Raw genomic sequence first — 111853 nt, 5'->3', positions numbered from 1 at the left:
GTCGACAACGTGACGCCGGTGACGTCAGCACCTGCGATCTCGGCGAGATAGAGCCCAAGTCCGCCCCAGCCCGAGCCGATGTCGAGGACGCGCTGGCCGTCCCTGACGAGCAGCTTTGCGGCGATGTGCCGTTTCTTGGCGAGCTGCGCATCGTCGAGCGTGCTCTCCGGCGTCTCGAAATAGGCGCAGCTATATTGCTTGTCGGCGTCGAGGAAGAGCGAATAGAGCCTCGCATCGAGATCGTAATGGTGTGCGACGTTGCTGCGGGAGCGCGGGCGCGGATTGAACTGCTTCAGGTGCCGCACCAGATAGCGCAGGTGCCACCAGGGTTTTGCCCAGTGCGGCAATAGGTCGGGTTGATCGAGCAGGATCGCGAGGGCATCAGCTATGGTGCCGTGCTCGACGACGAACTCGCCGTCCATGTAGGCCTCGCCAAGCCCGAGCTCGGGATTGACGAGGATCTTCCGCTCTGCGTCCGCGGTGACGAAGCGGACTGCGACCGGTTTGCCCGAGCCATCGCCGACGGTGAACTTCGAGCCCTTCGCCGTGGTCACCGTCATCGACCCGCGGCGGATGAATTGAGACAGGAATTGACGCAACAATCGATCCATCGGCACCCATCCTCTCGAGCGAACCCGAAGAGATGCGACTAACCCGGCCTTTACACCCTACGCCCGGGCATCTCAGCGGTTCCTATGCGTTTGCATCTAGATCTAGGGAGGTGTCCCGGGCCCGCTATTGCGCTGTGCTCAAAGCGGATATTCCAAAACCGCTTAATCACATCCTTGCGCGCGGAGCCTGCTTCCATTCGCGGCTCAATCGGATAAAAGGTGACCCGCTGCGGCGCCGCCTGCCGGCTGCACCTCTCGGAATTCAATGGAGATGATGGGAATGTCGAGCCGAGCGCTCAGCCTCGCGATGGTCTTGCTTCTGATCGGCTTCGGCGCGACCGACACCGTTCTCGCGCAGGCGACGAACCTCGAGGCCGGCAAGGCCCCATCCCAGCTTTTCGCGCAGACCTGCAATGCATGTCACAAGAGCCCGCGCGGCCTGTTGAAGACGGTGGCGCCGGGCTCCTTGCCGGGCTTCCTGCGTCAGCATTACACGACCAGCCCCGACATGGCCGGCGTGCTTGCCTCTTACCTGGTCTCCAACGGAGCCACCGACACCCGCTACCAGGCCAAGGACGGCAAGGACAAGAAGGACGGCGCCAAGGACAAGGAAGCCGCTACCAATCCCGCGCAGTCCCCTGAACATCAGGGCCGCCGGCAGCGTTCCCAGGAATCCGCCAAGCCGGAAGGCGAGGGTGCCGCTCCCGCGGCCGAGGGCGCGCGTCAGAAGCGCGCTGCGCGGCCAGCCGAAGAAGGAACGAAGGACGGCGCGAAGCCCGAGGGCCAGGCTGCACCCGAAGGGCGCAAGGCGAAGCGTCTCGGCAAGCGCGGCAAGCCGGGAAGTGATGAGGCGCCGAAGGTCGATGCCGCGGCGCCGACAGCAGACGACAAGAAGAGCGAGCCGAACGTCGAGTCCAAGCCCGAGACAAAGCCCGAGACTGCGAAGGTGGATTCCGGCGAGGCTAAATCCGAAGACAGCAAACCCGAAGGCAGCAAGCCGTCCGAGAAGCCCGCCGAGGCCAAGCCGGAAAGCGCCAAGGTGGAGCCGCGCGGCAGCGAAGCTCCGGCGTTGCGGCCCGACCCGGTGCCGCAGGTGACGCCGGCAGCACCGTCCGCCGAGAAGCCCGCCGAGCCAGCTGCGCCCAAGGCGGCAGAAGAGGCTGCTCCCAAGCCCGCCGCGAGGTCCGAACCGCCAGCGAAGTCGCAGGAGCCGGCGCCCGCGACCGCTGCGGCGCCACCGGCGCCAGCCGAATCGTCCGGTCCGCCGACGCCGCCGATTTCGCGATAGGCGACCACATTTTTAGCCATGTGAAGGCCGCGCGCTCGGGCGGCCTTCGTCGTCTTGACCGCAACACGATTGATCGCAGCAGCGATCTCGCGCGGCCAGCCGGCGCTGATGGCCGAATACAAGCTCAATCTGTTGTCGCCCGCGGTCCGCGAGAAACTGATCTGCCGGGCGAGGGTGATCAAGCCGGGGCGTCAGGTCTCCGTGGTCGCCGCCGGCGTTTTCTACGTCAGCGACGGCGTCGAGAAGCACACGGCAATGGCGCTCACGTCGATCGCGATGCTGAGCGAGGACGTTGCTGCCACAACGAAAAGCCCGGCCGCCTGAGGCGACCGGGCTTCGAAAGCCTGCGCGAACGAGCGCGAGGCTTACTTCTCGGTCTCTTCAGCAGCCGGTGCCGGCTCGGCGTCGTCCTGCTGGGCTTCGGGGTCGAAGAACTCGCCGGCGGCTGCGATCGCTTCGGCCGCAGCATCCCGGTCTTCGTTACGGCTCGAGATGTCCTCGCCGCGGTTGATGCGCTCGGCCTCGTCCTGGCTGCGCGCCACGGTGACACTGATCTCGATCTCGACCTCGGGGTGGATGGCGACCGTGATGGTGTGCTTGCCGATGGTCTTGATCGGCGCGTCGAGCTGAACCTGCGGGCGGGACAGTGAAACGCCGTCGGCTTCGAACGCCACGACGATGTCGCGCACGTTGACCGAGCCGAACAGTTGGCCGGCTTCCGAAGCCTGACGGATCACGATGATGTTCTTGCCCTGGATCTTCTCGGCGACCTTGGACGCCTCGCCCTTGGACTCAAGGTTGCGAGCCTCGAGCTCGGCCTTCATGCCGTCGTACTTGGCACGGTTGTCGGCGGTGGCGCGCAGCGCCTTGCCGCGCTTGAGCAGGAAATTGCGGGCGTAGCCGTCGCGAACCTTCACGACTTCGCCCATGTGACCGAGCTTGTTGACGCGTTCCAGCAAAATGACTTCCATATTCGTTCTCCTTTGATGTGTTGAGTGAGTTGGAATTTCGAACTTGAACTTTCGGGCTTGAACTCAAGAGGTCGGCAGCGGCGGCGGCTGGCGCGTACGAAGGAAGCGTTCGCGGAGGCCGAACACGGCATCGGCGAGGCCGAGGATCACCATCGCGATGACTGGCCATCCGAACACGACCACGACGGCGTAGGTCGAGCCGAGCCAGAAGGTGCGGCTCTTCAGCGCCAGCGTCAGCGTATGCAACACGGCAAAGCCGGTCAGTGCGTATCCCATCATTAGCGCCGCCGTCGCGATCTGCGCCACGATCGCAAGCAGTCCGCCGGTGAAGCAGAAGGCGAGCGCGATGCAGAGCGCCACGAGCGTCATCGGCGGCAGCTCCGCCGTCATCAGGTCCGGCCAGGGGCGCCGCAGCCGGCCGGACGTCGCCGTCACCTTGGTGCTGAGCCAGAGGTTGAGGGTCAGCGTCATCATCGCGACGATGGTGGCGCCGGCCGGCAAGATCCGCACCAGTGCGCCGACGAATTGGTCGGTCTCGCCGGAGCTCTGCGGGTCGGCGGCTCGGAGGAGGCGCATCAGGCCACGGCGCAGCGTGCCCGTGATGGTCTCGGCGTCTGTGCCGATCGTGAGCAGGGCGGCGATCGTGGTCAGTGTGGCGAAGCCTGCGATCCACAGCAGGATGCGGCCGACCGGATACCACTCGAGCGCTGGCTCAGTGGCGGCCTCCGGCGCGGCGGGTCCGACCTGCCGGCTGAGCAGGACGAGATGGCCGAGCCACCAGGCCGGCAATGCGACGGTGAGGGCAAAGGCGATGCAGTAGGGCAGGCCGAACAGGGCGCCGAGGCCAACCGCGGCGGCGATGCCGCCGAGGCTCGCGCAAAGCGGTCCCCAGCCGATCGAAGCGACCATCAGCGGCAGCGGTGCGAGATAGAACAGGACGAGCGAGATCAGCGCGCCCGAAGCGATCGAGGCGAACATCAGGGCCGACGCAGCGCCGGCGATCAGGGCTATCAGTCCAAAGGCCATCATCAGCTGTCCCGCTCCCTTCGAGCGGTTAGAGGCATCTCGCCCCAACCATCGGCGACCGGACGATCCGGAAGCCTTATGAGAAACTAGGTCGTACGGCCGGCGGCGATGTCGTCGCCGGCCGTATTCGTCTTAGCGAATGACGTAGGGCAGCAGGCCTAGGAACCGCGCGCGCTTGATGGCGCGGGCAAGCTCACGCTGCTTCTTCGCGGACACCGCGGTGATGCGGCTCGGCACGATCTTGCCGCGCTCGGAGACGTAGCGCATCAGCAGCTTGGAGTCCTTGTAGTCGATCTTCGGAGCATTCGCGCCCGTGAACGGGCAGCTCTTGCGGCGACGGAAAAACGGGCGGCGTGCACCAGCTTCAGCCATTGTTCTTACTCCCCATCCGTCGTGGTGGTGGTGGTGGTTTCAACGTCTTCGCGCGGACGGCGCGGACCGCGGTCACCGCGGAAGCCGCCACCTTCACGATCGCCACCACGGAAACCACCCTCGCGGTCGCCACGGAAGCCACCGCCTTCGCGATCGCCACGGAAGCCGCCGCCACGGTCGTCACGCTCGCGGTCACGATCGGCCTTGCGCATCATCGCGGACGGGCCTTCCTCGAGCTCCTCGACACGGACGCTGAGATAGCGGATCACGTCTTCGCTGATGCGCTCCTGGCGCTCGATCTCGGCGATCGCCGCGGACGGCGCGTCGATGTTGAGCAGCACGAAATGCGCCTTGCGGTTCTTGTTCATGCGGTAGGTGAGGGAGCGTACGCCCCAATTCTCAGTCTTGGTGACCTTGCCGCCGAGACCTTCGACGATGCCGGTCATCTGCGCAGTCAGCTCTTCGACCTGCTGCGTGCTCGCGTCTTGGCGCGCGAGAAAAACATGCTCATAGAGAGCCATGGAAGTCCTTTCCTCATGTTGGCGCATCGCCCGGCGTCAAGCCCTTAAGAGGCCTTCGGAAAGGACTCTGGGATTAAGCTCAGAAGGCGGAAACACGGGACGACGGGCCGACTGGCCCTGCCACACCAAAATCACGAATGATTTGCTGAGACCGTCCGTTCAGCTCCCGGCCGGGGTCTACGGATGGGCGCGTTATACGGATTTCGGCTGGCTTGGCAAGGTTGCAGGCGGCGGTTTCGGCGCGGATGGTCCCGATGCGGGCGGCTGGAACCACCGCGGACCACCATACCGGCTTGATTTATTTGTTTGTATGTCATACATATAAGTCTAACGGGAGCGAACCCCAATGGCAGAAAAGCCGGCCCATGAGCCGCTCGAGGCGGCAGGCGACCCCAAGCACGCCGCCCGCGCCACGCGGTCGGCCGGCCGCAAAATGCGCTCGCTGCTGCTGGATGCCGCGAGCCCGCTGTTTCGGGAGCGGGGGCTGTCGGGTACGGCGATCACCGACATCGCAGCCGCTGCGAACGCATTCCCGAGCCAGATCACCTATTATTTCCGCACCAAAGAGGCGCTGTTCGTCGAATGCGCCTGCCGCGAACTGCTGTACCTGGCGCGGGCGACCGAGCAGGCGGCGCTGAAGGCGCGCACGCCGCAGGACTATACGCACGCGCTGGCCGAGGCCGTCACAGCTAGCGATTCGGTCGCCTTCTTCGCCGAGGCGCTGACGCTGACGCGGCGGCGCCAGGATCTCGCGCCGCTGGTCGAGCGCACCATCGAGCGCCTGCACAGTGAAGGTGCGCGGGCCTATGCGAGCCAGGTCGCGCGGCACGGCTGGCGCTCCCTGCGCGCGTCCGATGAGAGCTCGCGGCGGTTCTGGGCCGTCGCCATCGGAATCATCCTCGAAGGCTACGCCATGGGCCGTTCGCCCGAGGCGCTGTGCGCCGAGATGCTGCGCGTGCTGGGCGAGCAAGCGAAATCCAATCATGACGCTGCGCGCTTGCGCCTCGTCGACGCGCGCGACGCATCGAGCAATTCGAATGAGGAGAGTTAGGCCATGACTGCGCTTCGCATGCGTGCCCGCGATTTCCTGACCGACGATCAACTTGCCGACGTGCGCCGGCGCGTGACCTGGAAAGGCGTCGCGCTGATCGCGCACGCCTGGGCGCTCATCATCGCCGCAATCGCCTTGATCGCGTGGTGGCCTAATCCGATAACCTATATTGTCGCCGTCGCCATCATCGGCTCGCGCCAGCTCGGGCTCGCGATCCTCATGCATGACGGCGCGCATGGCTGCCTGTCCGCCGACGAGAAAACCAATCTGACCTTGAGCCAGTGGTTCTGTGCCTATCCTCTGTTTGCGGAGACGCGCAGCTATCGGCGCTATCACCTTCAGCATCATGCGCGCACGCAGCAGGAGGATGATCCCGATCTCGTGCTGTCGGCGCCATTTCCGATCACGAAGCTGAGCTATCGCCGCAAGTTCATTCGCGACCTCACCGGGCAGACCGGCTACCAGCAGCGCAAGGCTCAGTTGCTCAATGCGCTCGGGCCGAAGGACTGGCCGTTGCGGCAGCGCGCGGCGCATTTTTGGGAGAAGCTTGGCCCGCAATGTCTGGTCAATGGCGCGATGTTCGCCGCGCTCACGGCCGCCGGCGTGTGGTGGGCCTATCCGCTGCTATGGCTGGTGCCGCTCCTGACCTGGATGATGGTCATCACCCGCATCCGCAACATCGCCGAGCACGCTGTCGTGCCTGACAGCAGCGATCCCTTGCGCAATACCCGCACCACCTACGCCAATGTCCTCGAACGTCTGTTCATCGCGCCGTATTACGTGAACTACCACCTCGAACATCATCTCCTGTTCTACGTGCCCTGCTACAATCTGCCCAAGGTGCACCGCCTGCTGAGCGAGAGCCGGCATGCGGGCCGCATGGAGGTGCAACCGAGTTACGCAGCCGTGCTGCGGCTTGCGACCGCGAAGCCGAACCGCGATGACCGGCCGGGGCAATTGGTCAACAGCGCGCGCCGCGCGCAGGCGGGGTCCGAGGTCGACGCCAACCAGACGGCCGGCGGATTCTAGGGACCCGTCTCTCCACTTGAAGGTTGCCAGTTGAAGGCTGCCAATTGAATGCTGATCCAAGTTCCTATCTTGGCTTGACATTCCGGCCCCGGACAGTGTCTACGGCCCCCTTTGGAGCATGATCCGGAACCATGGCCTAAGGCCGTGCGTCATCGGCTGCCGGTTCTCGCAGGGATCACGTCCGACAAGCAGGGAGCGCCGATGACGGCAGCATTCACATTTCCGGGGCAGGGTTCCCAGGCGGTCGGCATGGGCAAGGCCCTAGCGGATGCCTTTCCGGCGGCGCGCGCCGTGTTCGACGAGGTCGATGCCGCGCTGGGGGAGAAGCTGACGGCGACTATCTGGGATGGTCCGGCCGAAACCCTCCAGCTCACCCAAAACGCCCAGCCGGCCCTGATGGCGGTGTCTGTCGCCACGCTGCGCGTGCTGGAGACCGAAGCCGGGTTTTCCGTGGGGCGGGATGCGGCCTTCGTCGCCGGCCACTCGCTCGGGGAATATTCGGCGCTGGCCGCGGCCGGCAGCCTGACGATTTCCGACACCGCGCGGCTGCTTCGCATTCGCGGTCTCGCAATGCAAAAAGCCGTGCCCGTAGGCGTCGGTGCGATGGCCGCTCTGCTCGGCCTCGACTACGAGGCCGCCGTGGCGGTGGCGGACGAGGCCGCTCAGGGGCAGGTCTGCCAGGCCGCCAACGACAATGGCGGCGGGCAAGTGGTCGTCTCCGGCGACAAGGCCGCGGTCGACCGCGCCGTCGAGATCGCCAAAACCAAGGGCGCCAAGCGCGCGATGTTGCTGCCGGTGTCCGCCCCGTTCCATTGCAAGCTGATGCAGCCGGCTGCCGACGCGATGGCGGAGGCGCTGGCCAAGGTCACGATCAAGGCGCCGGCGGCCCCGTTGGTGTCGAACGTGCTGGCGGGCGCGATCACCGATCCCGACGAGATCCGCCGCCGCCTGGTCGAGCAGGTCACCGGCACCGTGCGCTGGCGCGAGTCGGTTGCCTATATGGCGGGGCAGGGCGTCACGCGTTTCTTCGAGATCGGGGCCGGCAAGGTGCTGACCGGCCTCGTCAAGCGTATTGCGGACGGCGCCGTCGGCGTTGCGGTCGGTGGTCCCAACGACATTGCCGCCGCAAAGGATGCATTGGCCGCTGCGAAGCAGGCCTGAGGCGCGATGATTCGTCGTCGCGCTTGAGTTCTTTAGTTGACGCACGATCCTTTCGGAAAATCGCTGCGCACGTTTCCGGATCGTGCCTTGGAGGAGTTATCGATGTTCGATCTGACTGGCAAAAAGGCGCTTGTCACCGGCGCAACCGGCGGCATCGGCGGCGCGATCGCACAAGCGCTTCACGCGCAGGGCGCCACCGTCGCGATATCGGGGACGCGCAAGGAAGTGCTGGATGAGCTTGCCGGCAAGCTCGGCGAGCGCACCCATGTGCTGCCCTGCAATCTCTCCAAGGCCGACGAGGTCGAGGCGCTGGTGCCCGCTGCGGAAGCGGCGATGGGACAGGTCGACATCCTCGTCGCCAATGCCGGCATCACGCGCGACAATCTCTTCGTGCAGCTCCGTGACGAGGACTGGGAGGAGGTCATCAACATCAATTTGACCTCGACCTTCCGGCTTGCCCGCGCCGCCACCAAATTGATGATGCGCAAGCGCTTCGGCCGCATCATCGCCATCACCTCGGTGGTCGGCGTCACCGGTAACCCGGGGCAGGGCAATTATACCGCATCGAAGGCGGGCCTGATCGGCATGATCAAGACGCTGGGTGCCGAATACGCCAAGCGCGGCGTCACCGCAAACTGCATCGCTCCCGGCTTCATCAAGACACCGATGACCGATGCGCTCAACGACAAGCAGCGCGAAACGATTCTAACCAAGGTTCCGGCCAATCGCCTGGGGACGCCAGAGGACATCGCGGCAGCCGCCGTCTACCTGAGTTCGAACGAAGCGGCCTATGTCACCGGCCAAACCATCCACGTCAACGGCGGCATGGCCATGATCTGACGCCTCATGCCGCACCGCCCCCTTGGGCAGCCGAATGCGGCAAACGGCCGTTTCCGGAGCGAAATGAGGCTTGTAGTCAACGCAATTGAAGTATGATAACCGGACCTTCAACGGATGGGCAAAGAACGCCATTGCAGGTTTTTGAAACCCTGTATATTGGCGATGCGGAGCCTTGGCCGTCATTCGCCGGGCCTGCATCGGTTAGGATGGGGCCAAATCAAAGTTCGTAAGCGAAGGCAGTCAACGACCACGACGGCTCGTATCGTCCCGGGGGGTCGGGTCTACAGGGAACAACACGAGGTTATGCAATGAGTGAGATTGGCGAGCGGGTTAAGAAGATCGTGGTCGAACACCTTGGTGTTGAACCCGAGAAGGTTGTCGATGCTGCGAGCTTCATCGACGACCTCGGCGCCGACAGTCTGGACACCGTCGAGCTGGTGATGGCGTTCGAAGAGGAATTCGGTTGCGAGATTCCGGACGATGCCGCGGAAACGATTCTTACCGTCGGCGATGCCACCAAGTTTCTCGAGAAGAACGCGAAGAGCTAAGGCTCTTCATTTTCGCGGGGACAACATTGAAACCGGACGGACCGCCCAACAGCGGTCAGCCGGTTTCTTGTTATTGGCCGTGAATATTTCGATGCGGAGTTTTCGGATATGAGACGGGTTGTCGTCACGGGTCTTGGCATGGTTTCGCCACTCGGCTGCGGTGTCGAGCCGACCTGGAAACGCATCCTCGACGGCCAAAGCGGCGCACGCAAAATCGAGAGCTTCGATGTCTCCGATCTCCAGACCAAGATCGGCTGCACGGTCGTGCGCGGCGACGGCACCAACGACACTTTCAATCCCGACATCTGGATGGAGCCGAAGGACCAGCGCAAGGTCGACGACTTCATCATCTTCGGCATGGCCGCGGCCGGCCAGGCACTCGACGATGCCAACTGGCACCCCGAGACCGAAGAGGACAAATGTGCGACCGGCACCATGATCGGATCCGGCATCGGCGGCCTCAACGGCATCGCCGAGACTGCGGTCCTGCTGAAGGAGCGCGGGCCACGCCGGGTCTCGCCGTTCTTCATTCCGGGGCGCTTAATCAATCTCGCCTCCGGCTATGTCTCGATCAAGCACGGACTGAAGGGGCCGAACCATTCGGTGGTCACGGCCTGCTCGACGGGTGCTCACGCGGTCGGCGATGCCGCCCGCCTGATCGCGCTCGGCGATGCCGACGTCATGGTTGCCGGCGGCGCGGAATCGCCGATCGGCCGCATCGGCATTGCCGGCTTCAACGCCGCGCGTGCGCTCTCGACAGCCTTCAACGAAACGCCTGAGAAGGCCTCGCGTCCCTACGACAAGGACCGGGACGGCTTCGTGATGGGCGAGGGCGCCGGCGTCCTCGTCCTTGAAGAGCTCGAACATGCCAAGCGCCGCGGCGCGAAGATCTATGCCGAGGTGATCGGCTACGGTCTCTCGGGCGATGCCTACCACATCACCTCGCCGTCACCCGACGGCGACGGCGGCTTCCGCAGCATGGCGGCGGCGCTCAAGCGCGCCGGCCTCACCGCGTCCGATCTCGACTACATCAACGCGCACGGCACCTCGACACCGCTCGGTGACGAGATCGAGCTCGGTGCGGTTGAACGCCTGCTCGGCAATGCCGCTTCGAAGGTCGCGATGTCTTCGACCAAGTCGTCGACCGGTCACCTCTTGGGCGCGGCCGGCGCGATCGAGGCGATCTTCGCCATTCTCGCGATTCGCGATAATGTCGTGCCGCCGACCATCAACCTGGACAATCCGTCGGTCGAAACTGCGATTGATCTCGTGCCGCATCAGGCGAAGAAGCGCGAGGTCAACGTCGCGTTGTCGAATTCTTTTGGTTTTGGCGGTACCAACGCATCGGTCATCTTCCGGCGTCTGGTCCATTAGTTTGTCGTTGCGACGAATCCACCGTTTTGCCGTATTCGGCGATAGTCATGGAAGCGGGCGCGTGCATTGGCTCGGCAAGCGATTGTCAGGTCGCGATTGAACCGGCAGGATTCAGGTTGCTTCGATGAGTGAAAGGCCGCCCATTTCGCCCCGGAGTCCGCGGGCAGCGCTCGAGCCCGAGCAGGTCCCGCCGCCGCCGAGGCGATCGGACCGCGCGCGCAATCCGTTCGTGATCGTCGGCAACGCCATCATCACCCTGCTGCTGATTGCGATGATCGGCGCGGGCGGCGTGTACTATTACGGCCGGCAGGTGCTCGAGGCGCCGGGACCGCTGAAGGAAGACAAGATAGTCAACATCCCGCAGCGCGCCGGCAAGCGCGACATCGCCGAGACGCTGAACCGGGAAGGCGTGACCGACGTCAATCCGTGGGCGTTCATTGCCAGCGTCGCTGCGCTAAAGGCGAGCTCGGACCTCAAGCCCGGTGAATACTCGTTCCAGAAGAACGCATCCTTGCGCGACGTCATTGCCACCATGGTCGAGGGCAAGGTGGTACAGCATGCCGTGACAATCCCGGAGGGCCTGACCTCCGAGCAGATCGTGGCGCGCCTGTCCGACAACGATATCTTCACCGGCAGCGTGCGTGAGCTGCCGCGCGAGGGCACGCTGCTGCCCGAGACCTACAAGTTCCCGCGTGGCACCCCGCGCGATCAGGTGATCCAGCGCATGCAGCAGGCGCACAAGCGCGTACTGACCGAGATCTGGGAGCGCCGCAGTCAGGACATTCCGGTCAAGAGTCCGGAGCAATTGGTGACGCTGGCCTCGATCGTCGAGAAAGAGACCGGCAAGCCGGACGAGCGCAGCCGCGTCGCCGCGGTGTTCGTCAATCGCCTGAAGCAGAGGATCAAGCTGCAGTCCGATCCCACGATCATCTATGGCCTCGTCGGCGGCAAGGGCACGCTCGGCCGTCCGATCAAGCGCAGCGAGATCACGCAGCCTTCGCCCTACAACACCTATGTGATCGAGGGCCTGCCGCCGGGCCCGATCTCGAACCCCGGCCGCGCTTCGCTCGAGGCTGCCGCCAACCCGGCCCGCACCCGCGACCTCTATTTCGTCGCAGACGGCACCGGCGGGCATTCCTTCACCGAGACCTACGACGCGCACCAGAAGAATGTAGCCAAGCTGCGCGCGATGGAAAAGCAGATCCAGAACGACACGGTCGAGCCGGCCGAGGACGCGCAGCCGCCGGCCGCCGCCGCGCCCGGTGCCGCCGATACGCCGACGGCGACCACGCCGGCGCGGCCCAACCAGCAGAAAAAGCCGCCGGCCGCTCGCCCCGCGGGTCCGCCGCCGGCCCGCCAAGGCGCGGTGCAGCCCTCGCCCCCGGTGGTCCAGCGCTAGGCTGCGCGCAGACCTGCCCCGCGGGACTTTGCGGATTACATTTTCCTGCAAAATAGTCTTAAGATTCGCGTGGCTTGATGGCCGCGCGAATCCCGTGCTTCTGGAGAAATTGACCTGATGGCGTTGTCGTCCATGACCGGCTTTGCCCGAAGCCACGGCGCGAGTGGGCCGTATACGTTCGAATGGGAATTAAAGTCGGTCAACGCCAAGGGCTTTGATCTCAGGGTACGGCTGCCGCAGGGGTTCGACGAGCTCGAGGCTCATGCCAAGAAGCGCGCCGCCGAGCTGCTCTCGCGAGGCACCGTCTACGCCAATCTGACCGTGAAGCGCGCCAATGCGGCCGCCAGCGTCCGCGTCAACGAGGACGTGCTCAACGCCGTCCTCAAGGCCGCCGCCGTGATCGCCGGCAAGGTCGATGCGGTCGCGCCGAGCGTCGACGGGCTTTTGGCCATCAAGGGTGTCATTGAGGTCGCCGAGCCCGAGGGCGACGAGGAAGAGGACAAGGCCGCGCGCGCCGCCGCCGCGGATGCCTTCGACAAGGCGCTCGCCGAACTCGTCGAGATGCGCAAGCGTGAGGGCACCTCGCTCGGGCAGATCCTGATCCAGCGCGTGGACGAGGTCGAGCAGCTGGCGAAGAAGGCCGAGGCTGCGCCCGGTCGCAAGCCCGAGGCGATCAAGGCCAGGCTCGCCGAGCAGATCGCAACCCTGCTCGACACCTCCGACCGTTTCGATTCTGACCGCCTGATGCAGGAAGCGATCCTGATCGCGACCAGGGCCGACATCCGCGAGGAGCTCGACCGCATCGCCTCGCACATCGCGCAGGCGCGCGAGCTGATCGGCAAGGGCGGCCCGGTCGGGCGCAAGCTCGACTTCCTGGCGCAGGAGTTTCACCGCGAGGTCAACACCTGTTGCTCGAAGTCGAACGACATCGAGCTCACCAATACGGGGCTCGCCATGAAGAACGTGGTCGAGCAGTTCCGCGAGCAGGTCCAGAATCTGGAGTGATCGATGACGATTGGCGGTCACGTAACTGATGGTGTCGAGCGGCGCGGATTGATGTTCGTGCTGTCCTCGCCGTCGGGCGCGGGCAAGACGACGCTATCGCGTATGTTGATCGACCGCATGCCCGGCCTTCGAATGTCGGTGTCGGCAACCACGCGGGCGATGCGGCCGGGCGAGGTCGACGGCAGGGATTATTCGTTCGTCGACAAGGCCACCTTCCACGCGATGGTGAAGGCCGACCAGCTGCTGGAATGGGCGACCGTGTTCGACAACAGCTACGGCACGCCGCGTGCGCCGGTTGAGGCGGCGCTGTCAGCTGGGCAGGACGTGCTGTTCGACATCGACTGGCAGGGCACGCAGCAGCTCCGAGAAAAAGCACGCGCCGACGTCGTCAGCGTGTTCATCCTGCCGCCCTCGGCTGCCGATCTCGAGAAGCGGCTGCATTCGCGCGCGCAGGATTCCGACGAGGTGATCCGCAAGCGCATGAGCCGCGCCAGCCACGAGATGAGCCACTGGGCCGAGTACGACTACATCGTCATCAACCATGACGTCGACGACGCCTTCGCCGAGGTCCAGTCGATCCTGAAGGCCGAACGCCTCAAGCGCGAGCGGCAGACCGGCCTCGTGGGCTTCGTGCGAGGTCTGCAAGACCAGCTTCAAGGCTAGGCTGCGTCAGCCTCGGCCCGTCCTTCGCGAGCCGTTCCAGCATCGTCGTGATCACGTCGATGTCGATGCCGTCCTCGACTCCCGCATCGTCATCGCGATCGGCCGGCTCTTCGTCATCGACGTCGTTGGCCGCGAGCTGCGGTGCGGCCTCGATCTGGAATTCTCCGTTGAAGACATCGGCATCGTCGAGCTCTGCGGCATCTTGGTGCGCTTGCGGGACGCGCTTGTCGATCACATCAATCTCGCGATCGATCGCGGCGAGCTGCGCGGTCTTGAGCTGGACTGTCTGCGGACGCAGGGCATCGAAATCCACCGGGCGCGGCTGCCGAGTGTGCGGCGCGTCGGCGGGCGCTGCGTTGAGCCAGGGTGCACGGCCATCGTCGTGATCGTGCGGCTCAAAATTGTCCCAGTTGACGCGGCGCTGGTCGCCGGCCTGGACGCGGATACGTCCACCGGCGAAGCGGTAGATGACGCTGGCGAGGATGCCGGCAAGCGCCAGCGCGCCTCCGATCACCAGCAGCAGCATCTGGAGCGAGCCGGTCTGCTTGTCGGTGGTGCTGTCTGCCGCAGCCAGAGCCATCGGAGCAGGGGACTTCGCCGGCTTCGCGGTCGGCTGCGCGGCGACCGCGACAGGTGCAGGCGACGGCTGCTCTGTGGGCGCGGCGGACGCCGTGGAGGCGTCGGGCCAGCGCCCGGCGACGGCGGGCTGCTGTGCGTTGGCGTCAGCGGAGGGGCTCGCAGCCTGTTGCGTTGGTCCGGGTCCCACCTGTGCAGGCGTCTTAACAGCGGCAATGCTCTGCGGCGTCAGATATTCGGCGCGCGCGTCCTGGACGGAGTGCTGCTGCGGCAGGGCTGAATCCGCTGTAGTCGTATCGGGCGCAGCCTGTGCGGTTTGAGTGGCCTTGCCGCCTTCGGCGCGCAGATACCAGCACTGCCGCTTGGTCGCGCGCTCAAGGCGATAATGCCAATGCTGGCCCTGCGGGGCGGCGCCCTTTGGCGAGCCAAGGCAGTCGTTCGCGGCATTTGCCGTGCTCGGTGGCGTCGATGCATTCTGCGACACGGCGGCCAATGGCGCACCGGCAATGATGCTGCCTACGAGGGCCGATAAGAATTTCGCGGTGCGGTTGCCCATCCTGGTCTCCCGATTACGCATGACGCAACTCGTTACCTTCCCTTTCTCGTCAAAGACTTGGGTGGCAATGAGCCGCAAATCCGGAGAGGATGTGGCCTGAATCGGGCCTGCGCGGCGTTGGTTCCCCCGCGAAATCAGACTTTTTCGCGCTACTGCTTGGTCGAAGTCCAGGTTCCGCCGCAGCCGTCGGAGCGACGGAAGGATCCGGAACCGCTGCGGGCAGCGAGGCGGCCGGAGCCGGTGAAGGTCACGCCATCGCCTTGACCGAACGTGCTGACCGCGCCGCTCGCGCTGACGGTACCCGTGACGCCTTGGCCTATGACCTTGCCCGAGGAGACCACGACCGCGCCGGACGTGGTGCCGCCGCAGCCGACGCTGACGACCATCCAGGCGCCGTCGAAACTCCCGCCACCTCCACCACCGCGTCGCGAGGAACTGCGCGGCTCCTCGGCCGGCTTGCTGCGGCGCGCCGAGGGCGCCGGCTCGGCGGAACGATCCGATCGCGAGCCGGACAGCGACTTCTCGTCATTGCCGATCGAGCCGCCGGCGCTGCCGGACTGCGCGACGGCGGACGGTGGAGCGACGGTGACGGACAGGAAGAGGGCCAGGGCAATCGCAGGGATGACGGCATTGCGCATGAGCAAAAATCCAAAATGAAAAATCGTATCAACGGCCGGAGCCGTCGGCACAGACGGAACCGATAATGCGGCAAGCTTTGCCAGCCTTGCCGCATTCGTCAAGCGCGGCGTCTTTCGCGCGCTGCACGCTGTCGCGCTGGACCAGCGACCAGGATTTGTCGGAGATCGCGAACGCGCCGCAGCGGTTGCCATAGAAGGACAGCTCGATCGGACATTTGGCGCCGGCGCAATTGCCGCGCGCATCCGCCACCGCCGCGCGCCGCGAGGCGTGGTTCCAGGAGATGCCCCATTTGCTGCCGTCGGGCCCGTAGACGATCGAGCCCCATGGTTTCAGGTCCTCCATCTTGCGCATCCGCAGCAGCAGGCCTTCGGTCGCTTCGCCCGTCGGCGCCATGGAAATCCGCTGCTGGAGCTTTGTGATCGCGCGGGTCATTCCGTCAGGGCTGTCAGGATCGAAATTGAGCTCGTAGAGCCGCTCGCTGAGCTCGCTCAGCAGGGCGGCATCGCGCAAGGGGACGCGGTCTGGATCGGCGCGCAGCCGATCCGCCGGCAACGGATCAGGCTGCATCGCTGCGACCTGCGGCGGGGCGGTTTGCGTCGGGGCTACAAAATAGAAGGTGCCGTCGATCGGCGAGGACGACACCCAGGGCTGCTGCGCGCCGGAGGTGGCGCGCTTCACCGCGAGGCCGACCTGGTTGAAGGTCTGGAACACGTCGAGGCCCGCGGTCCGGACCGTCGCGGCCAACGCCTTGGTGTAGGGGCTGTGGCCGTCGCTGCCGTCCTGGGCGACATTGCCGGGTTGCGTTGCGTAGGAGATCAGCGTGCCCTCGGGCGCGCGCATCTGCGCGAGACCGCCATCGGAGGCGCGCAGGCCGCGCGAGCCGAACGGGTTGTTGCGGCAGGCGTCCAGGATCACGAGGTTGAGGCGGGTGCCCGATCCCTGCATCTGGCGCAGCACGAGGTTGACATCGGTCATCTGGAAGTCGACGTCGGCTTCGCGCGTCGGGTTCGCGCCGACTGGCACGAGATAGTTGGCGCCCGAGACCTGCACGCCATGGCCGGCATAATAGAACAGCGCGACGTCGGCGCCCTGCACCTGCCGGCCAAAGCTCTGCACCGCCAGATCCATAGCGCCCTTGTCGAGATCGAGCTGGGCGCGGCCTCCGACCAGCGTGAAGCCGAGCAAGCCAAGCGTGTCCGCCATCAGGCTCGCGTCCTTGGATGGATTGTCGAGCGGCGTGATGTTCTTGTAGGCGGAGTTGCCGACCACGAGCGCGATGCGCTTCTCGGCCGATGCAGGTTGCGTGGCGACGACGAGCAGGGCTGCGACCAGCGTCGCCAGCCCCGGGACGCGATTGAAAATCCTCGCGCGCATCAAAATTCCCCAAAAATAATGACGCCAGTCTAACAGTCCGGCGCGCCGGCGAAAAGCGGCGCCACATGCGTACTGTCCGTCATGCCCGGGCTCGTCCCGGCCATCCACGTTCTTCGTGCCGCGTGGCAAGGCGTGGATGGCCGGGACAAGCCCGGCCATGACGCGGATAGGCCGCGTTGCGTATTTCGCAGGCGAGGGGCCATGGCCGCGCGTTCCCGCGGCAGGTTCTGCCCGAGCCTTGCTGCCGTTGATCGCCCAATGGAAGCCAAAGGGCGCAGGGAAGGCCGGGCGCCGGCGGCACCCGTTGGTCCGTGCGCTACAGGAATGCACACGGGGTGGACCGATTGGGTGGCCGATCGCCCGGCCTTCCCTGCGCGGATGGTTTTAACGGTGTCCTTCGTGCTCTCCCCGGGGAGCGATGCACTATTGCCCCCGTCGCCCCGCCGATCGCTGATGCGCGCGCCCGGTTGGGCCGCCACATCACCGCGAGGCTTGACGCACAGACCCCGGGCGTCAGGACCACACGACTTCTCCGTCCGCGGACGGTCCCGCCGAAATCGTCGAGGGCTTGCGTGTGCTCACCCCCGATGACCGACAAGCCCGCTCTCCAGCGCCGTGTCGTACGCGTCGCGTGAGGACTCACGGTTGCCCGCCCGGTCATCACGCCGCCCGCGCCGTCGCTGCCGCGTCCACCGCCACCCGGCCCGCATGTCGTGACGGTCGCGAACGCCCCTTTGGCAGGGCCAGGATGCGGGCTGTATGCCACAAATCCGAAATTCGGAAAAGCGAAATGTTTTTGCGCCGATGGCTTGACGGGGTGTTTTGCCCGACGCGTCTGCCCAGTGGCGAATGACCCAAATCGGGTTTGGTGCCACCTCAAACAGCTTGTCATCCGCTGGCAAGAACAATGTCAAAATTCGCGACCAACGCATGCCTCTCAAGGCGTGATGGCGAATCTTGCAGAACAATGATCAACCTTTCCGGATGCGGAGCCGCATTGAGCCAGCGGTCGGTCACATTTTCTCCTTCGCCAGCGAAATACAGCTGGGTTACCAGGCGATCGAACCGCCCCTCGACGGCGAGGTGAATGTGCGGCGGCCTGACGTCGCCTTCTGCTGTCGGATAGCGGCCGGGTTTGACCGTACGAAAGCTGTAGCGCCCAGCCGCATCCGTTGTGAGACGCGCGAAGCCTTTGAAATTGGGGTCGAGCGGCGCCGGGTTGTTGTCGCTTGGATGACGATATTTCCCCGCCGCGTTGGCTTGCCAGATGTCAATGCGTGCATGCGGCACCGGCGCTCCCGAACGCGTGAGCACGCGTCCGCTGATATGGATGAGCTGACCCAGCGCCTCAACGGTGCTGCCGCTTGGACGCGCCAGATCGGTTGCCAGATCGGGGTGCTCCGAGACCGGGTAGAACGGGCCGACAATTTGTGGGGGCGTAATCGCCAATGCTGCTGCATCGCGGCCACTCGTCTGGGCTTTGGATGTGGTCTGGCTCATCAAGGTAGCTTGATATCCGCATCCTTGACGACCTTGGCCCAGTGGGCGATGTCAGTCTGGATTCCCTCACCAAATTCTGCAGCGGTGCCACCCACGGCTACCGCTCCTATCTTATCGAGCGAAGCGTGGATCTTCGGTTCGACAAGTACCTTGTTAATTGCCTTGTTAAGCTGCGACTTTATTTCTGCAGCCGTTCCACGCTTGGCCGCAAAGCCGATCCAATCGGCTGTCACCAGATCGGGGAGGCCTGCCTCGATCACAGTGGGAACGTCCCCCAGGGCAGCAATCCTGGTGGGGGCGGTGACGGCAAGCGCTCGCAACTTGCCGGTCGCGATGAGATCAATAACCGGAAGCGTGGTGACGAACATGTATTGGACGTTGCCGCTGATCAGATCGGTGATTGCTTGGGAGAATTGCTGGTAGGGCACGTGGGTGGCGTGCACTCCGGCCTGCAATGCAAACATTTCGCCGATCAGATGCGAGGGAGTGCCGAAGCCGGCGGAAGAGAAGTTGAGCTTCCCCGGCTTGCTCTTGAGCAGCGCCACCAGATCGGACAGCGAGCCGACCGGCAAGGAAGGCGTTGTAACGAGCACAGTGTAGGACTTCGATATCTTGATCACCGGATCGAAATCCACGTCCGGCCGTACCTCCGCTTTCGGAAGCAGAGACGGAGTGACCGTCATCGGAAGGCTCATGGTCAGCAGTGTATAGCCGTCCGCCGGACGGCCGGCCACGTCGTTCATGGCAATGGTCTGCAGCGCACCCGGGCGATCTTCCACCACGAGCCGCCAGCCTTCATTGGCCGCGAGCCCGTCCGCGACCATGCGGCTGATAATGTCGGGCGGTGTGCCCGCACCGGTAGGGACGACAATCCGTATGAGATTGGACGGATAAGGTTGCGCGACGACCTTGCCGGGCAGCAACAATCCGGCGAGGCTTCCCAGCAGGAAAGTGCGACGGGGAAGATAAATGGTCGACATGGCTGCTCCAAACCTTGGCGGTGGAGGGTAACGCGAATTGCAGCTTGTCCCGCGGACCTATATAAGAAAAGTTCTATTTCTCAATAGTTCTATTCCATTTCGGAAAGGGTCGCATGCTCGATGCATCCCAAATCAGCCGTCGGATCAAGCTGCGGCAGCTGAGCGTGTTTATCGCCGTCGTGGAATACGGGAGCATGGCGAAGGCGGCCGAGCACCTCGCCATTTCTCAGCCTGTCATATCCAAGATGCTCGCGAACCTGGAGCAAACGATCGGCCTTCCGCTTCTGGAGCGCAGCCGGCTCGGCGTTGAGCCCACGCTTTATGGCAAGGCCTTGCTCAAGCGCGGCATTGCTTTGTGCAACGATTTACGGAGCGGCGTGGACGAGTTGCAATCGCTCGCTGATCCCGCGGTGGGTGAATTGCGCATTGGCAGCACCGAGCCCGTGATGGCCGGATTACTGCCCGCCATCATCGACCGGCTATCACGGCAATATCCGAGGCTCGCGCTTCACATCATCGAGGGCGAACCGCCTGAGCTTCAGGATCGCCATCTGCGCAATCACGACATCGACCTCATGATAGGGCGCCTGCCGAGCTCGACGCCGGCTGCCGATACCGATGTTGAAGTGCTGTTGCACGAAAGCGGTGTCGTTGTTGCAGGCTTGCACAGTCCGTGGGTGCGGCGGCGCAAGATCCGCCTCGACGAGCTGGTCAACGAGCGTTGGTGCCTGCCGCCGCGCGAAAGCTTTCCGGGCGGCTGGATTGCCAACGCATTTCACGCCTCCGGGCTGGAGGTGCCACGTGCCAGCGTAACCGTGTATTCGGTCCTTATGCAGTCGGCGTTGCTTTCGTCGGAACGATTCCTGAGTTTCCTTCCGGCATCGATGTTGCACTTCAGCGCGAAGCGGCTGTCGATGAAGGTCTTACCCGTCGAAATGCCTATTCAGATGTGGCCGATCGGGATCATTGCGCTGAAGGGCAGAACGCCAAACCCTGCTCAGCGGCTGCTCGTCGAGTGCGCCCGGGAGGTCGCGAAGCCGCTCGCAGGTAAGCGAAACGCCTCGCCCAATCGGCGAAATTGAAACTGATCGTTCTTCTGCTTCTGCCACATCGCGTCGTTCCGCTCCTGCGCGGCCAACGTCGGCTACCGGGGTAAGGCGGTGGCCGTGCGAGCGCAGCGAGCATTCCAGAGAGCTGCCGCGGAACGATTTCTGGAATGCTTGTCTTCGCCGGAAGTGACGCCGAGGAGATAGCGCGGTCCAACCGGATCACCTCGGGAAACTTATCACCTCGGCCGCCGTTTAATTGCGGCTGAGGAGACGCCATGCCGATCAAGGACCAGATCAAAAATCTCGCCAAGAAGCTCGTCGAGGATCACCCCGACGCGGCAACGCTGCGGGCGCTCGTGCGGGCTCGGAAGCCGACAGCCATCCGCTTCCAGGACGATGGCATCGTGCCGAATAACCCGCATTTTCCAGTGTTGCTCTATCGCGGCGCGGTGAATCTGAAGACCCGGCGTTTTGCTCCAGAGGTCATCGTCGACTCGCTGTTCGATAGTCATGGCTGGGGCCGCTCCTGGCGCGATACGGTGTATGACTTTGTCCACTACCATTCGCAGATCCACGAAGTGATGGGCGTGGCACGCGGCACGGCTAGGATCGAGTGCGGCGGGATCAAGGGGCGAATCCTGAGCGTGAAGGCCGGAGACGTTCTGGTTCTTCCCGCAGGGACCGGACACCGGCTGATCGAGTCCAGCCGGGACTTCCTGGTCGTCGGAGCGTATCCGCAGGAGGGACGTATGACGAGTGCACCGACACGCGAGAGCGTCCTGACGCCAGCAAACGCATCGCCAAGGTCCGTAAGCCGAAGACCGATCCCGTGCTGGGTGCCGGCGGCCCGTTGCTCAAATCATGGCGGATAAAGCCATCGCGATCGTGACGCGGGGGATCGCTTTCGCTGTGCCGGTTCGAGGTGTCGTTCGTTGGAACGCCGGCCGTCTCGGTCAGGTCAGATAATCCGGCGTGAAATCCGCGAGCGCGCGGAGTTCGTCGGGTTGCAACAGCTCGATCTCGCTTCCCTCCCAGGCAATCAATCGGCGCCCTCTCAGCTCCTGGATGGTGCGATTGACGTGGACGATCGACAGTCCGCAGGCATCGGCGACATGCCGCTGCGTCATCGGCATTTGGAAGCGGCCGTTCTTGACGAGGCCCACGACCTCCAGCCTTGCGGCGAGTTCGCAGATCAGATGCGCCACCTTCGGCAACGCCGCCTGTGCGCCGAGGCGCGCGATCCATTGTCGCGAGATCGCCGCATCGATCAGCGTCTCGCGCCAGAACGCGCGGGTCAGGTGAATGGAGCTGTCGAGCAGCTGCTTGAGTTGGCTGTGTGCGACGTAGCCGACGATCGAGGGTCCAAGACCGACGAGGTCCGCATCCATCGGCGACACCAGCAGCGTGTGCAGGCACGGCATGTCGCCGGGAACGTGGAAGGCGAGGATCTGGCTGCGATCGCCGACGATGCGAGCCTGGTAGAGGAAGCCGCTGACGATGAAAACGCAGCGGGAGGCATCTTCACCCTGGCGCAGCACGATCTCGCCGTCGGAGACCTGGCGCAGCGTGGACGGCAGACCCGCGATCTGGCGGCGTTCGTCTTCTGAGAGGCCTTCAATCGCCTGGAGATGCGCGATGAACTTCGGGTGCGGCATGGTGAGGAGGAGGGGTTTCAGTCGTCACGCGGCACGGCCGGTTCGAGCAGGCGTTGGGAGAGTTTTGCGATGGTCCAATCGGACACGGGAACCGCCTGGAACTCGCGGATGGCGTGCGCAAGCTCCTGATCCGACATCGGCCGCGCCGGCTGCTTCAACCTGCCTTGCAGGAAGGCAGCGCTGATACTGTCCAGGTGCTCGCCCGAATCCGTAGCGAACAGGTGGCGAATGCGTTTCAGGATCGTCGTAGGGCTCATGCGAAGGGCGGGGGCAGTCAGCGATCGAGGGATGGTGGGGCTGCGACCCTGTACCGTCGCAAACCGGTAGCAACCTGTGCTTCCGTCTCGCGTTCTAGTCCGCTGGATTCGGGCCAGATGTATCATTTGATCGAACCGGCAGGATTTTTGGCGGGGCGCATGGAACGGGACACATGGAAAAAGCCCATGACGTGCTGATCCGGAACCTCGGCGAGCACACCGCGCTTGCACAGGAGGATGTCGCCGAAATTCGCGGGCTGACTTTTGTGCAGCGCGAGTTCGCGCCGAATGAGGATTTCATCCGTCAGGGCGACGAACCCGAGCATTCGGCGCTGGTCGTCTCCGGCATGATCGCCCGCTACCATCTGCTCGACAGCGGCAGGCGGCAATATCTCGCGTTCCATTTGTCTGGAGACCTGCCGGACTCCCAGGGACTGTTCATCGACCAGATGGACCATGGGCTGTGTGCGCTCGGGCCTGCCTCGGTGGCGTTCATCCCGCATCGCGAATTGTTCATTGCCTTTCGGCGACGACCGACCTTCGCACTGTCGGTCTGGCGCGAGACGCTGCTCGATGCCGCTATCTTTCGCGAGGCCATCACCAACAATAGCGCCCGGCCGATGCACGCGCGCATGGCGCACCTGTTCTGCGAGCTGTTCTACCGCGCCCGCGCCGCGCAGCTCGTCCGCGGCAATCGCTGCCGTCTGCCGATCAGCCTGGCGCAGCTCGGCGAGACGCTGGGCATGGCGATCGCGACGGTGAACCGGACGCTCGCCGAGCTCAGGCGGAGCGGGACCATGGACATGCGCGACGGCGAGCTGATCGTCCTGAAATGGCGCGAACTGCAGCGGCTCGGAGGCTTCAGTCCGACCTATCTGCACTTGAAGCGCCAATCGCCGCCGCATGCGTGAGACCTAAAGCGAACCGTCCGCGGCCGTGCGCCCCATCACCTCGTCAAAGTGCTTCTTCACCCAGTCGTTGCAGGAGCAGGCTCTGGCTTCGAGCGCCGGCGCATCCAGGATCAGGATGGCGCCACGGCGTGTCGCGAGGATCTGCCTCGCCTTGAACATCTGGATGACGCGGCTGGCATAGCTGCGGGAGACGCCGAGCATGCCGGCAAGCTGCTCATGGGTGAGGGGGATCTCGGGGCCGCCGACGTGCTCCTGCGCGGAGATGATCCACTTGGCGGCGCGCTGCTCGATCGAATGCGCGGCATTGCAGGCCGCGATCTGGAGCAGCTGTGCGAACTGGCAGTCGCCATAGCGCGAGAAGACCTGGTGGAGCGTGGCCGACCTCTGCTGGGCCTGCTCGAGCGCGCGGTGCGGCAACCGCATCAGGGTCCCGCCCAGCTTCACGACGATGCGCGAATAGGCCAGCGAGGCGCTGCGGCCGGCGGCAATGCCCACCGCGCCCTCGCGCCCGACCAGCAGGCTTTCAACCTCGCGATCGTCCTCGACTGGCACGGCGAACGACACGAGCGTGGAGCGGCAGGGAAAATGGACCGCCGCGACCTCGTCGCCGGCGTGATACAGGATGTGGTTCGCCTCGAGTTCGACCGGCTGGAGGTGCGGTGCGAACAGTTCGAAATCCGTGCGGCTGAGCCGCTGGAGAAGATCGTTCTGGGGCCGACCGGTCACATGTCTTGCTCTGGCCGGGAATCGGCGCCGGCCAGAACCCTACGTTTCCGTGACGGAGCCGACGGTTCCAAAGTGCACACAAGGCGTTTTTCAAGCGTTGAAAAGATGGCCTCCGGCTTACGGAATGCCGGAAAATTCTGGCGCGGCGCATGGCACGCGAGGCAAATGGCGCAGCCGAACCCAGCTGCCTTCAACTTTACGAGCTCTGTGCAGGAGTGCACACAGCAGGAGCGCGGATCAGCGTAGCGTGCTCGTCGCGGAGCGCCGCAGCCCGTGCGCTCTGCCCGACGGACCGCCGGCCTATATCTCAAACGCCGCCGGGCCGGCGGGCCCGAGGGCGGCCAGGATGTTCATCACCCGACGTTCGTCACCCGAAGCGTGCTTCGCAATCGTGCGCGGGCCGGCTTTTTTCCGCGTGGGCGCGATAGGCATCGATCGCCCTGTTGGCGAGCATCAGTTGCCGGCGTTCACCGGTCCTGAGCTGGGCCTCAATGGCGTCGAGCAGGACGTTCGCCGTCTCGTCCGGAGAGCCGAGCTGTCCGCTCTGCTCCAGGAAGCTCCAGGCGATGAAGAATGCGTTCTCGACGGTGCAGCGAATGGACATGGCTGCCAACGCGGCGCGGCCATTGCCGTTCCGCGGGACAGACGAATGCCGTGAATTAGCGCGCCTGCCCGCGTTACTTCAGTGAGCTGCTGATCGAGGTGAACTTCTGCGCCGAGATTGTTGACGACGGCGATGATCGCCAGTGCGATGCCTGCGGCGATCAGGCCGTAGTCGATCGCGGTGGCGCCGGACTCGTCGGCAAGGAAGCGGCGGATGGTCTGCATGGTCTTGCCAGAATTCCAAAAGAGAGCTGGCGAGGGCCATAATCCGCAGAGATCAGGTTCCCCAATTTGGAACACCGGCTTGCGTCAATTTCGAGTGAATCGCGATGATTGAAGCCGGCGGCGAGATGACCCCGCCGCCTCGCGCTTCTCGCGCATGCTAATTCTTGAGCACGATGCGGCCGACGACCTTGCCGGCGCGAAGCTCGTCGATCCAGGTCTGCACGTCGCCCATCGGCTCCTCGCGCATCGGCGTCGGCTTGATCTTGCCGGCGCGGGCGAGCGCCATCAGCTCGTGAGCCTCGGTGAGCGTGCCGACCATGAAGCCCTCGATGGTCATGCGCTTGTAGACCCATTGCACCATCGGCAACGTGAACTGGCCGCCCATCAGGCCGGAGACCACGATCTTGCCGCCGCGCGCGGCGACGGCGACCGCGAAAGCCATGGACTTCTCGTTGCCCGCGAAATCGACGATCTCGTCGAAGCCGCCATCGGTTTCCTTGAGGATGCGCTTGATCACGTCGGGCTCGGCCGGATTGTAGGCCGCCGCCGCGCCGTTCTTCAGCGCGGTTTCCCGCGCGGCACCGCTGAGGTCGGCGACCGTGATCGGCTGCTTGAACATGGCCGCCGCGAAGGAAAGGCCCATCATGCCGACACCGCCGAGGCCGATCAGCAGGAGATTGCGCTGGCGCGGTCGGTCGACCAGGCGCTTGAGCGCGCCATAGGCGGTGACGCCGGAGCACATCAGCGTCGCGGCCTGGTTGACGGGCAGGGGATCGTAGTCGAGCAGATATTTCGCGTCAGGCACCAGCACGTGGGTGGCGAAGCCGCCGTCGATGGAGACGCCAAGAAAGCGCTGCCTGGCGCAGAGGTTCTCGTCGCCATTGGCGCAGTCGCGACACTGGCCGCAACCGATCCACGGAAACACCGCCTTCTTGCTACCGACGAGACCGGCGAACACTTCGGGGCCGACTTCGTCGACCACGCCTGCGATCTCGTGGCCGAGCGTGAAGGGCAGCGTCATGCCGCGCGTGGTGTCGAGCTTCTTGCCGCCGCCGAGATCGGCGTAGCCGTCCTGGATGTGCAGATCGGAGTGGCAGAGGCCGCAGCGCTCGATGCGCACCAGCACCTCGCGTCCTTGCGGCTTCGGCGTGTCGACGATGGTCTCGCAGAGCGGCGCATCGAACTTGACGAGGGACTGCCGACGCATCAACGCCATATTTCTTCCTCCGAAATTATCTCTCTGTTTCGCTGCGTATATTGGCCAATTCACGGGCCATGGCAACAAAGCCGGAAATCGGAACGGTCTCGGCGCGCCGCGTCGCATCGACGCCGGCAGCTGCGGCGAGCCGCGCGGGATCGGCGCCGAGCGACTTCAGACTTTGTCGCAGCATCTTGCGGCGCTGGCCGAACGCGGCGGCGGCGACCTGTTCGAGCAGCTTGCGATCGCAGGCGAGAGGGTTTTCGCGCGGGATCAGTCGCACGACGGAAGACGTGACCTTCGGCGGCGGCACGAAGGCGGACGGCGCGATGTCGAACAGGATCTTGGTCTCGCAGCGCCAGTTGGCGAGCACGCCGAGCCGGCCGAAGGCCTCCTCGTCCTCGCGCGCCACGATACGCTCGCCGACCTCGCGCTGGAACATCAGGACCATCATGTCGTACCAGGGCGGCCAGGGCTCGGTGGTGAGCCAGCCGACGAGGAGGTGGGTCGCGATGTTGTAGGGCAGGTTCGCGACGATTTTTGCTCTTTCGCCGGATAGCAGCGGGCGCGGGTCGAAGCTCATGGCGTCGCCATGCACGATATCGAGACGGCCGGGATAGCGCGCTGAAATTTCCTGCAAGGCAGGGATCGCCCGCTCGTCGTGCTCGACGGCGATGACGCGTCTGGCGCCGAGCGCGAGCAAGGCGCGCGTCAACCCGCCCGGGCCGGGGCCGATCTCGATGATGGTGGAATCCTCGAGCGGAGCCGCCGCACGCGCGATGCGCGCGGTGAGATTGAGGTCGAGGAGGAAGTTCTGGCCGAGCGATTTGCGCGCCGACAAGGCGTGCTGGCGAATGACCTCGCGAAGCGGCGGGAGGTCGTCGATCGCGCTCATCGGGTTTTCGCAGCCGCCATCCGGCTCGCGAGCCTCAACGCAGCGATCAGGCTTGCCGGATTGGCCTTGCCGGTGCCGGCGATGTCGAAGGCGGTGCCGTGATCGGGCGAGGTGCGGATGAAGGGCAGGCCGAGCGTGACGTTGACCGCGTCGTCGAAGGCCACCGTCTTGATCGGGATCAGCGCCTGGTCGTGGTACATGCAGACGGCGCAGTCATAGCTGTTTCGCGCGGCTTCGTGGAACATGGTGTCGGCGGGGAGCGGTCCCTTCGCCTCGATCCCGTCGCTGCGCAACGTCTTGATCGCCGGCGCGATCACGGTCTGCTCCTCGTGGCCGAGCGAGCCGTCCTCGCCCGCGTGCGGATTGAGGCCGGAAATCGCGATGCGCGGATTCGCGATGCCGAAGCGGGATTTGAGTTCGGTCGCGACGATGCGCACGGTCGAGACGATCAGCTCGCTGGTGAGCTGGGCCAGTGCATCGCGCAAGGAGACGTGGATGGTCACGGGCACCACGGCGAGCCGCGGCGACCACAGCATCATCACCGGCTGCGGCACGCGGCCGTCTTCCGCGGCGAGCTCGGCGAGGAATTCGGTATGGCCGGGATGGCGGAAGCCGGCGCGATAGAGCACGCTCTTGGCGATCGGATTGGTGACGACGGCACCGGCGCGGCCCTCGCGGACATCCGTGACCGCCTGGCGGATCGAGGCGAGGGCGGCGGGCGCGCTCGATGCGTCGGGCTTGCCGGGCTTGGCGCTCACGGGCTCGCCGGTCGCAACCACGGGCAGGGCCTCGGGGAAGGCGGCCCCGGCCTCGCCGGCGCTCACCGAAGCAATCCTGATATTGGCGCCGAGCGCCTTGGCACGGCGGGCAATCAGCGCCTCGTCGCCGAGCAGATAGAAGGCGGGCAGGTCCAGTTCGCGGCGCTTGAGCCAGGCTGCGATGGTGATGTCGGGGCCGATGCCGGCAGGCTCTCCCAGCGTCAAGGCGAGGGGCTTGGCAGGCTGCGGGGCCATCAGCGGTTGCGATACTCGATCATCGCCGCCTTGCGGAGCTCCTCGAGATAGGCCTTCTGGGTCTTCTCGTACTTCTCCTGATACATCTTCTCGCGGACCTCGCGCTTCTTCGGCGTGTCGATCATGGTCGGCTTGCGCGAGCACAGCACCACCATCTCGATGCCCGCCTTGGTCGTCTCGGGGGCGGTCAGGTGGCCGATCGGCGTGTCGTCGAGCACCTTGCGCAGCGCCTCGGGCAATTCCGCCGTGGTCTTGGTGACGGTGTCGCGGATCGTGGCGTTCGGCGTGGAGCGGAACAACGAATTGGCTTCTTCGCAGCTTCCGACGCGCGAGCGATATTGCTCGGCTTCCTTATGCCGCGTCTCCAGGAACGCCGGCGACGAGCCGCGCGGCACGAGCAGCACGATCGGCTGCATCTTGTATTCGGTCCCCTCGATCTGCAGCTTGTCGCCGGTCTGCGCCTGCACGGCCTGCGCGACGTCCTTCTCGCCGACCAACAACTTCTCCTTGAAGCGGCCGCGCACGAGGCTGGTCCAGACCATCTCGGCCTTCATGCGGTTCTTCAGGGTTTCGGGGCGGACGCCCTTGACCTCGAGCGACTTGGTGAGCTGGTCCGGCGAGATGCGCATGCGCTGCGCCATGCCCTCGTAGGACTGGTTGATGTCGGAGACACCGGGGTCGACCCCGTATTTCTTGCCTTCCTTCATCTTCACCCGGTCGTCGATCAGCTCGTTGATGACCTCCTGACGGGCCGGTGTCTTCTGCGTCGTCAGCTGGTCGAGCTTGGAGCGCTGCTCGACGTCGAAGTCGGTGATGGGATCGCCGTTGACCATCACGACGATGTTCTGCGCGCGCGACGGCGCGCCGGCCAGGAGCAGGGCGGCGAGGACGAGGAAGAGGCGGAAGACAGGCAATGAGATCGTCATATTTGTCGCTCGCATGTCAGCCGCGGTGAACCTGCGATCGGGAACACGCGGCCGGCACCTTCAAACCGTTCACTGGAGACCGCCGCCGGAACTGCTGGTCGTCGCTGTGTTCGCCAGCGTGCGCAGGCCGATCTGGAACATGATCGCGTGGTTCAGCACGGGCGGCGCCGCGCCTGCGGAATAGCTATACGCAGTTACATAGTTCAAGCCGAGCACAAAGCAATCGTCGACGTAGCCGGCACCGAGCACATACTGATTGATCTTGTTGGCCTCCAGGTCCCAGCGCGCCGAGCCCGTGACCACCCAGTTGGCCGCGACCTTGATCGAGCCCGACGTCAGGATGCCCTCGCGGCGGGTCAGATAGCCGAGTTCCGGCTGCGCCGCGTAATTGCCGTACAGCATGCTGACGGACCAGCGGTTGAAGTTGGCGCGGCCTTCCGCCTCGAAGCGCTGGATGTTCCAGGTCTGCTCGTCCATGCGCGAGCGAACGCTGAACGTATAGGTGCTGTTGGGCGAATAGGCGGCGCTCGCCACATAGTCGGAGCGCGGCCTCTGCAGACCGGAATCCACGCCAGTATTGATGGAGTCCTGGACCGCGAAGGAGTTCATGCCGAACAGCTGGTAGGACTGGCCGAACAGCGTCTTGATGGCGCCGCCCCTGTCGAATTGCGTGGTGGACTGCACGCCGACATTGGCGCGGCCGCCGCCCTCGACACGGTCGTAACCGGAGAACTTGTCGACGCTGAACAGATTCGAGGCGTCGAACACCATGCTCTGCGCGTCCTCGTTGGGGAGCTTGCCGGCATAGGTCTCGTTCGGCCGGATGATGATCTGCGCGATCGGCTCGATGGTGGTCGAGCCCCAAGGCTGAACGTTGATGAAGGGGTAGCGGTATTCGAGGCCCACGGTCGGCATCAGGCGGAACGCCTGGGTGTCGCCGACAGGAAGATAGTTCGACACGCCCGGCTGGTTGGAGACCGAGGAGTTGATCGCGTCGGCGCGGAGAATGGCGAACGGGGTCCAGATTTCACCGAACGGATCGGTGAAGGACTTGCGCCACTGCGCTTCGGCCGTCAGGCGGGTGTAGGTGCCGGGGAAGCCGCGCAGCAGGCACTGCGACGGCGTGCGCGCGAGCGGATCGGCCGACACCGTCGTGCACAGGCCATTGGTGTTGGCGAGCGTCGTGATCGGATCGAACACCGCGGTGTCACGCGACAGGTTCACGAAATTGGTCTTGTAGCTGAACTCGCCGCCGAAGACCGGATAGTTCAGCACGTTCGAATAGTCGATCACGGGATAGACGACCGGCACCTGGCTCTGGTTGCCCGAGTAACTCAGCCAGTACATCGTGCGCGCGTCGAAGAAGCTGCGATTGCCGACACCGGTCAGGTAAAGCTGCGAGAGTGCATCCGTCGGCAGATACAGGAACGAGCCCAGCGGATCGCGATATTGCGACAACCGATAGTCCGAGAAGAAATAGTAGTCGGACATCAGGACACCGTCCCAACCCCAGACCCATTTGTCGTTCAGCGCGAACTGACCCTTGGTGTCGACGGCGCCGCGGAACTGCTTGTCGCCGGGCTGGCCGGCGAGCGCGTTCCGATCGAGCTGGTCGATGCCGTAGACGCGGATCTGATAGGCGCCGTCCATCAGGCGCTGGCGGAATTCGGCCTGGAACAGCACGCCCTGCTTGGACGTGATGCGCGGGCTGAAGGTCGCGTCCATGTCGGGTGCGATCGCCCAGTAGAACGGAACCTCGACGCCGTAGCCGAACGGCGTATTCGACGTGAAGCCCGGCATCAGGAAGCCCGTCTTGCGCTTCACGGTCGGGTCGGGCGTCGAGAAATAGGGCATATAGGCGATCGGCACGCCGAAGAATTCGAGCTGCGCCGTCTCGAAATACAGCATCTTCTCCTGCTGGTCGTGGATGATGCGCGCACCCTTGACCTGCCATAGCGGCGGCTTCTTCGGGTCGTCCTTGCATGGCGCACAGGCCGTGTAGACGCCGTTCTCGAACACTGTGTAGTTGCCGCTGGAACGATCGGAGCGGCTCGCCGCCATGCGGGTCTGGTCGGCCGTGTCAACGCGCAGCGAATCGACGAAGCCGTCGCGGTAGTCGTCGGAAAGGTCCAGGATCTCGGCATAGGTGATCTTGCCGTCGGCATCCGTCATCCGGATGTTGCCTTCGGCATGGAGCCGCTTGGTCTTCTGGTCGTAGATGACCTTGTCGGCCTCGACGCTGGTGCCGTTGTAGAACAGCTGGACGTTACCGACCGCGGAGACGCGCGAATTGTTGTAGTCGTAGTCGACCTCGGTCGCCTGAACCAGCATCTGGTTGTCGTTGACGGCCTTCGGCGGCTTCGCACGCGGCGGCAGCGGATTGTAGGTGAAGCTCTGGGCGGAGGCCGGCGCCACGGCGGCAACGTCCATCAGGCCACCGAGCGATGCCACGGCGGCGACAGCAAGCAGGAACCTGCGAATGGACAAGCCACACCCGTTCGCGCGCACCAATGTGCGCCGCGTCAAACGAGACACGGGTCCTCGGTGGACGGCCGTCACTATCCGTCCTCCTGATACAGCAAGGCCAAAAAGCCGGTGAGGCCGCCCACCACCACGGGCAACCACGCCGCAGCGATCGGATGCATCAACTCAGCCTTGCTCAAATCTTCAGTCACTTTCGACAGAACGTAGAGCAGAAAGCCTGCGCCCACGCCACTCAAAACCATCTTCTGCACGCCGCCCATCCGGAAGAAGCGCAACGACACGGAAGCCGCGAGCATCACCATGGCCGCAAGCAAAAACGGCTGTGCCAGAAGCTTCTGATACTGGAGTCGGTATCCGGCTGTCGCGAAGCCCGAGCTTTCGGAAGAGCGGATGTAGCTCGGTAGTTGCCAAAAGGACACAGTCTCGGGTGTGGAAAAGCTGTTGCGGACCTGCGCCTCGGTCAGCGTCGTCGGAATCTCCAGGCTGGCCTGATCGACCGGAGGCGAATCCAGCGAGAAGCGGCGGACGCCCTTGAACAGCCAACGGCCGGCCTCGAGTGTCGCCTCTCGCGCCTCGATGCGCTCCTTGAAGTGCTGCTCTGTGTCAAACCGGAACAGCGTGAGTCCCGTGAGCCGGATACCCTGCTGCTCGCTGCGCGCCGCGTTGATGATGGTCTGGCCGTCATTGGTGACCTGATTGAGCCAGAAGCCGGAGGCGTCCTGAATGCCGCCGCCGGGCGCCGAGCCGAACAGCTCGGCTTCCATGCGCTTGGAGAGCTCGCGCAGATTGGCCGACATCGGATTGTAGGCGACGGTGGCGATCACTCCGATCAGGAGCGCGCTGCCGAGCGCCGGCGAGATGAATTGCCATGCGGAGACGCCGGCGGCGCGCGCGACCACGAGCTCGAGCCGGCGGGAGAGGGCGAGATAGCAGGTCATGGCGCCGATCAGCATGCAGAACGGCGTCAGCTTCTCCAGCAGCTGGGGCACGCGGAACAGCGAGGTCTCGGCCACCATGACCGCGGAGGCGGATGCGAGGCCCGAAGTCTTGCGCACCATCTCGATGTAATCGACCAGCACCAGCAACAAAAAAATGCTGGCGAACACGCCGAGCGCCGCGACCACGAAACGGCCGGCGAAATAGCGCCCGAGTGTGTTGGTGAGCATGCTCATGCGGTGGCCGGCCGTCTGAACAGCCGCGCGATGCGTGCGTTCGACCTGTTGATGGCCTCCATGAGGCGCGGCGGCGGTTCGACCACAAGGCCGCCGATGATGATCGCCATCCCGATGCCGATGGCACCAATGACCATCGCATATTGGACCAGCACCGCGCCGGGCGATTTCACCGCCATCACCGAGCAGGCAAAGCCGGCCATGCGCAGGCCGAACACGGCGAAGATCGATGAGCCCATCGAGAAATTGCGGCTCTGGCGCGTGGTGCGAGGCGCACCCAGAAACGCGAAGGTCAGCACGGCAAAGGCGAAGGGATAGATCGGCGCCAGCAGGCTGTCATGCAATGCCGAGCGGAACTGGCCGGGAATCTGCTTGTAGACGGGGTCGTCCTCGGACGGCGAGAGCAGCTCCCAGAGATAACGCTCGCGGATGCCGAGGGTGACGTCGCGGCCCTGGCCCGAGAACTTGGACATGTCGAAGCCGTAGCGGCCGAACGCCACCAGCGCGGGATCGCGCTTGCCGGCCTCGAAGCGCTGGAGATTGCCGGTCTCCAGCACCAGGAACGATCCGTTCTCGTTCTTCATGACTTCGCCGTGCTCGGCGACGATCGAGACCCGCTCGTTCGGATCGCGGCGGTCGTCGATGAAGATGCCGGCGAGGATGCCGCCGGGCTGGCGTTCGCGAATCCTGATCGTCAGGTTCTTGTCGAGCTGGGCGAAGCGGCCGGGCTGCAGGATGTTGGTAAGCACGTCGGCGGTGATCTCGGCGTCCCACTGCTTGATCCGCCGCATGCCATCGGGAGCGAGATAGGCCGCGATGAAGGCGACCAGCAGCGCCACCACGCAGGTGGCGTAGAAGAACGGATAGAACAGCCGGAACGGCGAGAAGCCGGCGGCATTCATCACGATGATCTCGGAATCGGTCGCAAGCTTGTTCAGCGTATGCGAGATCGCGATCATCAGCGCGATCGGCGAAATGATCAGGACCAGCGCGGGCACGACGAGGCTGGTGATGCCGAGGAAGGTCAGGATGGTCTGACCCTGGCTCGTCATCAAGTCGATGCCGCGCAACGCTTGCGTAATCCAGATCACGCCCGTGAGGCTGACCAGGACCAGCGCAAACGACGCGAGCGTCGTGCGGAAGATATACCTATCGATTGACCCCATGCGCTACCGCACGAATCCCACCAAGTCCCCAATGCCGGCCGGAATTCCGGCTGTCCAACCAATCCCCGCAAGGGGATCCCCAAGGTCGGTCAACCATCTCATCCGCCGGCTTACTCTCTCAGTACCATCCCTTTGATCCGTCAACAAAATGGCTGCCCCGTGGCACCCTCAATATATGGTTAATATTTCCCTCGTTGTGGCCCCTCGGCCACGGGGGGTGCTTGGCATCGACCGGGCCAGTGGCCCATAGTGCGTTACGCCCAGTGAATCGCCGTTCAGCTCCGGCCCGTGGCCGGGACTGCCGATCGGTAAAAGCGCAACGTTTTTGAGGAGTTACTCATGTCCGATGCCATCAAGGTCGGCTTCGTTCCATTATCTGCCGCCGTCCGTGGCATCATGGTCGTGTTCTGCGACGACAGCTTGAAGCTCGGCCCGGCGACCGCCAAGGCCCTCGGCGGGGCCACCGAACTCGTGAAGCGGGCGGCCACCGCCGCCGCCTTCAAGGGCAAAAGCGGCGCTGCGCTCGACATCCTTGCGCCGGAGGGCGTGAAGGCCACCCGCCTGATCGTGATCGGCGCCGGCAAGGCGGCCGGCCTGAAGGCGAACGACTTTCTCAAATTCGGCGGCGTGGCGGCGAGCAAGCTTCCGGCCGGGGTGGCGGCCATGACCATCATGGCGGAACTGCCCAATGGCGCCATGACGAGCGAGCAGGCGGTCGCGATCGCCTCGGGCCTGCGGCTGCGCACCTACAAATTCGACCGCTACAAGACCAAGAAGAAGGACGGCGAGGAGGGCGGCACGCGCGCCGACGTCTCGTTTGCGGTCGGCGACGTGGTCGTCGCGAAGAAGGCGTTTGCATCGGCGGCTGCGATCGTGGACGGCGTGATCATTGCGCGCGACCTCGTCAACGAGCCGCCGAACGTGCTTTTTCCCGAGGAGTTCGCGCGCCGCGCAGGCCTGCTCCGCAAGCTCGGCGTCAAGATCGAGGTGCTCGACGTCAAGGCGATGGACAAGCTCGGCATGGGCGCGCTGCTCGGCGTCGGCCAGGGCTCGGCGCGGCCGAGCCGCACCGTGATCATGCGTTGGGACGGCGGCAAGAAGGGTGAGGCGCCGGTTGCCTTCGTCGGCAAGGGCGTCTGCTTCGACACCGGCGGCATTTCGATCAAGCCGGCCGGCAGCATGGAGGACATGAAGGGCGACATGGGAGGCGCGGCCTGCGTCGTCGGCCTGATGCATGCTCTCGCCGCACGCAAGGCCAAGGTCAACGTCGTCGGCGCCATCGGCCTCGTCGAAAACATGCCGGACGGCAACGCGCAGCGCCCCGGCGACATCGTCACCTCGATGTCGGGCCAGACCATCGAGATCATCAACACCGACGCGGAAGGCCGCCTGGTGCTCGCCGATGTGCTCTGGTACGTCGCCAAGAAAACCAAGCCGAAATTCATGGTGGATCTGGCGACGTTGACCGGTGCCATCGTGGTCGCGCTCGGCACCGAGCATGCCGGCATGTTCTCCAACAATGACGAGCTTGCCGAGCGGCTGCTGGCAGCCGGCATCGAGAGCGGCGAGAAGGTCTGGCGCCTGCCGCTTGGCCCTGAATACGACAAGCTGATCGATTCCCAGTTCGCCGACATGAAGAACACCGGCGGCCGCCATGGCGGCTCGATCACCGCGGCGCAGTTCCTCCAGCGATTCGTGGACGGCACGCCCTGGGCGCATCTCGATATCGCCGGGACCGCCATGGGCGCGCCGAAGACCGACATCAACCACAGCTGGGGAAGTGGCTATGGCGTTCGCTTGCTCGACCGTCTGGTCGCCGACCATTACGAGCGCAAATGACCCGAGATGACTGAAGTCCTTTTCTACCATCTGCAAAACATGACGGTGGAGAACGTGTTGCCGCCGCTTCTCGAGAAATCGCTCGAGCGCGGCTGGCGCGTCGTGGTGCAGTCGACTTCGCCGGAGCGCGCCGATGCGCTCGACGCCCATTTGTGGACCTATCGCGACGATTCCTTCCTGCCGCACGCGACCTGGCGGGTGAGCGACGCCGCCGAACAGCCGATCGTGCTGGCGGTCGAGGATGACAATCCGAACGGTGCCAATGTCCGCTTCCTCGTCGACAACGCCGCGCTGCCGCAGGACGCGCAGGGCTATGAGCGCATGGTGCTGCTGTTCGACGGGGACGATCCGGACGCACTTGCGTTCGCCCGCAGCGCCTGGACGGATTGCAAGGCGCGGGGATTTGATGTCACCTATTGGCAGGCCGACGAGCGGGGCCGATGGCAGAAGCGGAATTAGCGGTCGCTCGCAATTAATGATAATTTGCACTTTTCGGGGGATGATGGCTTTTGTCACCTTCGTGCCGCAAAGTGGTGTTGGTACAATTGCTTAGGGCCGATCCTTCACTCGGGGAAATTAGTTTATCGTGCGACATCAAAAGCTTCCCAGCTCGCTCATAGTTGCGTTGGCGGCCATAGCCCCGCTGGTCGCGGGCTGTTCGGGCGGGACCGATCTGTTGTCCAGGGATGCCCAGTGGTTCAACACGCCCAGCCGCCTGTTCATCAAAAGCATCTCGATCGAGTCGCCGCCGCTGACCCCCGACAAGCCGGTTGGGGCCGAGGATCTGGTCAGCGCCGACGGGGCTTGTGCCGGCATGGCGCCGCCGCCCGGGCCGGCTGATGCGAATGCGTCCACGACCGCGCCGGCTCCCATGGGCGGCACCGTCGCGCTCGGCCACACCGAATGCGATGTGGTGCGCGGCATCGGCGCGCCCTCGAGCGTCAACCTCTCCGGTGATGCCGCCGGCAGGCGCGTTGCGGTCGTGACCTGGACGACCGGTCCGCGCGCCGGCATCTACACCTTCACGGCCGGTCGCCTGTCCTCGATCGAGGGCACGCCGGAAGCCCCGGTCATGCCGAAGGCGACCAAGCCGAAGCCGAAGAAGAAGTCGGCGGCGTAACGGGTTGGCCTTTTGCCCTGATGCTGGTTGCGGCTGTCGCTGCGATCGGCCGCGCATGCTTCCCCCTATTGTCAAGCGATTTTGCATCCATTGATTGCGATGGGCGGGCGTGAATCGTGATCTCTCCGTTCTCGCTCGCCGGCGATCTTGTTCGCGAGTTTCGACATCGCGGATGCCGACCTTCGCCCAAAGCGCCTTCATTGCCTCGAGCCGCGTTTTTCCGCGCGCGTTGAAAGTCACGGGGGCGTTACGCGTGATCCGTGATCACGCGATTCGTGATGAGAGAGCCTTCGCATTCGCTTTCGAAAACTGCCCCGAAGCAAAACTGGAGGAAATCTCCAGAATAATCACGCGCGTCTCAAGCAACGGTTCAAGAATCTCATGTGCGCGGCTGCTACGCATCGAAGGGAGGGGCTAGGTCGGAAGGATCATTTGGATGTCCATTACCTCTGTGTTTTCCCCGGTTACGGGGCAGCTCACCATTTTCGGCGACAGCGCGAATAACGGCCTTGTGATAAGTCGCGACAAGTCCGGCCGCATCCTGGTCAATAACGGGCACGTGAAAACGGTTGGTGGCGAACCCACCGTCGACAACACCACTGCGATCGACATCTTCGGTCAAGGCGGTGACGACACGATCACCGTCGACGAATGCCACGGCCCGATGCCGGCGGTGCACATCTTCGGCGGCGACGGCAATGACAGGATCACGGGCGGCTCGGGAGCCGATCTCCTGTTTGGTCAGGCCGGCAACGATTTGATCAAGGGAGGCGGCGGTAACGATCTGCTGTTCGGCGGAGCGGGTAACGACGTCCTGGACGGCGGTAGCGGCGACAATCAGCTGTTCGGCGAGGCCGGCGACGATGTCATGGTCTGGAATCCGGGCGGCGGCACCAACCTGTTCGAGGGTGGTGAGGGCAACGATACGGCTCAGGTCAACGGAAGCAACGCCGCCGAGACGTTCACGATCACGGCGAACGGCACCCGTGTGCGGCTCGACGGGACGGGCGCGGTGCCGTTCTCGCTCGACATCGGCACGACGGAAAATCTCGTCCTGCACGGTGGGGGCGGCGACGATGTCATCACCGCGGGCAACGGGCTCGGCAGCCTGATCTCGCTGACGCTCGATGGCGGCGCCGGCAACGACAGGATTACCGGCGGCGATGGCAACGACCTCATCATCGGCGGCAGCGGGGACGACATCGTCAATGGCGGACGCGGCAACGACGTCGCCCAGCTCGGGAGTGGCGACGACACTTTCATCTGGAATCCCGGTGACGGCAGCGACACGGTCGAAGGCGGCTCGGGCAGCGACAAGCTGCTTTTCAATGGCGCCAACATCAACGAGACCATCGACATCTCGGCCAATGGCGGCCGGGTGCGCTTCACCCGCGATGTCGCCAACATCACGATGGATCTCAACAGCGTCGAGCAGATCGAATTCGATGCGCGGGGCGGGGCCGACAACATCACCGTCGGCGACCTCACCGGGACCGGCGTCAAGCAGGTGCTGGTTGATCTCGGAGCCGTTCCGGGAGGGACGCAAGGCGACGGCGCAGCTGACACGGTGACCGTCAACGGCAGCAACGGCAATCAGCACATCGAGGTCACAGCCACGGGCACAACGGTCACGGTCACGGGGCTGCCGGAGCTCGTGACGATCGCAAATGCAGAGGCCGGCAACGACCGGCTGGTCGTTCAGGCGCTCGGCGGCAACGACGTCATCGATGCATCCACGCTCGGCGCGGCGATCGGGCTGACCATCGACGGCGGCGCGGGCAACGACACCATCACCGGCAGCCAGGGCGCCGACACCCTGATCGGCGGCGACGGCAACGACAAGGTCATCGGCGGCCGCGGCAATGACGTCGCGCTTCTTGGCGCAGGCGACGACATCTTCACGTGGAATCCCGGTGACGGCAGCGACGTCGTCGAAGGCGGCGCGGGAACCGATACGCTGGTGTTCAACGGCGCCAACGTGGCCGAGAACATGTCGGTCTCGGCGAACGGAGGCCGTGCGCTTCTCACCCGTGACGTCGGTGCTATCGTCATGGACCTCGCTGGCGTCGAGCACGTGCAGATCGCGGCAGCAGGCGGCGCCGATAACATCACCGTCAGCGATCTGACCGGGACAGGAATCACGCAGGTTGCCATCGACCTCAGCGCCGGCCCCGGCAGCCAGGGCGGTGATGGCGCGGCGGACCGCGTGACCGTGAACGGCACGACTGGTGACGACAACATATCGGTCGTGACCTCCGGCGGATCGATCGTGGTCAACGGCCTCGCTGCGCAGGTGACGATTGCGCACGCGGACGCCGGTGATGTGCTCGGCATCAACGGCGGACAAGGCAATGACGTCATCGATGCGTCTTCCATCAAGGCGGGACAGTCGTTCAGCCTCAACATCAATGGCGGCGACGGCAACGACACCATCATCGGCAGTGCCGGCAATGACGTGGTGAACGGGGGACGCGGCAACGATTTCGCCAATCTCGGTGCGGGCGACGACACCTTCGTCTGGAATCCCGGCGACGGCAGCGACACCGTCGAAGGCGGCAAGGGCACCGACACGCTGGCATTCAACGGCGCCAATATCAGCGAGAACATCAACATTTCGGCCAATGGCGGCCGGGTGCTGTTCACGCGAGATGTCGCGGCCATTGCGATGGACCTGAACGGGGTCGAACATGTCGACTTCAATGCCCTCGGCGGTGCCGACAACATTACCGTCGGCGACCTCTCCGGCACCGGCGTGAGCCAGGTCGACCTCGATCTCGGCGCCAATGACGGCGCCGCGGATACCGTGACCATCAACGCAACCGGCGGCAACGACGTCATCGCGGTGACCGAGCACGACGGCATCATCACGGTGTCGGGGCTTGGCCAGGACATCAACATCACTGATGCCGGCGCGGGCGACAGGATCGTCATCAACGGCCTCGATGGCGACGACGTCATCACGGCCTCCGGGCTGCACGGCGGCATCCAGCTCGTCGCCAATGGCGGCAACGGCGACGACGTGCTGATCGGCAGCCCCGGCAACGACACGCTGGCGGGTGGTGCCGGTGATGACGTGCTGATCAGCGGCGGCGGCCTCGACATCCTGGACGGCGGCACCGGCAACAACGTCGTCATCCAGGGCGGAGCGTTTGCGGCCGCGATGCTGCTCAACCAGGCCATGGCGGCCAGCTTCGTCCCGGCAGGTGAGGGGAACGGCGAGATGCCGCTGCCCGATCCGCACGCGACGCAGAGCCAGGTGCTCGCACCGCCCCAGCACGCCTGAAGCCGGCGGCATCGGCCCGGAGAACGCTCATGATGACCAACGCGGTCTCCTCCGATACGGGGCTCGATGCGTTGCTGACGCTGCTGCATCTGCAAGGTGTTGCGGCCGATCGCGCGCAGCTCAGGCACCGGCTGGGCGCGGCAAGCTTCGGCGCAGCGGATATCGTCCGCTGCGCCAGGTCTCTCGGACTTAAAGCCAGAACCTATCGCACACAGTGGAGCCATCTGTCGGACACTCCGCTGCCTGCGATCGCAATGCTGCGGGACGGCGGCTTCATGGTCATCGCAAAGGCCTCCGCCGACAAGGTGCTGGTGCAGTCTCCGGAGGCGCAGCGCCCGGTGCTGATGGATCGCGACGAGCTGTGCGCGATCTGGGACGGCGGCTTGATCCTGATGGTCCGGCGCGCCGGGCTGTCAGACCTCGGACGGCATTTCGATATCACCTGGTTCATCGGCGCGATCGGCAAATACCGGCGGCTGCTGGGCGAGGTGCTGGCGGCTTCGTTCTTCCTCCAGCTTTTTGCGCTGGTCTCGCCGCTGTTCTTCCAGGTCGTGATTGACAAGGTGCTGGTACACCGCTCGCTGTCTACGCTCGACGTTCTCGTCATCGGCCTCGTCGTCGTCTCCCTGTTCGACACCGTGCTCGGGATCCTGCGCAATTACCTGTTTGCGCACACGACCAACCGCATCGACGTGGAGCTCGGGGCACGTCTGTTTCACCATCTGCTGGCGCTGCCGATGGCCTGGTTTCAGGCCAGGCGCGTCGGCGATTCCGTGGCGCGGGTCCGTGAGCTCGAGAACATCCGCAATTTCATCACCAGCTCGTCGTTGACGCTTCTCATCGACATGGTCTTCACCTCGGTGTTCCTCGCGGTGATGTTCGCCTATTCGGCGCAGATGAGCTTCATCGTGCTGGCGTCGTTCCCGTTTTACATCGCGATCTCGGCCGTGGCGACGCCGCTGTTTCGCCGCAGGCTGGACGAGAAATTCCGCCGCGGCGCCGAGAACCAGGCTTTCCTGGTCGAGAGCGTCAGTGGTATCGAAACGCTGAAGGCGATGGCGGTCGAGCCGCAGATGCAGCGTCGCTGGGAAGAGCAGCTCGCCGGTTATGTCTCGGCGAGCTTCGGTGTCACCAGCCTCGGCAACACGGCAAGCCAGCTCGTGCAGCTCGTCAGCAAAGTCGTCACTGCCGGCATTCTCTATGTCGGCGCCAGGCTGGTGATCGGTGACGCCTTGACCGTCGGCGAGCTCGTGGCCTTCAACATCTTCGCGGGGCGGGTGTCAGCCCCGGTGCTGCGGCTCGCGCAAGTCTGGCAGGATTTTCATCAGGCGCGGCTGTCGATCGCGCGGCTCGGCGACATCCTCAACAGCGCGGCGGAGCCGGCTTACTCCGCCGCCCGCGCGGGGCTGCCGCCGATCCGGGGCAACATCCGCTTCGAGCACGTCTCCTTCCGCTACCGCCTCGATGGGCCGGAGATCCTGCACGATGTCTCATTCGACATTCCAGCCGGACAAACCGTCGGCATCGTCGGATCGTCCGGCTCGGGCAAAAGCACCTTCGCCAAGCTGGTGCAGCGGCTCTACGTTCCGCAAGGCGGCCGCGTGCTGGTCGACGGAATGGATCTGATGACGACCGACCCGGCCGGGCTCCGTCGGCAGATCGGAATCGTGCTCCAGGACAACATGCTGTTCAACCGGTCGGTGCGCGACAACATCGCGCTGGCCGATCCGAGCCTGCCGATGGACCGCATTATCGACGCGGCGAAGCTGGCGGGCGCGCATGATTTCATTCTGGAGCTCCCCGAGGGCTACGATACGGTGGTCGGCGAGCGCGGCTCAACGCTCTCGGGCGGGCAGCGCCAGCGCATCGCGATCGCCCGCGCGCTGGTGGGCAATCCCCGGATCCTGATCTTCGACGAAGCCACCAGCGCGCTCGACTATGAAAGCGAGCGGATCATCCATGACAACATGAAGGAGATCGCGAAAGGCCGCACGGTCCTGATCATCGCGCACCGTCTGTCCACCGTCCGCGGCGCCGATCGCATCTTCACCCTGGAACGCGGCCGTCTGGTCGAGGACGGCACGCATGATGCGCTGATCAAGACCGGCGGGCGCTATGCCGCCCTGCATCGTCTCCAGGGAGGCATTTATGAGGTCGGCTAGCGCTGTGCCGGCCGCTCGGCCGGAGCAGACCGTGATCCCGTTCCGGAATGGAAAGGGGCGGGGCGCCGAGGAAGTCGCCTTCCTGCCGGCGGCGCTGGAAATCACGGAAACACCGCCATCGCCGATCGGCCGCGCCATCGCCATGGTCCTGATGCTGCTTGTCTGCGCGGCGATGGCCTGGTCGGCCTGGGGCACGATCGACATCGTGGCCTCCGCAACCGGCAAGGTCGTGTCGAGCGGGCGAAGCAAGGTGGTCCAGCCGTTCGAGACCGGCGTGGTGCGCGCCATTCACGTGCAGGACGGCCAATCGGTCAAATCGGGCGACCTGCTGATCGAGCTCGATCCGACCGTGAACGCCGCGGAGCGCGATCGTCTGCACGACGATCTCATGGCCGAGCGGCTCAACGTCGCGCGCCTCCGCGCCGCATTGGCAGGCGGCGAAGAGGTGTCCGCCGATCTCGTCGTACCAGAGGACGCCGATCCCATGCTGGTCGCGACGCAGCGACAGCTCCTCGCCAATCAGGTCAGCGAGAACAGGGCCAAGCTCGCGGCGCTGGCGCGTCAGGAAGCGCAGAAGGAGGCCGAACATCAGACGATTGCGGCGACGATTCACAAGCTTGATGCGTTGCTGCCGGTCACCCAGCAGCGTGTCGAGATTCGCAAGACGCTGATGGAGAAGGAGATCGGCTCGAAGCTGACCTACTATGAGACCCTCCAGCTCCAGATCGAGCAGCAGGAGGAGCTTCGCGTCCAGAGCAGCCGCTTGAAGGAGGCCGAGGCGGCCGTCGCCGCGATCCGGGAGACTCGCATCCAGGCCTTGGCCGAGTACAGGAAAAGTCTCTCCGACGAGCTTGCCAAGAGCGAACAGAAGGCCAATGGCGTCGCACGCGATCTGATCAAGGCGCAGCAGAGGACGAGGCTTCAGCAACTGACGTCGCCGGTCGACGGCGTCGTGCAGCAGCTCGCGGTCCACACTGTGGGCGGCGTGGTCACGCCCGCGCAGTCGCTGCTGGTGATCGTGCCGACCGATACGCGGCTCGAGATCGAGGCGATGATCTCCAACCGCGATATCGGATTTGTCGAGGCCGGGCAGGGCGCCGCCATCAAGATCGACACTTTCAATTTCACCCGCTACGGGCTTCTCGCAGGCCGGGTCGTGAGCGTCTCGCAGGACGCCATCATCCGCGACCGGCCGCAGGAGCGCGGGAGCGACCGTGCGCTCGCGACGCAACGCGACAGCAGCGAGCCCAGCGGGCAGGAGTTGAGTTACAGCGCCCGTATCTCGCTCGATCGCACCCGGATGCAGGTGGACGACCGCCTCGTCACCCTGTCGCCGGGAATGGCGGTGACCGTCGAGATCAGGACCGGTTCGCGCACCATCCTGAGCTACCTGCTATCGCCGCTGCAGCGTTACCGGCACGAGATCATGCGGGAGCGCTAGTTCCCACATGATGCTGACGAAGCTTCGCGAGACGCGCCGGCTCAGTCGGTGCGGCAAAGAACAGGTTATTGAACGGCTAATCACCAGGTAGCAAAATACCGGTACTGTGCATGGGGTTGTTTTTGCGATTTTGATGTCGGCCCGGTCGCGGAGGCGTCAGCCCGCCGCCTCGTCGAACTGCGTGCTCGCCTCGAGCCACTGCTCCTCGGCACGTGCCAGCGCGTCGGCCGCATTGGCGCGTGCTTTCGACAGTTGGGCGGCCTGCTTGGGGTCGCGGCTGAAGATGTCGGGCAGGGCGAGCGCGGTGTCGATCTTGCTGATGATCTCGCTGACGCGGGCGATCTCGGTTTCTGCTTCCGCGATGCGTTTCTTCAGCGAGCCGCGATTGTCCGATCTCGGACGCTGCGGCTTCTCGCTCACCGCGCTGCGTTCGCGCGGCGCGGGCTCGCCATTGCGCGCGGACAGCACCAGGCGGCGATATTCGTCGAGGTCGCCGTCGTAATTGGTCACGGTGCGGTCGGCGACGATCCAGAGTTGATCAGCGCAGGACTCGATCAGATAGCGGTCGTGCGAGACCATGATGACCGCGCCGGGGAATTCGTTGATCGCTTCCGCAAGCGCTGCGCGGCTGTCGATGTCGAGATGGTTGGTCGGCTCGTCCAGGATGATCATGTTGGGGCCGAAGAAGGTCGCAAGTCCCAGCAGGAGCCGCGCCTTCTCGCCGCCCGACAATTTTCCGACCTTGGTGTCGGCCGCCTTGCCGGAGAATCCGATGGCGCCGGCGCGGGCGCGTACTTTCGCTTCGGGCGCCTCGCCCATCAGCTTGCGGACGTGGTCGTAGGTCGAGGCATCCTCGTTCAATTCGTCGAGCTGGTGCTGCGCGAAATAGGCAATCGAGAGCTTGTCGGCGCGGGTCACTTTGCCCGAGAATGGAGCGAGGCGCCCGGCGAGCAGTTTCACCAACGTCGACTTGCCGTTGCCATTGGAGCCGAGCAGCGCGATGCGGTCGTCATTGTCGACGCGCAAGGTGACGCGGTTCAGCACGGGCGTGTTCGGATCGTAGCCGACCACGACGTTGTCGGCGGCGATGATCGGCGGCGACAGGATCTTCTCGGGCGCGGGAAAGCTGATCTCGCGCACGTCCTGGGTGACCAGCGCCGTGATCGGCTTCAGCCGTTCCAGCATTTTCACACGGGACTGCGCCTGGCGGGCTTTCGAGGCTTTGGCCTTGAAGCGGTCGACAAAGGCTTGCAGGCGCGCGCGTTCGGCTTCCTGGCGCTTGACCGCTTTGGCATCGAGCATCTCGCGCATGGCGCGTTGCTCTTCGAACGAGGAGTAGGTGCCTTTGTAAAGCGTGAGCTTGCCGCGCTCCAGATGCAGGATCTGGTCGACCGAGCTTTCCAGCAGGTCGCGGTCGTGGCTGATCACGATCACCGTGCGCGGATAATGGGCGAGGTGATCCTCGAGCCACAGCGTGCCCTCGAGGTCGAGATAGTTGGTGGGCTCGTCGAGCAGCAACAGGTCGGGCGCCGCGAACAGCGTTGCGGCAAGCGCGACGCGCATGCGCCAGCCGCCGGAGAATTCGGCGCAGGGGCGGAGCTGGTCGGCGGCGGAGAAGCCGAGGCCGGAAAGGATGGCGGCGGCACGGCTCGGTGCCGAATGCGCGTCGATGTCGACCAGCCGGGTCTGGATCTCGGCGATCCGATGCGGATCGGTCGCGCTCTCGGCCTCGGTGAGCAGCGCGTCGCGTTCGAGGTCGGCCTTGAGCACGACCGAGATCAGGCTCTCGGGGCCGTTCGGCGCTTCCTGCGCGAGGCTGCCGACGCGCCAACGAGGCGGCAGGGTCACCGTGCCGTGCTCGGCCGCGAGCTCGCCGCGGATCACCTTGAACAGGGTCGATTTGCCGGTGCCGTTGCGACCGACCATGCCGACGCGCGATCCGGGCGTGATCTGCACGGAACTCTGGTCAATCAGAAGGCGTCCGGCGAGGCGGATGGAGAGGTCGGTGATGGAGAGCATGCGGCCTTGTCACCGCACCCGCGATCAAACGCAACCCGTTTTTCCGTGTCCGCAAGCCGGTGCGTGTCAACTCAGTGCGAATCGCGCTCGCGCTGCTTCAGCTCATTGAGGAGTTGCTCGAGGTGCGTCGGCAGCCTGGCTTCGGGCCGCAGGCTCTGCTGGAGCCGTTCGGCCACGGCATCGGAGATCGAGCGGCTGGTGCGCCGGTCGATTTGCTCGCTGTCATTGGCAAAAGGGCCAGCCATCGCAGGGTTCCGTGTTCTCAAAGAAGCAACACGGTACCAAGTCCTTGGCCCCCAAATGGTTTCGCCACTCGCGGCGATTGCGCGGCATTCTAGCAAAAATTGTGTGAAGCCGCGCAATGTCCCCCTCCGAATGCAAAGCCCCGGCGCTGGGGGACGCCGGGGCTTCGCTTGGAAGGTACCTTGGGGGGCTCAGGTACCTTTGGAAAGGTGCTGTCGGGCTCAGTAGCAGCGGTTGATCATCCGCCAGCGGGGTCCCCAGGGGGTCGGGACCAGCCGGCGCACATAGCAGCCGCCATAGCCGTAGGAGACGGGGGCATAGAAGCGCGGGCCACCCCAGCCGTAACCGTGATGCCAGCCGCCGCCGCCGTGCCAGCCCCAGCCGCCACCATGCCAGTGCGCAGAGGCGGAGGTCGGTGCCAGCGCGGCACCAAGCGCAACCGCGGCAACGGCGGCGAGCGAAAGTTTCCTCAACATGGTGATCTCCTCAAAACTGCCGACGCGGGGCTATCGCGTCGATGGAAAGGCCGCCGAAACGGTCCGCCTCGGGAGGAGGCTTTGGTTTCGATGGACCTGAGGTTATCCGAGCGAGGCTGAACCAAACCCTGACGAGGCCTTCAGATTGGGTTCATTTAGGTGAAATCGTCGTAATCCATGTTGGCATTCTGACTCCTGGCCTGCGGCCAAGCGCCCGCGAGGCGGTTTTGGCGGTCGCTTGCCGTATGGCGAAGGCGCCGATATAAGCCCGGCAACTCCGAACCACCGTTTTCTCTTCAAGGACAAGATCATGGCCATCGAACGCACCTTCTCGATCATCAAGCCCGACGCCACAGCGCGTAACCTCACCGGTGCGGTTAACGCCGTGATCGAGAAGGCGGGCCTGCGCATCGTCGCGCAGAAGCGCATCCGCATGACCAAGGAACAGGCCGAGACCTTCTATGCGGTCCACAAGGCGCGCCCCTTCTTCGGTGAGCTCGTGGACTTCATGACGTCGGGCCCCGTGGTGGTCCAGGTGCTGGAAGGCGAGGGTGCCGTCTCCAAGTATCGCGACGTGATGGGGGCGACCGATCCGTCCAAGGCGGCTGACGGCACCATCCGCAAGCTCTACGCCAAGTCGATCGGTGAGAACTCCGCGCACGGTTCGGATGCGCCGGAGACCGCCGCGATCGAGATCGCGCAATTCTTCTCGGGCAACGAGATCGTCGGCTGATCCGTCAGCCGATCAGGTAACGAGACGCGGCGAAAGGACGTAGTGTGAACTGGCTCTGGCAGATCTTCGATCCCGCTACGATCGGGGCATTCTTCACCCAGTTCCGCGTTGAGATGGCCGAACCGACCTTCTGGGTCGCGGTCGGCAAGATCATCTGGATCAACATCCTCTTGTCCGGCGACAATGCGCTGGTGATCGCGCTCGCCTGCCGCGGCCTCAAGCCGCGGCATCGGCTGTGGGGCATGATCCTGGGTGCCGGCGCCGCGGTGGTGCTGCGGATCATCTTCACGGGCATCGTCGCGAGCCTGATGGAGCTGCCGTACCTCAAGCTGGTCGGCGGTCTTGCGCTGATCGTGATTGCGGCAAAGCTGCTGGTGCCGGAACAGGAGGACGAGGACGGCGTGGAGTCGGCTTCGCATCTGTGGCAGGCCGTGCAGATCGTCGTCGTCGCCGACATCGTCATGAGCCTGGACAACGTCATTGCGGTGGCCGCGGCCGCCAATGGCAGCGCGCCCTTGCTGGTGCTCGGTCTTGCCATCAGCGTGCCCTTGATCGTCGCCGGTGCGGCGCTGATCATGGCGCTGCTCGCAAAGCTGCCGGTTCTGGTGTGGGCCGGCGCGGCGCTGCTCGGCTGGATTGCGGGCGAGGTGATCGCTACCGATCCCGGCATCGCGCCGAGGCTGCACACGCTGTTCGACGGTCCGTTCGGCGCCTCGCTCGACAACGTGCTCAGCGCCTTGCGCATCCCGCCGCAATTCGCCCATGGCGGCGGAGGCGGCGAATATCTGTGCGCAGCTCTCGGCGTCGTCGTCGTGCTGGCCGTCGGCTCCATCTGGCGCCGGCGCAGCATGAGCGCGGCCGCGCTGGAGTCCTCCGAGCGCCACGCCAAGGCCTCGGCGGAATAGGCTTATCTTTCGAGCATAATCTTTTCGGAAAAGCGCTTCAGGCTTTTCCGGATCATGCGCTAGCGCCGCACGATCGAGCCGGCGCGGTTGATCAGGCGGGCGAGCGCGCGGAAGCGGCTGCCGACGCGATCCGCGACGAGATCGCCGAGGCGGTGCTCGAACACCAGCAACAGCTTGCGGCCCACGCTGCGGAAATGCGTCGCGGGCAAGACGCCCGGACGCGCCGCCGAGATCAGATGCGCAACGCGGAAGGCCGCGCCGAGTAGGCGGGCGCGTTCGAGTTGCGCCGGCGTCAGCAGCTCCTGCATGGCGACCGGCGGCTGGTTCTCCTCGCTGAGCCCCGCATAGCGATAGAACACGGACAGGCCGACGAAGGCGCGCTCGGTGTGGGTGATCGCGCCGAAATTGCCGTTGACGACGAGGCTCAGCGTCTGCTCGCCGCGATGATCGGGATGCACCCGCCAGCCGATGTCGGACAACAGGCACGCGGCGTGGCGCAGACGGCGGTCCTCCTCGGTCTCGCGCAGCTTCACCACGCGCGCGAGGCGGTCGGTCCAGGCGATCAACTCGCGCGCGTGCTTTGCCGAACGAGACAGCAGCTGGTTCAGCTCCTCGGCCGCGCAGATCAGTCCGTCCTTGTTGCGTTCGGACTCCGGCAGCTTCTCGTGCAGCAGGCCCTCGCGCACGCCGAAGGTCGAGAACACGATGGTCTTCGGCTTCGCCACCCGGATGATGTGCTCGAGCACCAGTGCCGCATAGGTGAGGAGCGGGCGCCGGGCGTCGGCGACGATCTCGATGTCTGCAAGCATGCCGGCGGCCGCAAGCCGGCGGAGACGTCGGGAAAAATCGAGCGCCTCGGCAGCCGAAATCGAATAGCCGTGCATCACCTGGAGCGGGTAGCCGCTCTGGATGATGTGGATGCGCGCCAGCGCGCGCCAGGTACCGCCGACGGCGTAGAAGCTGCGGCCGCTCCCGGCCTTGAGCTGCGGCACCCCGTCGAGCGCTTCGCGCACGATGCGGTCGGCGCGTTTCAGGGATTTATGCGCGAGGTCCTGCAGCGCGAGGCCGCCGAGTGGCAGCGTCACGCCGCTGCGCACCGTGTTTTTGCGCACGTCGATCAGTTCGAGCGAGCCGCCGCCGAGGTCGCCGACGATGCCGTCGGGATGATGGATGCCGGAGATCACGCCAAGCGCCGACAGCCGCGCCTCGCGCGGGCCCGACAGGATCTCGATCTTCACCGCGCAGATGCGCTCGGCTTTCGCGATGAAGTCGGGGCCGTTGGAGGCGTCGCGGCAAGCGGCGGTCGCAATCGCAAACACCCGCCCGACCTGCATCACCCGGCACAGCGCACGGAAGCGCTTGAGCGAGGTCAGTGCCTTGTCGACGGCGTCGGGCGCTAGCAGGCCCGTGCTCTGCACCTCGCGCCCGAGCCCGCACAGCGTCTTCTCGTTGAAGATCGGAATCAGGCTCCGCGTCAGTCCCTCGTAGACGACGAGACGGACCGAGTTGGAGCCGATGTCGATGACCGCGACGCTCGAGCCGCGCTTGCGCGGCCGCTTCACGTCGACGATCCCGGATCAGGATTGATGACGTTCATTACGGCGCGTGAGGCGGCGCGGCGAGGATTCCTTGAGCGACTTACCACGGCCAGACAGACTCGGATTGGTCATGAAGTAGTTGTGGACGTTGAAAGGCTCCTCGCCCTTCGCGGTCTTCATACGCGTTGAGGACCCGTCCGGCAACAATTGCCAGCTCTGTTCATTGTCCTTGAGATTGGCGACCATGATCTGTTCGAGAACCTGCTGATGCACCGTGGGATTTTGCAGCGGACACAGCACCTCGACGCGGCGGTCGAGATTGCGCGGCATCATGTCGGCCGAGGAGATATACACAGCCGCTTTCGCGCTCGGCAGGCCCTGGCCCATGCCGAAGCAGTAAATTCGGCCGTGTTCGAGGAATCGTCCGATGATCGACTTGACGCGGATGTTCTCCGACAGGCCGGGAATGCCGGGCCGCAGGCAGCAGATACCGCGCACCACAAGCTCGACCTGCACGCCGGCCTGTGAGGCCTCGTAGAGCGCGTCGATAATGTCGGGGTCGACCAGCGCGTTCATCTTCATCCAGACCGCACCGGGCCGGCCGTGGCGCGCATGCGCGGTCTCGCCCTGGATGTGCTCGATGATGCGCTTGCGCAAGGTCAGCGGCGAGACCGCCATCTTTTCAAGATCGCTCGGCGCGGCATAGCCGGTGATGAAGTTGAACACGCGGGCGGCATCGCGGCCGATGGTCGGGTCCGAGGTGAAGTAGGAGAGGTCGGTGTAGATGCGCGCGGTCACCGGGTGGTAATTGCCGGTGCCGGTGTGGACGTAAGTCGTGAGGCTGCCGCCCTCGCGGCGCACCACCATCGACAATTTCGCGTGGGTCTTCAGTTCGAGGAAGCCATAGACGACCTGCACGCCGGCGCGCTCGAGGTCGCGTGCCCAGCGGATGTTGGCCTCCTCGTCGAAGCGGGCCTTCAGCTCGATCAGCGCGGTGACGGATTTGCCGGCTTCGGCAGCTTCCACGAGCGCCCGCACGATCGGCGAGTTGCTCGAGGTGCGGTAGAGCGTCTGCTTGATGGCGACGACGTCGGGGTCGCGCGTCGCCTGCTGGAGAAACTGCACCACGACGTCGAAGGATTCATAGGGGTGATGAACGACGAGATCCTTCTGCCGGATCGCAGCGAAGATGTCGCCGCCTTGCTCGCGCACGCGCTCGGGATGGCGGGGCACGTAAGGGGTGAATTCCAGATCGGGCCGGTCGAGGCGGGTGAGCTGCGAGAGCTCGTTCATGGCGAGCACGCCATCGACCAAAAACACCTCGTCGTCGGCGGTCGACAGCGCGTGCTGTACGAAGCTGCGCAGCTGCTCCGGCATCTTGGCATCGATCTCGAGCCGGATCACCGAGCCGCGGCGGCGGCGCTTCAGCGCGGTCTCGAACAAGCGGACGAGATCCTCGGCCTCTTCCTCGATTTCGAGTTCGGAGTCGCGGATGACACGGAAGGCGCCCTGGCCGTGAAGATTGTAGCCGGGGAACAGGCGGTTGATGAATAGCGCGGTGGCCTGCTCCAGCGAGATCAGCCGGACTATCTTGCCCTCGGCCGGCAGGCGGATGAAGCGGTCGATCTTGCCGGGCATGCGGATCAGCGCGTTCATCTGCTTGCCGTCGGCGGCGCGCGTGAGCTGGAGCGCGATGGTGAAGCCGAGGCTCGGAATGAACGGGAAGGGGTGGGCCGGGTCGATCGCGAGCGGTGTCAGCAGCGGGAACACGTTGCTGAGGAAGTAGTCCTCGACCCAGGTTCGTTCCGCTTTGGTGACTTCCTTGCCCTCGACCAGCACGATGCCCTCGTCGGCGAGCGTGCCGCGCAGGTCGCGCCAGATTGCCTGCTGGTCGGAGGCAAGCTGCGAAACGGTCCGGTTGATGAGCGCGAGCTGCTCGGACGGCGTCAGACCGTCGGGGCTGCGCTCGGCAATGCCCTCGCGCACCTGGGCCTTGATGCCGGCGACGCGGACCATGAAGAACTCGTCGAGGTTATTCGCTGAAATCGACAGGAATCGCACCCGCTCCAGCATGGGGTGGCTGGGATTGACCGATTCCTCCAGGACGCGGCGGTTGAAGTGCAGCCAGGAGAGCTCGCGATTGATGAACCGCTCGGGGCTCGATGCGATCGCCGGCGGGCCTTCGGCTTCCGGGGCTTTCTCTTTAACTTCAACAGCTTGCGCAGAATCCATCAGAAGTCGATCCATCCAGTTCGCCCCAATTTGCGACTTACGCGCAAAACCCGCGGGAGCATGTGTTAGAGCGATGACGTTTCGATGACATTGATGTTCCGCGGCCCGGCCGCGTCAAGCCGCCTTGGTCAGACATCCCGGAGCAGCTCGGCCGCCAGGGCCCGGGTGACGGGGCGGCCGAGGCGCAGGGCCTCGCTGTCCAGCAGGTCCACAGCCCGTCGGGCGGCGGCCGAGGACCGCTCCAGGCGAGTGGCGAGGTAGCTGACCACGCTCTCGTCCATGGCGAGCTGGCGGTCGGCGCAGAATTTGACGATCAGGCCGCGGAAGAGCTGGTCGTCAGGCGGCAGCAGCGAGATAACGGGGACAGCGCGGAGCCGCGAGCGCAGGTCGGCGAGCTCGATCTCGAGAGAGGCGGGCGCCTCGCGTCCGGTGAAGAGGACGTAGGCGCCGTCCTCGCGGGCCAGATTCATCAGATGGAACAGGGCGCGCTCATCGCATTCCCTCGCCTTGGGATCCTCGACCACCAGCGCGCCGGTGGCGAGCGCAGCCGGGACGGCTTCGGCGGTCAGCCCATTGGCCGTGGTCGAGCGGGCGCCTGAGGCCTCGGCCCAGATCGCGGCGAGATGGCTCTTGCCGCTTCCTTCCGGGCCGGCCAGCCACATGATCCGGTTCGGCCATTCCGGCCAGGCGTCGATGAGGGCAAGACCGGCGGCGTTGACGGGGCCCTCAAGGAAATTGTCCCGGCTCAGGCTCTCCGCATGCGGAAGCGAAAACGCCAATTGTCGGGGATGAACGCGGCCTGGCACGCTTGCTTTGCTCCGTGCCGGCGTGCCGGCTTCGTTAGAAGAGATGCCACTTAATCGAGCGGGAGTTGGCCTTTTGCGGGGCCGCTTCCCAACTCATTTGGCCTCGATCGTGCTGCTACTTGGCCTCGATCGTGCTCATGTGCCGCAACCATTCGACGAGATAGAGCGACACGGAGGAGAGCGTGAAGATCGTGACGAGGCCCATCAGGATTATATCATAAGGACCGGCTTTGAAGCCGAAGGCGAGGGCGGCCAGCACCAGCGCTGCGAACGCCACCTGGGCCACAGTGTTGAGCTTGGATACCTTCGAGGGCTTCATCTCCACAGGGCGGTCGAACAGCCACGATATGATCACGGCGGCGACGATCATGATGTCGCGCGAGACCACCAGGATGACGATCCAGCGCGGAATCGCGCCCCAGATGCCCAAGGCCATGTAGATCGAGACCAGCAGCGCCTTGTCGGCGAGCGGGTCGAGCAAGGCGCCGAGCTCGCTCGTCATGTTGAAGCGCTTGGCAAGGAAGCCGTCGACCGCGTCGCTGATACCGGCGATCAGGAAGACGGCGAACGCCACCTCCATTTGGCTCGACACGATGGCCCAGACGATGATCGGGACCAGCATGATGCGGCCCAAAGTAATGATGTTCGGTATACTCACACGGCGCTTCCCGGCACCCGGCCTGACCTCGAATTCGGCCCTTTGCAGGCTGAACCGGTTGATATCTCTACATAGTATACGGCGGCGCGCCATGCGAGCCATTGCGCGTCCCCGGAATTCGACGTAACCAGCCGCAAACCCACTGGAAATCGGGCATGACCGACCGCAAAAACGGCCTCACTTACGCCGATTCAGGCGTCGATATCGATGCGGGCAACCGCTTGGTCGACCTGATCAAGCCGATGGTGCGCGCCACCGCACGGCCCGGCGCCGACGCCGAAATCGGGGGATTCGGCGGCCTATTCGATCTCAAGGCCGCCGGTTTCAAGGATCCCATCCTGGTGGCCGCGACCGATGGCGTCGGCACCAAGCTCAAGATCGCGATCGAGACCGGCCTGCATGGCGGGATCGGCATCGACCTCGTCGCCATGAGCGTCAACGACCTCGTGGTGCAGGGCGCCGAGCCGCTGTTCTTCCTGGACTATTTTGCCTGCGGCAAGCTCGATCCGGAGGCGACCGCGTCGATTGTCGCCGGCGTCGCCGAAGGCTGCCGCGAATCCGGCTGCGCCCTGATCGGCGGCGAGACGGCCGAGATGCCCGGCCTCTACAAGGACGGCGACTACGACCTCGGCGGCTTTGCCGTCGGCGCCGCCGAGCGGGGCACGCTCCTGCCGCGCAAGGACATCGCCGCCGGCGATGCCGTGATCGGGCTCGCTTCGTCGGGCGTGCACTCCAACGGTTTCTCGCTGGTGCGCAAGATCGTGGAACAATCCGGCCTCGGCTTCGGGGCGCAGGCGCCGTTTGCGCCCGTCATGACGCTCGGCGGCGCGTTGCTGACGCCGACGCGTCTCTACGTCAAATCCTGCCTGCGCGCGATCCGCGAGACCGGCGCGGTGAAGGGGCTTGCCCACATCACCGGAGGCGGCTTCACCGACAACATTCCGCGCGTGCTGCCGAAGCATCTCGGCGTCGGTATCGATCTGGCGCGCCTGCCAGTGCTGCCGGTGTTCAAATGGCTGGCCGCGCAGGCCGGCATCGCCGAGCTCGAAATGTTGCGGACCTTCAATTGCGGGATCGGCATGATCGCAATCGTCGAGCCGGACAAGGTCGAAGAGGTCGTCGAGGTCTTCGCCGATGCCGGTGAGACCGTGGCACAGCTCGGCACTGTGATCCCGGCTGAGGGCGAGCACCGCGTCGTCTATAACGGCCATCTCGATCTGGCGCTGTGATGAAACGCCGCGTCGCCATCCTGATTTCCGGCCGTGGCTCCAACATGGCTGCGCTGATCAAGGGCGCGGCCGCGCCGGATTTTCCGGCGGAGATTTCGCTCGTCATCTCGAACAAGGCCGATGCGCAGGGGTTGGAAAGGGCCAAAGCGAGCGGCGTGAAGACGCTGGTGATCGAAAGCAAGCCGTTCGGCAAGGACCGCGCCGGCTTCGAGAAGGTGCTGCAAGCAGCGCTCGATCAGCACGGCATCGAGCTGATTTGCCTCGGCGGCTTCATGCGCCTGTTCACGGCCGAATTCACCAAGGCCTGGTACGGGCGGATGCTCAACATCCATCCCTCGCTGCTGCCATCGTTCCCCGGTCTCGACCCGCACGGCCAGGCGTTGCGCGCCGGCGTCAAGCTGTCCGGAGCGACAGTGCACTTCGTGATCCCCGAGACCGACGCCGGTCCAATCGTGATGCAGGGCGCCGTTCCCGTCAGCGACCACGACACGGCGGACACGCTGTCGGAGCGTATCCTCGAAGTCGAGCACCGCATCTATCCCGCAGCACTGAGCCTGCTCGCGACGGGCAAGGTCCGGATCGAGGGCGATGTGTGCAAGACCGCGGGCAGCGGGCCGTCGGAGAACTTTCTGGTTGCGCCGTTGGTGCGGTGAAGCGCCGTCGCACTCGGAATACTTTCATCCCAAACAAAAACCCCCGGCAGAGCCGGGGGCAACGTCATGATCTCTTGCGCAGACCGCGAGAGCAATCAGGAAACCTTGAGGTTCTCCGCGGATGCCTTGCCGCGGTTCTCCACGAGGTCGTATTCGACCACTTGATTTTCATTAAGGGTCGAGAGTCCGGCGCGCTCGACGGCGGAGATGTGGACGAAGACGTCCTTATCACTGCCGTTCGGCTTGATGAACCCATAGCCCTTGGTCGGGTTGAACCATTTGACGGTGCCCTTTTGCGGCATCCTCAGTCTCCTCCGCTAGATACAAAAACGACGCGGCCGCTTTTCGCGTGCCACGCCACAAACGGGCCTCCGGTAGTCTGTTCGAGTCTTGAGTTCAATGTCGCGAAACGCACAGTCGAGCGGCCAATTCCGATTGTGTCCGATATTGCAACATGAAAATCGCCCGTTAGCAAGCCGCGCGCGAATTTCAAGAGCCCGACCGGAGCGCCCGTCCGCAATTTGCGACCTGTGGCCGCGGAACCACAATCGGAAGCAATGCCTTTGCCTGGACGCGCCAGCCGGTTGACCCTCAGTAACAGTTCGGCACAAATCGCGGCACGCGTGCGCCGCTCCTGTTGCATTTTTGCGCGCCGCCCTTTGCTTCGGGATTTGTCGCCATGTGCTGCACGTCGCAGCCCTCAGAGACACGGCAGGCGATCAGGCTGAACCGCGTCCGTTGGATCGCGGCTGCCGCGGCGTTTGCGCTCATCATGGTACTGTCGACGACATCAGGCTTTGCGCAAAGTCCGACGCCTACGCCTACGCCTACGCCTACGCCGACCCCGACACCCACGCCGTCACCGACGCCGATTCCGATGCCGACCGCGACCAATTACGACCAGTCGGCCGGCAACAGCGCGCTCAATCTCGGCTCGAATTTCCTGGAGCGGCTCGGCAGCCAGGCTTCTGGCGGCGTCAACCGGGCGTTCCGGACCAATCCCGGCGGCGGCGGCGCATCGGCGGGCGCGGAAGATCCGCGCTACCGTACCTGGTTCGAGGGCTACGGCATCTCGGTCCGGACGGATGCGCAAGGAGACTTTGTCGGCGACAAGCGCAAGACGTTTGGCGGTGTCGCAGGTTTCGGCGCGCGGCTCGCGCCGGGTGTCAATCTCGGCTTCTCCGTCGACCAGAGCCACACCGACATCGACGTGCCGCTCGCACTTCAGTCCGCGACGCTGGACCTGACGCAACTCGGCTTCAGCGGCTCGGTCGACAAGGGTCCCTGGACCTGGGCGTTCGCGGTGGTGCACGGCTTCGGCAAGGTCCGCTCCAGCCGGGACACCGGCCTGGGACTTGCGACCGCGGGTTATCGCGCCGCAGTCGACGGCGCGCTGACCGAGATCAGCTATTACTGGACCAAGGATCAGATGCGCATCGTGCCCAAGGGTGCACTGGAATATGTCCGCGCCACTAGCGTCGCGTTCCAGGAGGTTGGCGGCCTCGATCCACTCAATGTCGGCTCGACTGCGCTCTCGCGCGCGCGCGTCATGATCGGAGCCGAGATTGGACGCTACTTCATCTTCGACCAGAAGATCCTGGACCTGTCCGCTTATGGCAAGTTCGTCGACAATTTCCATCAGAACCTGGGATCGGTGCAGGTCAGCCTCGGGACCCAGAGCATCGTCGTGCCCGGCATCGGCGAGAGCCGCTACGGCACGGATGCCGGCGCCTCGGCCTCGCTCAGCCTGACCAACACGGCGCGGCTCTACGTCAATTACGACGGCAAGTTCCGCAACGAGCTGACGTCGCACCAGGGCACGGTCGGCTTCGAACATCGATGGTGAGGCGAAGCCTGCCCGCGTCGGCCCAGAGGAGGATCCGGAAAACTGCGACGCGGTTTTACGAAAGGATCATGCTCGAGTTTTAAGTCGGCATTGCCGCGACATAGCCCGTCAATCCAAAACCCTCGCGCGCGGCCGTCATCATCGGCGCCAGCGCGTTCGGGTGGATGAACTCGTCGCGGAAACAGGGATGGATCTTTGGATCGAAGATTTTCTTCAACCAATCGACCACGATCTTGTGGCGCTCGGAGGCGCGGAACTCCTTGTGATAGGTGAGCCAGAGATCGGCGTGGTGGCTGACGCCGAGATCGACGGCGACGAGCGGGGCGCCGAGCGCGATCGAAACTGTCGGCAGGAATCCGATGCCGGCGCCGCGCTCCACCGCGTAGAGCACGCCGACCGAGGAATTGGTCTTGATCCCGACGATGCCCTCGAGCGACTTAAGTCCGAGCACGCGGGCATAAGCGCCGTCGTCGACCTGCGGAGCGCTCTGCTTGATGATGCGGTGGTTCTTCAGCTCGGCCAGGCTCGCCGGCACGCCGTAGAGGTTTTCGTACTCCTTGGACACGAAGGGATAGATGTGCAGCCGGCCGAGCTTGGCGACGATCAGATCGGGATTGGTCGGCGGCTCGAGCTGGATCGCGATATCGGATTCGAGCCGCGCGACGTCGGCCTGTTCCATCGCGCAGCGCAGGTCGACGGTGATCTTGCGATAGGTCTTCTGGAAGTCGATCAGTCGCGGCAGGATCCAGAAATTGCCGGGACCTTCGGTCACCGCGACCCGCACGGTGCCTGACATATCGTTCGACGATCGCGAGGCTCGCCGGAACACGTTGAAGGCATGACGCTCCATGTGCGCGACGTCGGCGATCATCGCGCTGCCTTCGTCGCTGAGCGTGAGCCCGCTCTGGTCGCGCAGGAACAGCTTGCAGTCGATGCTCTCTTCGAGCCGATCGATCCTGCGCATCAAGGTGGTGGAGGTGAGCCCGAGCTCCTCGGCGGCGTTGCGGAAACTTTTATATTTTGCGCAAGCTAAAAACAGTTTCAAATCGTCCCAGGACATGTCCAGGGCTTCTTCACGGTGCTGCATTATCGCAGCACCCCGGTGCAATAACTGCTGCATACGCCTGATCCCCAGCCGCTAAGCTCTTGGTCATAGCGGGGCACGAAAGCCGCGAACGATAGAGGGGTGACATGGGTATGGAAAGGGGCTCGTTTGCCGAAAGGCATGATTTCGACGCGCTGCCGCTCAGTCCGGATGTCGACGTCCGTCGTGCCCAATTTTCCGAAATCGCCGCGCTTTCGCAGCTGGCGCACCGGCTGGTGCCGGGCGTTCGGATCGGGGCGACTGAGCTTGCAAAATATTTCGCCTTCGATCCCGAGAGCATCCTGACTTTCAGCCGGAAGGGCAAGCTCGTCGGCGGCATGGCCTTCCTGTTTCTCAACGATCGCGGGCATGATGCGCTGCTGCTCGACGAGATCTGCCTCACCGCGCCCGAGACGTGCCATCTCGCGTCCGCGAAGGAAGACGTTTCCGCCATCTACATCTGGGCGATCGCGGCGACGGGGCGCGGCGTCGCCGGTCTCGGCAAGGCCGCGGCTCATCTTAGACAGCTAAGGTTTCGCAACGCGGATTGCTATGCGCAGCCGTCAACCGTGGCCGGACGCGATATCATGAAGGCGACAGGCTTCGAGCCTGTTCCAAGCTTCCAACCCGACCTCTGGTGCTACGAGCGGCCCTGGCATCGGCAGCCGATGCGCATGCCGGGCGCGATCATCCAAGCAAGGAGTTTTGCAGATGCACGGTACTAGGATTCCTCTCGCGAAGCCCGATTCCCGCGCCATCACCATTCGCCTCGCACGCGATCTCAGCGATCTCATGCTGGTCACCTCGATCCGCTCAGCCGTCTATCTCGCCGAGCAGGATTGCCCGTTCGACGAGGAGTTCGACGGGAACGACATGGTCGCCGCGCATTTCATCGGCTATGTCGGCAACGAGCCTGCGGGCTGTCTACGGGTGCGGTTCTTCGGCGATTTCGCCAAGGTGGAACGGCTTGCGGTGCGGCACCAATATCGGCGCTCGCGGGTCTCATTCAAGCTGGTACAGGCGAGCGTCGACTATGTGAAGCGCAAGGGCTTTCGCAAGATCTACGGCCAGGCGCAGGACCGGCTGGTCGATTTCTGGGCTCATTTCGGGGCCAAGCCGCTCGGTCACAATCGCAAGATCACCTTTTCCGACTTCTCCTACACGGAAATGCTGCTGGAGATCGAACCGGGCCCGGATGCCATTACGCTGGACAGCGATCCGTACGTGATCATCCGCCCCGAGGGCGATTGGGACCGGCCGGGCGTGCTCGACGCCTCGGCAGGACGGGCCGTGACGTCGCCGCTGCGGGACGTCGCGCTCGCTGGCCGTTGAAACTGCTGCAGCTGCGCGCAAACCCATGCTGGTTTCCGTCACAGACGATCCGCCGATCCTGGTCTGCGCGGATCTCCAGGTCGAATATCTGACCCCCGGACGTCGCCACGTCATCCTCGACGGCGATGCCGCCACGGCGCGCTGCGTGGAACTGCTGACGCTGTGGCGCGACAATCTCTGGCCGGTGATGCATCTGAAGCGCATCGCGCAGGCGGCCTGGTTCAATCCGGCATCCAGGCTGACCGATTGGATCGCGGAGGCGAAGCCGCGGCCGGGAGAAATGACGTTCGAGCACCCGCTGCCGTCAGCCTACAGTTCGTCGCGGTTTGTGGACTACATGTCCAATATCCGCAATGTCCGTTGCGTGCTCGCTGGCTTTTCCCTGGACGAAACTGTCTTGGCCACCGCTATCGACGGGTTTCACCGCAGCCATCGCTTCCAGGTGGTGGCCGACGCGGTGGCCTGCCGGCAGCCGGGGACAGGCGATGCTGCCGCCTACAAGCATGCAGTAGTGAATGTGATCGGGAATTTTGCTACAATCCAGTCCAGCGCCGAGCTGATCAGAACTAGCGGCGCCGTTGCGGTGTAGGCGGCCGCGATCGACGGATGGAGTGGGACATTGTCACGGGGAGATCAGCTCGAGGAGCTGGCAAGCGACCTGTCGCGTGCCGCCGAGGCGGCGCGCCGTCTTGGTCTGCCCACGACGGTGTATCTGCTCTCGATGGCGCTGGTGGAGGTGCGGGAGGCCGCTGCGGCCGATGGCGATGGGAATGACGACGGCGCGGCGTGACAGCTGCCCGATGTGCGGCTTTGTGCAACGCTGGTGAGCGCTTGCTGCCGACGAATTGACGTTGCAAGTTTTGCGCGGTGGCAATAGCCAAGGAGCTGGATCATCGAGTGATGACGCTGGCCGCGCCGGCGACGTGACGCTTTCAAGGATGCCCGCAAATGTCCATGTTGCCCAATTCGCAAGAGGCCCGGGATGTGGCCTATCAGCTCCATCCCTACACGAACGCGCGCGCCCATCAGCAGGCCGGTCCCCTGGTGATCGAGCGCGGCGAGGGCCCCTACGTGTTCGATGCGTCGGGCAAGCGCTATTTCGAGGCGATGGCAGGCCTGTGGAGCGTCGGGCTCGGCTTCAACGAGAAGCGGCTGGTCGACGCCGCGCACAAGCAGATGCTGGCGCTGCCATTCTATCATACCTTCTCCGCCAAATCGCACGGGCCCTCGATCGATCTCGCCGAGAAGCTGGTCGCGCTTGCGCCTGTGCCGATGAGCAAAGTGTTCTTCACCAACTCCGGCTCGGAGGCCAACGACACCGTTCTGAAGTTGATTGCCTATCGCTCCAATGCGCTCGGCCAGCCACAGCGCAAGAAGGTGATCAGCCGGATGCGCGCCTATCACGGCGTTACCATTGCGTCCGCCAGCCTCACCGGCCTGCCGAACAACCACCGCTCTTTCGACTTGCCGCTCCCGAACATCCTGCACACGGGCTCGCCGCATTTCTACAAGGACGGCGCGCCCGGGGAGAGCGAGGAAGCCTTCGCGACGCGGCGAGCCGAGGAGCTCGATGCGTTGATTCAGAAGGAAGGCCCGGACACGATCGCGGCGTTCTTCGGCGAGCCGGTGATGGGCGCGGGCGGCGTCATCGTGCCGCCGGCGACCTATTGGGACAAAATCCAGAAGGTGCTGAACAAATACGACATCCTGTTGGTCGCGGACGAGGTCATCTGCGGCTTCGGTCGCACCGGTAAGATGTTCGGCTGCGAAACCTACGGCATCAAGCCCGACGCGATCGTGGTCTCCAAACAGATCACCTCGAGCTATTTCCCGCTGTCGGCCATCATGATGAACGATCGCATGTTCGAGCCGATCGCCGATGAGAGCAACAAGATCGGCGTGCTCGGCCACGGCTTCACCGCGGGCGGCCATCCGGTCGGCTCGGCGATTGCGCTGGAGAATTTGAAGATCATCGAGGAGCGGGGACTGGTTGCGCACGCCGCCGAGCTCGGTGGCTACATGCAAGGCAAGCTGCGTGAACTCACCAGTCATCCGCTGGTCGGCGAGGTCCGCGGTGTCGGCATGATCGCAGCGATCGAACTGGTGCTGGATAAGGCGCGCAAGACCGCGGCGGCAACGCCGGGCGCCGTCGGCGGCATGGCCAGCCGCATGCTGCAGGAGCGCGGCGTGATCTCGCGCAACATGCTCGACGCCATCGCTATCTGCCCGCCGCTGATCGTCACCAAAGCTCAGATCGACGAGCTGGTCGCGGCGATTTCAGGTGTGCTTGATGACATGAAGCCGGAAGTGGCGAAGCTGACGCCGGCGTAAGGGAAGCGTCAATGCAGGCGGAGCGTTCCGCCGCACCCACCCTGTTGTCCCGGCGAAGGCCGGGACCCATACCGCGAGGTCTCTCGATGGGGATGGTAGGAGCCCCGAACGACGAGTCTTCGCCAAACTCTTCCCTGGGGTGATGGGTCCTGGCTTTCGCCAGGACGACGCTGGGGAGAGATGGCGGCCTATTCCGCCCGCTGAACCCCGATCACGCGGCCTTTCTCGACCGCCAGCGCCAGCTCGCCGCGCTTCAGTTTCAGTGCGGCCTCGCCGAACAGCTCGCGGCGCCAGCCGCGTAATGCCGGCACGTCGGCCTCGTCGTCGGCCGCGATCTCCTCGAGATCGTCGACGGTCGCAATCACCTTGCTGGCGACCGCATGGCGCTCCGCGGTCATGCGCAACAGCACCTTCAACAGCTCGACGATCGCGGCGCCATTGTTATTGTTGCGCGGCTTTTCCAGCTTCGGCAGCGTGGCGTGATCGCGCGCCAGGCCGCGCTCGACGGCGGCGACGATGTCGGCGCCCCATTTGGATTTCTCAAAACCCTTCGGCACCGAGCGCAGGTTCGCGAGCTTCTCGATCGTGTTTGGCGCGTGGGTCGCGATGTCGCTGACGGCCTCATCGCGCAGCACGCGGCCTCGCGGCACGTCGCGGCTTTGCGCCTCCTGCTCGCGCCAGGCGGCGACCTCCATCAGGACCGCGAGGTCCTTGGGCTTGCGCACCCGCGTCTTGAGCCGTTCCCAGGCGCGCTCGGGGTGGAAGTCGTAGGTCTTGGGCGAGGTCAGGACCTCCATCTCGATCGAGACCCATTCGCTGCGGCGGCGCTTCTTGAGGTCGGCATCGAGGGCTGCGAACACGTCGCGCAGATGCGTGACGTCGGACACGGCGTAGTGCATCTGCTCCTTGGTCAGCGGCCGGCGCGACCAGTCGGTGAAGCGGTGAGTCTTGTCCGGGCGGTGTCCGGTGACCTTCTCGACCAGCGCGTCGTAGGCGATGCTGTCGCCGTAGCCGAGCACCATGGCCGCGACCTGGGTGTCGAACACCGGATGCGGGATGATGCCCGCCTGATGCCAGATGATCTCGATGTCCTGCCGGGCGGCGTGGAACACCTTCAGCACGGCCTCATTGGCCATCAGCTCGAAGAACGGCTTGAGGTCGATGCCCGCCGCCAGGGTGTCGATGACGATCGCTTCCTCGGCGCTGGCCATCTGCACCACGCACAGCAGCGGGTAATAGGTGGTCTCGCGCAGGAACTCGGTATCGACGGTAATGACGGGGTGCTTGGCCAACCGGCTGCAGGCAGCCGCAAGGTCAGCGGTGGTGGTAATCAGATCCATGAACGGCCCATGACAAGTCCATCAGCCGTTCTGCCGAAAGCGCTGTGATGTCAAGGGGCTCGAAGCGAATTCGAGCCTTGCATTTGGGCCGGAATCGCATTTACCGACGAAAATCCTATTCGTAGCGGACCCGCCGGGAGGGTTTGCGCGTACAAGGCAGGGCCACCACGACCACGCACATGGCGACCAAGGCCAGTCCCAGGAACTCGAAAACCAACAGATCCACAGCAAAACCCCTCAGAAACATTGCTAAACTTGTCTGGGGCGAATTGAGGGTCTGTTAATTCTCGTGGTTACCGGCGGAAGGCCGGGCCGGATGGTGGACGCGGGGTTAACGGGCGCGCCATGCCGTGCAGCGTCGTGGCATCCGGCGTCAGGTCATGAGCTTCGGCAGGGCGGCCGCCAAGGCGTCCACGGCGGCGCGAACTTTCGGCGGCATCCGGGGCGAGCGGGGCCAGAGCGCATGGCAGTCGTAGAGGAATCCCGGCTGACCGCTCAACAGATTGATGAGTGTACCGGCGCGTAGGCGTTCGCGGACCAGCCAGTATGGCAGCCAGGCCAGTCCCATCCCCTGTGTCGCGGCATCCGCAATCGCATCGAGATCGTCGAACCTGAGCCTTCCCGCCGGCATGATTTCGCTCGGAGGCTGGCCCTTGCGGGGAAACAGCCACGGCCGGACGCGTCCGGAGCGGCGATAGATGATCGCCTGATGCTGGGCAAGATCGTCGAGCGATTTCGGCTTGCCGTTGGCGCGCAAATACGAGCGCGCGCCGCACACCACCATGCGCTGGCTTGCGATGCGCCGCGTCTTCAGGCCGGATTGATCGTGCAGATCGCCGGTCCGGATCGCAAGATCATAGCGGCCCTCGATGATGTCAGCGATCGGGTCGCCGAACGAGAGATCGAGCTCCAGATCGGGATATCGTCGCGCAAGCTTCATCAGCAAGGGGGCGATGCAGTGCCGGCCGAGCAGGGCGGGCATGGTCACGCGGAGCCGGCCACGCGGCTCGGACAATTCGTCGGAAGCGACGGCGTCGGCGGCCTCGGCTTCAGCGAGCACAGTGCGGCAGCGCTCGTAATAGGCTTGGCCCGTCTCGGTCAAGCTCTGGCGCCGTGTGGTGCGGTTGAGGAGGCGGACGCTCAGGCGCTCCTCGAGGAAACGAACGTGCTTGCCGACCATTGGCCCCGACATTTCGAGCGCATCGGCGGCGGCGGCGAACGAACCCACATCGACCGCCTTGACGAAGACGGCCATGCTGGTCAGGCGGTCCATGATTGCAAACTCCTGGTTTCGACTGTTCGCCCCTCTGAACCCTTTATCCAGTGCCGCCCGGTTGCCATAGCTCCATTCAATTCAATTGTTTTGGAGTGTGTTCATGGCGCGCGTCGTTCGCTTCCACAGACATGGTGGCCCCGAGGTGCTGCGCATCGAGACCGTCGACGTTGCGCCGCCAGGGAGGCGCGAGGTGCAGATCAGGGTCAAGGCCCTTGGGCTCAATCGTGCGGAAGCGCTCTTGCGGAAGGGGACCTATATCGAGACCGCGACGTTTCCGTCCGGCCTTGGTCTCGAGGCCGCGGGCATCGTCGAGGCGATCGGCGAAGCCGTGAGCGGCTTTTTGCCGGGCGAGGCCGTCAGCATCGTGCCGCCCGTGTCGATGGTGCGATGGCCCGCTTATGGCGAGCTCATAACGTTTCCGGCGGAGTTCGTCGTGAAGCACCCGCCCGAGCTCGGCTTCGACGCGGCGGCCGCGGTATGGATGCAATATCTAACGGCGTTCGGCGCTCTGGTCGATATTGCTGGGCTAAAGCGAGGGGAGGCGGTGGTTATTACGGCGGCGTCGAGCAGTGTCGGGCTTGCAGCAATTCAGATCGCGAACCGGATCGGTGCGATCCCGATTGCAGTGACGCGAACCTCGATCAAGCGGCAGGCCTTGCGCGATGCTGGCGCCGCCGACGTCATCGCCTCGGTGGAAGAGGACATCCGGTCGCGCCTGGAGGACATCGTCGGCTCAAACGGCGTTCGCGTGGTGTTCGATGCGGTCGGCGGCCCCATATTTGAGCCGCTCACCGCCGCGATGTCGCCGGGTGGCGTTCTCATCGAATATGGCGGCCTGAGCCCCGAGCCGACGCCATTTCCGCTTTTCAGCGTCCTGACCAAAAGCCTGACGCTACGCGGCTATCTCGTGCACGAGATCATCCGCGATCCCGCGCGGCTTGCTAAGGCGAAGACCTTCATCCTCGACGGGCTGCGGGACGGTGCATTGCAGCCGATCATCGCCAAAACGTTTCAGTTTGAGGAGATCGTCGAAGCGCATCGCTATCTGGAGTCAAACGAGCAGTTCGGCAAGATCGTGGTAACGATTGGAGGACCGTAGGGTGGGTTAGCCGAAGGCGTAACCCACCACTTTTCTCACACGCGGAACTGCCTTGGTGGATTACGCCTTCGGCTAATCCACCCTACGAAGCTTCGAAGCCCTTACGGCAGCTTCAGCGACGTCTCCGCGTTGTACGGCTTGAGCGTCTCGTCCGCGGCCTTCTGGGCGGCCACGAGCGCTTCCTTCGGCTGCTTCTTGCCGTTGAGGACGAGCATGACCTCGTCCTCCAGCGTCTTGCGCACGGGTACGGTCTTGTAGGTCGCAAACCACGGTTTTGCGACCTCGAGCTGCTCGACGGCGGTCTTGGCGTCCGGGTTCTTGTTCAGGAATTCGACCATGTCGGGCGTCTTGTAGGCGGCCATGTTGGGGGCGAAATATCCGGTGGCGCGGCTCCACCAGCCGCTCTTCTCGGGCGAGGTCATCCACTTGATCAGCGTCCATGCGGCCTTCTGCTTGTCGGCTTCCTGGCCCGCCGGAACGATCAGCGAGGCGCCGCCGATCGGCACGGCGTTGCGGACGTTGCGCGGGATGAAGGCGACTTTGTAGGCGAACTTGGCGTTGTCACGCACATAGGTCAGCGAGCCCGTCGAGAGCATCATCATCGCGGCATTGCCGGAAATGAAGGAGGTGCTGACGGCCGGGCCAGGCGTCGCGCCGGGCGGGTGAACCTTGTGCTTGGTGACGAGGTCGTTCCACCAGGTCAGCGCGCCCAGCATCGAGGGCGTGTCGTAATAGACCTCGCCGCCGAACTCCTCGTTGTAGTAGCGCCCGCCATTGGTCATGGTGAGCGTTTCCATCATCCAGCCGCAATAATCGTAGGCGCACGGGATCGCGATGCCCCATTGGGTCACCTTGTCACCCTCGCGCTTGGTGAGCTTCTTGGCCCAGTCGGTCAATTCAGCCCAGGTCTGCGGCGGCTTGCTCGGATCGAGGCCCGCTTCCTTGGCCTTGTCGGCGTTGATGTAGAGCAGCGGCGTCGAGTTATGGAATGGCACGCCGTAGACTGAGCGGTTGATCACCGCGTTGCCCTGCAGCGCCGGAAAGAACTGGCCCAGAAACTGCTCCTTGGTGGTGCCGTCGGCGGCGATCAAGGGATCGAGGTTGGTGAGCTCGTTCTCGATCTGCATATCGAGCAGGAAGTTCGCCGACATGATCACGGCAGCCGGCGGCTTGCCGGCCTTGATCGAGGCGCGCGTCTTGATCAGCGTGTCGTCATAAGAGCCGGTGTAGACGGCTGTCGCCTTGATCGCGGGATGGGTCTCGTTGAACTCCTTGATCAAGGTGCCCATGTCGCGGGCGAGCTTGCCGTCGACGGGGACGGGGAAGAACAGGTCGATCTCGGTCGGGCCTTCGGCCAGCGCCGGGAAGGTGAGGGCGCTTGCCAAAGTGCCTGCAATGGCAAGGCCAAGCATGATCCTGCGGGAAAACAGCATCGAGAAATCTCCTATTTGATGCCTGAGGTGACGAAAGAGCTGATGAAGCGTTTCTGGAAGATCAGGAAGGTGATGAGCAGCGGTGCGATCACCATCAGCGTGCCGGCGGCGATGGTGCCCCAGGCCTGCGTGCCTTCCGCGGTCGCGGTGAACACCGAGAGTCCCACCGTGAGCGGCCGCTTGTCCGGCGAGTTGATCACCATCAGAGGCCACAGGAAGTCGTTCCAGTGGCTGGTCACGGAGATGATGGCGAAGGCCGAGAAGCTCGGCATCGACAGTGGCACGTAGATGTGGCGGATGCGCTGGAGCAGGCTGGCGCCGTCGATCAGGGCAGCGTCTTCCAGCTCGGTCGGGATAGCCTCAAACGCTTGCCGCATCAGGAAGGTGCCGAAGGCGGAAGCGAAGAACGGCATCATCACGCCGGTGAGCGTGTCGTAGAGGCCGAGCTGCGCCACCAGGCTCAAATTGGGCACGATCAGCAGCACCGGCACCAGCATCAGCTGCATCAGGAACAGATAGAAGATCAGCGATTTTCCGGCGAAGTCGAGCCGGGCAAAGGCAAAGCCCGCCAGCGTGATCGTGACGACCTGCACCAACAGGATGCCGGTGCAGATCATGATAGTGTTGAGGGTGTAGCGCGGGAAATCGCCGATCTCCCAGGCGTCCCTGATATTGTCGAGCGTCGGCTTCAGGCTCGGCATCAACTCGGCCATCAGATTGATGCCGTCGGATGCCGGGCGCAGCGTCGCCACGCCCATCCACAGGAACGGGATCAGCCAGACGACCGCGAGCAGCACGGTCAGCGCAAAGCCGAGCTTTGGCGTGATCTCGCGGCGGGTGGCGAGCGGGGCGTCCTTGAAGAGCTTACCGATCAGCTTCATGCCCCGCCCTCGCGGTTCGCCATGGTCCGGAAGGAGAGCGCGGTGAGGCCCATCAGCGCCGCAAGCGTCAGCAGTGTCGCTGCCGAGGCCTTGCCGATGTCGTAGTGCTCGACCGCCTGCTGGTAGATGTAGAACAGCACGAGATTGGTCGCGTTGGACGGCCCGCCTTTGGTCATGACGAAGACGTGGTCGACCTGCGTGACCGCGTTGAGTGTGGCGATGACCGTGACGAACAGGAAGGTGGGCTTGAGCTCGGGCAGGATGATGTGGCGCAGCCGCTGGTACGGCCCTGCGCCGTCCAGATGGGCGGCTTCCATGACATCTTCCGGCACCGCCTGGAGGCCGGCCAGGAAGAACAGCATGTAATAGCCGGCGTTCTTCCAGATCGTGATGACCATGATGGCATAGAGCGCGATGTCGGAATCGCCGAGCCAGTTCGGCAGCACCGGCAGGAAACGGCCGATGTAATAGTCGAGCAGTCCGACATTGGGCAGAAAGATGAACAGGAACAGCGCGGAGGCCGCGACCATCGGGATCAGCACCGGCAGGAACAGCGCGGCGCGCAGTGCACTGGTCAACGCGTTGGTGCGCGACAGCGCCAGCGCGAACAGCAGCGCGAGGCCAATGCTCGGGATCGCCGTGCCGACGGCATAAACGAGATTGTTGACGACCGCGCCGGTGAAGGCGGGGTCAGCAAGCACCGCTGCGATGTTGTCGAGACCGACGAAACGAACCGGCGCCCTGGGCGTGGCGCGCTGATAGAGCGCGTCGACGAGGACGCGGCCCATCGCACCGTAGGTGAACAGCGCGAGGAACACGAGCGAGGGCAGCAGCAGCAGATAGGCGGGCAGGGAGGTTTTGAAGCGGTGAGAAAACCGATTCAGGATATGCAGGCGCGGCGGCGCCGAGGCCGCGACCGGGAGAGCCGCGGGTTCTGCGAAGCTCATCTCATCGCGCCGGGAAATTGAGCGCATAGTCGCGGCCGTCCACTCCCGCCGGTGGCTCGAAGGGAAAGCGCAGACTGGTGTCGAGGAAGTCGTGGCTGTGCACGACCAGGTTCTCGCCGTCGATCAGCACCACGCCGTAGGCCGGCGGCTCGTGGCTGGCGAGATGCTCGGCCGCGGCAGCGTCGAGCTCGAACCAGACCTGGTGGTTTGTGCCGCGAAGCGTCGAGAACGGGATCTTGCCGTAGCTGCCGAAGATCGGCCGGTGCACGTGGCCGAAGAAGAGGTGGCGGATGCGCGAGCGATAGGGTGCGATCACCTCGGCGAATTCGGCGCTCTGTGCCAGCGAGATTTCGTCCATCGCATGGACGCCGACCGTGAACGGCGGATGGTGCATGAACACGACGAACGGCATGTCGGCCGGCGCGGCCGCGAGCGTGCTCGCGAGCCAGCCGAGGCGCTTGGCGCACATCTCGCCGGCATGGCTGGTCTCGTCCAGCGTGTCGAGGAAGACGAACAGCCCGTGCTCAGTGGTGCGGGTGCCCTGCACGAAGCCGTTGGGATCGCGCGGCGCCGCCTTCAGGCTATCGAGGCAGGTGACGCGGCGATCGTGGTTGCCGACCATGGCGATGTAGGGGATTTTCAGCGCCGCCATTGCGTCGGTGAAATTGGCGTAGGATTCAGCCTCGCCCCAATGGGTGAGGTCGCCGGTCACGACCGCGAAGGCCGCGTCGGCGTGATGCTTGTTGATGTCGGCAATCGCAGCATCCAGTCGGGCGCGCGGGTCGAGGCCATAGAGCTTCAGCCCGGGATTCGCGAGATGCGTGTCAGTGATGTGGATGAACTTGAAAGGCATGGCACTTGTCAGGATCGTTGGAGGGTGGGCGCCTCCGGCAAGACGACCCTGACAGGCCGTTAGAGTGCGAGTGTTTCAGTTTGATGACAGCGGTTCCGGTGGCGCGAAGGCGTCCACAAGCTCGGCTTAGTACGCCTTCGGCTAATCCACCCTACGCACCGAGTTCGTCGCTACGTCCCGCAAAACGTCTGCAGCACCCGCTGGTCCGGCAGCGGGGGATCGGCGTAGGCGGCGTAGTCCGGCTGGTCCTCGAACGGCTTCGCCAGCACCTTCACCAACTCCTCGAACGGCGCGTAATTGTCATCATTTACCGCCGCCTGAATTACGGCCTCGACGCGGTGATTGCGCGGGATGAACATGGGATTGACGGCATGCATGGCGGCCTGCCGTTCGGCTCCGGTTTGCGGCTCCAGGACCGTGCGCTCGCGCCAACGTCCCGCCCAGTCGTCGAACGCGTCGGGGTCCATGAACTGCGCGCGGACGTCGGCGATGCCGGTCTCGTCAGCCGCAGCATCACCAAGCTTGCGGAAGGTGAGGGTGAAGTCGGCCTGGTTCTTGGCCATGGCATCCAGCAGGTCCTGGATCAGCACGTCGTCGCCGTCGCGGTCCGTGAACAGGCCGATTTTCTTGCGCAGGCCCGCCTGATAGGTGTCGCTGAACGTCTCGGAGAAGGCGCCGAGAATGTCCTGGGCCTCGGCAACCGCCTTTTCCTGATCGTCGGAGAACAGCGGCAGCAGGCATTCGGCAAGCCGCGTCAGATTCCACAGCGCGATGCGCGGCTGGTTGGCGTAGGCATAGCGGCCCATCTCGTCGATCGAGGAAAACACCTGCGACGGATTGTAGGAATCCATGAAGGCGCACGGACCGTAATCGATCGTCTCGCCGGAGATGGAAGAGTTGTCGGTGTTCATCACGCCATGGATGAAGCCGACAAGCAGCCAGCGTGCGACCAGTTCGGCCTGGCGCGCGACGACGCCGGACAGCAGCGCGTGATAGGGCCGCTCGGCGCCAAGCAGCTCCGGATAATGGCGGGTGATGACGTGGTCGGCGAGCCGGCGGACCGCCTCGGTGTCGCGGCGGGCAGCGAAGAATTGGAAGGTGCCGACGCGGATATGGCTCGAGGCGACGCGCGTCAGCACCGCGCCCGGCAGCGCCGTCTCGCGCAGCACATGTTCGCCCGTGACGACGGCCGCGAGCGAGCGCGTGGTCGGAATGCCCAGTGCGAACATCGCCTCGCCGACGATGTATTCGCGCAGCACCGGCCCGAGCGCGGCACGGCCGTCGCCGCGGCGGGAGAACGGGGTGGGGCCCGAGCCCTTGAGCTGGATGTCGCGGCGGATGCCGTCCTTGTCGACGACTTCGCCGAGCAGCACCGCCCGTCCGTCGCCGAGCTGGGGCACGAACTGTCCGAACTGGTGGCCGGCATAGGCCATGGCGATGGGATCGGCGCCGGCGGGAACCGTCTTGCCCGCCAGGATTTCGGCGCCTTCAGGGGTCTCCAGCACATCTGGATCGAGCCCGAGCTGGACCGCCAGCGGCCGGTTCAGCTTGATCAGCCGGGGCGCCGCCACCGGCGTCGGTGCGACCCGGGCGAAAAAGCTGTCCGGCAGTGCCGAATAGGAGTTCTGGAACGGGAAATGGACTGTCATGACCTCAAGATAGGGGTGGAACGCCTGATGGCAAAGGCTTGAGCCCAGATTGGGCAAAAATGGGCACTTCCAGCCGAAAACGGGCCGTTCCCTTGGTTGCCGCCCCCGTCCTCCCGAGGTAAACCCTGCCGCAACTTTGGACCGGCCGTTTCGGCGGTTCGATTCGATCCTCCGACATTGAATTTGGGACGACCATGCATCGCTACCGGTCACATACATGCGGCGCGCTCCGCGAGAGCAACATCGGCGAGACGGTCCGCCTTTCGGGCTGGGTCCATCGCGTTCGCGACCATGGCGGCGTGCTGTTCATCGACCTGCGCGACCACTACGGCCTGACCCAGTGCGTGGTCGATCCGGACTCGCCGGCGTTCTCGCAGGCCGAGAAGCTGCGTTCGGAATTCGTGGTCAAGATGGATGGCAAAGTCCGCCGCCGCCCCGAAGGCACCGACAATGACGATCTGCCGACCGGCAAGATCGAGATCTATGTCAGCGAGATCGAGGTGCTGGGCCCGGCCGGCGACCTGCCGCTGCCGGTGTTCGGCGACCAGGAATACCCTGAAGACATCCGCCTGAAGTACCGCTTCCTCGACCTCCGTCGCGAGAAGCTGCACCAGAACATCATGACGCGCGTCGAAATCATCAAGTCGATGCGAAGGCGGATGGAGGGGCAGGGCTTCTTCGAGTTCAACACGCCGATCCTGACCGCGTCCTCGCCGGAGGGCGCGCGCGACTTCCTGGTGCCGTCGCGCATCCATCCCGGCAAGTTCTACGCGCTGCCGCAGGCGCCGCAGCAGTACAAGCAGCTCCTGATGATGTCGGGCTTCGATCGCTACTTTCAGATCGCGCCCTGTTTCCGCGACGAGGACCCGCGCGCCGACCGCCTGCCGGGCGAGTTTTATCAGCTCGACGTCGAGATGAGCTTTGTCACGCAGGAAGATGTCTTCGCCGCGATGGAGCCTGTCATCACGGGCGTGTTCGAGGAATTTGCCAAGGGCAAGCCGGTGACCAAGGGCTGGCGCCGGATTCCTTTCGCCGAGGCGCTGCGCAAATACGGCAGCGACAAGCCGGACCTGCGCAACCCGATTGAGATGCAGGACGTCTCCGAACACTTCCGCGGCTCCGGCTTCAAGGTGTTCGCGCGGATGTTGGAGGACCCCAAGAACCAGGTGTGGGCGATCCCGGCGCCGGGTGGCGGCTCGCGCGCCTTCTGCGACCGCATGAATTCATGGGCGCAGGGCGAGGGACAGCCGGGCCTTGGCTACATCATGTGGCGCGAGGGCGGCGAGGGTGCCGGTCCGCTCGCCAACAACATCGGTGCTGAGCGCACCGCCGCGATCCGCGCGCAGATCGGCGTGAAGGAAGGCGATGCCGCCTTCTTTGTCGCCGGCGATCCCGACAAGTTCTGGAAGTTTTCAGGGTTGGCCCGCAACAAGGTCGGCGAGGAGTTGAACCTCACCGACAAGGAGCGGTTCGAGCTGGCCTGGATCGTCGACTTCCCGATGTACGAGTACAACGAGGAGGACAAGAAGGTCGACTTCTCGCACAACCCGTTCTCGATGCCGCAGGGCGGTCTCGATGCCTTGAAGGGCCAGGATCCGCTGACCATCAAGGCGTTCCAGTACGACATCACCTGCAACGGCTACGAGATCGCCTCGGGCGGAATCCGCAACCACGTGCCGGAAGCGATGGTGAAGGCGTTCGAGATCGCAGGGTACGGCGAGCAGGAAGTCGTTGATCGCTTCGGCGGCATGTACCGCGCCTTCCAGTACGGCGCGCCGCCGCATGGCGGCATGGCCGCCGGCGTCGACCGCATCGTCATGCTCTTGTGCGGCACCAACAATCTGCGCGAGATCTCGCTGTTCCCGATGAACCAGCAGGCCATGGACCTCCTGATGGGCGCGCCGTCGGAGCCCAGCCCCAAGCAGCTCCGCGAGCTGCACGTGAAGGTGAGCCTGCCGCAGAAGTGAGGCTGTCTCCACAGCGTCATTGCGAGCGAAGCGAAGCAATCCAGAATCTTTCCGCGGAGTGGCTCTGGATTGCTTCGCTTCGCTCGCAATGACGGGGAGGGATTTTCGCCGGTCCAACTGCCATCCCCGCGCGCAGCGTCGTTCCCTACAGCCCCGTCGACGCCTCGATCCTGAACTGCGCAAGCGCGCTCTGTGGGTCGGTTTGCAAGAGCTGCATCAATTGCATCAGCGGTGCCTTGGCGCGCGGGGACAGCTTGATGGAAAGCGTCTGGCCCGGCGTCTCGACGAAGCGGGCGATCGCGTCCACGGCCGCGTTCGCATCCGGATTGGCGGAAGCAACTTGCTCGCGTTTAGCCTTGATGCTCTCGACGAGCGCCTGGCGTGCGGTATCGCGGCTGACATTCTGCATGCGCGCGAACTGTGCCGCGACGAGATCGACGACGCCGCTGTCGCGCAATGAGAATTCGAGCGTGCCCGCCTCGATCCGGGCCGCCTGGCCCATGAGCTGGGCGGGATCGGCCGAAAACACCTCGCGTGGTACGTTGCCGAGCGCGATACGCAATTGCGCTCTTGCGATGCCTCCGATGTCGAGCGTCGCGGGCGTCAGAACGAAGCTGTTGGACTGTTCGGTCCAGGCAGCGCCGAGATCGAGGTCGACCGCGAGCTTGTCGATCCCGCTGGCAATCAATGGAAGCTGTTTTGGATCGGATGGATCGGCCGGCGTGACAAATTTGGCAACCACATGCGCCTTGCTCGGGATCGAGCCGACGAGCTGCCCCCAGTCCAGGCTCAGTGTGTCGATCATGACCAGCTCCTTGGTGGTCTTGAACGGCGCCGTCACGCCCTTGATCTCCGCGCCTGCGAGCACGCCGAACAGCCCGAGCATCTGATCCGGCGAGGGCGCCCGCCCGGGAGTGGTGAGGCTCGCTGCCCAGCGCATCAGGTTCGTGATGCTGAGCGATTTGAGTGCGAAGCGCTCCACCTTGATTTGCCCTTGCGGCGTCGGCGCATCCAGGCCTTCGAGCGCGAACCCGCCTTCTTGGTATCTGATGGCCCTGAGCCGGGGCGTCCCTTGCGGGGTCGTCATCGACATGGTGCCGATCTCGAGCTTGCCGACGCGAAGGCCTTCATAGAAACCGGCGAGCTTTTCCATCAGATTGCGCGATTGCGCCGGCGTCGGCGGGACCGTGCTGTCCGCCGGAAGCAGCGCCAGGATCTCGGCCGGCCGGAATTTCGATGGCTGCACCGCGATGTCGGTGATGGCGATCCCGTCGACCTGCATCCGGATGCCGAGCGTCGACGTCACGACATAAGTGCCGGTGGACATCTGCCCGTAGACACGATGATAGCTGTCGTCGTTCGCCTTCTGGGGATCGAGCGCGGCGGCGATCGCGGTCGAAGCGAAATCATTGATGATGATGTCGGACACCTCGCCAGTCAGCTTGTCCGCCTTGCCTGGCTGCGGCACGTTGATCGTGAAGCTGGCGCGCTCCGCCTTGATCGCGGCGATCTTGCCTTGGGCGAGCTTCTGGATCGCGAGACCCGAATAGGCGACCTCGCCACTACCTCCGGCGCTTCTGCCCGCATCGAAGGCGAATGCGAGGGTCGGCGCTATGACGGAAGAAGCCGTCACATTTGCGTACTGATCGAGCGCGAAGCGGTACATGTCGATCAGGGAGCCTGACGTCGGCGCGTTCTGAGCATGAATGGGACCGACGTAGTCCCGCATGGTCAACTGCGGGACCTTGTAGGAGACTTTCAGCTTGCCGGGGCCGACCTCGTCCAGCGCGACCTCGAAGCCGGAGATATCGATGCTGTCGGCCGCGAAGCGTGTCTCCTCGACCTGGCGAATGCCGACGCCCTTGATAGCGGCGATCTTGACATGAGCCTGCGGCTGGTTGGCAGGCTCAACCGCGATATCCTCGATCGTCAGCGTCCGGGTCACGAGATCGAACGCCACCTTGCCGTGGCTCGCCTTGCCGCCACTGGCGCGGATCTGCTCGAAGGCCGCCTCGATCTCGGCGGCGACGCGATGCTGAACGTAGAAGCTGAAGCCGAACCATCCGCCCGCGGCCATCACGGCCACGACGATCAGGCCGATCAGGATTCGCTTCATTCCCAGCTCCAGTTGCTCGCGTTGCAGGACGCAACCTGCCATATTCGCAAAGCAACGCGCGGTCCAGAGAAAGTGAGCGCTATCAGATATTTGACTGCGCGCCCTGTTGATGGGGCCGCAATCGGATGTTGCCACCGGGCCGCCCGGCGTGCTTCATCCCGTTTCCATGACCCGGAAATACCACCCGAAGGCGGGCCGGTCAGGACAACGTAGTTTGAGGCCGGTAACGCGAGGCAAGACACCGCATGTCGTCCTATTCTGATGATCTCCACCAGGCGGCGCTGGCCTATCATCGGCTGCCGCGCCCCGGAAAGCTCGAGATCCAGGCGAGCAAGCCGCTCGCCAACCAGCGCGATCTCGCGCTGGCCTATTCGCCCGGCGTCGCCGCCGCCTGCATGGAGATCGCCAAGAACCCGGCGGAAGCGGCGACGCTGACGATCCGCTCCAATCTGGTCGCCGTGGTTTCGAACGGCACCGCCGTGCTCGGCCTCGGCAATATCGGCCCGCTGGCCTCGAAGCCGGTGATGGAGGGCAAGGCGGTCCTGTTCAAGAAATTCGCCGGCATCGACGTGTTCGACATCGAGATCGCGGCCGACACCATCGAACGCGTGGTCGAGACCGTGGCCGCGCTCGAGCCGACCTTTGGTGGCATCAATCTCGAGGACATCCGCGGACCGGAATGCTTCGAGATCGAGGCGCAGCTCAAGGAGCGCATGAAGATCCCGGTCTTCCATGACGACCAGCATGGCACCGCGATCATCGTCGCCGCCGCGATCACCAACGGCCTGCGCCTGAACGGCAAGAACCTGTCGGACGTCAAGATCGTGGCATCGGGGGCAGGGGCCGCCGCGCTCGCGACACTGAACCTGCTGGTGTCGATGGGCGCTCAGCGCAAGAATATCTGGGTCTGCGACATCGACGGCCTTGTTCACGAAGGCCGCAACACCACGATGGACCGTTGGAAGGCGGTCTATGCGCAGAAGACCGACAAGCGCACGCTGGCCGACGTGATCGGCGGCGCCGACATCTTCATCGGCCTCTCCGCACCGGGCGTGCTTAAGCCCGAGATGGCCAAGGCGATGGGCGACAAGCCGCTCATCATGGCGCTCGCGAATCCGACGCCGGAGATCATGCCGGAGGAGGCGCGCAAGGTGCGTCCCGACGCCATGATCTGCACCGGCCGCTCCGATTATCCGAACCAGGTCAACAACGTCCTGTGCTTTCCCTTCATCTTCCGCGGCGCGCTCGATGTCGGCGCCAGCGCCATCAACGAGGAGATGAAGCACGCCGCCGTGGAGGCCATCGCGCAGCTCGCGCGCGAGGCGCCGTCCGATGCGGTCGCGCAAGGCTTCGATACCGGGGAGACGCAAGGGTTTGGCCCGGGCTCGCTGATTCCGAGTCCCTTTGATCCGAGGTTGATCCTGCGCATCGCGCCGGCGGTGGCGAAGGCCGCGATGGAATCGGGCGTCGCGACCCGGCCCATCACCAATTTCGACGAGTACACTGCGCTGCTCGAGCGCTTCGCGTTCCGCTCCGGCCTCGTCATGAAGCCGATGTTCGCGAAGGCCAAGACCCAGCCGGTGCGCGTGATCTACGCCGAAGGCGAGGATGAGCGCGTGCTGCGCGCGACCCAGGTGGTGCTGGAAGAAAAGCTGGCGACGCCGATCCTGGTCGGACGCCCGTCGGTGGTCGAGGCGCGCATCAAGCGCTTCGGCCTGTCGATCAAGGCCGGCAAGGACTTCGACCTCGTCAATCCCGAGGACGATCCGCGCTACCGCTCCTACGTGCAGTCTTATGTCGAGGTCGCCGGCCGCCGCGGCGTGACGCCGGATGCGGCGCGCACGGTGGTGCGCACCAACAACACCGTCATCGCGGCGCTCGCGGTGGTGCGCGGAGAGGCGGACGCCATGCTCTGCGGCGTCGAGGGCCGCTACATGAGCCATCTGCGCCATGTCCGCGAGATCGTCGGGTTTACGCCGGGGATCAGCGACTATGCGGCGCTGGCGCTGCTGATCACGAGCAAGGGCGCCTTCTTCATCGCCGATACCCAGGTGCGGCCCAATCCGAGCGCCGAAGAGCTCGCCGAGATCGCCTCGCTCGCGGCGGTCCACGTCCAACGCTTCAACATCAAGCCGAAGATCGCCTTCGTCTCGCATTCGGATTTCGGCAGCTACGACACGGAATCCTCGCGCAAAATGCGCCGGGCGACCCAGCTCCTGAAGGAGAAGCATCCGGAACTCGAGGCCGACGGCGAGATGCAGGGCGACACCGCGCTCTCGGCGGCTGCGCGCAAAATGGTGCTGCCGCACTCGAACCTCGAGGGCGAAGCCAACATCATGATCATGCCAAGCCTCGACACCGCCAACGTCGCCTACCAGATGATCAAGTCGCTGGCGGACGCGCTTCCTGTCGGCCCGATCCTGATCGGCCCGGCGCGCCCGGCCCACATCCTCACCCCGTCGGTGACGGCGCGAGGCATCCTCAACATGACCGCGGTGGCTGTGGTGGAAGCGCAGGAGCGCGCGTCGCGGCAGCAGCCGACGTTGTTTACGTAAGGGCGGGGCTCTAGCCGCGCGGCAGGTGCCGTGCCTTCTCCCCCCTGCGGGAGAAGGTGGCGCGAAGCGCCGGATGAGGGGTTCTCTGCGCGAGACGAAATCTCGAGAGTTGTCCGTGCCGATAGAAACCCCTCACCCGTCTCGCCGCTTCGCGGCGAGCCACCCTCTCCCGCAAGGGGAGAGGGGAAGAAGCTCTTGGCGCTAGTATTGAATTACTCGCATTCGTCCATTTCCCCGTTTGTAAACCGGCGCACGACTCTCCATAATCCCCCGATGCTTTCGCAAAAATCCGGTTTCAAAAAGCCTGAGCAAAGAGGCCGATCATGCCAGCGTTCGTGACTTTTGGGCGGATCCTGTTCGCCGTGCTGTTCATCTACACGGGTGCGGCAAGATTGTTTGCCATGCAGGCGACCGTTGATTTCATCGCCGCCAAGGTCGTGGTGCCCGACATGATTGCGCCTTACGCCAAGCAGATCGAGACGGCGACGGCCATGACCACGCCGCAGCTGCTGGCGATCGCGGTTGGCGTGCTCGAGATCATCGCGGGGGTGATGATCGCGCTGAATTTCGGCGCGCGCTTCTTCGCGATGTTGATGATCATCTATGTCGCGGTCGCGACCTTCCTGTTCTACGACTTCTGGAACCAGGTGCCCCCTGACAACGGCAAGATGCTGGTCGACGCGCTCAAGAACCTGTCCATCATCGGCGCGCTGTTCATGATCATGGGCTACGGCCGCGCTACGCGTCCGGCCGAGGCGGCCTACGGGGACGTGTGACGGTCAAACCACTACATCCTGCGCCACGGCGTGACAGTCACGTCATGCGAGGCGTCGAGCAGATACGGCGCGCCCGGCTTCATCCCGTGTGAGGCCAGCACTTCCTGAGGCGTGCGCCCCGGTACTTCGACAAAACAGCCTTCGCCGCCGGGCAGCCGCAGATGCGGCGCTTCCGACAGCCAGAACGTGTCGTAGCGATCCATGAACATGTCGAACACGACGGGGCCGCCGATGATTGCGACGGTGCCGGAAGCGACATCGGCGAACGCGCAGGCGTCCTCAAAGCTGGCGTGATCCGGATTCCACAAGGTCGCGTTCGGCATCTCGGGATCGACGGTCAGCGCCTCGATCTTGCGGGTCAGAATCAGGCGCTTGCGCTTGGGTGAATTCGGCTGCTGCTCGTGCGAGTGACGGCCGTGCACGATCAGTGCCGCGCGATCGAGCGCCTGCTCGAAGAACAGCTTGTCGCCTTCGAATTTCAGGCTGTCGGGCATGACATGGTCGGCGTCCGCGAGCATGCCGTCCGCGGAGACGATGACGTAGCCTTCGATCCGAAAGGACAATGGCGCGGCTATTCGGAGACCGTCGTCACGACGCTGTTGACCGGCCGGTTGCTCACCGTCGGCAGCTTGACGTCCTTGAGCAGCTCCTGGTCGTATTCCGGCAGCGTCGAGGCCGGGAACTTGGCGCGCATCGCCACCACCTTGTAACCGCCGGCCTTCAGGCGCTTGAGCAATTCAGGCAGCGCTTCCGCAGTGTGCTTCTGGAAGTCGTGCATCAGGATGATGCCCTTGCCCTTGCTGTCGAGCTTCTTCATGACGGTCTCGATCACCTTCTCGGGCTTCGAGGCCTTGAAGTCGAAGGAGTCGATGTCGCAGGAGAAGATCGCCGTGTTGCGGTTGCCGAGATAGGTGACCATCTCCGGCGGATGCTGGAGCGCCGGGAAGCGGAAGAAAGGCGAGGGCGAAATGCCGCCGAGCGCCCATTTCACCGCGGAAAGGCCCTTCTCGATCTCTTCCTTGCGCTGCGCTTCCGTGAGCTTCTTGTTGTTGAGGTTGGCGTGCGACCAGGTGTGGGTGCCCACGGTATGGCCGGCCGCGTAGACCTGCTTGAGGATCTCCGGCTCGTAGGTCGCGTGCTTGCCGATGGAGAAGAAGATGCCGGTGGTGCACTCGTCGGCGAGCGCCTTCAGCACGGCGGGCGTGTTCTTGGGCCAGGGGCCGTCGTCGAAGGTGAGCACCACCTCGTGGTCGCGCAGGAAATCGAGCTCCTTGAAATGCTCGAAGCCGAAGCCGGGACCACCCGTGGTGTCGATCTCGACGGTGCGGGCGACTCCGAGCGCGCCCGGCGTGTTGCAGGCGGCGCGGGCGGGCTGCGGCGCCTGTTTAGGCGGGGGAGGATTGACGAAGCCCGCCGGCGCGGCGGCTGCTGCAGGAGCGGGTGCGGGAGCTGCAGCGGGCGCAGCCGCAGCCGGTGTTGCCGCCGGTGCGGCCTGCGTCGCGGCAGCGGGCTTTGCAGCCGGGGCCTGCGACCATGCCGCGCCCGTCATCGCCAGAGACATCGCGCTTGCCAATATCAGTCCTGCCGCCACACGCATGGTGTTGTCCTCGAGATTGATCCCGTTGTTCCGCCGCGGCTTTTCGCCTCCGGCAAAACCATCCTGCCCCTAACGATCCTAGCCTAGATGGTGGGCCCTCGCCATTGCAACGGCTGTTTGGCGCGCTAGCCCAATTGTGCCCAACCGGGTTGGGAACGCGTGGCGTCAAGTGTCGGCCAGTGCCTTCGCGATCGCCGTCTTGACCCGCGTGTCGGCCGGCTCGACCGTAGATGCAAAGACATCGGCGATATAACCGTCCCGGCCGATCAGATATTTGTGGAAGTTCCAGCGAGGAACTTCTCGCGGGCGCGCCTCTGCCGCCCATTTGTAGAACGGATGCGCCTTCGCACCTACCACGACGGCCTTGGCCGCGATCGGGAAGGTAACGCCGTATTGGTGGTGGGCGGTTTCCGAGATCTCGCTGGTGCCGCCGGGCTCCTGTCCGCCGAAATCGTTGGAGGGTACGCCAATGACGGTGAGGCCGCGTTCGCGAAGCTCGCCCCAGATGTCTTGCAGGCCGGCATATTGCGGCGTGTAACCGCAGAGCGAAGCGGTGTTGACCACCAGCAGTGGCTTGCCGGTGAAGGCCGCAAGGCGGATGTCGTCGCCTGATAATGCCGGGAAAGAGAAGGCGTAGGCGGAGATTCGGCTCATGCCGCCATCAGCCAGTGCACGCGCCGCCGGCGCCAGCGTGCCTGCAAAGGCGGCGATGAGCATGGTCCTGCGGTTCATCATGACGGTGTCCCCCGAAATGATCAGGCGCGCATGTTACCCCGCCGCTGCGTGCGGCCTCGTCAACACCGCGTTATCTGCCGCGATGAAGCGCGCTAGTACAGGCGGACAATGAAATCGGTGCCTTCGCCAGTCTCGCCCTGGTTGATGCCCTGGTCGGAGACGATGATCGAGCCGCCTGACGTCAGCATTTCGTTGATCTTCGCGATCGTGTCGGCCGGGATCGAGACACGGTCAAGGGCCTCGGCCGGACTGTCCGGCGTGACCACAGGCTTTGCGGCGACGGGAATCACGGCCGCGCCACGCTGGCGGCCTGTCACACGGCCGTCGTCTTCGCGCGCGGCAGAGCGGACGGACACTGGCAAGGACACCACCGACCAATGCAGCGCATTGGAATCGGCCTTGTCGACCTCGGCGGTGAAGACATGCGTGCCGAGCGGCCGATCGCTCGCGGCGATCGTGACAGGCACGTCGAACAGTGGCGCAAAGTTCTGCCGCACGTAGAGCTTGGAATCCTTGCGGCTGATGAAGACCGCGATCTGGCCCGCCCGCTTGAGCGCTTCAGGTTTCGCCACGGGCGCCGGATCGGCAATACGGGTTTCGTCCTTCTTGACGTCGGGCGTGGCCGCCTGCGCTTGCGCTATGGCCGGCGCATCGGACGTCTTCGCGGGCTCGGACTTCACGGTTTCGGACTTTGCGGGTTCGGACTTCGGCGTCTCCGCGGCCTCGACAGGCTTCGCTTCAGTGTTCGCGGGCTGCACGGCGTCTCCGGGCTGGGGCTTGGCCGCGTCCGCCGTTTCTGCAGTCTTGGTCTCGGGCCTTGCCGTTGTCTCGGTCTGGTCGTCCGATGCCGCGGCCTCCTCGCGGGCCGGGGCATATCCGGTGGTCACATCCGACATCACGGTGTGGCCGACCGACGAGCGCAGCTCGAGCACGCCGTCCGCGCTGGCGGTCTTCGTTTCAACAGGCTTTGCTTCGGTGGCCGTGGTATTTGCCGCGCCTTTGTCGGCCTTGTCGCCGGCATTGGTCTGCGGCTCCAGGCTGGCCGCGGGTTGCGGCGGCACGCGTACCGAGGCAAGCAGCGGATGCGAGAAGTTCTGCGGCGACATCTGGCCGGGCGAAACGATCACGCGCGCGCCCATTCTGGTCCAGTTCCACATCTTCACCGCGAACGCCATCGGCATGCGGATGCAGCCGTGCGAGGCCGGATAGCCCGGCAGCACGCCGGCGTGCATGGCAACGCCCGACCACGTGATCCGCTGCATGTACGGCATCGGCGCGCCGCTATAGATGTTGGAGTGGTGAAATTTGTGCTTCTGGATGACGCTGAACACACCCATCGGCGTCGAATGGCCCTTCATGCCCGTCGACACCGGGGATTCCGCGAACACGCCGTTGGTGTCGTAGACCGTGACCTTCTGCCGATCGATCGAGACGACGATGACGAGAGGACCTTGCGGTTTCGTGCCGGCTTCCTTTTCGGCAACAAGGTCTTTCTTGCCGGCCGTAGCGCGCTTCTGCGGCTTCTGGCGCGGGACGTCGGGATGGCGCTCCTGGCGGCCATAGGACCCGTCGGAATAATCCGTCCAGTAATAAAACGCCGCGTCCGCTTGGCTCGCCGTGCCGATCGCACCCGCCGCCGTCAAAACGGCGACCTGCCAAAATCGCGCCGGTTTGGCAGAAAAACCAGACCCGTTCACGCTGTTCATCATCGAATCCATAATCCAAATCAGATGTTAGTCTCTCAGAGGGGATACGCGTTCACCAGCACGGCGGTTCTGCGATCAGCTAATTTTGTCCAAAGAGTAGCAAAAAAGCCTCACGGAGCGGTAAACGGCGGCCGTGTCAGCTTGCCGGTCGTCTTCCTGATCGGTCGCCCGATGCCTACATTGCTGGGACTTGTTACCGGAGAACTTCATGTCATCTCGTTTCCCCAGTCTTTCCAGCATCCGCTTGAAAGGCCTCGCTTTATTCCTCCTAGCGCTGACCGGGCCGGCAGCGTCCGCCTTCGCCGCGGACGAGCCGGATTTGATCTTCCGCCGCTCGACCGTGTTCAAATGGATGAGCCCGAACGACAAGCTTGCGACCTACGGCCTCGACGATCCTGAAGTCGAGGGCGTGGCCTGTCATTTCACGGTGCCGGAGAAGGGCGGCTTCAAGGGCTGGCTGGGCCTTGCCGAGGAGGTCTCGGACATTTCGCTCGCCTGCCGTCAGATCGGCCCGATCAAGTTCAAGAACAAGATGGAGCAGGGCGACGACATGTTCCGCCAGCGACGGTCGCTGTTCTTCAAGAAAATGCAGATCGTGCGCGGCTGTGACGCCAAGCGCAACGTGCTGGTCTACATGGTCTATTCGGACAGGCTGATCGAGGGTTCACCGAAGAACTCGACCTCGACAGTGCCGGTCATGCCGTGGGGCCCGGCGGACGCGAACGTCCAGAAGTGTGGAGAGTTCTTCACTCAGTGACGCGCTTGCGTTCACTCAGTGAGGGGTTTGCGTTCACAGTGACGCTCTTGCGTTCACTCGATGATGTCAGCGCGGCTGGCGCGCGGTTTTGCAAGATGCGAGCCGGTCAGCCGCACGAATGATTGCGGCGTGGCCTCAAAGCCACGGCTCGATTGCAGCGCCATTTCGCCGGGCGAATTGGCGCTGCTGCGAACAGGCCGTTGCTCCCGGCGGTCCGTTCGTTGGTCTGCATCGCGCGTCGTTGCGCGATCTTGCGCCGTCATGATGGCCGTTCCTCGCATGAACGCGCTCGGCGATACCCGGGCGTCCTCGGTCTCGATAGCTTGGGTCGCAGTCGAAGCGCCGCCGGTTCGACAGTACCCAGCCTTCGTTCGGCTTCTCTTCAGCAGAAAAACGTAAAACGCATGTGAAGGGAGTGAGGCGGGATCATGACGGCGCCAGCGTTCCGGCGCGCATCCGAACTCGCCCGGAACCTGCCAGGCCACATTGGGTAGGCGCACGACCCATCTGAAAAGATTGAGATTTTCCGTCGAATATGTCGTCGCCCCGAACGGGACGAAACAATTCTCACGGAGATGAAACCATTTTCCGGCTTTGGCGCATCACGCGCGAAACCGCCCATGGTTATCAACCTCACAACGACGACGGCGCACGCCGGCCACCGAATTCGGAAGAGAACTCCATGCGCACGCTCAGCCTCATCCTTGCTTTCGCTTTCGTGCTCGCCGGCTCCTCGTTCGCAGGCTCGCCGGACGGAAATGTCCCCGGTATCGGCACTTTCCAGTATAGCGGTTCGCCGATCATGACCCCGGCGCCCCAGCCGATCGTGGTTGCCGCGCGCTTCTGATCGCCAACAAGAAAAATCAGCCGATAAAGGCCATCATGCTTGCTCGTATCTGCGCCGCGGCGTTCATATCCCTTCTGACGATCAGTGCCGTTCAGGCGCAGGTGCGCTCTCCCTCCAGATTACCAGATCCCCGTACCGAGTTCGTGAGGCAATGCGCGCCGCGGATGCTCGGGCGGTGGGAGCATCCGGAAGAGGTTTGCGGCTGTCTGCACGATCATGCTGCCGCCGTCGTCGAGGATCGCGATCTCCGCGAGGCCCTGCTGCGCGGCATCAGCGAGACCGGGGTGCCGACGATCGAGACCGACTGGGTGCCGGCCGCAAAGCAGACCGAAATCGGCCCGACCTTCACCAAGATCGCCAAGCCGACCCTGCAATGCATGTTCGACCCGGCAAAGTAGCGCTCATCGCTTCGATTTCGGGCCAAACCGCGACACGCAGGTGCTGGTCCGTGCGACGCCCTTGTCGGTCATCTTGGCGCCGCGCACTTCCTTGACCTGTCCGGCGGGACAAGTTCCGTCGTCGACTTGCACGCGCTGGCCGAGCTTGAGATCGACGATGTCCTGCTCGCGCCCGACCGAGCCTGCGCGCGCCGTCGCGGCGAGCGCGATGAAGATCAGGAGCGAGAGGCAAGTCGCGCGGCGTAGCAGCATGGTGTGAGCTCCCGGCATGGATGCCGCAATGTAGGGAGCGGCTGCCGATTCTCATAGTGAACGTTCGTCATGCCCGCCGGGCCGGCTTGCGCCGCGCACGCAAGGCCGCTCGCGATTCCCGCGCGAGCCGCTCGGCGGATGCCACGAGATTCGGAATCGCGTGGCCGGAAAATCCCAGCACGAAACCGGGCAGTGGACGTGAGCGTGAATAAGTGTCGGCCAACAGCCAGCCTTCGGCGCCGGCGGCCTGCTTGGCGTCTGCCGCCACCAGCAGATCGACCGAGGGATCGAACCGGGCGACAAGGTGCAGACCCTGCGATGGGACCGGCACCGACAGCACGCCGTCGGATGCGGCTTCGAGCGTCCCAGCCAGCGCGTCGCGCGCCTCGCGGTAAAGCTTGCGGACGCGCTTCAGGTTCGCTGCGAAGGCGCCGGAATTGAGCATGTCGGCCACCGCGCCCTCCATCAGCGTGCCGGGAAAGCGGTCGAGGGCGGCCCGCGCGGCGGTGACATCCGCGATCAAGCGCTCGGGCAGGGCGCAATAGCCAATGCGCAGACCTGGAAACAACGTCTTGGCGAACGTGCCCATGTAGATCACACGCTGAAGGTGATCGATGCCGGCCAGCGACATCAGCGGAGCGCCGTCGTAGCGGAATTCGCTGTCGTAATCGTCTTCCAGCACGAAGGCGCCGGCTTGCCTGGCCCAGTCCAGCAGCTCGAGCCGCCGCGGCATCGACATCTGCACACCCAGCGGAAACTGGTGCGACGGCGTCACATAGGCTGCGCGCGCGGACGGCGCCGCTGCGCGGCCTCTGGCGACCCGCATGCCGTGCGCGTCGACGGGAACGGACACGGCGCGATAGCCGCAATGTGCGATGGTTCTGCGCGCAGCGGGGTAGCCTGGATCCTCGCACCAGACCTGGTCGTTGGGCTTCAGGATCGCGCTCAGCACGATGCGCAGCGCGTGCAGCGTGCCTGACGTCAGCATGATCTGATCGGGATCGCAGCGCAGGCCCCGCGCCGACAACAGATGATCGGCGATCGCCGCACGCAGCTCGCGGCTGCCACGGGGATCGCCATAGTGCAGATGCTCCGCGCCGAAGGCGCGCATGCGACGGCCGACAAAGGCGCGGAAACGCTGCACGGCGCGCGCGTCGATATGGGTGCAGCCGAGCGAAAACGCGCCTTGCCCCGGCGTTTCGACGCTGATCTTCGGCCGCTTCGGCTCGGCCGCGCGCGCGGGGATGCGCGCGGCGACGAACGTGCCGGAGCCGACGGTTGCGTCGGCAAAGCCGTCGGCGATCAGCCGCTCATAGGCGGTGACGACGGCATTGCGGCGAAAGCCGGTCTGTTTGGCCAGCGTGCGCGACGGCGGCAGCGGCTCGCCGGGTTTCACCAGACCGCCGACGATCATCTCGCACAGTGCCTGATACAGCCGGTGCGCCGACGAGGCGCCAGCCGTGATGTGCGGTCCCGCGAGGTCGAGCGGCAGCTCGGCCTTGGCCGGCGAGGGGACAGAATTGGTCGGAATTTTTCGCATGGAATTGGCACTATCGCAGACCAAATCCGCGGCTACAACTGCCCTGGAAGTGTTCCAATCCGACAGGAGCGGCCGTGAGCCAGACCGAGAACCAAAATTCCTATCCGACATCTGCGCGCAACCAGGTGAAGCGCCGTCACGATCGCGGCTTCTACGATTACGACACCGTTCATCGCATCCTGGATTCCTCGATGCTCTGCCACGTCTCCTACGCGATCGACGGCCAACCCTATTGCACGCCGACCTTTTTCTGGCGCGAAGGGACGAAGCTGTATTGGCACGGCTCGAGCGCCAGCCGCATGCTGCGCAACCAGACCCGGGGCGAGCGTGTGTGCCTGACGGTCGCCCATCTCGACAGCCTGGTGCTGGCGCGATGTGGGTTCAATCACTCGGCCGACTACCGCGCCGTGATGGCGTTCGGCACCGCCTATCTCGTCACCGATCCCGAGGAGAAAGAACGCGCGGTCATCGCGATGGTCGACCGCTTCTTCCCGGATCGCACTGCGAGCCTGCGGGCGAGCAACACACAGGAGATCAAGGCGACCTCCTTCATCGCGATGGAAATCGAGGAAGCCTCCGCGAAGATCCGCGCCAAGGGCGTCGCCGACGACGAGGAGGACTATGAATTGCCGATCTATGCCGAGCGCATCCCGGTGCGCACGGTGATTGGCGCGCCAGAACCTTGCCCGCGGCTGCTCGACGGCGTGAGCAGGCCGGCGACGCTGAATGGCTATTCGGAGGGCCGGCCGCTCGAAGATGCATTGCGGGATGCCTATTTTGCAGAGTACCCGAACGGCTGAAATCGGCTAGCTTGCGCTCCATCGATGATCTCAATGCCCGATTGGAGTTGCCTGATGAATGCCGAAACGCAGCAGAGGATTCTTGACGCCGTCGATGCCGGCTTCGAAGCCCAGCTCGCGACCACACGCGATTTCGTCGCGATCCCCTCGACCCGCGGTGCGGAGGGGCCATGCCAGGACATGATCGGCGACCTCCTGCGCGCGCGCGGCTACGAGGTCGACGACTGGCACATCAATGTCGACGACCTCAAGGATCTGCGCGGCTTCGGGCCCATCGAGCATGATTTTTCGAAGGCGCGCACTGTGGTCGGCACGTACCGGCCCAAAACCGAGGCGGGCAAATCGCTGATCCTCCAGGGCCACTGCGACGTCGTGCCGGCCGGGCCGCTGGAACTGTGGGACACCCCGCCGTTCTCGCCCGTCATCAAGGACGGCAAGATGTTCGGTCGCGGTGCCTGCGACATGAAGTCGGGCACCATCGCAGCGCTCTCCGCGCTCGATGCGATCAAGGCCGCGGGCCTCAGGCCGACGGCGCGGATTCACTTCCAGTCCGTGATCGAGGAGGAGAGCACCGGCGTCGGCGCGCTCTCGACGCTTCAACGGGGCTATCGTGCGGATGCTTGCTTCATTCCTGAGCCGACCGGCGGCAAGATGGTGCGCTCGCAGGTTGGCGTGATCTGGTTCCGCCTGCGCGTGAAGGGCCATCCGACCCATGTCGCCTTCGCCGGCTCCGGCGCGAACGCAATCATGGCGGCCTATCATTTGATCCAGGCGCTGCAAAAACTCGAGATCGAGTGGAACGAGCGCGCGAAAGCCGATCGTCACTTCAAGACGCTGAACCATCCCATCAACTTCAACCCCGGCATCATCAAGGGCGGCGACTGGGCCTCCAGCGTGCCGGCCTGGTGCGACGTCGATTGCCGGATTGCCGTGTTGCCGGGCTGGTCGATCGCCGATCACCAGAAGGAGATCATGGCCTGCGTTGCTGCTGCCGCGCGCAACCACCGCTTCCTCGCCAACAATCCGCCGGAGGTCGAATGGTCGGGCTTTTTGTCGGAAGGCTATGAGCTGACCGAGGCCGCCGCGCCTGAGGCGGCGTTCGGCAAGGCCTTCAGCACCGTTTATGGCGGCCAGATCGAAGACCTCGTCTTCACCGCGCTCACCGACACCCGCTTCTACGGCCTCAATCACGGTATCCCGAGCCTGTGTTTCGGCGCGAGTGGCGGCGAGATGCACGGCTTCAATGAGTATGTCGATCTGGACTCGCTGAAGAAGACGACCAAGGCGATGGCGCTGTTCATTGCGGATTGGTGCGGGGTCGAGAAGGGGTAGCGACAGGCTCGGCTCTCTCGGCCGTCATTGCGAGCGCAGCGAAGCAATCCAGTATCCCCCGCCGGGGCAGTCTGGATTGCTTCGTCGCTACGCTCCTCGCAATGACGAAACAAATATCCTGCCGGTCCGCTGCCCAATCCACCGGCGTTCCAAAATCCTTTAAGCTTAAAATAAAGACTAGGATGCCGCCCGCGCCGGTGGCAGACTAACGCCCGGTCCGCAGGACGAGTCCGAGGAAGCAACGATGCGCGATTGGGATGACGCTTACGCCAATTCGGCCCATATCCCGGGCTCGGACAAGATACCGGCGCTGTGGGCGGAGCGGGCGGCGGCTTATCGGGCCGGGCTGAAGGAGTTTCGCGCCGACATCGCCTATGGCTCCGGCGAGCGCCAGCGCCTCGACCTCGTCTTGCCCGACGGCGACAGCAAGGGCCTCGTTGTGTTCGTCCACGGCGGCTACTGGATGCGCTTCGACAAATCGACATGGACTGATCTCGCCGAAGGCGCGCGCCATCATGGCTGGGCGGTGGCAATGCCAAGCTACACGCTGACGCCGGCCGCGCGCATCTCCGACATTACGGCGGAAATCACCGCAGCGATCGCCAAGGCGGCCGCGCTGGTCGCGGGGCCGATCCGGCTCGCCGGCCATTCCGCGGGCGGTCATCTCGTCACGCGCATGCTGTGCGATGATAGCCGGCTCGATCCCGCCGTCTTCAACCGCATCGCTGGGACGCTGTCCATCAGCGGCCTGCATGATCTGCGTCCGCTGCTCAAGACCAGGATGAACGACACCCTGCGCATGACGATGGAGGAGGCGACGCTGGAAAGCGCCGCGCTGCATCTACCGCGCGGGCCTTCGCCCGTGACCGCCTGGGTCGGCGGCAACGAGCGGCCCGAATTCATCCGCCAGTCCGATCTGATGGCCAATGTCTGGACTGGATTCGACGTGCCGACGCGTCTTGTCGTCGATCCCGGACTGAACCATTTCACCGTGATCGACGCTCTCAAGGATCCGTCGTCGCCAATTACCGCGCGCCTGATCGGCCTCGACTGACCAGGCCTCAAAGATCGATCGAAAGGGCCTGCCATGACGTCCAGCCAATACGATCCCGCAAGCGAAGGCGCCGAGACCGATTTCGCACGGCGCATGTCCTATGGCAGCTATCTGGCGCTGGACGCGATCCTCGGCGCGCAGCATCCGCTGTCGGAAGCGCATGACGAGATGCTGTTCATCATCCAGCATCAGACCACCGAACTGTGGATGCGGCTCGCCATCCACGAGCTCAGCGCCGCACGCCGTTCGATCGCGAAGGATGAGGTGCAGCCTGCGATGAAGATGCTGGCACGGATGTCGCGTATCTTCGAGCAGCTCAACGGCGCCTGGGACGTGCTGCGCACCATGACGCCCAGCGAGTATACGCGCTTCCGCTCGCAGCTTGGCCAGTCCTCAGGCTTCCAGTCGCGGCAATACCGGTTGATCGAATTCCTGCTCGGCAACCGCAACCACGCCATGCTCAAGCCGCACGCGCACGATCTGGGAACCACGCAGCTGCTCGAAGCCGAGCTCGCGACGCCGAGCCTCTATGACGAGGTGCTGCGGCTCGCCGACCGCAACGGGCTCAAGATGCCCGCGGCGGTGCTGGCGCGCGATGTTCGCGAGACCCATAGCTTCAACGAAGGTGTGCTGCAGGCCTGGCGTATCGTCTACGAAGCGCCGGAAACGCACTGGATGCTCTACGAGCTGGCCGAAAAGCTGGTTGATTTCGAGGATTATTTCCGGCGCTGGCGCTTCAACCATGTGACGACGGTCGAGCGCGTCATCGGCTTCAAGCGCGGCACCGGCGGCACCGGCGGCGTGAGCTACCTCAAGCGCATGCTGGAGGTCGAGCTGTTTCCCGAGCTCTGGCGCGTGCGCACGATCCTGTAGAGATTTTCATGACCAAGCTTCGCGTTTACGACGACACCAAAGCGCTGTTCCATATGCCCGACGGTGTGATCTATCTCGACGGCAATTCGCTCGGGGCGTTGCCGCTTGGCGTTGCCGAGCGCGTCAGCCGCGTCATCATCGCCGAGTGGGGCGATGAGTTGATCCGCGCGTGGAATACGGCGGGCTGGTATGCCCAGCCGCGCCATGTCGGCGACCGCATCGCGCGACTGATCGGTGCGGAAGCCGGCTCTGTCATGGTCGGAGATACGCTGTCGCTCAAGGTCTATCAGGCGCTCGCCGCCGCGCTGGACATGAACGCATCGCGCAAAATCGTTCTGTCGGACACCGGCAACTTTCCGACCGACCTCTACATGGCTGAAGGCCTGATCGCGACGCTTGGACGTGGCTATCAATTGCGCCTGGTGGCGCCGGAGGAGATCGAGTCTTCGTTGTCGGAGGAGATCGCGGTGCTCTATATCACCGAGGTCGATTACCGCACCGGACGACGCCACGATATGGCGAAGCTGACTGCGAGAGCGCATGCGCTCGGCATCGTCACGGTGTGGGACCTCGCGCATTCGGCCGGGGCGCTGCCGGTTGACCTTGCAGGCACCGGCGCTGATTTCGCCGCCGGATGCACCTACAAATACATCAACGCCGGCCCCGGCGCGCCGGCCTTCCTCTACGTCGCGCCGCGCCACGCCGACAGCGTGCGCGCCGCTTTGTCGGGGTGGATGGGACACGCAAAGCCGTTCGCGTTCGAGCTTGCCTATGCGGCCGCCGGCGGTGTCGAGCGCATGCGCGTCGGAACACCGCCGGTGCTGGCAATGGCGGCGCTGGAGGCCTCGCTCGACATTTGGGACCGCGTCGATATCGCGGAGGTCCGGGCGCGTTCGTTGGCGCTCGGCGATCTCCTGATTGCAGAGGTCGAGCGCCGCTGTCCGTCCTTGAAGCTTGTTACGCCGCGCACCCATGAGCGGCGCGGCTCTCAGGTCTCCTTCGCTTTCGACGGCGGCTACGCCGCGATGCAGGCCCTCATCGCCAGTGGCGTCATCGGCGATTTCCGCGCGCCTGACATCATGAGGTTTGGCATCACACCGCTCTATATCGGCGAGAGCGAGATCCTGCGGGCAGCCGAGTTCATCGAGGAGGTGATCGCGGGCGAGATTTGGCGGCGGCCGGAGTATCAGGTGGTGAATGCGGTGACGTGAGATACGACGGCTGTCTCCCGTCATTGCGAGCGCGGCGAAGCAATCCAGAAATGTATCAGCGGAAAGATTCTCGAATTGCTTCGCTGCGCTCGCACTGATGACCTCGGACGTCATTGCTTTGTCGCGCAGAGCAATTCACCCTGTGAGCAGAATGATTTGGGAGGAGATCCGATGACGCCGCTCGAAAAACTTAAAGCGATGAAGATGCCGTTTGCCGAACTCAAGGGCGTCGAGTTCGTCGAGGCCGGGAAAGATCGCGTGGTGGCGCGGATGACGGTCAGGCCCGATCTCTGCACGCTTCATCACACCATTCACGGCGGCGCGGTGATGGCGCTGGCCGATTCCGTCGGCGCGGCGGCCACCGTGATCAATCTGCCGGAGGACGCAAAGGGCACGACCACGCTCGAGAGCAAGACCAATTTCATCGGCGGGGCCAAGGAGGGAACCACGGTGGTCGCGACCGCCACCCCAATCCACAGAGGCCGGCGCACCCAGGTTTGGACCACCCGGCTGGAGACCGAGGACGGCAAGCTGGTCGCGGTGGTGACGCAGACCCAACTGGTCCTCGTATGAATACGGGGGCTTGATTTTATTAACGAATTAGTCGCCTCCAATGCCCGAAACTTGGGCAGGTTCCCGTCTTGAAAAGTTTGTTGCGATGCACAATATTGGAGGCCTAGGGATTCGAACGCCTCCTCGAGGGACACCAAGAGGAGTTTTGACTTGTCACTCGCAGCAGATTTTGGACTTGAAGTAACCAGCCGCCCGAAGTCCGTTCAGGGCTACGTGCGCACCTTGAGCCAGCAGGAAGAATTGCCGCTTTTGCGCGATCATCTGCTGAGGCTCGATGCCGAAAGCCGGCACGATCGCTTCAACGGTTTTCTCGACGACAGTTTTATCGAGCGTTACGCAGCCCGCTGTGCCGAGGACGGCACCGTGATCGTCGCCTATATCGTGGATGGCGTGGTCCGCGGGGCGGCCGAGCTGCATCCGCCCGAGGGCGATTCGTTGCCCGAGGTCGCCTTCAGCGTCGAAGCCTCGGCGCGGCGCCAGAACGTCGGCACTGTGCTGTTCAGCCGCCTGATCGCGGAAGCGCGCTGGAAAGGCTACAAGCGCCTGCGCATTACCACCGGCGCCGAGAATCACGCGATGCGCGCGCTCGCCAGGAAGTTTGGGGCGCATCTGCAATTCCGTCACGGCGAATCGACCGGTACGATCGATCTCGCCAAGGCGCCTGAGGACGAGCTCGCTGATCTTGCGGCCTCGCCATTCACAGCCGGCCGCGCTCTGATCAGCTTCAACTCGACCTGCTGGAAGATCATTTCCAGCATCTACGGTAATCGCGCCGCCTGACCTGAAAAAGCCGACTGGAATCAAAAAAGCGGACCGGCAAAACCGGTCCGCTTTTGTATTGGATATAAGGGAACTAAGCGCTCAGGTGCCGGTGCGCTTGTCGTTGCCGAAGCGGCGCACGACACGGCGTTCGACCACCACCGAGCGCTGCGCGCCCTGTTCGCCGGCGATCACGCGCGTCGAGGTGATGCGGCTGTTGGTGCGAACCTGTTTCTTGACCTCGGCCTGGACGACATCGAGCGGCATACCCATCAGGGCTGCGGCGATCTCGGCCTGCTGCTCCTGATCATCGGTGATGCCGACGGCAGCGAAGATCGCCTCGTCCAGGGTCGGCGGATCGTGGCGCACGCGCCGCGTGCCATATTTGGTATTCCAGTCTGCGTTCATAACGGCCTCGTTTCGATGCCGGGATACCTAGTGCCGTCTATGTTGCATTGCAATATGAAATCGGTGCGGCATCTCAGCTATGCACCGGTTGGGTGTCAGGGTGGTGACGCGACACCGGCAACATCCGCAACCCGCTGCTGTGGCCAGCGTTTCAGCGCCGCGTGGCCCGCTTCCGTCAGCCCGTAGATTCCCCGCTCGGTGCGTTCGAACCAGCCATACACATTGTTAAGCATGATCTTGCCGGCATCGGGACAGCGTTGGCGCAATTCGCTCACCTTCCGCGGGCCTGCTGCAAGCTCCGAGGCGCAGGCCAACGCCTGCTGCCGATAGGCCGTCATGATCGGCGCGCGCGTGCTGCCGCCCAGCACCGGATCGCCTTGGCGGCGCTGATGCTCTGCGACCAAGCGGGAACGGACCTTCGGCTCGCGGCGTGGCGCTGCCGTCGGCGGTTTCACCAGCACCTCGACCTGGCCCCTGTCGGTCACCCCGAGCATGCCGAAGCCGAGGCGGCGACAGAGATTGCGGTAGCGTGCGTCGGTCTCGCGTCCCTTGCCGCGCACTGACATCTTTGCGGTAATCCAGACCTCGTCGCCGGCCGGTGCACGATCAACGGCCTGAAGGATCAGCTCGAGATTGAAGGTCAGCTTGAGCTCGCCAATCACCACCACCGGCGGATCGCCGGCGCTAAGGCCCACGAGATCGCAGCCGCCGATTTCGCCCTTGACCGTGAAGCCGAGCTCTTCGAGGAAGCGTTTTACGGGCAAATAGAGCGTGGTTTCCAAAGGAAGCTTCCGAGTGTCACGTCCGATCGGAGAATCAGTCTCGGCACTTTAGCCCGGAACGGACTTAGGGCTCTGAGCCATTTGACGGGGAACAGACGACATGGGCGGGGGCATCGCACTCGCCGGCAAGCAGAGCATCCGTTTCAGAGGCAATCTCCCGCTGTTGGTGCCGGATTGACGCCTTTAGCCTATGAGACGATCGTAGTCTGCGTGCGAGCCGATCCAGAACCAAACGCAGGCGCCGTCAGATTCGATAGCCAGGGCGCGGTAACGTAGGCCGACTCTGGCGGACCAAAATCGACCGACCCGTTTGAACTGAAGCGAAGGATGAGTGGGGTCGTTCTTCAGCAGCTTGAAATTGGCATCGGCGAGCCGCCGAACATTGACGGGCAAGGCCTCATAAGCCTTCCAGAATCTCGTGGAAGCGGTGTGCTTCACAAGTCGCGCGTTTGGGCGGCGCGATAATCGCTCAGCGCTTCCTCGGCAAATTGATCGAGCTTACCCGCCTTGATGTCCTGCTCCAGGACATGATCGAAGCGTTGTGCATCGAACTGCTCGAACCAGGCGCGAAACCGCACCAATTCGTCAGGCGTAAGCCGTTCGATCGCTCGTTCGATATCTTCAGTTGTCATTGTTCAAATATAGCAGCCCGATGGGCCCGGGAAAAGATGCTACACCCGCCCGCCGACCGGGATCAGCGCGCCGGTGACGCCGCTGGCGGCATCGCTGGCGAGGAACAGGATGACTTCGGCGAGCTCCTGCGGTGTCACCCATTTGGCAAAGTCGGCCTTCGGCATGTCGGCGCGGTTGGCCTTGGTATCGATGATTGAAGGCAGCACTGCGTTCACGGTCACCTTGCCTTTCCACTCGCTCGCCAACGCCTCCGTGAGGCGATGGACGCCGGCTTTCGACGCTGCGTAGGGGCCCATGCCGGAGCCGGCCTGAAGCGCGCCCATGGCGCCGATATTGACGATGCGGCCGGCCTTGGACGCGGCCAGATGCGGCAGCACCGCGTGCGAGGCGTTGAGCGCCGTCAGCAAGTTGAGCGCATGCATGCGCTGCCATGTCTTGATGTCGCCGTCGCCGACGGTCTCGAAGGCGAAGCCGCCGGCAATGTTGATCAGCGCATCGAGCCGGCCGAAATGCTTCGCCGCCGCCTCGACCGCCGTCTTTGCTTGTGCTGCGTCGGACAGATCGACGCCGCCGATCTCGATGCGCTCAGGCGTCGCGGAGATTTGCGATGGCGCATGGTCGATGCCGGCGACGCGCGCGCCGCGCGACTGCGCGGTCTCGGCGACGACTTTTCCAAGTGCGCCGAGTGCTCCGGTCACGATCAGAACCTTGCCTTGCATCATCGTTCTCCCGGCGCGGCCGCTCAAGATTTACGGCCGCTTACGATTGCAGATAGCGCGCCTTCAGCGCGGTCCGCTCCGCTGTGCCGAGCTTGAGACCGTCGCGCAAGTAGGTTTCGAGATCGCCATACTCGCTACCGACGGCCTCGAAAGCAGCGGCAAGATAAGAGGCCTCGACGGTGCCGATCGCGTCGAGAACGTCGGCAGGAAGATCGGAGACGTTTGACGCGTCGCGCTTGTAGTGCAGGTTGGTCAACAGGTAGTCCTCGGCAATGACGTGGTCGGCTACGCCGAGCGCATGAAGGATCAGCGCGCTGGCAAAGCCGGTGCGATCCTTGCCGGCGGTGCAGTGAATGACGAGCGGCGCGTGGTCCTCCAGGAGATGCCCGAACATGTTGCGGAAACTGGCCGTGTTGTGGCGGACATAGTTGCGATAGGATTCGCGCATGAGTTCGAGCGCGACCGGCGCGGTCAGCCTGCCCCTGGCGAGCTCGGCGCGCAGCGCAGCCACGACCGTCGGCTCGATCGGCAACGAATGCACGGCGATCTCGTCGACCACACAGACACCCGCCGCGCGCTCCTCGACGCCGCGAAAATCGAAGGCGCTGCGCACGCCGAGCGCGCGGACGATCTCGACATCGGCGGCAGTGAGCTGGCCGAGATGGTTGGAGCGGAAGATGTGCCGCCAGCGCGTGGTACGGCCATCTGCGGTCGGATAGCCGCCGAGGTCGCGAAAATTACTGGCGCCCTGCAGGGCGAGATGGCGGGCAGGGGAGTCTTTCATGGAGGTGTCTTGTCAGGCATCTGAAACGGTCGGTGACGGCTGTGGGACCACATGATCCTGTAATCAAGTCCGGAATCAAAAAGGGCCGAAACTTCGTTGTTTCGACCCTTTTTCAATCTGACGCCGGACGCTTGAGAGAGCGCGGCGGTACTGAACCGAACGCAGGCATCAGCGATCCCATTTCGGCTTGGCTTCATCGACTGCTTCCTGATGGTACCAGCTGCCGCTGCAAATCGTCTCGTTCACGGGGAGCGAGGCGTGGTTGGCGGGAAGGCGGGTCTCACCGTTGCGGCGCCCCCCGAGAGCCGAGCGGCCCCCGACAGGGAATTGGTAGATCTGTGCAGATCCGTGACTCAGTCCATTGTTCATCATTGCGGTATCTCCCGAGATCGCAGCGCTGGGCCTCCATGGTGCGCCCGACTCGTTGGCTTGTGGTTACTGGAATCCCCATATCGGCCGTGCATTCCGAAATGCAAAGTGCTGAAAAGGAAATCAGCCTTGGCCTATTTTGTAGGCAGACTGCATTCTGCTTCCTCTAAGGCAGCGGTCGGGTGGCTAACGCGTGGGCCGTTGCGAAGGTTGCGGGCGGCGGGCGCAGACTTGGCGAATATTGCCGGACGTTGATGCGCGTTTAGTCGGCAACCTCAGGCCCGGGCCTGCCTGCTCCAGAATCGGGCGTTTTCCGCGGGGTTTTTGCGGTGCAGCTTCACGCAAAGGTGCGCCGCTATGACGCACGGCTCACTCGCCGATCCGCCGGGATGGAGAGGAGGCCGGCCGCGGTGGAAAACCTCCCGCGCTGCGGCCTTTTGGCACGTTAAATGCTTGGAAAGGGTCGGCCGATGTTGGCCGGGTAAACAATCGTGCGGGGGCCTGCGGTCCCCACCTTTCGCATCATCTACAGAGAGGCTCAATGACCAAGTATAAGCTCGAGTACATCTGGCTCGACGGATATACGCCGACTCCGAACTTGCGCGGCAAAACTCAGATCAAGGAATTCGCGTCGTTCCCGACGCTCGAGCAGCTTCCGCTCTGGGGCTTCGATGGCTCCTCCACCCAGCAGGCTGAAGGCCACAGCTCCGATTGCGTGCTGAAGCCGGTCGCGGTGTTCCCGGATGGCGCCCGCACCAACGGCGTGCTCGTGATGTGCGAAGTCATGATGCCCGACGGCAAGACCCCGCATTCGACCAACAAGCGCGCCACCATCCTCGACGATTCCGGTGCCTGGTTCGGCTTCGAGCAGGAATACTTCTTCTACAAGGACGGCCGTCCGCTCGGCTTCCCGGCCTCGGGCTATCCGGCCCCGCAGGGTCCGTACTACACCGGCGTCGGCTTCTCGAACGTCGGCGACGTCGCCCGCAAGATCGTCGAAGAGCATCTCGACCTCTGCCTGGCAGCCGGCATCAACCATGAAGGCATCAACGCGGAAGTCGCGAAGGGCCAGTGGGAATTCCAGATCTTCGGCAAAGGCTCCAAGAAGGCCGCTGACGAAATGTGGATGGCCCGCTACCTGATGCTGCGCCTGACCGAGAAGTACGGCATCGACATCGAGTTCCACTGCAAGCCGCTCGGTGACACCGACTGGAACGGCTCCGGCATGCACGCCAACTTCTCCACCGAGTACATGCGTACGGTCGGCGGCAAGGAGTACTTCGAGGCACTGATGGCCGCCTTCGACAAGAACCTGATGGACCACATCGCCGTCTACGGCCCGGACAACGACAAGCGTCTAACCGGCAAGCACGAGACCGCGCCCTGGAACAAGTTCAGCTACGGCATTGCCGATCGCGGTGCTTCGATCCGCGTGCCGCACTCCTTCGTCAACAACGGTTACAAGGGCTATCTGGAAGACCGTCGTCCGAATTCGCAGGGCGACCCATACCAGATCGCTTCGCAGATCCTGAAGACGATCGCCTCCGTGCCGGCCGACAAGAAGGCCGCCGCCTAAGATCCTCCCGGCCCGGGCTGGGGGGCTGGCCCGGGTTGGACTTCGATCCGCCGAAGCCGAAAGGCTTCGGCGGATTTTTCATTCTGATGACAGCCGGTGCGGAGACCCCTCGGACCTCATGGCGCGAAACTTGTCCATCGCCGCCGAAAGCGGGATAGAGTGCGTCTGGATGCGCGCAGGGCCAGGGACGGCTGGTGTTTGAAGGCTTCTACAAGGTGAGATTTCAGCTCGGCGACGCCGTTGGCCGGAGCGTGATGCATGCCGGCAACGGCAAGATGCTCGGCGGCAATTCGGCCTTCGCCCATATCGGCACCTACGCCAAGACCGAAGCCGGGGTCGACATCGTGATCAACACCGTCCGCCACAACCCCGATCCGAACTATCGCGCCATGGCCGGCACTGACGATGCGACCCTGCTTGCCAAGGGCTGGGCCGACGGCGATCTCTATCGCTGCAAGGGCGAGCTCAAGGAGCTGCCCGGCGTACCCTTTCAGTCGTTGATGACACCCATCACCGAAGACGAGATGCCGATCGCCGGCGGCGTCGGCGAGGCCGGCATCGCCGACGGGCTCTACTCGGTGCATCTGCGCATGCTCGACGGCGTCGACGGCGGTCTCACCGGCGTGATGCTGCTCAACAAGGGCCGCATCCTCGGCGGCGATGCATCGTTCTATTATCTCGGCAGCTACACCGCCGCCAACGGGCGCTGGAAGGGCCAGATCCTCAACCAGGAGCACACGCCGGCCAAGGACGATCCGATCTTCGGCGGCCACGAGGTCGGCATCGGCTTCTCCGGCAGTTATGACGCCGAGCAGGCGGTGCTGGAGGCAACGGCGCTTGCCGGCAAGCGCAGCCTGCGCCTGACCGCCGCGCTCAAGCTGATGCATCGCGCCTGATCGCCACGGGAATCGCTGATGGAAAAAATTCGCGTGCTTTCGACGCTCGGCCTGATGGGCGCGATGCGCAGCCTGTCCTCCGCATACGAGACCGCGACCGGCGTCCACATCGATGCCGATTTCGCGCCGACTCTGGCGCTGCTCAAACGACTGCGCGACGGCGAGGCCGCCGATCTCGTGATCCTTACCCGCGAGGGGCTCGACGAGATGATCGGCGAGGGCCGCGTCGTCTCAGGGAACGCGGCCGATCTCGCGCGTTCCTTCGTCGGCATCGCGGTGCGGGCAGGGCAAGCACATCCCGACATCGCCACGGAAACCGCACTGCGCAACACGCTGCTCGCGGCGCGGTCCCTGGCCTATTCGCGGCTGGGTGCGAGCGGGGTCTATTTCGCTCGGTTGATCGCGCAGATGGGGATCGCGGCAGAGATCAACGCCAAGACCACCATCGTCGAGCAGGGCTTTACCGCAGAGCGGCTCGTGAGCGGCGAGGCTGACCTCGCCGTGCAGCAGATCAGCGAGCTGAAGCAGGTCGAGGGCATCGAGGTGGTCGGCCCGATTCCGCACGATCTGCAAACGCCGGCCGTGTTCTCCGCTGGCCGGATGACAAACGCCGAGCACGCCGACGCCGCGGATCGGCTGCTGCGCTATCTGGCGTCGCCCGAGGTCGTCCCCGTGCTGCGCCAATCGGGACTCGAGCCTTGAATTTGCCGGGACGACGACGCAACCTGGCGTCCATGCGGACTTTCCTCGTTGCCATCCTTCTCACGCTTGCGGCGCCGTTATCTGCGCATGCGCAATCGGCCGATCTCGTCCTGTGCGACCGCGTCGCCGCCGATCCCAGTGATCCCGACAAGCCAGCCGATATGAGGGGCGTGACGGAGATTGCGGCCGCCGACGTTGCGACCGCCATCAAGTTCTGCAAGCAGGCTGCGCCCTCGTCGCGGCGCGCGATGTTCGCGCTCGGCCGCGCCTATGCGGCCAACCGGCAGACGGCGGACGCGATGGCTGCCTGGCGCAAGGCCGCCGACAAGGGATCGAGTGCGGCGATGGTCGAGCTCGGTGTGGCCTACGGCACCGGCTCCGGCGTCGCCAGGGATGAAGCGCAGGCGCGCAAATTGTTCGAGAAGGCGGCGCAGGCCGGCAATCCCCGCGGCATCAGCAATCTCGCCGCGCTCGGCGGCACCGGCGGTGCCACGCCGGCCGATCCCGCACAGGCGCGCGCATTGCTCGGCAAGGCGGCCGAGACCAACGCGGAGGCGCAGTACCAGCTCGGCATGATGCTCTCCGAAGGCACGGGCGGGGCGAAGGACGACGCCGCGGCACGCGCGCTGTTCGAGAAGGCGGCGGCGCAAAACCATCCCGGCGCGCTGGAGCGGATGGGGGCCTTCGCACAGGAGGGCCGCGGCGGGCCAAAGGACAAGGACGCCGCGAAATCCTATTACGAGCGCGCCGCGGCGCTCGGCGACGAGGATGCCAAGCAGGCGTTGGAGCGGCTGCGCTGTCCCTATGCGATCAAGGACAAGCAGGGCAAGCTCGTCACCACGCTGTGCTTCTAAAAGCGCGGTGAACGCGCTTTAGAGTTATTTGCGAGCATGATCTTTTCGGAAAACCGCTGCGCACCTTTCCGGATCATGTTTCGTCCGCCGCCGATGGCCGTGACTGCTCCATGCCCACTTTGTCGCGTGCTTGTGTCGACGGGTTCGAATGCGTCAGGAACCAGCCTGGACACGGTCCGTTGAATCCTCGACAGCAGGAGGCGCAACCATGATCCGCAAGCTCGCATCCGGCGAATATCGGCTGTATTCGCGCAAAGTGAATCCCAAGACCGGCAAGCGCCGCAACCTCGGCACGTTCAGGAGCCGCGCCGCGGCCGAGAAGCATGAGCGCGAGGTGCAGTATTTCAAGCGTCACTAGCGCCTGAGGAACGCCATTCACCACCGGTCAAACAAAAAACTCGAAAAACAACCCCATGCACAGTAGCCAAGTGGTTGAAATCACAGGCCTGCAAATGGTGTGAAATCGCCATCTGCGGAAACGCCGAAATCGATTGCGCCGTCGGGCAAAACAGGCGCATGATGGCATCATGGCAGGTGTGGCTCCGCGAATGGCCCTGCGCGAAAAAGCCCGATGGCCTTGGTGCGACGGCGGTGCTAGGTAGCGCGTGCTTTCCTTCTGATATTTCCGGGTCAATTGCGTTGCTGGACGGGCTCTACAAGGTTGAATACGGCGTCAACGATGCCTTCGGCCGCAGCATCATGTGCATGCATGACGGCAAGCTGCTGGGCGGTAATTCGGCCTTCGCGCATCTCGGGAGCTATGTCGAGCGCGACGGCGAGATCATCGCCGAAGTCATCACCGAACGGCACAACGACGATCCCAACTACAAGCCGCTGATGGGGGCTGACGTCGCCGCGATCGGCGCGCGCGGACGGCTCGTCGGCAACCAGATCCGTCTCGCCGGCAGCGCGGACACGATGCCGGGCGCCGGTTTCTGGGCCAATCTCACGCGGCTCGATGACGAGGGGTTACCGCCGCAGGGGACGATCGGTCCGGGCGGGGTCGTGAACGGGCTCTATGCGATCCATCTGCGCGCGCTCGACGGCGTCGACGCCGGGCTCTCCGGCGTCATGCTGCTGATCGACGGCCGCATCCTGGGCGGCGATGCGTTCTTCTACTATCTCGGCTCCTATTCCTCGGCCGACGGCCGCTGGAAGGGCGAGATGCTCAACCAGGAGCATACGCCGGCGAAAGGCGAGAACCCCGTGTTCGGCGGCTACGAGGTCGGCATCGGCTTCTCCGGAACCTGCACGGCGGACAGCGGTGAGCTCGAAGGCATCGCGCTGGCCGGCAAGCGCAGCCTGCGGCTGGCGGCCTCGCTTAAACTGATGCGGCGAGCGTAGGGCGGTTACTTAGAGATCTGGGATGTCCGCTCGAGGGTAAAGCAGGCCTGACGTCCAACTCGCGGCGATGTCGGCTGTTGACCCGGAGCGGACATCCGGCCTCGAAAAAGACACCGCTTGTGATGGTAAGGTGCCTCTCCTCAAAATCATGGAAACGAGGTCGAGATGACCGACACCTCTCCTGCGAATGCTCCGTCTGCTTCCTCGATCCCCGCCGACGATCCTGGTCGCTGTCTGACGGTAGCCGATCCTGACGGCGCCGGCGTGCCGCATATCTCGGTGGCGAGCGGCACTTACACGATCCTGGTGTCGGGCGCGCAGACCGCGGGACGCTATTGCCTGGTCGATATGCTGGTGCCCGCCGGCGGTGGCCCCCCGCCGCATCGCCACGACTTCGAGGAAATGTTCTCGCTGCTCGAAGGCGAACTCGAGTTCACTTTTCGCGGAAAGTCGCACACCGTACGCGCGGGATCGACCGTCAACGTTCCGGCGAACGCCCCGCACGCGTTTAAGAACCTGTCCGGCAAGACGGCTCGCATGCTCTGCATGTGTACGCCGGCAGGACAGGATGAATTCTTTCTGGCGGTCGGTTTCCCCGTCGAAGGCCGCACATCGCCGCCGCCGAAGCCGACCCCGGAAGAGATGGCCGAGAAGGGAAAACTGATCGCGGCCCTGCTGCCGAAATATCGCACCGAGATCGTCAAGATGTGAGGCACATCCGCCTGACTGACAGCCAAGAATGGAGGCGGCCGCCGCAGAGTCGAGGCGGCCGTTCCTTTTCGCCGGTGATCGCTTGTGGCCCATCGCGATGGCTGGCACACGGCGGCGACGTGTCCGAAGCGAAAGGTAGAGCGGAAGTCGTCCCACTCGGCGGCCGACCGCCGCCTTTGACCCGAAGAAGAACGACGTCCGGAATCCCCTTGGTTGAAAATGTGCTATCATGCCTCTTGGGATAGCGTTTGCTGTCCCGGAAATCTAGGAGGACATGGCAGTGAAAGTCTCGGCACTTTTGTCCATGGGTATCGTTGTCGCGATCTTGTCGGTGGCGCCGGCGAATGCCCGCGATACTCAAAAGATCCAGAAACCACAGACCGCGCCGGTATGGAATCCAGGTGAGCCTTGGCCTCCCAAGTGGGCCACTTTCGAAGCTTGCCAGGCAGCCGGAAAGAAGTGGGCTTGGGATCTAAATGCCACTTCTCAATGGTGCAGCGCTCAATCGTACGACAGAGTGAGCGGCACCGTTCGCTGATGGCGAAGTTGGCGCGACAGAACAAGTTGAGGCCGCTCCAACGGGTGGCCTCTCTCATGTCAGCGCTAAGCCTGCGATGTCGCCTGTTGGCCATGAGCCAGCTCGCTAAAGCGAGCTGATCATGTCCGCTCCCAAACCGTGAGGAGGGGCAACGATGCCTTCGACCGCAGCATCATGTGCATGCATGACGGCAAGCTGCTGGGCGGCAATTCGGCCTTCGCGGATCTCGGAGGCTATGTCGAGCGCGACGGCGAGATCATCGCCGAAGTCATCACCGAACGCCACCGGCACCGCCGACAGCGGCGCGAAACAAAGGCCACCGCGAACACCAGAACAGGATAATGCGTCAGGTTTTCCATGGCACCGTCCACTCGACCAGAACGCCAAATCCCGGATAACCCTTCTGCGACACAAATCACATAACGCTTGTTGCTCACCCCGTCACCAATTCGCAGACGGCAACTGAGTCAATGCTGCTGACGCGGTTGGCCCGAAGGCGAAGCTGGCGATAGCGTCCGGCAAGTCGGTGGTTGAGGCCAGACCGGACGTGGCGGAGACGCGACCAATTCGACTCGAATGATCCGAGTCGGATATCCTTTGATCTAGATCAACCCTGAAGTGTGTCGTTCCGGTTTCCCTACGCCTCAGCCTCGGTCAAAGGACCCAGTACCGGAAAATGCATATCGAGCGAAACAGCGTCGCAAATAAACAGAGTCACAAATGAAGCAACGCAGGCCGCTGATGTAGGGGCCCGGAGATCGTGATGCACTTGGCTGACACGAAATCGTCGTCGGACGACGGACAATCGTTCGAGCATCCAGCAGGTGAGGGGATGCTGTATGTGCCGGGCGGCACGTTCCGCATGGGTTCGGATCGGCACTATCCGGAGGAAGCGCCGGTCCACCGCGTCGCCGTGGATGCCTTCTGGATGGATTGCCATTCCGTCACGAACCGGCAGTTCAAGGCGTTCGTCGGGGCTACCGGCCACGTCACCGTTGCCGAGATCACGCCCGATCCAAAGGACTATCCCGGAATGCTCCCGCACATGGTCTATGCGGGCTCTCTGGTGTTCTCGCCGCCTGACCATCCGGTCAGCCTGCGGGACTTCAGCCAGTGGTGGACCTTCGCCAAAGGTGCGGACTGGCGGCATCCCTACGGACCGGGGAGCAAAATCCAGGGGCTCGACGATCATCCCGTCGTGCATGTGGCCTTCAGCGATGCGCTCGCCTACGCAAGATGGGCCGGCAAGGATTTGCCGACCGAGGCCGAATGGGAATTTGCGGCGCGCGGCGGACTGGACGGCGCCGAGTTCGCATGGGGAGATGAATTTACGCCTGACGGCCGTCATATGGCCAACACCTGGCAGGGCGAATTTCCGCGCCAAAACACCAGAGACGACGGATTCGAACGGACATCGCCGGTCACGGCATTCCCGCCGAACGGGTACGGGCTGCACGATCTGATCGGCAATGTCTGGGAGTGGACGTCGGACTGGTACTCGCCTCGGCATGAAGCCGACGCTGCAAAGGCCTGCTGCATTCCCGAGAACCCGCGCGGCGGCCGCGAGGCTGATAGCTACGACCCGAGCACCACCAACGTCAAGATCCCACGCAAGGTCATCAAAGGCGGCTCGCATTTGTGCGCGCCGAATTACTGCCGACGCTATCGGCCGGCTGCGCGGCATGCGGAGCCGGTCGATACCTCCACAAGTCATCTTGGATTTCGGTGCATCAGGCGAGGAGCCTCTTAGGCATCTTAACGGGAGAGCGACGCCATGTTGAATTGCGTATTCGATCACAAATTTTCGGTCGCAACGCCACGCAAGACCCAAAGCTGGCTCAAGCGGTCCAGCACAGCGCTGCTGGGTGCGACGATGATGATACCGGCATCCGGCTTGGTCAGCACGCCGGTGGCTGCACAGCCGGCGCAAAAGCCCAATATCCTCTTCATCATGGGCGACGATATCGGCATCATGCAGCCCAGCATCTACCATCGCGGTTTGATGGTCGGAGAGACACCGAACATCGACCGCATCGGAAACGAGGGCGCGCTCTTCATGACCTATTATGCGGAGCAGAGCTGCACCGCCGGCCGCAACGCGTTTTTCACCGGCATGCACCCGCTGCGCACCGGCATGATTCCTCCGCAATTGCCCGGCAGCCCGTCGTGGCTGCGGCCCGGTACGCCCGCCGTTGCCAAGTTCTTGCTCGACCTCGGTTACAACACTGGCGAGTTCGGCAAGAATCATCTTGGTGACAATCCCGAGGCGCTACCAACCGCCCATGGTTTCCAGGAGTTCTGGGGGTACCTGTATCACCTCGACGCGATGCAGGGGGTGAGTTTCCCGGACATCAACAAGAGCCCGACCGTGCAAGGCATTGCGCCGCCGTGCAAGGCAACCCCGGTCCCGGGCCTTACCGAGGTCCCCGGCGCCGTGGATCCTCGAACAACGACGTGCCTGACGCCGCCGCGGCCGGTGCTTGCGTGCAAGTCGTCGGACGGCTCACAAGCAAACCAGACCTGCAAGGACGAAGGTCCCTTGACGCTCGACCGTTCACGAAGCGTGGACGAAGAAATCTCAGCCAAGGTCATCGACTATCTTGATCGCAACGATCCCAAGAAGACCAACAAGCCGTTCTTCGTCTGGTACAACCCGGCGCGCATGCACATCACGACCGTGCTGCCGCCGAAATACGAGGCGATGATTGGCGAGCCGGGTGGCAAGGACTGGGGCCTCAACGAGGCCGGCATGAAGCAGATGGACGACAATATCGGCTATGTCCTCAAGAAACTCGAAGACATGGGCCAGCTTGACAATACCATCATCGTCTTCACGACAGACAACGGCGCCGAGAACATCACTTTTCCTGACGGCGGCACCACCCTTTTCAAGGGCGGCAAGCTGACCACCTGGGAAGGCGGCATGCGTGCCCCGATGGTCGTTCGCTGGCCGGGCCACATCAAGCCGGGCACGGTCAAGAGCGAGATGATGTCGGCACTCGACTGGCTGCCGACGTTGGTCGACATCGCCGGCGGGCCGAAGGGCGACGCTTTGAAGAAGCAGATCGAGGCTGGAAGCTACCCCGGCATCGTCAAGACAACGCTCGATGGCGTCGATCAGCGCGCCTATCTCGAAGGCACGGATAAATCCGCGCGCGAGGTCTTCTTCTACTACACCGGCGCGCAGCCATCGGCGGTACGCTACAAGAACTGGAAGATGTACTACACGATGGTGCCGGACACCGGGACCGGCGGGTTGTTCGGAGCGCAGAGCTTCCATTGGACGCAGGTCGCCAACATCAAGCGTGACCCATTCGAGCAGACGGTCGGCTCCGATGCCAAATCGTTGCTGGGCTATGCCGGTTCGATCGGCTCGCCGAGCACCGCCTACCTGTATGACTGGAATATCCTGCCCCTCGGCCAACTTCTCTGGGAAAAGGAGCTATTCTCTTACAAGGACTTCCCTCCGATGCAGGCGCCGGAAACTTACAACCTCGATGGTATCCTTGCTGAAATGAAGAAGTCCGGCCATCAGAGCGAGTGAACGAGGCGGGATAGTATGCCTTGATGATGTCTAAGCGGGCGGTCTTGAAAAAAGCCGCCCGTTGCAAGCACAATTGTGTCAGCGTCGGGTGCCGTCCCTTCAACTCCGATGATCCCCAAGGCTGCTGACGCCCCAAGGCTGCTACTCCAATTTTGCTGCCCCAAGACTATCGGACGATCCAATCCGTCAACGCGACGCTGACAAGCCGATGATGCACTTGCTCTGCCGCGTTCGAGAGAACTGCAATAAGGATTGCCGTCATGTACAGACCGCTTGGGTCAATACTGCTGGCTACCGCAGCTCTAATTTTCAGCCCGTTGGTGCAGGCGCAACAGGCAACAGCACCGCGGGTTGCAGCCGAAACGCCGCGGTCGATGTTGGCAGCGCAGATTCGCTTGCAAGGTTTCACCTGTGACAAACCGCTCGGTGCCTCAAGGGATGCAAAACGCTCGCGTCCGGATCGGGCCGTCTGGATCCTGAAGTGCAGCAACGCAACATATCGGGTTACCCGCTCTCCCGACATGGCGGCGAAGGTCGAACCGCTGCTGTAAGCGACGCACTTCATCTGCCCCTGGTGGCCATGCGAGATAAGCAATCGATGTCAGCTTCTGGGCTCCTGGCCGAAGGCCGGTTGAACATGTGTCATATCGGCTGTCAGAGGCAAGCCGGACGCCGATCCAGGTTGGCGTCTTACCGCCGCAATGCGGACATTGGCGCGGATTTCGGATAGCTTCGAGGTTAGGCTTTCTCTAGAATGGTTACGCAGCATCTTCCGGAGTTTCGCATGCAAAACTCGGTCAAGCACTTCGCCTCGGCGGTGGTGCTGCTTGCGTTGATGGGTTCGGCGACAGCCTTTGCGCAGCAAAACAATAAGCCCAACATTGTTTTCATTCTCGCCGATAATGTCGGTTACGGCGACCTTGGGTGCTACGGCGGCGGCGAGTTGCGTGGGGCATCGACGCCGCATCTCGATGCAATGGCTCGAGACGGATTGCGCCTCACACAGTTCCTGGTGGAACCGGCGTGTACCCCCTCCCGTGCAGCGCTGATGACTGGGCAATATTCGATCCGAAACGGTCTGTCGCTGATCGCTATTGAGGGTAGTCCCTATACGCTTCCCGCTAATGCCTTCACCATGGGCGAGATGTTCAAGAGCGTTGGTTATGCGACTGCGATCTTCGGGAAATGGCACCTTGGAAGTGCGCCTCAAAGTCTGCCGACCGCGCACGGCTTTGATGAGTTCTACGGTATCCCGCCGGACATTAGCTGGGATGCAGCAACATACCCGGCTACAATCGCGCTCACGCACTCAATCAATGAGCCGTACGAGACACTGCTGAAGACTGGGCCGCAGATCGTTGAGGCGAAGGCCGGAGGCCCGCTACAGGCGGTCAAGCCATTTACCGAGGACGTCCGCGCCAACATCGACGATGAGTTCGTGGACAGATCAATCGATTTTATGAGGCGCCAGAGAGCATCGGGACAGCCCTTTTTTCTCTATCTTCCTTTTTCAATGGGGCACTTTCCAAACTTGCCTTCTCAACAGTTCAAAGGAAAATCACGGATCGGCAACTACGGCGACAAGTTGATGGAGGGAGACTATCACGTCGGACAAATCCTAGATACGCTGAAGCAACTCGGCATTGACGACAACACAATCGTTGTCTTTGCCTCGGACAATGGCCCCCAGGGCCAGACCGCGCGAGAACACGGCAACCAGGGAACGCCTGATATGGGTAATTCAGGTCCGTTTCGCGGAGAGTTGGGCGAAGTCACTGAAGGAGCAATACGGACGGCGGGGATCATCCGGTGGCCCGGCAAAGTCAAGGCAAACACAACCACATACGCCATGTTCTCGATCATGGATTTCCTGCCGACCTTTGCCCACATCGTCGGTGCCAAGATGCCAACAGACCGCCAGATCGACGGGATCAATCAAGCCGATCTCCTGTTGGGCAACACGGCGACAGCGCCTCGCGAAAGCCTCTTGAGCTTTATCGGTGGAGATCTCGTCGCCGCGCGCTGGAAACAGTGGCGTATCTACTTCACGGACGTCCATCCGACCGGCATCGGACCACAGCGGCAGCCCGGCATGTTCTCCGCGAGTGCGCCGATGGCCGGCTACCCGAAGATTTACAACATTGAAATGGATCCGCACGAGGACCTCATCGTCGCGGCAATGTTTGGCTGGGTATCGGGTCCTGCGCTCAAAACTGTCGAAGAGTATTTAGCGACCCTCAAGAAACATCCAAATCCACCACCGCCGAACATCACGCAATTTCGTAGCGGCGGTTAAACTGGCTCGGCGGTTTGTCCGCTTCTGACCGTTGCGGACATTCTTGAGCAATATTGGGTGCCGCCAACATAACGCCGTGGGGCTTTTCTGCCGCCCTGATCCGATGTCGCTGTAGGGGAGTCGGTTCGCCACAGGAGACCGAAATGAAACGATCAATCGCGCTGTCGGCATTGCTAATAATTGGGTTCGCTGGAAGCACTGGAAGGGCGAGTGACGTAGTCTATTGCCAATACGCTGGCTATCCGGTTGCTTGCATCGCACGGCCGGGATTCGGGGGCGCCCCAATTCACGACACTCGCCGAATTCCACCCGCAATTGATGCTCGCCCAAGCGGCCTTGTAAGGCAGGACTTGTTCGATCGGAATAACCCAAACAACCTACGATCGGATTGGCCCAGTCCACCTGCTCAACCGGGCGCGCTCTGAAAGTAGCACTGAGCTGATCATGGCCTGCGAGCAGTAGGATCAGACCCCGGTGGAGTGCTTCGGACTTTAGCCATTCAACGCTGCATCCGCTCGTGGCCCATTGCTTCAGTTTGTGCCGCGCAGCCAGACGTCAGGAGCCGGAATTAGACCGGAAGTCATTGCCCGAGGGGTAACTCTCGCAATTGATCCATAACGCAGTGGTTACGCCATTCGCCCGGCGGTGGCGCCAGCAACCTGACATTGTACCTTGGTACAATGACCTGAGGGATATCCAATGAATATGGTCGCTCGTCGAACGACCAGCGGGCGAGAGAGGATTATTCAAAGAATTGATACGGAAAAAGAATTGATGCGGAAGGGGAACTGGCCATGTTTGTGCGTATCCCAACGGATCGACGACCTCAGCCCAATACGCTCGATGACTTCGGTTTGACGAGTGCGTTCAACCGAATTATCGGCCTCGGTGAGTTTACATACCGAAAAGGCACTGAAATCTTCGGCGAAAAAGAGCCCGCTGTGTATGTCTATCAAGTCAAGCATGGTGCGGTGCGAAGTTACAAGTTGCTCTCGGACGGTCGGCGTCAAATCGGCGCCTTTCACTTAGTGGGCGATATCTTCGGGCTTGAAAACGGCGATGAGCATCGATTTACCGCAGAGGCGGTCGTCGAAACCGTCGTGCGCCTGATTAAGCGAGAAAGCCTTCAATTGGTAGCCGCAAAAGACGCGGTCGTCTCGCACAACCTACTCAGCATGATCACCCGCAACCTGGAGCACGCAGAAAACCATATGCTGCTTCTGGGCCGCAAGACCGCGGTAGAAAGGGTCGCCGCCTTCTTACTTGAGATGGATTTCCGCACGGGAGCAGACAAGATGTCGCTCCCCATGACTCGTCTCGACATTGCGGACTATCTCGGCTTGACGCTCGAAACGGTTTCTCGCGCGCTATCTAGCTTGCGTAAAGCGGGCGTCCTTACGTTCCTAGACCACGATCAGCGAGAGATCATGTTAAACGACAGGCGGCGGCTTGCCGATTTCGATCCGCAAGGACCGGCACAACCCTGATACCAAAATGCGACAGGCCGTGCTGGCGACGATGAGAGATACACAGTCCCTCCACACCGATGACCGCGACTATTTACTGAGAGGAGCTAAAGCGATGAGCCCATTGATTTAGCTCAATGGATTGCCGCGATCCAGGTTCAAGGCTCTGTGATGAACAAGCCGTCCGGATCCGATAAGCCCGAGCCCAAACCAACGCGCTTGGAGGAGGCGCGCCGGATCGTTGAGGAGTACGCGAATGACCTTCGCGAAATCATCCGGAAGCTGCGTGAGAAGATGAATTGAAGCCGATTGGATTTGCTCAAAGTTGAGTTCTTCGCATTTTGACCCAAGGCAGTCCCAATCTTGGCGGTGCGAGTTTTGCCGAAGTAGCACAGGCTCGCAAAGGCCGACCGACTACTACGAGACGTGGCATTGGGCCACGGTTCAAGCGCAAGGAGGAAGCCATGATAAATCTGAAAGTTCTTGGCGCGGTCGTTGTTGCGGCATCCGCCCTGTCCAGCTCTGCTGCACTGGCGCAGGCGGCCCTCTCCAATCCGGACGAATGCCAAGCTGAATTCGCCAGCTGCACGGGTTTAGGAACCGGGAGTACTCCCACCGGAGGTTATCGATATCGGCAATCAACTCGGCGAACGGCGTATCGCCAGCCGGCGGCGGCCGACGCTACCGTCGGCAGCTGGGGCAATTCCTACGCCATGTCCGGCGAGATGGGCTGGCACGGCAACTGGAATGCGTATGCTGCCCGCAACGGCATCGTCTGTAAGCCCGGCACCTATTTCAAGGGTGCTGACGGTCTGCGGCATCTCTGCCAATAGGTCATCCGCTCTAAGGCTGAATCAGACGGCCCCACAGGGCCGTCTGATTCATGCCTGAGGGTGGCACTCGTCCTGAGTGGGCGACAGCGTGGAGCCAGGCAGGCGTCAGTCTGCGGGAGCTGATGACTGCTTCTGGCCCATCGCCGCCGTCCGAGGGGCGGCTCGTCATGTCGGTTCTCAAGGCGGACCGGAAGTTTTGCACCCGAGCGCTCGACCGAAGCTTTTGACCCCAATGTATGGTCCGGCCGCGCGTTGCAAGAGGTTTCGTCAACCTGGCAGATGCGGTCTTGCATCAATGTATCCGGCCTCTGATTGGAGCGTGTTGTGCTCCGGGCCATCATGGATATCAGCGCGCATTCGAGCTAATTAGCGGACAGG

109 protein-coding genes and 2 pseudogenes (1 of these 111 cut by a window edge) are annotated in these 111853 nt (G+C 63.9%); 58 read left to right on the top strand and 53 right to left on the bottom strand.

Annotated features, from left to right (window positions below; genetic code table 11):
* A protein-coding gene (locus tag BRA1253DRAFT_RS05635) for a cyclopropane-fatty-acyl-phospholipid synthase family protein (RefSeq protein WP_007592027.1) crosses the window boundary here: on the bottom strand, positions 1-611 show its 5' portion. 640 nt of this gene lie to the left of the window's left edge; the window shows 611 of its 1251 coding nt (coding positions 1-611); it begins with the start codon at positions 609-611; its stop codon lies off the left edge, out of view.
* A gap of 280 nt (positions 612-891) precedes the next feature.
* On the opposite strand from BRA1253DRAFT_RS05635, the gene BRA1253DRAFT_RS05630 reads away from it, so the two are divergent.
* Positions 892-1899: a hypothetical protein gene (locus tag BRA1253DRAFT_RS05630; RefSeq protein ID WP_007592025.1), complete on the top strand. Its 1008-nt coding sequence runs from the start codon at positions 892-894 to the stop codon at positions 1897-1899.
* Between the two features lie 42 nt (positions 1900-1941).
* Positions 1942-2223, top strand: a pseudogene (locus BRA1253DRAFT_RS05625) (acyl-CoA thioesterase domain-containing protein); the annotation flags it as partial.
* Positions 2224-2264: 41 nt separating this feature from the next.
* On the opposite strand, the gene rplI reads toward BRA1253DRAFT_RS05625, so the two are convergent.
* The 4 genes from rplI to rpsF form a co-directional block, all read right to left on the bottom strand.
* Complete coding sequence (gene rplI / locus BRA1253DRAFT_RS05620) at positions 2265-2870, bottom strand: 50S ribosomal protein L9 (RefSeq protein WP_007592024.1); 606 nt, start codon at positions 2868-2870, stop codon at positions 2265-2267.
* Positions 2871-2933: 63 nt separating this feature from the next.
* On the bottom strand, positions 2934-3899 hold the full coding sequence (locus BRA1253DRAFT_RS05615) for a DUF2232 domain-containing protein (RefSeq protein WP_007592022.1): 966 nt from the start codon (positions 3897-3899) through the stop codon (positions 2934-2936).
* Positions 3900-4028: 129 nt separating this feature from the next.
* Complete coding sequence (rpsR, locus tag BRA1253DRAFT_RS05610) at positions 4029-4268, bottom strand: 30S ribosomal protein S18 (protein ID WP_007592020.1); 240 nt, start codon at positions 4266-4268, stop codon at positions 4029-4031.
* A 5-nt stretch (positions 4269-4273) separates the two neighbouring features.
* Positions 4274-4789, bottom strand: coding sequence for a 30S ribosomal protein S6 (rpsF, locus tag BRA1253DRAFT_RS05605; RefSeq protein ID WP_007592015.1), 516 nt, complete (start codon positions 4787-4789; stop codon positions 4274-4276).
* A gap of 346 nt (positions 4790-5135) precedes the next feature.
* Between rpsF and BRA1253DRAFT_RS05600 the strand changes: the two genes are divergently transcribed.
* The 9 genes from BRA1253DRAFT_RS05600 (at position 5136) to gmk (ending at position 13859) form a co-directional block, all read left to right on the top strand.
* Positions 5136-5840, top strand: coding sequence for a TetR/AcrR family transcriptional regulator C-terminal domain-containing protein (locus BRA1253DRAFT_RS05600; RefSeq protein ID WP_007592012.1), 705 nt, complete (start codon positions 5136-5138; stop codon positions 5838-5840).
* Positions 5841-5843: 3 nt separating this feature from the next.
* Positions 5844-6869, top strand: coding sequence for a fatty acid desaturase family protein (locus BRA1253DRAFT_RS05595; protein WP_007592010.1), 1026 nt, complete (start codon positions 5844-5846; stop codon positions 6867-6869).
* 201 nt (positions 6870-7070) lie between these two features.
* The gene (gene fabD, locus BRA1253DRAFT_RS05590; RefSeq protein WP_007592008.1) at positions 7071-8030 is read left to right on the top strand and encodes an ACP S-malonyltransferase; all 960 of its coding nucleotides are present in this window, start codon (positions 7071-7073) and stop codon (positions 8028-8030) included.
* A 102-nt stretch (positions 8031-8132) separates the two neighbouring features.
* A complete protein-coding gene (fabG, locus tag BRA1253DRAFT_RS05585; protein ID WP_007592006.1) occupies positions 8133-8870 on the top strand; it encodes a 3-oxoacyl-[acyl-carrier-protein] reductase in 738 nt (245 codons plus the stop codon).
* Between the two features lie 308 nt (positions 8871-9178).
* Positions 9179-9418 (top strand): acyl carrier protein, encoded by a 240-nt coding sequence (locus BRA1253DRAFT_RS05580; protein WP_006020277.1) that lies wholly within the window; start codon positions 9179-9181, stop codon positions 9416-9418.
* Positions 9419-9526: 108 nt separating this feature from the next.
* Positions 9527-10792, top strand: coding sequence for a beta-ketoacyl-ACP synthase II (fabF, locus tag BRA1253DRAFT_RS05575; RefSeq protein WP_007592004.1), 1266 nt, complete (start codon positions 9527-9529; stop codon positions 10790-10792).
* A gap of 124 nt (positions 10793-10916) precedes the next feature.
* Positions 10917-12191 carry an endolytic transglycosylase MltG gene (gene mltG / locus BRA1253DRAFT_RS05570; protein ID WP_007592003.1) on the top strand — a complete coding sequence of 425 codons (1275 nt, stop codon included), beginning with the start codon at positions 10917-10919 and terminating at the stop codon, positions 12189-12191.
* A gap of 117 nt (positions 12192-12308) precedes the next feature.
* Complete coding sequence (locus BRA1253DRAFT_RS05565) at positions 12309-13196, top strand: YicC/YloC family endoribonuclease (RefSeq protein ID WP_007592002.1); 888 nt, start codon at positions 12309-12311, stop codon at positions 13194-13196.
* A gap of 3 nt (positions 13197-13199) precedes the next feature.
* Positions 13200-13859, top strand: coding sequence for a guanylate kinase (gmk, locus tag BRA1253DRAFT_RS05560; RefSeq protein ID WP_007592001.1), 660 nt, complete (start codon positions 13200-13202; stop codon positions 13857-13859).
* Here the strand turns inward: gmk and BRA1253DRAFT_RS05555 are convergent.
* The 5 genes from BRA1253DRAFT_RS05555 to BRA1253DRAFT_RS05535 all read right to left on the bottom strand — a co-directional run bounded on the left by BRA1253DRAFT_RS05555 (position 13792) and on the right by BRA1253DRAFT_RS05535 (position 19484).
* Positions 13792-14991 carry a hypothetical protein gene (locus tag BRA1253DRAFT_RS05555; RefSeq protein WP_007592000.1) on the bottom strand — a complete coding sequence of 400 codons (1200 nt, stop codon included), beginning with the start codon at positions 14989-14991 and terminating at the stop codon, positions 13792-13794. The genes gmk and BRA1253DRAFT_RS05555 overlap by 68 nt on opposite strands.
* Positions 14992-15140: 149 nt before the next feature.
* Entirely contained in the window at positions 15141-15629 is a 489-nt protein-coding gene (locus BRA1253DRAFT_RS05550) for a hypothetical protein (RefSeq protein ID WP_007591999.1), read from the bottom strand.
* 28 nt (positions 15630-15657) lie between these two features.
* Positions 15658-17004 (bottom strand): caspase family protein, encoded by a 1347-nt coding sequence (locus BRA1253DRAFT_RS05545; protein ID WP_007591998.1) that lies wholly within the window; start codon positions 17002-17004, stop codon positions 15658-15660.
* 888 nt (positions 17005-17892) lie between these two features.
* The gene (locus BRA1253DRAFT_RS05540) at positions 17893-18504 is read right to left on the bottom strand and encodes a protocatechuate 3,4-dioxygenase (RefSeq protein WP_007591996.1); all 612 of its coding nucleotides are present in this window, start codon (positions 18502-18504) and stop codon (positions 17893-17895) included.
* Positions 18504-19484: a tripartite tricarboxylate transporter substrate binding protein gene (locus BRA1253DRAFT_RS05535; RefSeq protein ID WP_007591995.1), complete on the bottom strand. Its 981-nt coding sequence runs from the start codon at positions 19482-19484 to the stop codon at positions 18504-18506. The genes BRA1253DRAFT_RS05540 and BRA1253DRAFT_RS05535 overlap by 1 nt, the downstream gene beginning before the upstream one ends.
* A 113-nt stretch (positions 19485-19597) precedes the next feature.
* On the opposite strand from BRA1253DRAFT_RS05535, the gene BRA1253DRAFT_RS05530 reads away from it, so the two are divergent.
* Both BRA1253DRAFT_RS05530 and BRA1253DRAFT_RS05525 read left to right on the top strand, forming a co-directional pair.
* A complete protein-coding gene (locus tag BRA1253DRAFT_RS05530; protein ID WP_007591994.1) occupies positions 19598-20566 on the top strand; it encodes a LysR family transcriptional regulator in 969 nt (322 codons plus the stop codon).
* Positions 20567-20808: 242 nt separating this feature from the next.
* Positions 20809-21405 (top strand): hypothetical protein, encoded by a 597-nt coding sequence (locus tag BRA1253DRAFT_RS05525; protein WP_007591992.1) that lies wholly within the window; start codon positions 20809-20811, stop codon positions 21403-21405.
* Between the two features lie 81 nt (positions 21406-21486).
* Here BRA1253DRAFT_RS05525 and BRA1253DRAFT_RS05520 read toward each other — a convergent pair whose 3' ends face one another.
* Complete coding sequence (locus tag BRA1253DRAFT_RS05520) at positions 21487-22188, bottom strand: Crp/Fnr family transcriptional regulator (RefSeq protein WP_007591990.1); 702 nt, start codon at positions 22186-22188, stop codon at positions 21487-21489.
* 17 nt (positions 22189-22205) lie between these two features.
* Complete coding sequence (locus tag BRA1253DRAFT_RS05515) at positions 22206-22445, bottom strand: hypothetical protein (protein WP_007591988.1); 240 nt, start codon at positions 22443-22445, stop codon at positions 22206-22208.
* Positions 22446-22618: 173 nt separating this feature from the next.
* On the opposite strand from BRA1253DRAFT_RS05515, the gene BRA1253DRAFT_RS05510 reads away from it, so the two are divergent.
* Positions 22619-23356, top strand: coding sequence for a Crp/Fnr family transcriptional regulator (locus BRA1253DRAFT_RS05510; protein WP_007591982.1), 738 nt, complete (start codon positions 22619-22621; stop codon positions 23354-23356).
* A 3-nt stretch (positions 23357-23359) separates the two neighbouring features.
* Here BRA1253DRAFT_RS05510 and BRA1253DRAFT_RS05505 read toward each other — a convergent pair whose 3' ends face one another.
* The 10 genes and pseudogenes from BRA1253DRAFT_RS05505 to lptF all read right to left on the bottom strand — a co-directional run bounded on the left by BRA1253DRAFT_RS05505 (position 23360) and on the right by lptF (position 33764).
* Positions 23360-24082, bottom strand: coding sequence for a Crp/Fnr family transcriptional regulator (locus tag BRA1253DRAFT_RS05505; protein WP_007591979.1), 723 nt, complete (start codon positions 24080-24082; stop codon positions 23360-23362).
* A 367-nt stretch (positions 24083-24449) separates the two neighbouring features.
* On the bottom strand, positions 24450-24686 hold the full coding sequence (locus tag BRA1253DRAFT_RS05500; RefSeq protein ID WP_007591977.1) for a hypothetical protein: 237 nt from the start codon (positions 24684-24686) through the stop codon (positions 24450-24452).
* Between the two features lie 73 nt (positions 24687-24759).
* Positions 24760-24910 (bottom strand): annotated as a pseudogene (locus BRA1253DRAFT_RS41130) (Flp family type IVb pilin).
* A 157-nt stretch (positions 24911-25067) separates the two neighbouring features.
* Positions 25068-26126: an alcohol dehydrogenase gene (locus BRA1253DRAFT_RS05495; protein WP_007591976.1), complete on the bottom strand. Its 1059-nt coding sequence runs from the start codon at positions 26124-26126 to the stop codon at positions 25068-25070.
* 16 nt (positions 26127-26142) lie between these two features.
* Positions 26143-27003: a 16S rRNA (adenine(1518)-N(6)/adenine(1519)-N(6))-dimethyltransferase RsmA gene (gene rsmA, locus BRA1253DRAFT_RS05490; protein WP_007591975.1), complete on the bottom strand. Its 861-nt coding sequence runs from the start codon at positions 27001-27003 to the stop codon at positions 26143-26145.
* The gene (gene pdxA, locus BRA1253DRAFT_RS05485; protein WP_007591974.1) at positions 27000-28016 is read right to left on the bottom strand and encodes a 4-hydroxythreonine-4-phosphate dehydrogenase PdxA; all 1017 of its coding nucleotides are present in this window, start codon (positions 28014-28016) and stop codon (positions 27000-27002) included. The genes rsmA and pdxA overlap by 4 nt, the downstream gene beginning before the upstream one ends.
* Positions 28016-28942, bottom strand: a complete 927-nt coding sequence (locus tag BRA1253DRAFT_RS05480; RefSeq protein WP_007591973.1) for a SurA N-terminal domain-containing protein — start codon at positions 28940-28942, stop codon at positions 28016-28018. The genes pdxA and BRA1253DRAFT_RS05480 overlap by 1 nt, the downstream gene beginning before the upstream one ends.
* 69 nt (positions 28943-29011) lie before the next feature.
* Positions 29012-31501, bottom strand: coding sequence for an LPS-assembly protein LptD (locus BRA1253DRAFT_RS05475; protein ID WP_007591972.1), 2490 nt, complete (start codon positions 31499-31501; stop codon positions 29012-29014).
* Positions 31501-32598 carry an LPS export ABC transporter permease LptG gene (gene lptG / locus BRA1253DRAFT_RS05470; protein ID WP_007591971.1) on the bottom strand — a complete coding sequence of 366 codons (1098 nt, stop codon included), beginning with the start codon at positions 32596-32598 and terminating at the stop codon, positions 31501-31503. Before lptG ends, BRA1253DRAFT_RS05475 begins: the two co-directional genes overlap by 1 nt.
* Positions 32595-33764, bottom strand: a complete 1170-nt coding sequence (gene lptF / locus BRA1253DRAFT_RS05465) for an LPS export ABC transporter permease LptF (RefSeq protein ID WP_007591970.1) — start codon at positions 33762-33764, stop codon at positions 32595-32597. Before lptF ends, lptG begins: the two co-directional genes overlap by 4 nt.
* Positions 33765-34103: 339 nt before the next feature.
* Between lptF and BRA1253DRAFT_RS05460 the strand changes: the two genes are divergently transcribed.
* From BRA1253DRAFT_RS05460 to BRA1253DRAFT_RS05435, 6 genes are all read left to right on the top strand, one after another.
* On the top strand, positions 34104-35603 hold the full coding sequence (locus tag BRA1253DRAFT_RS05460; RefSeq protein WP_007591964.1) for a leucyl aminopeptidase: 1500 nt from the start codon (positions 34104-34106) through the stop codon (positions 35601-35603).
* 6 nt (positions 35604-35609) lie between these two features.
* Positions 35610-36062 carry a DNA polymerase III subunit chi gene (locus tag BRA1253DRAFT_RS05455; protein ID WP_007591963.1) on the top strand — a complete coding sequence of 151 codons (453 nt, stop codon included), beginning with the start codon at positions 35610-35612 and terminating at the stop codon, positions 36060-36062.
* A gap of 166 nt (positions 36063-36228) precedes the next feature.
* Positions 36229-36723 carry a hypothetical protein gene (locus tag BRA1253DRAFT_RS05450; protein ID WP_198288228.1) on the top strand — a complete coding sequence of 165 codons (495 nt, stop codon included), beginning with the start codon at positions 36229-36231 and terminating at the stop codon, positions 36721-36723.
* Positions 36724-37159: 436 nt separating this feature from the next.
* Positions 37160-40006, top strand: coding sequence for a calcium-binding protein (locus BRA1253DRAFT_RS05445; protein ID WP_007591961.1), 2847 nt, complete (start codon positions 37160-37162; stop codon positions 40004-40006).
* Positions 40007-40035: 29 nt separating this feature from the next.
* Positions 40036-42168 carry a type I secretion system permease/ATPase gene (locus BRA1253DRAFT_RS05440; RefSeq protein ID WP_007591959.1) on the top strand — a complete coding sequence of 711 codons (2133 nt, stop codon included), beginning with the start codon at positions 40036-40038 and terminating at the stop codon, positions 42166-42168.
* Positions 42155-43609, top strand: a complete 1455-nt coding sequence (locus BRA1253DRAFT_RS05435) for an HlyD family type I secretion periplasmic adaptor subunit (protein ID WP_007591957.1) — start codon at positions 42155-42157, stop codon at positions 43607-43609. Before BRA1253DRAFT_RS05440 ends, BRA1253DRAFT_RS05435 begins: the two co-directional genes overlap by 14 nt.
* 156 nt (positions 43610-43765) lie before the next feature.
* Here the strand turns inward: BRA1253DRAFT_RS05435 and BRA1253DRAFT_RS05430 are convergent, their stop codons facing one another.
* From BRA1253DRAFT_RS05430 to BRA1253DRAFT_RS05425, 3 genes are all read right to left on the bottom strand, one after another.
* A complete protein-coding gene (locus tag BRA1253DRAFT_RS05430) occupies positions 43766-45628 on the bottom strand; it encodes an ABC-F family ATP-binding cassette domain-containing protein (protein WP_007591956.1) in 1863 nt (620 codons plus the stop codon).
* A 71-nt stretch (positions 45629-45699) separates the two neighbouring features.
* Complete coding sequence (locus BRA1253DRAFT_RS44325) at positions 45700-45873, bottom strand: hypothetical protein (protein ID WP_007591955.1); 174 nt, start codon at positions 45871-45873, stop codon at positions 45700-45702.
* A 219-nt stretch (positions 45874-46092) separates the two neighbouring features.
* Complete coding sequence (locus BRA1253DRAFT_RS05425; RefSeq protein ID WP_007591954.1) at positions 46093-46347, bottom strand: hypothetical protein; 255 nt, start codon at positions 46345-46347, stop codon at positions 46093-46095.
* A gap of 310 nt (positions 46348-46657) precedes the next feature.
* Between BRA1253DRAFT_RS05425 and ndk the strand changes: the two genes are divergently transcribed.
* Positions 46658-47080 carry a nucleoside-diphosphate kinase gene (gene ndk, locus BRA1253DRAFT_RS05420; protein ID WP_007591953.1) on the top strand — a complete coding sequence of 141 codons (423 nt, stop codon included), beginning with the start codon at positions 46658-46660 and terminating at the stop codon, positions 47078-47080.
* A gap of 44 nt (positions 47081-47124) precedes the next feature.
* A complete protein-coding gene (locus BRA1253DRAFT_RS05415; protein ID WP_007591952.1) occupies positions 47125-47985 on the top strand; it encodes a TerC family protein in 861 nt (286 codons plus the stop codon).
* A gap of 59 nt (positions 47986-48044) precedes the next feature.
* Here the strand turns inward: BRA1253DRAFT_RS05415 and ppx are convergent, their stop codons facing one another.
* The 4 genes from ppx to BRA1253DRAFT_RS05395 form a co-directional block, all read right to left on the bottom strand.
* Positions 48045-49547: an exopolyphosphatase gene (ppx, locus tag BRA1253DRAFT_RS05410; protein ID WP_007591950.1), complete on the bottom strand. Its 1503-nt coding sequence runs from the start codon at positions 49545-49547 to the stop codon at positions 48045-48047.
* A gap of 15 nt (positions 49548-49562) precedes the next feature.
* Positions 49563-51755: an RNA degradosome polyphosphate kinase gene (locus tag BRA1253DRAFT_RS05405; protein WP_007591948.1), complete on the bottom strand. Its 2193-nt coding sequence runs from the start codon at positions 51753-51755 to the stop codon at positions 49563-49565.
* Positions 51756-51883: 128 nt separating this feature from the next.
* Positions 51884-52561: a DnaA ATPase domain-containing protein gene (locus BRA1253DRAFT_RS05400; RefSeq protein ID WP_007591946.1), complete on the bottom strand. Its 678-nt coding sequence runs from the start codon at positions 52559-52561 to the stop codon at positions 51884-51886.
* A 115-nt stretch (positions 52562-52676) separates the two neighbouring features.
* Entirely contained in the window at positions 52677-53219 is a 543-nt protein-coding gene (locus BRA1253DRAFT_RS05395; RefSeq protein WP_027517558.1) for a CDP-alcohol phosphatidyltransferase family protein, read from the bottom strand.
* 155 nt (positions 53220-53374) lie between these two features.
* On the opposite strand from BRA1253DRAFT_RS05395, the gene purM reads away from it, so the two are divergent.
* Complete coding sequence (purM, locus tag BRA1253DRAFT_RS05390; protein ID WP_007591942.1) at positions 53375-54448, top strand: phosphoribosylformylglycinamidine cyclo-ligase; 1074 nt, start codon at positions 53375-53377, stop codon at positions 54446-54448.
* The gene (gene purN / locus BRA1253DRAFT_RS05385) at positions 54448-55101 is read left to right on the top strand and encodes a phosphoribosylglycinamide formyltransferase (protein ID WP_007591940.1); all 654 of its coding nucleotides are present in this window, start codon (positions 54448-54450) and stop codon (positions 55099-55101) included. The genes purM and purN overlap by 1 nt, the downstream gene beginning before the upstream one ends.
* Positions 55102-55196: 95 nt before the next feature.
* Here the strand turns inward: purN and BRA1253DRAFT_RS05380 are convergent, their stop codons facing one another.
* Positions 55197-55403, bottom strand: a complete 207-nt coding sequence (locus BRA1253DRAFT_RS05380) for a cold-shock protein (protein ID WP_007591938.1) — start codon at positions 55401-55403, stop codon at positions 55197-55199.
* 377 nt (positions 55404-55780) lie between these two features.
* On the opposite strand from BRA1253DRAFT_RS05380, the gene BRA1253DRAFT_RS05375 reads away from it, so the two are divergent.
* The gene (locus tag BRA1253DRAFT_RS05375; protein ID WP_007591933.1) at positions 55781-56947 is read left to right on the top strand and encodes an autotransporter outer membrane beta-barrel domain-containing protein; all 1167 of its coding nucleotides are present in this window, start codon (positions 55781-55783) and stop codon (positions 56945-56947) included.
* Positions 56948-57026: 79 nt separating this feature from the next.
* On the opposite strand, the gene BRA1253DRAFT_RS05370 is transcribed toward BRA1253DRAFT_RS05375, so the two are convergent.
* Positions 57027-58067 carry a LysR family transcriptional regulator gene (locus BRA1253DRAFT_RS05370; protein ID WP_007591923.1) on the bottom strand — a complete coding sequence of 347 codons (1041 nt, stop codon included), beginning with the start codon at positions 58065-58067 and terminating at the stop codon, positions 57027-57029.
* Positions 58068-58138: 71 nt separating this feature from the next.
* Between BRA1253DRAFT_RS05370 and BRA1253DRAFT_RS05365 the strand changes: the two genes are divergently transcribed.
* From BRA1253DRAFT_RS05365 to BRA1253DRAFT_RS05350, 5 genes are all read left to right on the top strand, one after another.
* Entirely contained in the window at positions 58139-58756 is a 618-nt protein-coding gene (locus BRA1253DRAFT_RS05365) for a hypothetical protein (protein WP_007591921.1), read from the top strand.
* The gene (locus BRA1253DRAFT_RS05360) at positions 58743-59363 is read left to right on the top strand and encodes a GNAT family N-acetyltransferase (RefSeq protein ID WP_007591919.1); all 621 of its coding nucleotides are present in this window, start codon (positions 58743-58745) and stop codon (positions 59361-59363) included. The genes BRA1253DRAFT_RS05365 and BRA1253DRAFT_RS05360 overlap by 14 nt, the downstream gene beginning before the upstream one ends.
* A 25-nt stretch (positions 59364-59388) precedes the next feature.
* Positions 59389-59952 (top strand): isochorismatase family protein, encoded by a 564-nt coding sequence (locus tag BRA1253DRAFT_RS05355; protein ID WP_007591916.1) that lies wholly within the window; start codon positions 59389-59391, stop codon positions 59950-59952.
* A gap of 30 nt (positions 59953-59982) precedes the next feature.
* A complete protein-coding gene (locus BRA1253DRAFT_RS44320) occupies positions 59983-60153 on the top strand; it encodes a hypothetical protein (protein WP_007591915.1) in 171 nt (56 codons plus the stop codon).
* Between the two features lie 158 nt (positions 60154-60311).
* Positions 60312-61694, top strand: a complete 1383-nt coding sequence (locus tag BRA1253DRAFT_RS05350) for an aspartate aminotransferase family protein (protein ID WP_007591914.1) — start codon at positions 60312-60314, stop codon at positions 61692-61694.
* 188 nt (positions 61695-61882) lie between these two features.
* Here BRA1253DRAFT_RS05350 and rnd read toward each other — a convergent pair whose 3' ends face one another.
* A complete protein-coding gene (rnd, locus tag BRA1253DRAFT_RS05345; RefSeq protein WP_007591909.1) occupies positions 61883-63034 on the bottom strand; it encodes a ribonuclease D in 1152 nt (383 codons plus the stop codon).
* Positions 63035-63407: 373 nt separating this feature from the next.
* Positions 63408-64307, bottom strand: coding sequence for a LysR family transcriptional regulator (locus BRA1253DRAFT_RS05340; RefSeq protein ID WP_007591906.1), 900 nt, complete (start codon positions 64305-64307; stop codon positions 63408-63410).
* A gap of 103 nt (positions 64308-64410) precedes the next feature.
* Here BRA1253DRAFT_RS05340 and BRA1253DRAFT_RS05335 point away from each other — a divergent pair, with 103 nt between their 5' ends.
* Complete coding sequence (locus tag BRA1253DRAFT_RS05335; RefSeq protein ID WP_007591905.1) at positions 64411-65409, top strand: zinc-dependent alcohol dehydrogenase family protein; 999 nt, start codon at positions 64411-64413, stop codon at positions 65407-65409.
* Positions 65410-65510: 101 nt separating this feature from the next.
* On the opposite strand, the gene BRA1253DRAFT_RS05330 is transcribed toward BRA1253DRAFT_RS05335, so the two are convergent.
* The 5 genes from BRA1253DRAFT_RS05330 to BRA1253DRAFT_RS05310 form a co-directional block, all read right to left on the bottom strand.
* Entirely contained in the window at positions 65511-66842 is a 1332-nt protein-coding gene (locus BRA1253DRAFT_RS05330; RefSeq protein WP_007591904.1) for an ABC transporter substrate-binding protein, read from the bottom strand.
* Positions 66843-66853: 11 nt separating this feature from the next.
* Positions 66854-67723 carry a carbohydrate ABC transporter permease gene (locus tag BRA1253DRAFT_RS05325; protein WP_007591903.1) on the bottom strand — a complete coding sequence of 290 codons (870 nt, stop codon included), beginning with the start codon at positions 67721-67723 and terminating at the stop codon, positions 66854-66856.
* Complete coding sequence (locus BRA1253DRAFT_RS05320) at positions 67720-68670, bottom strand: carbohydrate ABC transporter permease (RefSeq protein WP_035992818.1); 951 nt, start codon at positions 68668-68670, stop codon at positions 67720-67722. Before BRA1253DRAFT_RS05320 ends, BRA1253DRAFT_RS05325 begins: the two co-directional genes overlap by 4 nt.
* 1 nt (position 68671) lies before the next feature.
* Positions 68672-69523, bottom strand: a complete 852-nt coding sequence (locus BRA1253DRAFT_RS05315) for a phosphodiesterase (RefSeq protein WP_007591896.1) — start codon at positions 69521-69523, stop codon at positions 68672-68674.
* A 170-nt stretch (positions 69524-69693) separates the two neighbouring features.
* On the bottom strand, positions 69694-71172 hold the full coding sequence (locus BRA1253DRAFT_RS05310; RefSeq protein ID WP_007591895.1) for a YdiU family protein: 1479 nt from the start codon (positions 71170-71172) through the stop codon (positions 69694-69696).
* 194 nt (positions 71173-71366) lie between these two features.
* On the opposite strand from BRA1253DRAFT_RS05310, the gene aspS reads away from it, so the two are divergent.
* Positions 71367-73139, top strand: a complete 1773-nt coding sequence (aspS, locus tag BRA1253DRAFT_RS05305) for an aspartate--tRNA ligase (RefSeq protein WP_007591888.1) — start codon at positions 71367-71369, stop codon at positions 73137-73139.
* A gap of 145 nt (positions 73140-73284) precedes the next feature.
* Here aspS and BRA1253DRAFT_RS05300 read toward each other — a convergent pair whose 3' ends face one another.
* Positions 73285-75255: a hypothetical protein gene (locus tag BRA1253DRAFT_RS05300; protein WP_007591887.1), complete on the bottom strand. Its 1971-nt coding sequence runs from the start codon at positions 75253-75255 to the stop codon at positions 73285-73287.
* A 245-nt stretch (positions 75256-75500) separates the two neighbouring features.
* Between BRA1253DRAFT_RS05300 and BRA1253DRAFT_RS05295 the strand changes: the two genes are divergently transcribed.
* Positions 75501-77810: an NADP-dependent malic enzyme gene (locus tag BRA1253DRAFT_RS05295; protein WP_007591886.1), complete on the top strand. Its 2310-nt coding sequence runs from the start codon at positions 75501-75503 to the stop codon at positions 77808-77810.
* A gap of 323 nt (positions 77811-78133) precedes the next feature.
* The gene (locus tag BRA1253DRAFT_RS05290; RefSeq protein WP_007591884.1) at positions 78134-78586 is read left to right on the top strand and encodes a DoxX family protein; all 453 of its coding nucleotides are present in this window, start codon (positions 78134-78136) and stop codon (positions 78584-78586) included.
* An 11-nt stretch (positions 78587-78597) separates the two neighbouring features.
* Here the strand turns inward: BRA1253DRAFT_RS05290 and BRA1253DRAFT_RS05285 are convergent, their stop codons facing one another.
* The 4 genes from BRA1253DRAFT_RS05285 to BRA1253DRAFT_RS05270 form a co-directional block, all read right to left on the bottom strand.
* Positions 78598-79149 carry a hypothetical protein gene (locus tag BRA1253DRAFT_RS05285; protein ID WP_007591882.1) on the bottom strand — a complete coding sequence of 184 codons (552 nt, stop codon included), beginning with the start codon at positions 79147-79149 and terminating at the stop codon, positions 78598-78600.
* A gap of 8 nt (positions 79150-79157) precedes the next feature.
* The gene (locus BRA1253DRAFT_RS05280; protein ID WP_007591880.1) at positions 79158-80183 is read right to left on the bottom strand and encodes a polysaccharide deacetylase family protein; all 1026 of its coding nucleotides are present in this window, start codon (positions 80181-80183) and stop codon (positions 79158-79160) included.
* Between the two features lie 165 nt (positions 80184-80348).
* Positions 80349-80918 carry a glutathione peroxidase gene (locus tag BRA1253DRAFT_RS05275; RefSeq protein ID WP_007591877.1) on the bottom strand — a complete coding sequence of 190 codons (570 nt, stop codon included), beginning with the start codon at positions 80916-80918 and terminating at the stop codon, positions 80349-80351.
* A 92-nt stretch (positions 80919-81010) separates the two neighbouring features.
* On the bottom strand, positions 81011-82624 hold the full coding sequence (locus tag BRA1253DRAFT_RS05270) for a L,D-transpeptidase (protein ID WP_007591875.1): 1614 nt from the start codon (positions 82622-82624) through the stop codon (positions 81011-81013).
* 208 nt (positions 82625-82832) lie between these two features.
* Between BRA1253DRAFT_RS05270 and BRA1253DRAFT_RS05265 the strand changes: the two genes are divergently transcribed.
* A complete protein-coding gene (locus BRA1253DRAFT_RS05265; RefSeq protein WP_007591873.1) occupies positions 82833-83381 on the top strand; it encodes a CreA family protein in 549 nt (182 codons plus the stop codon).
* A 53-nt stretch (positions 83382-83434) separates the two neighbouring features.
* On the opposite strand, the gene BRA1253DRAFT_RS05260 is transcribed toward BRA1253DRAFT_RS05265, so the two are convergent.
* Positions 83435-83644 carry a hypothetical protein gene (locus BRA1253DRAFT_RS05260; RefSeq protein ID WP_007591871.1) on the bottom strand — a complete coding sequence of 70 codons (210 nt, stop codon included), beginning with the start codon at positions 83642-83644 and terminating at the stop codon, positions 83435-83437.
* A 419-nt stretch (positions 83645-84063) separates the two neighbouring features.
* On the opposite strand from BRA1253DRAFT_RS05260, the gene BRA1253DRAFT_RS44315 reads away from it, so the two are divergent.
* Complete coding sequence (locus BRA1253DRAFT_RS44315; RefSeq protein WP_007591870.1) at positions 84064-84228, top strand: hypothetical protein; 165 nt, start codon at positions 84064-84066, stop codon at positions 84226-84228.
* A 35-nt stretch (positions 84229-84263) separates the two neighbouring features.
* Complete coding sequence (locus tag BRA1253DRAFT_RS05255; protein WP_007591868.1) at positions 84264-84626, top strand: hypothetical protein; 363 nt, start codon at positions 84264-84266, stop codon at positions 84624-84626.
* 3 nt (positions 84627-84629) lie between these two features.
* Here the strand turns inward: BRA1253DRAFT_RS05255 and BRA1253DRAFT_RS05250 are convergent, their stop codons facing one another.
* Both BRA1253DRAFT_RS05250 and BRA1253DRAFT_RS05245 read right to left on the bottom strand, forming a co-directional pair.
* The gene (locus BRA1253DRAFT_RS05250; RefSeq protein ID WP_007591866.1) at positions 84630-84878 is read right to left on the bottom strand and encodes a DUF6719 family protein; all 249 of its coding nucleotides are present in this window, start codon (positions 84876-84878) and stop codon (positions 84630-84632) included.
* Positions 84879-84945: 67 nt separating this feature from the next.
* Positions 84946-86418: a PLP-dependent aminotransferase family protein gene (locus BRA1253DRAFT_RS05245; RefSeq protein ID WP_007591864.1), complete on the bottom strand. Its 1473-nt coding sequence runs from the start codon at positions 86416-86418 to the stop codon at positions 84946-84948.
* A gap of 74 nt (positions 86419-86492) precedes the next feature.
* Between BRA1253DRAFT_RS05245 and BRA1253DRAFT_RS05240 the strand changes: the two genes are divergently transcribed.
* From BRA1253DRAFT_RS05240 to BRA1253DRAFT_RS05210, 7 genes are all read left to right on the top strand, one after another.
* Positions 86493-87218: a pyridoxamine 5'-phosphate oxidase family protein gene (locus BRA1253DRAFT_RS05240; RefSeq protein WP_007591862.1), complete on the top strand. Its 726-nt coding sequence runs from the start codon at positions 86493-86495 to the stop codon at positions 87216-87218.
* 54 nt (positions 87219-87272) lie between these two features.
* A complete protein-coding gene (locus tag BRA1253DRAFT_RS05235) occupies positions 87273-88550 on the top strand; it encodes an ArgE/DapE family deacylase (protein WP_007591861.1) in 1278 nt (425 codons plus the stop codon).
* A 244-nt stretch (positions 88551-88794) separates the two neighbouring features.
* Positions 88795-89604, top strand: coding sequence for an alpha/beta hydrolase (locus BRA1253DRAFT_RS05230; RefSeq protein WP_007591860.1), 810 nt, complete (start codon positions 88795-88797; stop codon positions 89602-89604).
* A 33-nt stretch (positions 89605-89637) separates the two neighbouring features.
* A complete protein-coding gene (gene kynA / locus BRA1253DRAFT_RS05225) occupies positions 89638-90477 on the top strand; it encodes a tryptophan 2,3-dioxygenase (RefSeq protein WP_007591854.1) in 840 nt (279 codons plus the stop codon).
* Between the two features lie 8 nt (positions 90478-90485).
* The gene (gene kynU, locus BRA1253DRAFT_RS05220; RefSeq protein WP_007591847.1) at positions 90486-91688 is read left to right on the top strand and encodes a kynureninase; all 1203 of its coding nucleotides are present in this window, start codon (positions 90486-90488) and stop codon (positions 91686-91688) included.
* Between the two features lie 171 nt (positions 91689-91859).
* On the top strand, positions 91860-92261 hold the full coding sequence (locus tag BRA1253DRAFT_RS05215; RefSeq protein WP_007591846.1) for a PaaI family thioesterase: 402 nt from the start codon (positions 91860-91862) through the stop codon (positions 92259-92261).
* Positions 92262-92411: 150 nt separating this feature from the next.
* Positions 92412-93041, top strand: coding sequence for a GNAT family N-acetyltransferase (locus BRA1253DRAFT_RS05210; protein WP_007591845.1), 630 nt, complete (start codon positions 92412-92414; stop codon positions 93039-93041).
* Between the two features lie 81 nt (positions 93042-93122).
* On the opposite strand, the gene BRA1253DRAFT_RS05205 is transcribed toward BRA1253DRAFT_RS05210, so the two are convergent.
* From BRA1253DRAFT_RS05205 to BRA1253DRAFT_RS05175, 7 genes are all read right to left on the bottom strand, one after another.
* On the bottom strand, positions 93123-93428 hold the full coding sequence (locus BRA1253DRAFT_RS05205; RefSeq protein WP_007591844.1) for a hypothetical protein: 306 nt from the start codon (positions 93426-93428) through the stop codon (positions 93123-93125).
* Positions 93429-93523: 95 nt separating this feature from the next.
* Positions 93524-94210, bottom strand: coding sequence for a DUF2161 domain-containing phosphodiesterase (locus BRA1253DRAFT_RS05200; RefSeq protein ID WP_007591842.1), 687 nt, complete (start codon positions 94208-94210; stop codon positions 93524-93526).
* 183 nt (positions 94211-94393) lie between these two features.
* Positions 94394-94648 (bottom strand): hypothetical protein, encoded by a 255-nt coding sequence (locus BRA1253DRAFT_RS45050; protein WP_007591841.1) that lies wholly within the window; start codon positions 94646-94648, stop codon positions 94394-94396.
* On the bottom strand, positions 94645-94842 hold the full coding sequence (locus BRA1253DRAFT_RS05190) for a hypothetical protein (RefSeq protein ID WP_007591840.1): 198 nt from the start codon (positions 94840-94842) through the stop codon (positions 94645-94647). The genes BRA1253DRAFT_RS45050 and BRA1253DRAFT_RS05190 overlap by 4 nt, the downstream gene beginning before the upstream one ends.
* Positions 94843-94881: 39 nt before the next feature.
* Entirely contained in the window at positions 94882-95562 is a 681-nt protein-coding gene (locus tag BRA1253DRAFT_RS05185; RefSeq protein WP_007591838.1) for an SDR family oxidoreductase, read from the bottom strand.
* 40 nt (positions 95563-95602) lie between these two features.
* Positions 95603-96346, bottom strand: a complete 744-nt coding sequence (locus BRA1253DRAFT_RS05180) for a tyrosine-protein phosphatase (protein WP_007591836.1) — start codon at positions 96344-96346, stop codon at positions 95603-95605.
* A 168-nt stretch (positions 96347-96514) separates the two neighbouring features.
* A complete protein-coding gene (locus tag BRA1253DRAFT_RS05175; RefSeq protein ID WP_371261365.1) occupies positions 96515-96715 on the bottom strand; it encodes a DUF2735 domain-containing protein in 201 nt (66 codons plus the stop codon).
* Positions 96716-97256: 541 nt separating this feature from the next.
* On the opposite strand from BRA1253DRAFT_RS05175, the gene BRA1253DRAFT_RS05170 reads away from it, so the two are divergent.
* The 14 genes from BRA1253DRAFT_RS05170 (at position 97257) to BRA1253DRAFT_RS05110 (ending at position 111475) form a co-directional block, all read left to right on the top strand.
* On the top strand, positions 97257-98291 hold the full coding sequence (locus BRA1253DRAFT_RS05170) for a glutamine synthetase beta-grasp domain-containing protein (protein WP_007591833.1): 1035 nt from the start codon (positions 97257-97259) through the stop codon (positions 98289-98291).
* Between the two features lie 194 nt (positions 98292-98485).
* Complete coding sequence (locus BRA1253DRAFT_RS05165) at positions 98486-99187, top strand: GrlR family regulatory protein (protein WP_007591832.1); 702 nt, start codon at positions 98486-98488, stop codon at positions 99185-99187.
* Positions 99188-99205: 18 nt separating this feature from the next.
* Positions 99206-99889 carry a substrate-binding domain-containing protein gene (locus BRA1253DRAFT_RS05160; protein WP_007591831.1) on the top strand — a complete coding sequence of 228 codons (684 nt, stop codon included), beginning with the start codon at positions 99206-99208 and terminating at the stop codon, positions 99887-99889.
* Between the two features lie 32 nt (positions 99890-99921).
* The gene (locus tag BRA1253DRAFT_RS05155; protein ID WP_007591830.1) at positions 99922-100743 is read left to right on the top strand and encodes a tetratricopeptide repeat protein; all 822 of its coding nucleotides are present in this window, start codon (positions 99922-99924) and stop codon (positions 100741-100743) included.
* 208 nt (positions 100744-100951) lie between these two features.
* Positions 100952-101101 (top strand): hypothetical protein, encoded by a 150-nt coding sequence (locus tag BRA1253DRAFT_RS42675; protein WP_007591825.1) that lies wholly within the window; start codon positions 100952-100954, stop codon positions 101099-101101.
* 281 nt (positions 101102-101382) lie between these two features.
* Positions 101383-102087, top strand: a complete 705-nt coding sequence (locus BRA1253DRAFT_RS05150) for a hypothetical protein (RefSeq protein ID WP_035992811.1) — start codon at positions 101383-101385, stop codon at positions 102085-102087.
* A gap of 165 nt (positions 102088-102252) precedes the next feature.
* Positions 102253-102798 carry a cupin domain-containing protein gene (locus tag BRA1253DRAFT_RS05145; protein WP_007591822.1) on the top strand — a complete coding sequence of 182 codons (546 nt, stop codon included), beginning with the start codon at positions 102253-102255 and terminating at the stop codon, positions 102796-102798.
* A gap of 718 nt (positions 102799-103516) precedes the next feature.
* Complete coding sequence (locus tag BRA1253DRAFT_RS05140) at positions 103517-103678, top strand: hypothetical protein (RefSeq protein ID WP_198288334.1); 162 nt, start codon at positions 103517-103519, stop codon at positions 103676-103678.
* 421 nt (positions 103679-104099) lie between these two features.
* Entirely contained in the window at positions 104100-105086 is a 987-nt protein-coding gene (locus BRA1253DRAFT_RS05135; protein ID WP_007591820.1) for a formylglycine-generating enzyme family protein, read from the top strand.
* Between the two features lie 123 nt (positions 105087-105209).
* The gene (locus BRA1253DRAFT_RS05130; protein WP_035994933.1) at positions 105210-106880 is read left to right on the top strand and encodes an arylsulfatase; all 1671 of its coding nucleotides are present in this window, start codon (positions 105210-105212) and stop codon (positions 106878-106880) included.
* A gap of 260 nt (positions 106881-107140) precedes the next feature.
* Positions 107141-107431, top strand: coding sequence for a hypothetical protein (locus tag BRA1253DRAFT_RS41125; protein ID WP_007591816.1), 291 nt, complete (start codon positions 107141-107143; stop codon positions 107429-107431).
* A 233-nt stretch (positions 107432-107664) separates the two neighbouring features.
* Positions 107665-109176 (top strand): arylsulfatase, encoded by a 1512-nt coding sequence (locus tag BRA1253DRAFT_RS05120; protein ID WP_007591814.1) that lies wholly within the window; start codon positions 107665-107667, stop codon positions 109174-109176.
* A 794-nt stretch (positions 109177-109970) separates the two neighbouring features.
* On the top strand, positions 109971-110663 hold the full coding sequence (locus BRA1253DRAFT_RS05115; protein WP_007591812.1) for a helix-turn-helix domain-containing protein: 693 nt from the start codon (positions 109971-109973) through the stop codon (positions 110661-110663).
* A gap of 443 nt (positions 110664-111106) precedes the next feature.
* Positions 111107-111475 (top strand): hypothetical protein, encoded by a 369-nt coding sequence (locus BRA1253DRAFT_RS05110; protein WP_007591810.1) that lies wholly within the window; start codon positions 111107-111109, stop codon positions 111473-111475.
* The last annotated feature ends 378 nt before the right edge of the window (positions 111476-111853 follow it).

Origin of the sequence: Bradyrhizobium sp. WSM1253, assembly GCF_000244935.1 — a bacterium.
GTDB lineage: Bacteria > Pseudomonadota > Alphaproteobacteria > Rhizobiales > Xanthobacteraceae > Bradyrhizobium > Bradyrhizobium canariense.
Note: the sequence above shows the minus strand (reverse complement) of the source record. Positions and strands in the feature narration are given on the sequence as shown.

Bases quoted from the DNA above. Each gene is read 5' to 3' on its own strand.
- BRA1253DRAFT_RS05175 (WP_371261365.1), bottom strand. From the start codon at position 96,715: ATGAACAATGGACTGAGTCACGGATCTGCACAGATCTACCAATTCCCT.
- BRA1253DRAFT_RS05110 (WP_007591810.1), top strand. From the start codon at position 111,107: ATGATAAATCTGAAAGTTCTTGGCGCGGTCGTTGTTGCGGCATCCGCC.
- BRA1253DRAFT_RS05630 (WP_007592025.1), top strand. From the start codon at position 892: ATGTCGAGCCGAGCGCTCAGCCTCGCGATGGTCTTGCTTCTGATCGGC.
- BRA1253DRAFT_RS05545 (WP_007591998.1), bottom strand. From the start codon at position 17,004: ATGCGCGCGAGGATTTTCAATCGCGTCCCGGGGCTGGCGACGCTGGTC.
- BRA1253DRAFT_RS05440 (WP_007591959.1), top strand. From the start codon at position 40,036: ATGATGACCAACGCGGTCTCCTCCGATACGGGGCTCGATGCGTTGCTG.
- BRA1253DRAFT_RS05180 (WP_007591836.1), bottom strand. From the start codon at position 96,346: ATGAAAGACTCCCCTGCCCGCCATCTCGCCCTGCAGGGCGCCAGTAAT.
- BRA1253DRAFT_RS05530 (WP_007591994.1), top strand. From the start codon at position 19,598: ATGCTCGATGCATCCCAAATCAGCCGTCGGATCAAGCTGCGGCAGCTG.
- BRA1253DRAFT_RS05335 (WP_007591905.1), top strand. From the start codon at position 64,411: ATGGCGCGCGTCGTTCGCTTCCACAGACATGGTGGCCCCGAGGTGCTG.
- lptG (WP_007591971.1), bottom strand. From the start codon at position 32,598: ATGAGCATGCTCACCAACACACTCGGGCGCTATTTCGCCGGCCGTTTC.
- BRA1253DRAFT_RS42675 (WP_007591825.1), top strand. From the start codon at position 100,952: ATGATCCGCAAGCTCGCATCCGGCGAATATCGGCTGTATTCGCGCAAA.
- BRA1253DRAFT_RS05480 (WP_007591973.1), bottom strand. From the start codon at position 28,942: ATGACGATCTCATTGCCTGTCTTCCGCCTCTTCCTCGTCCTCGCCGCC.
- mltG (WP_007592003.1), top strand. From the start codon at position 10,917: ATGAGTGAAAGGCCGCCCATTTCGCCCCGGAGTCCGCGGGCAGCGCTC.
- BRA1253DRAFT_RS05250 (WP_007591866.1), bottom strand. From the start codon at position 84,878: ATGCTGCTACGCCGCGCGACTTGCCTCTCGCTCCTGATCTTCATCGCG.
- BRA1253DRAFT_RS05115 (WP_007591812.1), top strand. From the start codon at position 109,971: ATGTTTGTGCGTATCCCAACGGATCGACGACCTCAGCCCAATACGCTC.
- rpsR (WP_007592020.1), bottom strand. From the start codon at position 4,268: ATGGCTGAAGCTGGTGCACGCCGCCCGTTTTTCCGTCGCCGCAAGAGC.
- BRA1253DRAFT_RS05510 (WP_007591982.1), top strand. From the start codon at position 22,619: ATGGAAAAAGCCCATGACGTGCTGATCCGGAACCTCGGCGAGCACACC.
- ndk (WP_007591953.1), top strand. From the start codon at position 46,658: ATGGCCATCGAACGCACCTTCTCGATCATCAAGCCCGACGCCACAGCG.
- BRA1253DRAFT_RS05120 (WP_007591814.1), top strand. From the start codon at position 107,665: ATGCAAAACTCGGTCAAGCACTTCGCCTCGGCGGTGGTGCTGCTTGCG.
- BRA1253DRAFT_RS05580 (WP_006020277.1), top strand. From the start codon at position 9,179: ATGAGTGAGATTGGCGAGCGGGTTAAGAAGATCGTGGTCGAACACCTT.
- BRA1253DRAFT_RS05160 (WP_007591831.1), top strand. From the start codon at position 99,206: ATGGAAAAAATTCGCGTGCTTTCGACGCTCGGCCTGATGGGCGCGATG.
- BRA1253DRAFT_RS05500 (WP_007591977.1), bottom strand. From the start codon at position 24,686: ATGTCCATTCGCTGCACCGTCGAGAACGCATTCTTCATCGCCTGGAGC.
- BRA1253DRAFT_RS05550 (WP_007591999.1), bottom strand. From the start codon at position 15,629: ATGCGCAATGCCGTCATCCCTGCGATTGCCCTGGCCCTCTTCCTGTCC.
- purM (WP_007591942.1), top strand. From the start codon at position 53,375: ATGACCGACCGCAAAAACGGCCTCACTTACGCCGATTCAGGCGTCGAT.
- BRA1253DRAFT_RS05290 (WP_007591884.1), top strand. From the start codon at position 78,134: ATGCCAGCGTTCGTGACTTTTGGGCGGATCCTGTTCGCCGTGCTGTTC.
- BRA1253DRAFT_RS05555 (WP_007592000.1), bottom strand. From the start codon at position 14,991: ATGGGCAACCGCACCGCGAAATTCTTATCGGCCCTCGTAGGCAGCATC.
- BRA1253DRAFT_RS05145 (WP_007591822.1), top strand. From the start codon at position 102,253: ATGACCGACACCTCTCCTGCGAATGCTCCGTCTGCTTCCTCGATCCCC.
- BRA1253DRAFT_RS05205 (WP_007591844.1), bottom strand. From the start codon at position 93,428: ATGAACGCAGACTGGAATACCAAATATGGCACGCGGCGCGTGCGCCAC.
- BRA1253DRAFT_RS05600 (WP_007592012.1), top strand. From the start codon at position 5,136: ATGGCAGAAAAGCCGGCCCATGAGCCGCTCGAGGCGGCAGGCGACCCC.
- BRA1253DRAFT_RS05245 (WP_007591864.1), bottom strand. From the start codon at position 86,418: ATGCGAAAAATTCCGACCAATTCTGTCCCCTCGCCGGCCAAGGCCGAG.
- BRA1253DRAFT_RS05130 (WP_035994933.1), top strand. From the start codon at position 105,210: ATGATGATACCGGCATCCGGCTTGGTCAGCACGCCGGTGGCTGCACAG.
- BRA1253DRAFT_RS05330 (WP_007591904.1), bottom strand. From the start codon at position 66,842: ATGCTGTTTTCCCGCAGGATCATGCTTGGCCTTGCCATTGCAGGCACT.
- BRA1253DRAFT_RS05255 (WP_007591868.1), top strand. From the start codon at position 84,264: ATGCTTGCTCGTATCTGCGCCGCGGCGTTCATATCCCTTCTGACGATC.
- lptF (WP_007591970.1), bottom strand. From the start codon at position 33,764: ATGGGGTCAATCGATAGGTATATCTTCCGCACGACGCTCGCGTCGTTT.
- BRA1253DRAFT_RS05235 (WP_007591861.1), top strand. From the start codon at position 87,273: ATGAATGCCGAAACGCAGCAGAGGATTCTTGACGCCGTCGATGCCGGC.
- BRA1253DRAFT_RS05460 (WP_007591964.1), top strand. From the start codon at position 34,104: ATGTCCGATGCCATCAAGGTCGGCTTCGTTCCATTATCTGCCGCCGTC.
- BRA1253DRAFT_RS05215 (WP_007591846.1), top strand. From the start codon at position 91,860: ATGACGCCGCTCGAAAAACTTAAAGCGATGAAGATGCCGTTTGCCGAA.
- fabG (WP_007592006.1), top strand. From the start codon at position 8,133: ATGTTCGATCTGACTGGCAAAAAGGCGCTTGTCACCGGCGCAACCGGC.
- BRA1253DRAFT_RS05325 (WP_007591903.1), bottom strand. From the start codon at position 67,723: ATGAAGCTGATCGGTAAGCTCTTCAAGGACGCCCCGCTCGCCACCCGC.
- BRA1253DRAFT_RS05315 (WP_007591896.1), bottom strand. From the start codon at position 69,523: ATGCCTTTCAAGTTCATCCACATCACTGACACGCATCTCGCGAATCCC.
- BRA1253DRAFT_RS05350 (WP_007591914.1), top strand. From the start codon at position 60,312: ATGTCCATGTTGCCCAATTCGCAAGAGGCCCGGGATGTGGCCTATCAG.
- BRA1253DRAFT_RS05380 (WP_007591938.1), bottom strand. From the start codon at position 55,403: ATGCCGCAAAAGGGCACCGTCAAATGGTTCAACCCGACCAAGGGCTAT.
- BRA1253DRAFT_RS05310 (WP_007591895.1), bottom strand. From the start codon at position 71,172: ATGACAGTCCATTTCCCGTTCCAGAACTCCTATTCGGCACTGCCGGAC.
- BRA1253DRAFT_RS05155 (WP_007591830.1), top strand. From the start codon at position 99,922: ATGCGGACTTTCCTCGTTGCCATCCTTCTCACGCTTGCGGCGCCGTTA.
- BRA1253DRAFT_RS44315 (WP_007591870.1), top strand. From the start codon at position 84,064: ATGCGCACGCTCAGCCTCATCCTTGCTTTCGCTTTCGTGCTCGCCGGC.
- BRA1253DRAFT_RS05365 (WP_007591921.1), top strand. From the start codon at position 58,139: ATGGGTATGGAAAGGGGCTCGTTTGCCGAAAGGCATGATTTCGACGCG.
- BRA1253DRAFT_RS05280 (WP_007591880.1), bottom strand. From the start codon at position 80,183: ATGCGTGTGGCGGCAGGACTGATATTGGCAAGCGCGATGTCTCTGGCG.
- BRA1253DRAFT_RS05595 (WP_007592010.1), top strand. From the start codon at position 5,844: ATGACTGCGCTTCGCATGCGTGCCCGCGATTTCCTGACCGACGATCAA.
- fabF (WP_007592004.1), top strand. From the start codon at position 9,527: ATGAGACGGGTTGTCGTCACGGGTCTTGGCATGGTTTCGCCACTCGGC.
- BRA1253DRAFT_RS05455 (WP_007591963.1), top strand. From the start codon at position 35,610: ATGACTGAAGTCCTTTTCTACCATCTGCAAAACATGACGGTGGAGAAC.
- BRA1253DRAFT_RS05565 (WP_007592002.1), top strand. From the start codon at position 12,309: ATGGCGTTGTCGTCCATGACCGGCTTTGCCCGAAGCCACGGCGCGAGT.
- rsmA (WP_007591975.1), bottom strand. From the start codon at position 27,003: ATGAGCGCGATCGACGACCTCCCGCCGCTTCGCGAGGTCATTCGCCAG.
- BRA1253DRAFT_RS44325 (WP_007591955.1), bottom strand. From the start codon at position 45,873: ATGGCTGGCCCTTTTGCCAATGACAGCGAGCAAATCGACCGGCGCACC.
- rnd (WP_007591909.1), bottom strand. From the start codon at position 63,034: ATGGATCTGATTACCACCACCGCTGACCTTGCGGCTGCCTGCAGCCGG.
- BRA1253DRAFT_RS05540 (WP_007591996.1), bottom strand. From the start codon at position 18,504: ATGAGCCAGACCACATCCAAAGCCCAGACGAGTGGCCGCGATGCAGCA.
- BRA1253DRAFT_RS05525 (WP_007591992.1), top strand. From the start codon at position 20,809: ATGCCGATCAAGGACCAGATCAAAAATCTCGCCAAGAAGCTCGTCGAG.
- BRA1253DRAFT_RS05360 (WP_007591919.1), top strand. From the start codon at position 58,743: ATGCACGGTACTAGGATTCCTCTCGCGAAGCCCGATTCCCGCGCCATC.
- BRA1253DRAFT_RS05190 (WP_007591840.1), bottom strand. From the start codon at position 94,842: ATGACAACTGAAGATATCGAACGAGCGATCGAACGGCTTACGCCTGAC.
- BRA1253DRAFT_RS05370 (WP_007591923.1), bottom strand. From the start codon at position 58,067: ATGCAGCAGTTATTGCACCGGGGTGCTGCGATAATGCAGCACCGTGAA.
- rplI (WP_007592024.1), bottom strand. From the start codon at position 2,870: ATGGAAGTCATTTTGCTGGAACGCGTCAACAAGCTCGGTCACATGGGC.
- BRA1253DRAFT_RS05295 (WP_007591886.1), top strand. From the start codon at position 75,501: ATGTCGTCCTATTCTGATGATCTCCACCAGGCGGCGCTGGCCTATCAT.
- BRA1253DRAFT_RS05170 (WP_007591833.1), top strand. From the start codon at position 97,257: ATGACCAAGTATAAGCTCGAGTACATCTGGCTCGACGGATATACGCCG.
- BRA1253DRAFT_RS05230 (WP_007591860.1), top strand. From the start codon at position 88,795: ATGCGCGATTGGGATGACGCTTACGCCAATTCGGCCCATATCCCGGGC.
- BRA1253DRAFT_RS05425 (WP_007591954.1), bottom strand. From the start codon at position 46,347: ATGTTGAGGAAACTTTCGCTCGCCGCCGTTGCCGCGGTTGCGCTTGGT.
- BRA1253DRAFT_RS05355 (WP_007591916.1), top strand. From the start codon at position 59,389: ATGCTGGTTTCCGTCACAGACGATCCGCCGATCCTGGTCTGCGCGGAT.
- BRA1253DRAFT_RS05615 (WP_007592022.1), bottom strand. From the start codon at position 3,899: ATGATGGCCTTTGGACTGATAGCCCTGATCGCCGGCGCTGCGTCGGCC.
- gmk (WP_007592001.1), top strand. From the start codon at position 13,200: ATGACGATTGGCGGTCACGTAACTGATGGTGTCGAGCGGCGCGGATTG.
- kynU (WP_007591847.1), top strand. From the start codon at position 90,486: ATGACCAAGCTTCGCGTTTACGACGACACCAAAGCGCTGTTCCATATG.
- rpsF (WP_007592015.1), bottom strand. From the start codon at position 4,789: ATGGCTCTCTATGAGCATGTTTTTCTCGCGCGCCAAGACGCGAGCACG.
- BRA1253DRAFT_RS05135 (WP_007591820.1), top strand. From the start codon at position 104,100: ATGCACTTGGCTGACACGAAATCGTCGTCGGACGACGGACAATCGTTC.
- BRA1253DRAFT_RS05535 (WP_007591995.1), bottom strand. From the start codon at position 19,484: ATGTCGACCATTTATCTTCCCCGTCGCACTTTCCTGCTGGGAAGCCTC.
- BRA1253DRAFT_RS05430 (WP_007591956.1), bottom strand. From the start codon at position 45,628: ATGCTCTCCATCACCGACCTCTCCATCCGCCTCGCCGGACGCCTTCTG.
- BRA1253DRAFT_RS05265 (WP_007591873.1), top strand. From the start codon at position 82,833: ATGTCATCTCGTTTCCCCAGTCTTTCCAGCATCCGCTTGAAAGGCCTC.
- BRA1253DRAFT_RS05185 (WP_007591838.1), bottom strand. From the start codon at position 95,562: ATGCAAGGCAAGGTTCTGATCGTGACCGGAGCACTCGGCGCACTTGGA.
- kynA (WP_007591854.1), top strand. From the start codon at position 89,638: ATGACGTCCAGCCAATACGATCCCGCAAGCGAAGGCGCCGAGACCGAT.
- BRA1253DRAFT_RS05340 (WP_007591906.1), bottom strand. From the start codon at position 64,307: ATGGACCGCCTGACCAGCATGGCCGTCTTCGTCAAGGCGGTCGATGTG.
- BRA1253DRAFT_RS05260 (WP_007591871.1), bottom strand. From the start codon at position 83,644: ATGACGGCGCAAGATCGCGCAACGACGCGCGATGCAGACCAACGAACG.
- fabD (WP_007592008.1), top strand. From the start codon at position 7,071: ATGACGGCAGCATTCACATTTCCGGGGCAGGGTTCCCAGGCGGTCGGC.
- aspS (WP_007591888.1), top strand. From the start codon at position 71,367: ATGCATCGCTACCGGTCACATACATGCGGCGCGCTCCGCGAGAGCAAC.
- BRA1253DRAFT_RS05140 (WP_198288334.1), top strand. From the start codon at position 103,517: ATGCATGACGGCAAGCTGCTGGGCGGCAATTCGGCCTTCGCGGATCTC.
- BRA1253DRAFT_RS05445 (WP_007591961.1), top strand. From the start codon at position 37,160: ATGTCCATTACCTCTGTGTTTTCCCCGGTTACGGGGCAGCTCACCATT.
- BRA1253DRAFT_RS05275 (WP_007591877.1), bottom strand. From the start codon at position 80,918: ATGATGAACCGCAGGACCATGCTCATCGCCGCCTTTGCAGGCACGCTG.
- purN (WP_007591940.1), top strand. From the start codon at position 54,448: ATGAAACGCCGCGTCGCCATCCTGATTTCCGGCCGTGGCTCCAACATG.
- BRA1253DRAFT_RS05520 (WP_007591990.1), bottom strand. From the start codon at position 22,188: ATGCCGCACCCGAAGTTCATCGCGCATCTCCAGGCGATTGAAGGCCTC.
- BRA1253DRAFT_RS05300 (WP_007591887.1), bottom strand. From the start codon at position 75,255: ATGAAGCGAATCCTGATCGGCCTGATCGTCGTGGCCGTGATGGCCGCG.
- BRA1253DRAFT_RS41125 (WP_007591816.1), top strand. From the start codon at position 107,141: ATGTACAGACCGCTTGGGTCAATACTGCTGGCTACCGCAGCTCTAATT.
- BRA1253DRAFT_RS05270 (WP_007591875.1), bottom strand. From the start codon at position 82,624: ATGAACAGCGTGAACGGGTCTGGTTTTTCTGCCAAACCGGCGCGATTT.
- BRA1253DRAFT_RS05375 (WP_007591933.1), top strand. From the start codon at position 55,781: ATGTGCTGCACGTCGCAGCCCTCAGAGACACGGCAGGCGATCAGGCTG.
- BRA1253DRAFT_RS05405 (WP_007591948.1), bottom strand. From the start codon at position 51,755: ATGGATTCTGCGCAAGCTGTTGAAGTTAAAGAGAAAGCCCCGGAAGCC.
- BRA1253DRAFT_RS05435 (WP_007591957.1), top strand. From the start codon at position 42,155: ATGAGGTCGGCTAGCGCTGTGCCGGCCGCTCGGCCGGAGCAGACCGTG.
- BRA1253DRAFT_RS05495 (WP_007591976.1), bottom strand. From the start codon at position 26,126: ATGGCGTTGATGCGTCGGCAGTCCCTCGTCAAGTTCGATGCGCCGCTC.
- BRA1253DRAFT_RS05320 (WP_035992818.1), bottom strand. From the start codon at position 68,670: ATGAGCTTCGCAGAACCCGCGGCTCTCCCGGTCGCGGCCTCGGCGCCG.
- pdxA (WP_007591974.1), bottom strand. From the start codon at position 28,016: ATGGCCCCGCAGCCTGCCAAGCCCCTCGCCTTGACGCTGGGAGAGCCT.
- BRA1253DRAFT_RS05515 (WP_007591988.1), bottom strand. From the start codon at position 22,445: ATGAGCCCTACGACGATCCTGAAACGCATTCGCCACCTGTTCGCTACG.